Below are 114973 nucleotides of genomic sequence, written 5' to 3'. Positions count from 1 at the left end.
CGTTTAAACGAGCGGCTGAAGGCGCTGTCTTCCGAGTAACCTAAGTAATTAGCAATCAATCCTAGTTTGAATGATGGGTTCTTTAGGTAGTCCCGCGCGCGATCAAAGCGAACTGCGTCCAGAGCGTGACGAAAGGTAGTACCTGCTTCCTTTAGCTGGCGCTGAAGTTGGCGGCCAGAAACATTGAATCTCGCCGCTACACTCTCAAGCGACGCATCTTCGATATTAAGCTGCTCACGGATAACGGCCAAAATAGCGGTCAACTTTTTAGTTGGCTTTAACTGCGCCGAGCTAACCGGCTGAGCGAGCAATTCCGGAGCAAAATGAAGCGCCGTCCGTCCAGACTCAACCATCACGGGGCGGTGATAATCACCCTCGTGCTTCTCCGAGACAACCCAGCTGCGAATTGACCCTGAACGATTAGTGAGCTGACAAATCAGTTGGTCAATCAAACTGAGCGCGTGTATTTGAGCGCTCAAGGGTAGGGTTTGTTCACTGATGAGTTCGATGGAGGCCGTGTCAGCGGTAACGTGACTTTTATAGGAAACGCCGGGAAGCAAGTGAGCGCAGCGTTCGCTAAACTCTTTGAGCTTTGCCGAAACGTTCTTCATGCTGAGGAGGTTGCCGTTGTAACCGCTAAAGAGGCTATTTACATGGAGCTCACCTAAAATGGCGCTGAAGTTGGGTTGATTAAAGCGTTGCTTACATTCGTCAACAACACGGTGGTAGGTGTCCATGGGGAGGTAGCTGTCAGGGATGTCGAGCTTCGAAAAGTCGATATCGAACTTTTCAAGCAGCTTACTGGGTGACGAGCCAAAGACCACCGCTAAATCTGCGATGTTCTTAAAAACGGATGAGTGAACAAGTAAGCCAGGTTGCATGATTAATGCTTGAGCTCAAGTTCGTCTGACATCATGTCATCCCAGACTGGTTCACCGGGAATAGCATGCCCTTCACTGGCCCATTCACCCAAATCAATTAGCTTGCAGCGATCACTGCAGAACGGTCGGTAAGGTGATGCCGTGTCGTAGCTGTGGGCGATGCCACAGGTTGGGCAGTCCACGAGCGGTGTTGCGGTAACTGACGCTTTCTTAGTCATAAATTAGTCTCATGAAACTTCGCGCTGAATCAGCGCTTCGTGAAATTGTTGCAGGGCATTATGTAGCTGCTCAATAGTGCCACTATTGTCGATCACATAATCGGCTTTGTCGAGACGCTTTTTTCGTGCCAATTGGGCGGCCATGATAGCGTCCACCTGGTCACTACTGACGCCATCTCGGCTGGCAGTTCGCTGTTTTTGTGTTACTTCATCAACATCAATGACGAGCACCTGATCACAGAGTTCGCTTTGCTGTGTTTCAAAGAGTAGTGGTGATGACAGTACCACATAGGGGCCTTTTGCGTCCTGAAGTTGGCCCTGAATTTCCTCCCGTATTAGCGGGTGGAGGAGCGCCTCTAACCAAGCCTTTTGGCTAGAATCAGAAAAAATAATTTGCCGAAGTGCGGCGCGATCTAAGCTACCGTTGGCTGCTTTGAGGTGTTCGCCGAAGTGCGAGAAAATTGCTTCGAGTGCTGGCCTTCCAGGTTCAACTACAATACGTGCGCATACGTCAGCGTCAACAATTGTGACCCCCAATTGATGGAGATGGTCTGTAGCTGCGGATTTACCGCTGCCAATGCCGCCTGTTACCCCTAAAATCATCTTAATACTCTTCCAAATTCGACCCTAGTTTAGCGTTTTAATGGCATTAATACTATGTAATCACTGCCCTTATGTTGAGCGCTGGGTTCAGAGCAGCTACTATGGGGTATTACCGCTAAAAACACGATAAATAGGGCGCTTGTGATGATGAAAAGATTTTCGATGACCGCATTGGCGGGTTTTTGTGCAATGACTATCTCGGGTTGCTCCGATAACTCGGTAGCGCCAACTGCAGAGGTTGCCGATCAAACTACTAATCAGTGGATAATTGATGGCCAGCGGGACCTAGCTAATGCGCTAAACCAACAGCCCATCAATAAACCTGCTAAAAATGTCATCTTCTTCATTGGTGACGGTATGGGTATCACTACGCAAACGGCGGCGCGAATCTTAGAGGGGCAACTTAGTGGCCAAGATGGCGAAGAAAACCTACTGAGTTTCGAAACGCTCCCATACACCGCGCTAGTAAAGACTTACACCACTAACCATCAAGTGTCGGACTCCGCGGGCACCGCAACCGCCTATCACACCGGGGTGAAAACCAAATCTGGCGTAATTGGTTTGTCGGAGTTTGCCGATTACAACGTCTGTGACGGCCAGGCAGAGCATGAAGTCACGAGCTTGCTAAAAATGGCTGAAGACAGAGGTATGGCCACAGGTTTGGTGAGCACCGCTCGTATTACCCACGCATCGCCTGCTGCCGCCTACGCACATGCTGCCAGTCGCGAATGGGAAACTGACAAAGATATGCTCCCTGCTGATATCGAAATGGGTTGTGTTGATATTGCGCGACAATTAATTGAATTTGAACACGGCGATGGCGTAGACGTTATTCTTGGCGGCGGTCGTCGCGGCTTCTTGCCGAACACCGTCGCAGACCCAGAGTATCCGGACCAGCAGGGACGACGCGAAGATGGTCGTGACCTGGTTGCGCAATGGCAAGCCGCTGGTGGTCAGTTTGTCTGGAATGAACAGCAGCTTCGTGATGCGCCTCAGGATCAGCCTTTACTTGGTCTGTTTGAGCCTTCGCATATGCAGTTTGAAGTTGATCGACCACACGATGCCGGCGGTGAACCGTCGTTGACCGAAATGACGGCCACCGCGATTAGTCGTTTAGAGGATAGCGAAGAAGGCTACTACCTGTTCATCGAAGCTGGTCGTATTGATCATGCCCATCACTATAATAACGCCTATCGTGCGCTACATGATGCAGTAGAAATGTCTCGTGCTGTGGCGCAGGCGATGGCTATGACCTCTGAACAGGATACCTTAATAGTGGTGTCAGCAGACCATAGTCACAGCTTCGCGCTTGCCGGTTACCCAGCAAAAGGCAACGGCGTCTTCGATTGGGTACGCGGTACTGATGAGCGAGGTCACCCTACCAATGAGGTGGAGTTAGCAGAAGATGGTCAGCCATATAGCATGCTGGGCTACACCACCGGTTTTATGGTGCCTCGGGATGAGGCCTATGGAGAGCTAGATCCTTCCCATCCCAATTTCCGCCAAGGCGCACGTATCCCAAGTCGAGGTGAACATCATGGTGGCGAGGACGTTGTAGTGATGGCGCGTGGACCCATGGCCCATGCCTTCCACGGCTTTGTAGAACAAACATTTTTATATCACGCGATGGCTCACGCCCTCGGTTTCCAGCAGTAAGAGGTAGATCATGAGAAAATTTTTAGTGAGTATTGTACTGAGTAGCCTAGTTGTTGGCTGTTCAAGTCTTCGCGTCATTGAACACAATGAAAAAGAGACTAACCTAGCGGAATATGAGTTCTTCGCCTGGGGGGATAATGCGTTAGATCAGAGTACCCAAAGTTCGCTGGCCATTGCAGACACCACTATTCGCGCCTCATTGAACAATGAGTTACAGCGAAAGGGCTATGAAGTGGTTAACGACGGCGCGCAGATTACCATGACTTGGCGAGTGGGGCGTAGTGAAGTGGAGGTGTTTGAAGAGCCTGTTTATACCATTGATAACTCACTCGGTGACAACATGCAGGCGAGCATTGTTCATGACGGTCAGGTTTTTCAGTCTAGTAGCGAATTTGTGTCGGTAGATCAACTGGTGATCCTCTTCGCCGATACCGCGACACAAGAACCCCTCTACGCAATTGAAATCCGCGGTGTGCATGAAAATGCCGCTACCACTGAAGGGCTCAAAGCACGCATTGAAGAGGCGTTGAAGAAAGCCTATAAGAGCATACCGCGCCGTCGCTAATGGCTAGTATCTCTCTTGTTCTTGGTAGCGGCGGTGCCAGAGGTCTGGTTCAGATTGGGGTAATTGACTGGCTGTTGGATAATGGCTATGAGATTGAGTCAATATCAGGTTGCTCTGTTGGGGCGCTCATCGGCGGTGTCTATGCCGCCGGCAAGTTCGAAGAATTTAAGTCCTGGGTGTTCGAATTAGAAAAGGGTGACGTACTGCGTCTCACTGATCTACACTGGGGCGCTGGCGGTTTTATCAAGGGTGATAGGGTGATGAATGCTCTCCGCTCCTTGGTAGGCGCTAAGCAGATTGAAGAACTAGATATTCGCTACACTGCCGTTGCAACTGATTTGCATCGAGGTCAGGAAAAATGGTTTCAAAGCGGCGATTTGTTTGACGCCATTCGGGCCTCAATAGCAGTGCCAAATGTCCTCTCCCCGCACGTTGTTAACGGCAGAGTTTATGTGGACGGTGGGCTTTTGAACCCGGTGCCCATAGCGCCAACGCTGGCTGATCATACCGATATGACGGTAGCAGTGGATTTAGCGGCCCGATCAACGCAAAGTCGTCGTCACAACGAACAGCCTAAGGCGCTTAAAAATACCGAAAAACGCGGTCGAATTGCATCATTTATTGCTGACTTAATGGGTGATAATGATGATGAAGTCGTTGAGTTGCCGGGCGTACTAGATATTAGCAACCGCAGCTTTGATATTATGCAAACGGTTATTTCCCGTACGAAATTGGCGACACACTCACCCGATGTGATCTTCGAATTCGCTAGGGACTTATCCGCCACCCATGAATTTTGGCGCGCTAAAGAGTTAGCCGATATTGGCTACCAAGTTGCCGCAAATACCATGAAACAGCAGGCTGCCGATGAAGGAATTTGATCTCCCGCACGATCCCCATTACGCGTTTACCGCGTTATTTTGGGTGATGATTGTTAATATCCTAGCCACCGGTTTTCTATCGGCAAGCGCCTTCGCAACGAGTATTGGTAATGTTACCTCAGCGGGCGTTTTGCTTGCCGCCATCTACTTGGTTTCCCATAGTCGAAGGTGGCTTATCATACTTAGCCTAACAAGCGTTCCGGCCATCGTGAACAATTCTCTCGTATCCTTCTTGGGTATGCCGGAGCTAGAGTCTATTAACAACGTACTCTTCGTGCTCTCGCATATTTCGGTGACGGTATTCTTGGTGCTGACGTTAATTTACGCCCGCCACGCGAATCTTTCGACTATCTATGCCGCAATGTGTGTGTATCTCATGATGGGGCAGAGTTGGACTTACGTTTATCTTGCCATTGAGGCCTGGCAGCCGGGTTCGTTCATCTTTAATGACGAGCTGCGGGTACTGGGGCAATTGAACTATCATGAATTAATGGTTGAGATGGAGTACTTCAGTTACGTTACCCTGACTACCCTCGGCTACGGTGATATTACACCCGTTGCACCGGCGGCACGCTCAGTAACTATTCTTGAGGCTATTTTAGGGCAGCTCTACCTCACGATTGTCTTGGCGAGGTTGGTGGGTCTATACCTTCAGGAGCGCACGGCCAAAGCTTCGCCAGACAATTAAGACAGCGCAGCTGACAAAGCTGCGCATAGCGGAAAGCTTGGTGCCTCTTCAGGCCTATCTTGGAAGGTTTTTAAGTAAGTACTGAACCGCCTTATCTACCGCCGCCTCTGAGCGCTCAGGTGTTGATTGATTTAACAGCCTGCGTGCGGAGCTGACTCGCCAGACCAATTTTTCAGATGCGGCATCGGAAATATCAATGGTCACTTTCACTTTATCATTATCGGTCTCTTTCAGCGTGGTTTGTTCGCCATAGAAACGCGGTGAATAGTGCATAGGATAGCGATGATAGTCATACCAGCCAAGGCCGGTAGACGCGCCAACTGAGTTGCCACGGAAGGCGCTTAGGCTTTCTAGGTGATAGGTAATTTGCAGCGCGGCGCCTTCCTGTTGTTCGGTGTAGCCGGCGTAAGCTAATTGCGCCTTAATGCTTGCAACCATCCGATCGTTAAGAAGCTGACTAGAAATAGCGGTTTCATCTGAAGCGAGTGCTGATGACGGGACAAGCTGATAAGTTTTGCTGCCACCAAAATTATAATCCGGATCGTAATCCGCAGTGGGTGAGCCCGCGCACGCGGCTAGAAGTAGGATGGCGGTGATGCCGGCTGTTAGTTTTGCGGCAAATAAACTTATGGCAGTGCTGGAACGATTAGTCATTTTGCGGTACCTCAGGAATGTTGAAGAGGCCGGGTTGACGTTCCCATAAGCCGTCTTCATTGAGGCAGAAATCGAAATCTAGCTGCCAGTTATCTTTGTTTGGAGTCGTTACGGTAAAGCGAATTCGACGGCAGGGAATATCACCTAGGGTAAACAGTCGCAACAATTTTGCCGTTCCATAGCTGCCACTTTCATCATTCTGCCAAGCTACTTCGGTACCAACGGGTTGATCGTTCAGGCCTTCCGAGACCGCGGTGGAAAGTAGTGCCATATCTTCAGGCGTGACCCGAGGAATGGCAGAGCGCCAATTCGCTTCGGCCGCCATCGAAAAACAAAGTAGTAATATTGCTAGAAGTCGAACCGTCATAATGATTATCCTTAAGGCGTGTTGTTTCTTTGTGTATACCAAATCACAGGCTGTTCAGATTTCTTTAGCTCTGCTTCCACATCTAATACTTTCACAAAAAGTGCCATTCTCACGATAACACCGTTGTCCGCTTGACGGAAGATGGCCAAATTGGGATTGCGATCCAAGTCAATATCCAGCTCGTTGGCCTCTGCTCGGGAATCTCGGGGTAGCGGATGCATGATTACCGTATTGGGTTCACAGTGCGCAGTATAGATACTTTGATTAAGTCGGAACTGGCCACGGTAGAGGTTGGCCTCAGCTTGATCGGCAAAGCGTTCCTCTTGAATACGAGTGCTGTAAACGATGTCCACCGCGTGGATACCTTCCTCAAGTTTGTCTGTGATAGTCACTTTGACATTGGCGGCGCGCATTTGTTCAACCAGCGCAGCGGGAAGCTGTAAAGGTTGTGGCGAGACGAGGCGAACTTCTACATTGCTAAAGAGGCACAGTAGCTTGCTCAGTGAGTGCACCGTTCGGCCGTGCTTCAGGTCGCCAATCATGGCGATACGCAGACCATCAACGCTGCGATTGAAACTGCGTAGCTCATTGCGAATCGTGTAAAGGTCAAGCAGGGCTTGAGTAGGGTGCTCATTGGGTCCGTCACCACCATTAATAACAGGAACGCGCGAACCTTGAGCGAATTCAGCTACTGAACCAATTTCTGGGTGGCGCATACAGATGACATCGGAATAGCCAGATAAGACCCGTGCGGTGTCGTAGAGAGATTCGCCTTTGCTAAGCGAAGAGCTCTCTAGTCCGGTAGTTTCACGAACATAACCGCCCAGGATGTTGAACGCGGAGCCGAAACTCACGCGGGTTCGGGTACTTGGTTCGAAGAACATATTGCCCAGAATTGCACCGTCCAGCACGCGAGTTCGTTTCTCTCGGCGAGCATAGGGCGCAAGAAGGTCTGCGGTAGTGAAGAGCGATTCGATGTCGGCGCGCTCAAATTGAGCGATAGATAAAATGTTGGCTCCACGAAACTGCATAATGTCCTCTTAAATTGTCACTTTGGGCGTTCTACTTCGCCAGCGCAACAATCTGCGCTGAGCGTGTTGAATGTAAGTTACTAAGTGTGCAGATTAAAGCTGCTAAGCGTTCTGAATTAATAGCGCAAAACGCTCTAAATCTTTAAGAATCTTGAGCTTACGCTCGTTATTAATAATATCTGCATCCTGGCTGAGCAACATAAGCTCGCCAGCGAATGCTTCTAAGCTTAGCTCACCTCTGCCGTCATCGGTAAAGCGGCTGAGTAAAAGTTCTCGCCAAGTATAGCGCTCATCATCGTTCAGGGTCTGAGGATAAAAGCGTGCTTTGTAGCGTAACAGTAGCTGGTTATAGCGCTCATCGGCAAAATGATAGACTCTGCTGGCGAGATCGTCGGCACTCGCGGTGCGTAGTTCCGCCATCGTTGCCTTATCACCTGGTGACGGGAAGCCCTGGTAAAGGGTGGCTTCAGCATCTACCGACGGTGATTGATATTCGCTGTTGAAAACACTACAGAGCTTAGCGCGAATGGCTGGGTCATCGAAGCGTTCAGCGCGCCTCATTATTTCGCCTTCATCTAGCTGTAGTCGTTCACAGGTAGCGGGGTCAGCGGTGGCTGTTTTTAGCGGTGCGACGGCGGGGCACTTATTGAGCATAATCTGCTTGAGCCCTGGAGATTCGTAACCCGCTGGACGATCGCTAAATCGAGTAAATAGGATGTTGCGGATGGTCTCGGCGCTTTCGCTCAGCAGCCAATCATTATTGGTATTCAGGTCAACGCACACAACCGAATTACGATTACTGCCACCCTGTCCCAGCGCCAACATTGCCGACGTGTAGTGGCGCTCAGCGCCCAACTTAGGCGAAGTGTGCATAAACGGGCCATTGCCTACATGTAGTAGTTCGGCCACCTTATGCTTCTGTCGCATTTGGAATAGGTAGTTGAATAGTTTTGGCTGAGCGTCACGAAGCTTCTTAGCCATGCCAATGGTGGCGCGGACATCGTTGAGGGCGTCGTGGGCGTTTTCATGACTAATACCGTTGGCGGCACTCAGGACTTCTAGGCGAAAATTTGGCTTGCCGTTAACCGTAGGCCAGTTAATACCTTCAGGGCGAAGAGCACGGGCCATTCGTAACACATTGATCAAGTCCCAGCGGCTATTGTTGTTGCTGTATTCTCGCTCATAGGGATCATGAAAATTACGAAACAGGGTGAAGCGAGTCACTTCATCATCAAAGTTGATGCTGTTGTAGCCGGCGCCGCAGGTATTCGGCGTCATGAATTCAGCGTTAATTTTGGCAATGAACTCTGGTTCCGGCATACCACGCTGCAGACATTCAATAGGCGAAATGCCGGTGATTAATGCGGCTTGCGGGTGAGGTAAACGATCTAAGGTAGGCTGAGAAAACCAGTTAATGGGCTCGCCAATTTCATTGAGGTGTTCGTCGGTTCGAATGGCGGCAAACTGGGATGGTCGGTCGAGCTTAGGGTTTACGCCCCAAGTTTCATAGTCGTGCCAAAGGATGGTGTTGGTTGTCACCGTGATGCTCCACTCAGATTTTGACTATTATGGGGAAGAAGGTGGCTTGGGCGCAACTCTAATTGCAGAGAAGCGCCAACCAAAGCTACTTAAAGTGAAAAACTAGTGGCCCAAATGCTTCACGCGAAGCGCTTCGAGTTGTTCGTCCTCAAAGGGTTGATTCAGACAGGCGATGATAAACGGGCGCAGTTGCTCAAACGTCATGAGCTGTCGAACCACCGGTATGAAGCTAGTTCCTTCGTTAAATAGCAGTACGTTGCTAAAGAATTGGCGACAAATATCGGGGTGTTGCAGATCATTCCAAAAACGTCCCGCCACCACACCAATGACATCGCCCGAAATGCCATGTGCCGAGTTCAAACTTCGCAGCAGGTTGCGCTCGCGGCAGTTGGTGTCACAGCCTGCCAGACTTTGCAGTAAAGCGGCGGTTTTACTGGCATCACGGTCACTGGTCAGTTCGGTTTGCAGCTGTGTTTCGATGGTCTTAATCAGTACTGCTGGCAACGCTTCATTCTCTAAAAGGTGCGCAAGAATTTGCCAGTGTCGAACACTGAGGCGATGCGCATTGGCGCTGAGTTTTTGGGCAACGCCTGGTTGATTCAAGCGGACACTCAAATCAGCGAGCCCTTGCAGAGGAAGGAGATCTACATCCTGATCTTCGGGATTGTCTAACCAGCGTTTGACGAGCTGATAGTCGTCCGTTGAAGCCAGTTGATTATCAACACGCAGCATGGAGTGGAACTTGGCGCGCCGTTCAACGGGTGGTTGAATACTCGCGCTAAGGTCTTTGGCGGCGGCTTGTAGATCGCTGGCCTCTTCCGCCTGCAGATTCTCCGCATTGGCGGCGGCGCGACTCAATAACTGATCAATTAGGCCATCGCGGGCGCCCAAATTTAGATGCATTCGTTCGTCTAAAGGAAGCTGGAAAAACCAGACCACGCTGTTTTCGATTTGTTGCTTATTCAAACCTACTATGGCGAAGGTTGCGGCAGCTTGGACGGGATTCTCCCATGCTCGTTCGCCGCGCTCAAAGGCCAGCCAATCGGCATGGTCGATACGTTGGATCTGTCGCGATAAATCGTAAGTTGCTACTTCTAGATCCGCTTGTTCTAGCAGTGCGCTAAGGGTGAGAAGTTGGTCAGTCATGAGTTACTCGCTGTTAGCTCGGTGATCATTTCACCATTTAGCGTTAGTGGGTCATTGACGAATTTATCGCTTATCACGGCTAAGATCTGGTATTCACCAAGCTCTCCAGCGGTAGCAACGACGGTGCCGGCCAGTTTCCCTTCAGCGGTTTGTAGCTCGTCACCGTTGTGGGGTGCTACACCTGAAAGTTTAGCGCGGTGAAGCGATTTCTTGGATTTGCCCAGGTACTTCATTCTAGCAACGATTTCTTGGCCAAGGTAGCAGCCCTTGGTAAACGAGATACCGCCAAGTTGATCAACGCCAATAATTTGCGGAATAAACGCACTCTTCGAGGAGGCGTCAGTAAAGACAACGCCTGCGTCAACATTGGCGCGAGCGGCTGGCAGAGATGTTTGCTGGCTCGAAGCCTGCGCTTGAATCAGCCAAGCTGAAGTGCCATTGGGGTGGCGAATAAGTGAGTCTTGCTGACTGAAGGGATTAGTTGCAGGTTGGTCGCTTTGCGCGCAAAAGTGTACCGAAAGATCACTGCGTTGCTCAATGGATACCTTGGAGAACGCGGCGTACTTGCGATAGTGCGCAACGAGCTCATCGGCACAGTTTTCATCAACTAGAATTAGGAAGCCGGTGTCAATTTTGGCAATGAGAAAGGTAGCAATGGCTCGTCCTTTAAGATCGCAGCTAGCAGTAAAGGCCGCTTTTTCGGCGGTTACCTTATTGATGTCGGCCGTAATTTGATTCTGTAAAAATGTTGCGGCATCCGCGCCGGTAATGGCGTAAATGCTGAGATGACCAATGTTGGTGGTAGCCATGAAAACCTCGTAGATCAATATAACTTAGTTATGGGGGCGCTAGTCTAGAAAATCAAGGCAGCTTGATGCGAAAGCTACACTGAAGTGCGTGACTTACCTAGTGGCGCTGGGCGATAATGGGCAAAACGTATTAAAGGTGGAAATATCCTATGACAGATCTCTTCGCACAGAATCGTATTGCTTGGGCAAGCCGACGCGGTATGCTGGAGTTGGACCTGGTACTTGGTCCTTTTGTAGAGTTTGAATACGAAGGTTTGGATCAGGCTGATAAAGTGCGCTATGTGTCGCTACTTGAAGAACAAGATCAAGATCTGTTTCGCTGGTTCCTTAAGGCAGATTTGCCTGAAGATCCGGAGCACGCGGCAATGGTCAGATTAATATTGGATCGCCATGCTGCCCGCGGCTAATCGCGGCACCAACCAGCTATTTACCTTCCTCCCCAGTGCATCGCTTTTTTGGCTGTTCTTATTCGTCAGTTTCTCGGCTTGCAACTATCTACTTGTTTTGGCGCGCCCAGAAGTAGCAACGCTTACGGGCGTTACTACTATTGTATGGTTGCTTGCTCTACCTGGTAATCCTCAGACCTACACACTCTATGGTGGCGAATTGTGGCGTTGTGAAAAAGGTACTTGGCGTTCGTTAGGGAAAATACACGCGCTGCAATTGGGTGCTTTTTGGACCAAGATAAGTACCCAGCGCGGCACCTACACTTGGTGGTGGGATCAGTTGCCATTAATCCGCTGGCGCCGTCTTAGGCGGCGTTTAAATACAGGCAACTATTGAGCCGAAGTGTCTTAGGGCGTCTCAATACACCAGATTATCGGTGCCTACCAGCCTCAGCGCTGAGACTGCGGGTCAGTCACCACAATGTCCTGGCCAGCAAAGTTAATGGGCACCATAATGGTATTTCGAGCTACCGGCGAACAATTCGGATAGTCACGGGTAAAATGCAATCCTCGAGACTCTCTTCGCTGAAGGGCTGATCGAATAATCAACTCGGCAACGTCGGCGAGATTTCGCAGTTCAATTGAATCACTACTGACCTTGTGGTGTCCGTAGTATTCTGCAATTTCCCGTTTCAGTAATTTGATTCTGTGCTGCGCACGTTCCAAGCGTTTTTTGGTTCGAACAATGCCCACATAATCCCACATAAAGCGGCGAAGTTCGTCCCAGTTGTGGGAGATCACCACGTCTTCATCAGAATCGGTTACTCTACTAGCATCCCACGGAACAAGTGCTCTGGCTCGCTGAGTGCTGGCAACCTTATCAAGAATATCTTGCGCTGCTGACCTGCCGTAGACAATGCACTCAAGGAGCGAGTTTGACGCCATACGATTGGCTCCGTGCAATCCGGTAAAGCTAGATTCGCCAATAGCGTAAAGATGCTTAAGGTCGGTAGCGCCATTGGTATCTACCACCACGCCGCCGCAGGTGTAATGAGCAGCGGGAACCACTGGTATAGCTTCCTTAGTGATATCAATGCCGAACTTTAAACAGCGCTTATAAACCGTTGGGAAATGCGCCTTGATGAAGTCCTCATCTTTATGGCTGATATCTAAAAACAAACAGTCTGAGCCCAAGCGTTTCATTTCGTGGTCTATGGCGCGGGCGACAATATCTCGCGGTGCCAATTCGCCCTGAGGGTCAAATCGCTTCATAAAGCGCTCGCCGTTAGGTAACTTCAGCTGTGCGCCTTCACCTCGTAAGGCTTCGGTAATTAAAAATGACTTGGCCTTGGGGTGGTACAGGCAAGTAGGGTGGAATTGATTAAACTCCATGTTGGCAATTCGGCAGCCTGCGCGCCAGGCCATAGCAATACCGTCGCCGCTAGAGCCGTCAGGGTTACTGGTGTAGAGGTAAACTTTTGAAGCACCACCGGTTGCCAAAACCACGAAACGGGCGGAAAACGTTTCCACTTCGCCGGTATCCGTGTCCAGTACGTAGGCCCCAGCACAGCGTATCTTAGTATCGGAAGGGTCCGCGTGGGTGATGAGGTCTACGGCGATATGATGGGTGAAGAAATCAATTCGCTCAGACTGAGTAGCTCGTTCAATGAGCGTTTTTGCAACGGCTTGACCCGTGGCATCCGCCGAATGAATGATTCGACGTTTGCTATGGCCGCCCTCTCGTGTGAGGTGATATTGCTGGCCATCTTCTTCTTTGGTGAATTCCACGCCTTGGTCAATCAGCCAGTGAATAGCCTCACTAGAGTGACTGACAACATGGCGGACACGCTCCTCATCGCAAAGTCCACCGCCCGCTGCAAGGGTATCGGCCACGTGGCTTTCGATGGTGTCATCTTCAGTCAGTACCGCAGCGATGCCACCCTGAGCCCAGCGAGTTGAGCCGGCATTGAGTTCGCCCTTTGACAGGACCGCCACATCAAGGTGCTGAGCCAATTCAATTGCGATAGTCAGCCCTGCGGCGCCACTGCCAATGACGAGTACGTCATGTTCTTTAATTGTCATTCGTGTTAGACCACTGTATGCCGTATAATGGAGGGCAAATTCCCTGATTCGAAATTATAACTGAGGTTTTTTTATAAGTGTTAGGGAACTACTAAAAATCTTGCTGGTCATAGTAACGCGTTGATAACAGCGCAACCAATTAGGTAATGATATGTCTGAATCACAACTTGCCTCCAAAAATGCAGATCTTTTGCTGGTGGAGCGAGTCAAAAAAGGCGATAAGCGCGCATTCGATTTACTGGTACTGAAGTACCAGCACCGAGTTGTGGTGGTAATTTCTCGCTTTGTGAGTGACCGAGATGCGGCGTTAGATGTGGCTCAAGATACGTTTGTTCGTGCTTGGCGAGCCATCGATAAGTTTCGCGGTGACAGTGCATTTTATACTTGGCTCTACCGAATTGCGGCGAATACCGCAAAGAACTGGTTGGTGGCTCAATCCAGACGTCCAACAATGGATGTGGATATTGATGACACCGAAAGTCCTGAACTCATGGAGTTAAGTGACGCCTCAACCCCCGAGGCGGTTACTAATAGTGACCAGTTGGCCGCGGCAATTGTCGCCGCTATCGATGATTTACCCGCAGAACTAGGCTCCGCGATTCGCCTTCGTGAGCTCGAAGGCTTGAGCTACGATGAAATAGCTGAATCACTCGGTTGTCCCGTGGGAACTGTCAGGTCGAGAATTTTTAGAGCGAGAGAAGCGGTTAATGAAGCCATTAAACCCTACTTGAGCGAAATAAAGAGCACGCCAAGCTCGCGTCGTCACGTGTAGTTTGTGCATCGAGGATTACTGAATGACTAACACTAACAACTCAACATCAGAGCTTATGTCGAAATTGATCGACGGCGAGATCTCGGAGCTCGAATTGCACCGACTCTTACGTGCAGCAGATGAAAACGATGAAGTGCGTAGCCACTGGTCGGAGTTGAATCTTCAGCAAAGTGCGCTGAACGAGCACGTTGATGCGAATTTGGGTCTAGACCTTGCTAACCGTATTCGCGCCGAAATCGGTGATGAAGTGTTGGTTGATGAGGCGCCAACAACCGTTCAGAAGTTACATGCACGGTGGCTGAAACCCGCTGGACAGTTTGCCGTTGCGGCGGCGGTAGCGGCGTTAGTGGTGGTTATTTCGCCACTCACTCAGACTCAATCAGATGAAGCGTTGATTCCCGGTTTCCAGAGCGTCGATGAACCGTTATACAGTTTGAATGCCGAGCTGGCCCTACCGCAACTTGCTACTCGCCAGGTATCAACTCAGATCTCAGGAGCCCCCCTAACACTAAGTTCTACGGGTGCGCCGGCGGGTCACAGTATCATTCAGCCGAATGGTGCGATCCTTCAGTCCCCGGAAGAGCAACAGCGTATTCAGCTGTTGATGTCGGAATACCTACGCTTACACGTGGAGCGTGCAGGTCCAAACACAGCCTCTTCGGTGCGGACCTACCTCCAAGCTGCGCCGGAATAAGTTATTAATGTTTAGATGTCTCCTGTTACTCGCGCTGGGCGGATTACTGTCTTCGCCTGCGCTGGTAGCACAAACTAACGAGACTACCCCAGTCAATACCGTTACCGATCCCGTTGAAATTGTTCTCGCTGCCATGTCAGAGGCAGGTCGTCAGATTAGTTATACTGGTGTGTTGAGTTGGACAAATGGAGCGACCGAGCAAAACGTACGCGTTGTTCATCAGGTTGAAGACGGTATTGAATACGAACGTATCTTTCATCTAGACGGTGCCGCTCGGGAAGTGATTCGCGAAGCCATGCCAGTCGACTGTCTCCAGCCAGGTCAGGCGCTAAGACGGGCGCGTTTTGCCCAACTTCACAGCATGGTTGGTGGCGTGTACGAGCCATCGATTGTTGGTGAAGAGCGGGTGGCAGGTAGGCTTGCTTGGAAGATGCAGTTAACACCCATTGATCAGTATCGCTTCGCGCATTTGGTCTATGTAGATCAAGCCTCCGGACTGATTTTAAAAAGCCTGTTATTAGATCGCCAAGGTCAAGTTCTTGAGTCAATGCAGTACTTGGATATTCAAATTCGGCCTATTACCCCCGAAGAATTAAACGCACAAACTAACTCGCCGCTTATCTTCAATCAGCCAAGTGATTGTGTTCAGGAGCAGTTGGCAAATTACGATCAGGTAGATTGGGCGGTAACAGAGCCTCCACCTGGCTTCGAATTATTTAGTGCCGAATACAACGCCGAAAATGATCGTACTTGGTTAATGTATGGTGATGGCTATGCCGTGTTCTCGGTATTTATTGAGCCAGGTGTTAATGGTCGCGGTATTCAGCGTGTTGGGGCGATTTCCCTTGTGGCTCAGCCAATCAAAGTTGATGGTGTGGATTACACCATTACCTTGTTGGGGGATGTACCGTCCGAGACGGTAGAGCGCTCCATCGCGTCGCTACGACGCAGAGGTGGCGGCGATTGATCATTGAACAGGCCGAAGTAACCGAGGTTGATGACTTGGGTGCCTGGGTGCTTACCATACGCCAGTCTGCCTGTGACGCCTGTAGCGCGCGCGCGGTTTGCGGCCAACGTTTGCTTAATAAAGCTACTTCAGAGACTACGCAAATTCATGCTCTCTTTGATCCGAATCAGCCCAAGCTTCATTTAAACGTGGGGGACAGTGTGGAGATAGGTGTTCCTCGAGAAGTGGTTGCGTTGGGTTCGCTCTGGTTGTATCTCGTTCCAGTGCTTGCTTTAGTATTAGGCGCAGTGCTGGGCGCCGAGTTGTTCAATCCCGACTTGGGATCATTTGCGGGAGCCTTGGTTGGTCTAGCAACGGCGGGTTGCTGGCTCTATCGTCGTGCGCGCAGAGATCAGTGTAACCCGAAGCTCCACCCTATCATTCTTTCCTCTGCCATTATCACCAAGGCTTAGCACCGCTAACGTTGCGGTAAAGAATCGTTGTGATCACCCGCGTTGATTTCTTTCACTATTGCATTGAACCATTGATGAAACTGAGGTTCTAAGTACCAACTGTGTCTAGACTTGAGTTCGGTATTGCGCAATTGAAGTTCAAGGTTTAGCGGCAGACAATATTGCTTAGGTTGGTGGAGAATCTATTTTCTTAGCCACTAGATTGAATAATAAGCTGTTATTAACTCGTATCGTCTTTTTTAGGAGATTGTTTATGTCATTTACACACCGTTGCTACAAGGTGTCGTTGTTACTTGTGTGTTTGGTGATGGCGCCATTTGCGTCTGCCAATCAGTTTCCCGATTTAGTTGATCTGATTGAAAACAATTCACCGTCCGTGGTGAAGATTGAAGTGGAGTCGGTTCGCGAAGTCGGTCGAAGACAAATGCCTGAAGGTATGCCGGATATGTTCCGCCGTTTCTTCGATGAGCCCAGGAATCGTGGCCCGCAGCGAGCTCAGTCAAGTGGCTCTGGTTTCGTTATTTCTGATGATGGTTATATTCTAACCAATGATCATGTGGTCGCGAATGGCGATAGTATCGTTGTGCGTTTCCCGGATCAGCGGGAATACGACGCTGAAGTAGTAGGGCAGGACCCTCGTTCCGACCTGGCATTGCTGAAAATTGATGCGGAAGACCTGCGTCCGGTGCGCTTTGCATCAGCACAGCCTAAAGTAGGTGAGTGGGTTGTCGCCATCGGTTCACCATTTGGTCTAGATTACTCTGCCAGCGCAGGTATTGTCTCCGCTCGCGGTCGTTCACTGCCAACCGAAAACGGCGATAATTACGTGCCATTTCTTCAGACTGATGTGGCGATTAACCCCGGTAATAGCGGTGGTCCACTGTTCAACCTAGAAGGTGAAGTAGTTGGTATAAACAGCCAGATTTTCACACGCTCTGGTGGCTACATGGGTTTGAGCTTCGCTATTCCTTCCGATGTGGCACTGCAAGTAGTGGAACAGCTGAAAGAGAACGGTTCTGTTAGCCGTGGATGGTTAGGTGTTGCCATTATGAATGTTGATCGAGACCTGGCTGAAGCGAATGGTCTAGAGCGTTCTCGTGGAGCCCTAATTACCTTGGTTGAAAAGGATGGCCCAGCCGCAGAGGGTGGTCTCCAGATTGGGGATATCGTATTGGAGTTTGATGGCAAAGCCGTGATGAACTCGGGCGACCTTCCGCATATTGTGGGCTTGTCTCAAGCTGGTGAAAGCTATTCAGTGAATATCATGCGCGAGCTTGAGCCAATGACCTTGACCGTAACATTGGGAGAGCTACCCAACAGCGGGTCTCCTGCAAAGGTAGGCGAGAGCCAGGAATCCGAAGCGGGCGCCTTAGGTGTAGTAGCCGCTAACCTGTCCGAAGATGAACTTACTGAGCTCGACATCGAAGGCGGTGTCCGAGTAAAAGCGGTGGTTAATGGTTCTGCCGCGGACCGAGCCGGTCTTCGTCCGGGCGATGTGATTAACTTGCTGAACTTCAAGGAAGTGATGGATATTGAATCACTCACCACTATCGAGGCAGATTTACCGGTAGGTCAGAAGTTGCCAATACGCTTCTTCCGTAACGGGCAACCCGTGTTTAGGACTATTGAGCTAGAGGATTAAACCCCTAGTATCTTGCTAGAAAGCCTAAAAGCCCCTCTGATGAGGGGTTTTTTTATTAAGTTTAGCGAACTGCTTGTGGCTAGGTGTGTAAGTCCTAGCCGGATCACAAAGACTTTTCACTTCCTTTAGGTATCAATACCCCGGAGCTTGATTACTTTGGAGATTGCGGCAGTGGATTGGAGTGAGTGAGGGGAAGCTGAGCTCGTAGGTGCGCTTGAGAGCACAGGGCCGCACTAATGGTAAGCTTTTCCGCTAAGTTTAGTTGGATGGTTGAGTAGTCTTCAGGCTAAGTTTAGTTGGATGGTTGAGTAGTCTTCAGGCTAAGTTTAGTTGGATGGTTGAGTAGTCTTCAGGCTAAGTTTAATTGGATGGTTGAGTAGTCTTCAGGCTAAGTTTAATTGGATGGTTGAGTAGTCTTCAGGCTAAGTTTAATTGGATGGTTGAGTGGTCTTCAGGCTAAGTAGAATTAGGTGTAGGGCTGGCGCAATTTTTCGATTACAATTAGCGTTTTTAAAGTAGCGCAGAATCTAGGTGATTCTCAGAGGTAATTGTGTCCGATCTCAGCCATATCCGAAATTTCTCTATCATTGCCCACATCGATCACGGTAAATCGACTATAGCGGACCGCTTCATCCAGATTTGTGGTGGTTTGTCCGAGCGTGAAATGGCCGCCCAGGTTCTCGATTCAATGGATATTGAACGCGAGCGCGGTATTACTATTAAAGCGCAGAGCGTCACCCTTGATTATACGGCGAAAGACGGCAATACCTATCAATTGAATTTCATTGATACCCCAGGGCACGTTGATTTCACCTATGAAGTATCGCGTTCGCTCGCGGCCTGTGAGGGTGCCTTGCTGGTGGTTGATGCGGCGCAGGGCGTAGAAGCTCAGTCGGTCGCGAACTGTTATACGGCAATTGAGCAGGGGCTAGAAGTTGTCCCGGTACTTAATAAAATTGACTTGCCGCAGGCCGAGCCGGAGCGAGTCAGTGAAGAAATTGAAGAGATCATTGGTATCGACGCCACCGATGCAACCACCTGTTCGGCAAAAACCGGAATCGGCGTTGAAGACGTACTTGAAACCTTAGTTCATCGTGTTCCGCCACCAGAAGGTGATGTGGATGCACCGTTGCAAGCACTAATCATTGATTCATGGTTCGATAATTACTTGGGTGTGGTGTCATTGGTTCGTGTAAAACACGGCACGCTCAACAAGAAAGACAAGATCATCATTAAAAGTCTAGGTCGTTCGCATGTGGTTGACGGGGTGGGTATCTTCACGCCGAAACGTACGGAAACTGGCGTTCTGAAGGCCGGCGAAGTGGGCTACATCGTAGCGGGTATTAAGGATATTCATGGCGCGCCTGTTGGCGATACCATCACCCACGCACAGACCCCTGAAGTTGATCAGTTACCAGGTTTCCAGAAGGTGAAGCCGCAGGTCTACGCCGGTCTGTTCCCAGTAAGCTCAGATGATTACGAAGTATTCCGTGAGGCACTGTCAAAGCTATGTCTTAATGACGCGTCACTGTTCTATGAGCCAGAGAGCTCCGAAGCTTTGGGCTTTGGTTTCCGCTGTGGTTTCTTGGGAATGCTCCACATGGAGATCATCCAGGAGCGCTTGGAGCGAGAGTATAATCTCGATCTCATCACCACCGCGCCTACGGTAATTTACGAAGTCGTATTGAATAATGATCAGGTAGTCACGGTGGATAACCCCTCGCAATTACCTGATCCGGGTACCATCAAAGAAATGCGCGAGCCCATCGTGCTTGCGAATATCTTGGTACCAAAGGATTACCTGGGTAATGTAATCAATCTGTGTGTTGAGAAGCGCGGCGTTCAGAAAGATATGTTGTTCATGGGTGGTCAGGTACAGTTGAGCTATTACCTGCCGATGAATGAGGTTGTCATGGACTTCTTCGACCGGGTGAAATCGGTTTCCCGTGGGTTTGCGTCATTGGATTACCAGTTTGACCACTTCGAAGCGGCAAAGTTGGCTCGTTTAGATGTCCTCATTAATGGCGATCGCGTTGATGCGCTAGCACTGATTGTTCACCGTGATTTTGCGGCCCCGCGCGGGCGCTCGCTGTGTGAAAAGATGAAGGAACTCATTCCTCGTCAGATGTTTGATGTAGCAATTCAGGCGGCATTAGGCGGGCAAATTATTGCTCGAACTAACGTGAAAGCCCTGCGTAAGAACGTTACGGCGAAATGTTATGGTGGCGATGCTAGCCGTAAGAAGAAGCTGCTAGAGAAACAGAAGGCTGGTAAGAAGCGTATGAAGCAAGTGGGTAACGTGGAGATTCCGCAGGAAGCCTTCCTTGCTGTGCTGAAGATAGATAGCTAAGAAACCATAACAATAAATACTACTAGGATAGAACTATGGATTTAGATTTACCCCTGATTTTTGCCTCGGCGGTTGCTGTGACAGGACTTATCGCGTTAATTGATAAGTTATTTCTCGCCAAGAATCGCGGCAATAACCCAGATCCAGCAGTGGTTGATATCTCTAAGTCAGTATTTCCTGTCCTAGCGTTTGTATTTGTGTTGCGCTCATTCTTGTATGAGCCGTTTCAGATCCCCAGCTCATCAATGGAGCCAACGTTGGACGTAGGCGATTTTATTTTGGTGAACAAGTACGATTACGGGATTCGTTTGCCTATTGCCAATACAACATTGATTGAAGTGAATAGCCCTCAACGGGGTGATGTTATGGTGTTCTTTCCGCCCAATGATAAGCGCTACTTTATCAAGCGTGTGATCGGCCTACCGGGTGATCGTGTGCAGGTAAAACAGGGCATGCTCTACGTCAACGGCGAATTGCAGCAGCAAGAACTTGTGATGGGTTACCCAGTAAATGAGCCCCGAGTGTTAGAAACTACAGAGCAGCTGGGTGAGGTTTCGCATCGAATGTTCCGCCACGTTCAGGCAGGTCGCTACAGTGAGGACTTTAATACGGTGGTACCTGAAGGGCACTACTTCATGATGGGTGATAATCGAGACAACTCTCGCGATTCGCGTGAGTGGGGCCCCGTTCCCGAGGCCAATATTGTTGGCAAAGCCGTTTATAAGTGGATGCATTGGGATGAATTTTTCAGTGTGCCAAGCTTCTCGAACGTTGGCCCGATTAACTAAAATTTAGGGGAAAGTTATGCAGCGGTTACAGCGCGGTATGTCATTCTACGGAATGTGTTTGGTTATTGTGATTGCCGTCTTCTTCGGCATGTTAGGTGTGAAGCTTGGGCCATACTACCTAGACAACACAATGCTTGTCTCGTCAGTGCAAAAAGTCTTCGATTCCGGTACAGAAGATGTTTCATTGTCTGATTTCCGTGAGGGTATTAGTAAAGCCATGGTCATTGACAATATTTCACCTGAGGCACGAAACGCCCTCGTGATAGCGCGTGAGGATGATAGCTTTATCGTTACCGCCAACTACGAGGTCAGAATTGATCTATTCTATAACATTGATGTGGTATTAAGTTTTGAGAATGAAATTAAGGCTCAGTGAATGCTAGACAGTTCCAAACAGCAGCATATTGATCAGCTGCTTGTGCGTATCGCTTATCAATTTTCGGACCAGGGCCTGCTCAAGCAGGCCTTGTCGCATCGTAGCGTTGGCACGCCTAACAACGAACGTTTGGAGTTTATCGGGGATTCTATCCTCAATTGTACGATTGCACAGGCACTCTATCAGCAGTTACCAAAAGCCACTGAAGGTGATCTTAGCCGGCTTCGAGCGGACCTTGTCTGCGAGACCACGCTCGCAGAGATAGCGCGCGAGTGGGAGTTGGGCGCTAGCCTATTCCTGGGAGCGGGAGAGATAAAAAGCGGTGGTGCTCAGCGGCCATCTATACTTTCCGATACGGTAGAAGCGCTTATTGGCGCTATTTCATTGGATGCCGATATGGCCACGGCTCAGGCGAGTGTTCTAAGGTGGTATCAAAGTCGCCTCGCGAATCTCAAGGTGGGCAAGCCTAAGAAAGATGCCAAGACAGAGCTACAGGAAGCTGTGCAGAAGAAACAAGTAGCGCTTCCAGTGTATCAAGTGGCGTCTATTGATGGTGCAGACCATAACCAGACCTTCAAGGTACGCTGTGATATTCCCAATCTATTAAGTGAAGTTTTTGGCGAGGGAACGTCTCGTCGAAAAGCCGAGCAGGCAGCTGCCGCGAAGGCGCTGCAATTATTGAGGCAAAAATAATGTCAGAGAATCAAAGTCGCTGTGGTTTTATCGCGATTGTAGGTCGCCCGAATGTGGGCAAGTCAACGCTGCTTAACCGTATTCTTGGTCAGAAGTTAGCGATCACTTCGCGCAAGCCGCAAACGACTCGTCACCGTATGTTGGGTATTCATACCGAAGCTGATACTCAGTATGTCTTCGTTGATACGCCAGGCTTACACAATAGTAAGGGGCGAGCACTCAATGACTACATGAACAAAGAGGCAACGGACTCACTTCGTGATGTTGATGCCATTATCTTTGTTATCGACCGCCTTCGTTGGACCGAAGATGATGAGGCTGTCTTAAAATTGGTGCAACGTACCAAGACTCCAGTAGTGGTGGCCATCAACAAAGTTGAGCGCTTAGAGAATAAGAACGAAGTATTTCCCTATATCGAAACACTTCAGGCCAAGGGCGATTTCGCTGATATTGTCCCTATTTCCGCACTACAGGGAACTCAGGTTGAGTCGCTATTGGCGGCCATCGAAAAGCACATTCCGGAAAGCCCGCATTTCTTCGAAGATGACCAAATTACGGATAAAAGTTCGCGTTTTCTTGCCTCTGAGATTGTTCGAGAAAAAGTTACTCGTCAGTTAGGAGATGAATTGCCTTATCAGATGACTGTCGAGATTGAGAGCTTCACTGACAAAGGTAATGTGTTAGATATTCATGCTGTCATTCTGGTAGAGCGAGATGGGCAAAAGCGGATTGTTGTGGGCAAGCAGGGGTCCCGAATTAAGCTGATTGGTCAGGAGGCGCGCCTGGATATGGAACGCCTGTTTGATCGAAAGATTATGCTGCATACGTTTGTTAAAGTCCGCAGTGGTTGGTCTGATGACGCGCGTGCGCTGAAGAGCTTGGGCTACGATTCGGATTAATCATGGCTGAAGCGCCGCTTAAACCTGCCTGGATTTTGCACCGCCGCCCCTATCAAGAGGGGCGTTTGCTGGTGGAGCTTCTTACTCGCGATGAGGGCAAGGTGACGGCGGTTTGGCGTAAGCCGAAGCGTGGATTTCAGGGTGAACCTTACGTTCCGCTGTTAGCCCGTTGGAGTGGCAAAGGCAGCGTTCTCACTCTCTCTAAAGTTGAAGCCGTTAGCGCACCTATTCATTTAGCGGGGCGCTTTCTCTATATGGGGCTGTATGTCAACGAGCTCTGCTATCGCCTCCTAGGTCCCGCCTCTAGCCAAGCGTTATTCAGTGCCTATCAAGCCTGTTTAGTTAGCCTGAGTAGGGAGGAGGATACTGCGCAAGCGTTGCGTGGCTTCGAGCACATACTTTTGCAGGAGTTAGGCGTTTTTCCTGACATATCTTCGGACTCACTTGCAAACCCCATTGATCCCAATAGCTGGTATTCCTTTAATCAGGACAGTCAATTTGAGTGTGTGGCGGACAAACAGAAGAATGCTTTCTCGGGGAGAGTGCTGCTAGGTTTAGCGGAGCAAGCGTATGATGCCAGTGTAAATCCGTTGTTTCGATATCTGGTGAACTCGGCATTAGGAGGGCGGCAATTAGAAAGTCGCCGCCTCTATGAGTCACTTTTTACTAAGCAGACAGAATCTCGCTAAACCGAGGCACCGTTTCCCCCGCTATGTCAACAGACTCCAAGAACATGTCGTAGGGCCTCACCCACAAACATTCATCGCCGTAGAGCGGTTTGTAGAGGACTAGCCACTCTTCGGTCTCGGAATGTCTTACTACATCAATCACTTGATATTCACCGCCCTTGTAATGGCGATATCTACCAGTATTGAGATAGGGCTTAATCATCTAAATCGACCTTTGGCAGTGGATTCTCAATGAAGTCGTCAATGTTGTCACCCAACATCTCCTTATAACGAGTCACCAAGTAACTGACGGCGCTATGCTTTTCGTCGCGAAGGTCATCACTATTTGCAGCAACAATAAATGCATTGTAGCGAGCAGCCGCCTGTAATAATGCCGAATTTACTAGGTCGGGCCCCGCCTCTTCAGCGGCTTCATTGGCCAGGTCAAGTATTTGTTCGATGAGCTTGAAAAGGGTTTGTTCCTCGGCAGACATAGCGATGCTCTCAATAGTAGTAGTTATCCCATTGTAATTTATAATTGCGGTTAACGCGACGTATCCACGACTATCTCTTTGGCAGCGTTATAGAACAAAAGCAGCTCCGTTGCCGCTCACCGCACCAGTCAGTCAATAATGCGTGGAACAACGACTATTAATACGCCGAAAAGCGCGTAAGATAGCGCGAATTTTCTCAATTAGAGTCGACTACGTGGATATAAATCTAGAATCAATTGAAGTGACCGTGAAATCATCGGAGTTAACCTATGACGATTACGGCGGTTACTGGTGGAAACTCGAAGTCGACTTGGGCCCTGGCGTCCTAGTACGAGCATTATGCAGCGATAACTCGCGCGGCTTCTCCATGGATATTAGCTTCGATCATGATATTGCGGAGTCGCTACTCGGAGACGCCGACTCACTGGAGATGAATTCTGTAGTACTCAATATGTTGGCCGGATTACTCCCCGATCGGGAATTGATAAACGCCGACCTGAATCAACCCGTAGCGCTTCAATAAACCGCACTTTTGCAGAGTTGTTCCACCCTCAAAACTAGTTATCAATAGTACTCATCAAACAATCCAAAGGATGGAGGGCTGTATGGGTGTTATCGGCAGTTGGATGGTTGATGGGGCAGAGTTCTGCCCTCGTCAGCTGGCATTAATCGCGGTTCAAAAGATTGAGGTCCTTGCGCTCCAAGGTGTTACTAAGCGCTTCTATAGCGCCCTCAAAGCAAGCGGTCACTTCGCTCATAGTTGTTACCAAGCGGGAAATGATGGAGAGGGGACCGCGCTCTTTAGTCATTATTTACTGGGCGAATACTACCTCAGTCCGCCAACGCTTAAACGTCATCCTTTGATCCGCTATGTGGCGCTACCCACGGGGATGCTTGCGATAGGCAGCTTATCCTTAGATGAGGTTGACGATCTTAACCTGTCAGCGCTAGAGCAGCTGAGCGGTACCGTTGTTTTAGCAGTAAGTAGTGTTGAAGCGGAGCTTAATCTTGCCACGCTTGAGTATCAATGTATGAAGGGCAGCCTCTCGGAATGGCTGCTGGGTGGTGAGCATCTAGAGGGCCTTAGCGATGGCTATGTGCGCTACATCCGTTCGCAACCGTTTCTTCGGGAGAGTATTCAAAACGGTCGCGACGACTACCATCTCATCCCGTGCTCACGGGGTAGACCAGGTAGTTTGCATCCCTTTTCAGAGCATCTTCTGGTTAACAAGCATCTGGCAGTGAAATGGTGCCGCTATAAGTTTCTTGACGCGTGTGAAGTGGGTGTATACCGGAGTTTGATCTGCCTGCACACGCTTCCTCCTGAGATTGCAGCGCTGTTGGAACAGCGTGAGAGAGAGCGAATTGAAGGCGTGATGGTGGGCTAGAGGCGTGATAGTGAGTTAGGGACGTGATGATGGGTTAGGGACGTGATGATGGGTTAGGGACGTGATGGTGGGTTAGGGACGTGATGGTGGGTTAGGGACGTGATGGTGAGTTAGAATGTGTTAAGGGAGTTCGCCCAACTATCACCAACATATCGTATAGGACTAATGCTAATAGCACATATCTCCATTTTAAGCGGCGCTTAATAATGATGTGGCAGAAGACCTTCGATAAAGTGTCGGCTAACTACTGATACCGCATTTAACTCAGGTCTAATCATTCGCTGGGCTTAATCACATTAACGTGTCAGTACACAGCTCAGGAGTGTGAAGTTAGTTTAAACACTCCTGAATATACGCTTCCGCTATCGCCAACTGTTCCAAATCAACCCCAGTTGAAACCCCTTGGGATTCGCAAAATTCAATAACAGTCCGGCTATTAACATTGCCCTTAGCGCCAGGTGCGTAGGGGCAGCCGCCCAAGCCCGATGCCGCTGAATCGAAGACGCGTACGTCCAACTCAAGCGCCGCAGCGACATTGTGAATGGCAGTATCGAAGGTGTCGTGGGCGTGGAGGGCAATGCGATCAGTGCCGATTGACGGCGCCAGAGCCTGAATTAGCGCCCGAATTCGCTGAGGTGTCGCGGCGCCAATTGTATCGCCCAGGACGATTTCATAGCAGCCCAGAGCGAACAGCTTCTCACAGGTATCAACTACCTTTGCGACCGATGTTGTGCCTTCATATGGACACTTGGCGACACAGCTCACGGTGCCACGAACCTTGATGTTCTGATCCAGAGCAACTTCTACTAGTGGCTTTATACGCATTAGCGATTCATCAATATTACAGTTGATATTGTGCTGATTGAAGGTGTCGGAGGCCGCTGTGAAAACGCCAATCTCGGTGACGATGTTGGTGTCAATACGCTCAAAGCCGCGGATATTTGGCACGAGTACACTCACCTCTGATCCCGCCGTGGGTTGAATGCCGCGGATGACGTCCTCGGAATTCGCCATTTGCGGAATTCGATCTGCTCGAACCATACTGCCCACTTCAACACTCTGAAAGCCGGCCTGGTAAAGCTGATTAATAAATTTGATACGTTGCGGTACGGTTAGCACGCTAGGTTGGTTTTGGAGGCCATCACGAGGGCCAACCTCAATAATACGCACATCAGGCATGATTAAGCTCCTCAACGGTCAGCAATAATTGGTCATCGTTAACGGAGTCGCCCACAGCAAGACCTGCTCCAACAACAACACCATCCACAGGCGCATACAAGGCATGTTCCATCTTCATGGCTTCGATGCTAATTAGTTTGTCGCCTGCTTTGACTTTATCGCCATCTTGACAGCAGATCTCTATGACCGAGCCACTCATTGGAGCCGAAATTGCGCCAGAGCTTTTCGCGGTTTGCGCACGGGCAGGGTGAAAGGGCGTAATCCGCAATTCAAGTCCGCTGCCATGAACCCAGTAGGCGTCGTGGTCACGAACTACCTGGTATGCCGGCGCAGTACTTAGGTGTGTTTTGGCTGACGCTAAACTGAGTGAGATAGCGGTGCCTTCTACGTCGAAATGATAGTTGCGGGTATCGTTTCCAAGGCGAAAGTCATCGTGCTGATGCCAAGTACTCTGGCATTCCTTTGCGTTTGATATATTCCGCAGAATACTCGCAACGGCATGCTCCTTGATATCTAGTGGCAATGCAGTGTGTTCAAGTAAATCCGCTAGGCGTTCATCCAGCCAAGTGGTTGATACGCCACCACGAACGAAATCAGCGTGAGCGCAAATTTGACGAAGCAGTTGGGTATTGGAATGAATGCCAAGTATGTGTGTGTCTGCCAGGGCAGACTGAATTCGCTGAATGGTGTCATCTCGGCTCGAGCCGTGAACAATGAGTTTCGCAATCATTGGATCATATAGCGGGGTGATGGTGTCTCCGCCGACAACACCGGCATCAATTCGAACCCCATTCGGCCATTCCAGCAAAGCAATTCGCCCGGTACTGGGGAGGAATCCACGCTGCGGGTTTTCTGCGTAGAGCCTGACTTCGATAGCGTGACCGTTAATGCTTAACTCGTCTTGCAGCTTCGGAAGTGGTTTGTCTTCGGCCACCGTTAACTGCCACGACACCAAATCTTCACCAGTTATGGCCTCGGTGACAGGGTGTTCGACCTGTAGGCGCGTATTCATTTCCATGAAGTAAAAATCGCCATCTTCGCCCAGAAGAAACTCTACGGTACCTGCACCTACGTAGCCGATAGCCTGAGCCGCGCGCACTGCCGCTTCGCCCATCGCTTTACGGAGGGCTTCATCAACGCCTAGAGCCGGCGCTTCCTCCACTACTTTTTGGTGGCGGCGCTGAATTGAACAGTCTCGTTCAAAGAGGTACACACCGTTATGGTGACTATCGCAGAAAACTTGTACTTCGATATGCCGCGCGTGGGCGAGGAATTTTTCGATAATCATATGGCTAGAGCCAAAGGCATGTTCGGCCTCTCGCTTAGCAGCGGCCAAACCATCGGCGAACTGTGACTCTGAATCTACCACTCGCATGCCCTTGCCACCGCCGCCAGCGGATGCCTTGAGCAACACTGGAAAGCCCATTTGCTTAGCCGCCTTTTTCAGGAGTTCAGCATCGTCCTTATCGCCATGGTAGCCCGGTAACAGTGGTACGTTAGCGGCCTCCATGATCTGCTTTGCTTTAGACTTACTACCCATTGCTTGAATAGCACTTGGTGGCGGGCCTACGAAGCGGATATTGGCCTGGGCACAGCGCTCCGCAAAGGCATCGTTCTCTGACAGGAAGCCGTAACCGGGGTGGATAGCGTCAATGTTATGAGCGCTGGCGAGTGCGATGATTTGTTCAATATTCAAATAGCTCTCGCCCAACGAAGCGCCATTCAGGGCAAGTGCTTGATCCGCTTGGCGAACATGCTGAGCGTTTCTATCGGCAAAGCTATAGATAGCAAAGCATTCAATGCCCTGCGCTTGGGCCGTTTTCATAATGCGTACGGCGATTTCTCCGCGGTTGGCAATAAGTAGTCTGTTGATCATTTGGTTCTCCAGGACGGCGCACGTCGCTCGAAAAATGCATTAAGGCCCTCTTGCCCTTCAGTTGAAACGCGCAGGGCGGCAATCAACTCGCAGCTTGGCTCAATCATCTCGTTCATCGAGCTTTCGTTCACTTGCTGAAGCAGCGCCTTGGTGGCACGCATGGCTTCTGGGCCGTTACCGAGTAATTGTTTTTCTAGCTGCGTTTGTCTTTCTGCTAGATCGTCCAACTTGGCAATCCAGTGGATCAAGTCTGCCGCTAACGCCTCATCGGCATTAAAGCGTTCGGCGGTTAAGGCAAAGCGCATGGTGTTTCGGTAGCCCATCGCGCGCATGACGTAGGGAGAGATAGTAGCCGGGCTTAGACCAAGCTTCACTTCGCTCAAGCAGAACTCGGCGCGGTTGGAAGCAAGTACGAGGTCACAGCAGGCGATAAGGCCAATTGCTCCGCCAAAGGCCGCTCCCTGAACTACGCAGAGCGTAGGGGCCGGAAATTCGGCAAGTTGTTGGAATAGAGCTGCAAGCTGGCGGGCATCGTCGAGATTCTCGCTCTGGCTAAATTGCGCCATTTCTTTCATCCAAGCTAAGTCAGCCCCAGCACAAAAACTCGTCCCTGTGGCGTTTAAAACCAATAGCCTGACTGCGGAATTCTGTGCCAGCTCACTGATCGATTGCCTAAGCTCGGCAATGACTGAAGCGTTGAAAGCGTTGTGACGTTCCGGGTTGTCTAGGGTGATACGCGCTACCGCCCCGTCAAATTTTACCTTGATAAGAGATTCCATTATTACATCCTAAATACGCCGAAGCGACTTTCTGGGATTGGGTGCTGACAACTTATTGCCAACGACGCGGCGACGACTTTGCGTGTGTCTCTGGGGTCGATAATGCCATCGTCCCAACCGCGAGCGGAGGCAAAGAGCGGATGCCCCTGTCTTTCGTACTCGTCGCGAATTGGCTGTGTGAATTGATCGCGCTGCTCCGCCGTCCAAGATTCGCCCTTTTGGGCCAATTGTTCTTCCTGAATTTGTGCCATGACGCCGGCTGCTTGATCTCCACCCATAACGGAAATTCGCGCGTTGGGCCACATGAATAGGAACCGTGGATCATACGCTCGCCCGCACATGCCGTAGTTGCCAGCGCCATAGGAGCCGCCAACGATAATGGTGATTTTGGGTACCTCGGCACAGGCAACGGCGCGAACTAACTTCGCTCCATGTTTAGCGATGCCCTGCTGTTCGTGCTTCTTTCCCACCATAAAACCAGTAATATTCTGCAGGAATAGCAGCGGAATCTTGCGCTGCGCACAGAGTTGCACAAAGTGGGCTCCTTTTTCGGCAGATTCCGAGAAGAGAATGCCATTGTTGGCGACAACGCCAACGTTGCGCCCTTCAATTGTAACGAAGCCACAGCATAGGGTGGGTCCGTAGCTGGGCTTGAATTCCTCGAAGTTTGAGTCGTCGCAAATCCGAATAATGAGCTCTCTAATATCAAAGGACTGGCGTTTGTCAGCGGGGATGAGTCCAAGGATTTCCTCAGCGTCGTAGAGTGGTTCATTGAACTCAGGCGCAGCGTCTAGTTTGGTTATGTTAAACCTACTAATTGACTGGCGAGCCAGTGAGAGAGCATGTTGGTCGGAGTCAGCGAGTTGATCCGCAGTGCCCGAAATTGAAGTATGCATCGCACCGCCGCCCAGTTCCTCGGCGCTGACATCCTCTCCGGTTGCTGCCTTCACCAGCGGTGGCCCAGCTAAAAAGATGGTGCCCTGTTCACGAACGATAATGGCCTCATCGGCCATGGCTGGAACGTAGGCTCCGCCGGCGGTGCAACTACCCATTACCACAGCTAGCTGAGGAATACCCGCTGCGCTCATCTTGGCTTGCATATAAAAAGCCCGGCCAAAGTGGTCTCTATCGGGAAAAACTTCGGCCTGATGCGGTAAATTCGCGCCGCCAGAATCAACGAGGTAGACGCATGGTAGGTGGTTCTCCATGGCGACCTGTTGAGCCCGAAGCTGTTTTTTGCAGGTCATTGGGAAGTAAGTTCCGCCTTTGATGGTGGCGTCGTTAGCGATGACCATACAGGCAACGCCTTTAACTAGGCCTATTCCGGTGACGATACCAGCACTGTGAATATCATGACTGTACATACCGTGAGCTGCAAAGGTCCCCAGTTCAAGAAAGGGGCTGCCCACATCGAGTAGTGCATCAATCCGATCTCGGACAAAAAGTTTACCGCGCGCTTCGTGACGAGCGCGGCTCTTCTCGCCGCCACAGAGGATGCGTTGGCGAACAGATTCAATCTCGTCGATGGCGGCGAGGAGTGCCTCGCGATTTGATAGTGATCCCGCGGTTAAGGGGTCGTATTTGGATTTGAACATGGCTTAGGCCTCGCTCTGAGCAAACAGTTCACGGCCAATTAACATCCGGCGGATCTCTGAAGTGCCGGCACCAATCTCGTAGAGCTTGGCGTCGCGAAGTAACCTACCGGTGTCGTAGTCATTCATATATCCATTGCCGCCAAGGGTTTGAATAGTCTGTAACGCCACTTGAGTAGCGCGTTCTGCAGCGTAGAGGATGATGGCGGCGGAATCTGCACGGGTAGTCTCCCCTCTGTCGCAGGAGCGAGCCACGGCATACAAGTAGGCGCGAGTAGAATTGAGGTCGACATACATGTCAGCTAATTTACCCTGCATCAATTGAAATTCACCAATGGCCTTGCCGAATTGTTTGCGCTCATGCAAGTAGGGGATCGCGATGTCTAAGCAAGCTAGCATGATGCCCACTGGACCCGCGGCGAGGGTAGTGCGTTCGTAGTCTAAACCGCTCATCAGTACAGCGGCGCCGTTACCTTCGCCACCCAAAATATTTTCTTCGGGAACAAAAGCGTCCTCAAAGATTAGCTCGCAGGTGTTGGAACCGCGCATGCCGAGCTTATCCAATTTAGGGGACCGGCTAAACCCAGCCGTATCACGCTCGATAATAAAAGCTGTAATCCCCTTGCTACCGCCGTTGGGATCAGTTTTGGCGTAGACAACGAACACTTCGGCGTCTGGGCCGTTAGTGATCCACATCTTGGAGCCGTTTAGTTTGAAGCCGCCATCCACCCTATCAGCGCGCAGTTTCATCGCAACAACATCGGAGCCCGCGCTAGTTTCAGACATGGCGAGTGCGCCGATATGCTCGCCAGTGCAAAGCTTGGGAAGGTATTTTTGTTTCTGCTCATGGGTGCCGTTGCTGTGAATTTGGTTAACACAGAGATTTGAATGAGCGCCGTAGCTCAGGCCAATTGAGGCACTTGCTCGCGATATCTCTTCAATTGCCACGCAATGCGCTAAGTATCCCATGCCGCTGCCGCCATATTCAGGGTCCACGGTCATGCCAAGAAGACCTAAGTCACCCATTTGACGCCAGAGGGCCTTTGGGTGGTCATTTTCTTTGTCGATCTGCTGAGCAATGGGGGCAATTTCGTTCTGGGCGAATTGCTGAACCATTTCACGAAGCGCGTTGATGTCTTCGCCAAGGTCAAAGTTCAAACTGGGATACTGAGCTATTGTCATTATTCTTCTTCCTGTTGTTGCTCTACGTGTTGCTGGAGCTGATCAAGTTCACGCAGTGACAGATCAATATCCTCACGCTGAGCGAGTAGTTGCTGACGGCGGTTTTCGAGTTGTTGGATTAGTTGGGCCCGCTGGCGACGATTGCCGTCTTCTGGGTTATATAAGTTGATGATTTCGGCGCTTTCTTCAAGTGTCATGCCCAAGCGTTTGCCGCGAAGAATAAGCTTCAATCTGACCCGATCAGCACTGCTGAACCATCGTTTAGTCCCCTCTCGTCGAGGGGTGATGAGCCCTTTTTCTTCGTAGAAGCGGATACTGCGGGTGGTGATGTCAAATTCCTGAGCAAGCTCTGAAATGGTGAAGAAATCGTTCATGAAAGGACCTTGCGATTCAATCGTTGCTTTACGTTAACGTAAACGTAACTTAAAAGTTAGCCTGTTACAAGTGTAACTAGGTGAATATCGCTTCGTCTTTGCGGCCAAATAGCGCTAATATTGGCACGAATTCTTTGTGGAAATTGGTATGCTGCTTCTCCTGTTATTTTTAATGCTCGCCCTCGTGGTTTCTTTTCTGTGCTCAATTGCCGAAGCGGTGCTATTGAGTGTGACAACTGGATATATCCGCGCTGGTAAAGAAGCGGGTCAGCCTTGGGCAAAGCGATGGTCTGCACTTAAACAGGATGTTGAGTCACCGCTATCGGCAATTCTGTCGCTCAATACCATTGCGCATACTATTGGCGCGGCCGGGGTTGGTGCTCAGGCGGGAGTTGTGTTCGGTAGTAGTGCGTTGGTTTGGGTCTCGGCGGTACTGACATTTCTCATTTTAGTGTTCTCAGAAATTATTCCGAAGACAATTGGCTCGTATTATTGGCGGCAACTTGCACCTATTACGGGCACATTTTTAGTGGGCTTAGTGTTGGCTTGCAAATACACCGGTATCATTTGGCTTACGGCCAAAATTACGCAGCTGATTTCCCCGTCAAAGAAGGGTGCGCATTTTGATCGAGACGAGTTTACGGCGTTAGCATCAGTGGGCCAGGTTGAAGGCCATCTTGACGAAACTGAGATGAAAATCTTTAAGAATCTCATGGCGCTTCGCGATACGCGAGTGAAAGACATCATGACACCTCGACCTGTGATGGTGATCGCCGATGAAAAAATGACGGTAGCCGAATTTATGGCCAGTGGTGACTATGAGAGTTATAGCCGCATACCCATCTACAAAAATGAACCCGACAATATTGTCGGTTTTGTGCTCCGGGCGGATATCTTGAGCGCCTATGCCGCCGGGCGACAGGGCAAACGTATAGGTCGGTTTATCCGTGATGTGGCCGCGGTGGTTCATAGTCAAAGCGTCTACCAAACACTTCAGACAATGGTGGATTTGAACGTACATATCATGTTGGCGGTTGACGAATACGGAAGTGTTCGTGGTTTGGTCACCATGGAAGACGTGTTGGAAACCCTCATTGGTTTGGAAATTGTTGATGAGCTAGATAGAACCGAAGATATGCAACAGGCAGCCCATGAATTGTGGAAAAAACGCGCAAAATTGAAGGGGGTGCAGTGGCACGACGAGGTTCTTTGATTCATTGTGAGAGCTCGGTCACATTTCGCAGGGTGGAATTATTATGCGCGTGATTCTCGTCACAGTATTGCGAGAATAGTGAGCTTTGTGGTAAGGTTTCGAATGCTCAGATTTTATCTGATTGCTTGCAGATTGGAGGGGCGAAAGAAAAGCTAGCCAACAAGGTTGCACTCGCAATGACGAACGCATCTACCAGAATAAATAACAAGAAGAAATATTCTAATCGTAGCGCTACAAGTTGGGATCGTAATGCGCTTTCCACACAACAACTCGTGGCGGTACTGCGAGGACTTCATCGTCGTCAACCTGCGCATTATAACGAGGTGCTCATTTGTATTCGTTCAGCGGTAGACCGCAACACGATATTTCTCAACTCACCCTTTACAGAATTACAGTCGATAGAGGTCAGAGATATTGTTCAGCTTAGCGTCGACGGCTCTTCGTGTGCGTTAGAAAGTCTCAGTTGTCCGAAAGTGCAAATGGCCGTGGTTGCGTTTCAAGAGAATCCGGACGCTAATGCGTTCATCTTCATTGGAAGCAATGACTCCGAGCCGTTTTCGTTGTTAGGGAGAAGATTGGAGCCCATTTCTCGTCACGCAGTCTTGTGGCAAGGTCTTCAAGCAAATCTAAGTGCGGCCTACCAAGAAACTGGTCCTTCGGGGGCTAAGTTCCGAGAGTTGATTTCAAAATCGCCGTATATGATAGTTCAATCTGAAGGTATTTGTGTCTGTGAGTCTTCGCTAGAGCGAGCTTTGGTGGCGGCGCTGGCGGGAGATAATGCCTGTAGGCTTCAGTTGGCCACTGCGAATGCCTCGCAATTAACGTTAATCCCAGATGCCGAAATACCAGGAATCAGGGCTTTTGAAATGAACACGCTGCTAGTGGAGAGGAAAATGGCAGGGCTCTGCGAATATCGTTAACCTACTTTTTTAAATATTATAAAAAAAGCCCGCACTACCTAAGTAGCGCGGGCTTTTTAGTCTCTAGCAACCAAGCTTATAGGTTGTAGGACGCTTCAACACCAAAGATGCGTGGCTCATTAACGAAGCCAGTAAGGTTGTTGAAGTCAATAGCACCTTGAACGTTCTGCTCGTCCGTGATGTTACGGCCGAATAATGCTACTTCCCACGTATCGCCAGCGCGGTAGCCGGCGCGAAGGCCGCCTTCGAATTGGCCGTCTGTTTGGAACTCCTTAGACTCGTAGAGGAAGATGTTTGTCGCACCCTGGTAGGCCCAGTCAGTGAATGCAAACAATTCATCGCCGCCAGCAAGTGGCAGGGTGTAGCTTAAGGTGAAGTTAAAGGTTGTCTCCGGTGCGTTCGGGAACGGATTGCCGTCAATGGCTGCGAAGCCGTTAACAATAGGGTCAGTAACCGTACAGAGGAATGAGCCAAAGTTGCCACAGGCGCTGACAAGTAGGTCCTTATCATTGATTTCGGTGTCATTGTAAGCGAAACCCGCGGTTGCAACGAGGTTGTCCGTGATGAGGATGGTAGTATCAATCTCAGCGCCAACTACGTTACCTTCTTCGGCATTGAGGAGACGGATGTTGTTACCATCGCCACCCACTGCGGTAAACTGCATATCTTCAACGGTGTAGGTAAAGATAGCTGCGTTCAGGCGAACACGGTCAGCCAGTTCGGCTTTGTAACCAATTTCGTAGGAAGTAACAGTCTCAGAGTCGGCAATCGAGTAGGTTCCTGAGAATGCCATGTCTCGGCCTTGGATTGATGGACCACGGAAACCGTTAGCAATTCGACCATAGATAACCATGTCATCGTTGAGGTCGTAGTTCACGGCAACATCACCCGAGAATTTCTTGTCGCTGGCCTCGTCTTCAATGCCTGGCCCGAAAAAACGTTTCTCATCACTGGTGTAGCGACCACCAACGGTTAAGCGAAGTGCGTCAGTTAGGTCTACTTCAACTTGGCCGAATACGGCGCTCAAGGTATTTTCGTGGCGAACCTTCGTAGCAGGGACGAAGAATGGGTTGGTAGTAACGTTAAAGCCTGAATCAAAGTAATAAACGCCGGCTTGCCAACGGATTGTGTCTGAGGCGTCCCCTGCTACGCGGAATTCTTGAGTGAACTGACTCAGGTCATCCAATTTATCTGACGTAGTTGAATCGAACGGAATAAAGCCTGGGCCCGTTGGAGTGCCGCAGAATGCACAACCGTAGCCGCCATCGATATCACCGAGGCTTGAGCCTTCAGCATTTTCGATAGCAGTAATAGATGTGAATTCAACTGAATCTAGCGCATAGCTAACGTTTAGACTCGCGCCCGAAGACTTGTATGACTGTGGGTTGTTGTACGGGCTATCGTAATAAACCGTGTCACGGTCAAAGTTGCCGTTTAGCTCATTGCTACCTTTGTCGAAAATGTTCGCGCGGAACATGGCTGCTGTGCCGTCTAGGTCACGCGAGTGAACGTTTGCGAGCACTTCTAAGCGGTCACTGGCGGTCCATAGTAGTTGGCCGCGAACAGCAAGTTCATCAAAACCACCCATTACATCGCTGTCACCCGTGTAGCCATTTGAGATCCAGTCATCGCGGTGTTGATTGAGAACCGATACGCGAAAAGCTAGGTCGTCAGTAATCCCTGCGCCCACTGCACCTTCGAAGTTATAGGAACCCAATTGGGCAGCTGAGATAGTTGCGTAGCCATCAAGTTCTTGAGTTGGCTTAGCTGATTGGAACTTAACAATACCTGCTGTAGTGTTGCGGCCGAAGAGAGTTCCCTGTGGGCCACGAAGGACTTCAACGTTCTCCACATCGAAAATTGGGAAGCTCTTAAGGATCACGTTTTCCATGACCACGTCATCCATGATGACGGATACCGGTTGTGAGGCAGCAAGGTCAAAGTCAGTGTTCCCCAAGCCACGAATGTAGAAACGTGGTGCCACACGGCCGTTAGATGACTCAATATACAAGCCTGGGACTCGTGCTGATAGGGCGCGAACGTCGCTGCCACCATCAAAAATTGACTGCATGAGTTCTGCGTCAACGGTGGTAACAGATAATGGGACTTCCATTGCGCTCTGTTCACGTTTTTGTGCGGTGACAACAATTTCTTCCAGCCCTTGAGCATAAGCGGTTGAGCTTAATGCAGAAGCGATTGCAAGACTCATAATGGTGCGAGTAGACTGACCCGACATGGTGATCTCCTAATGATAAATAACAATTCACTAGCGCGAAGAATTTCGCCTAGGGTGTTAAGCTCTGGTGGCTTTTGATTGTTTTTTTACACGTCATTTTTGATTTTGATTCCTGTGGGGAATGGGATCAATAACTTGTTAAGTTAATATTCACGATCGATGACGAACGTGCACATATGAGGTATGAAATGCAGCTTAAATTCGTTTTTTTCACAATGATATTCAGTATCCTAGTTGGATGTATGGGTTCTGTTCAGGCAGCGTCATCAAAGTCCATGGTGGTTGGGCCAATCAGTGCGGAACAATTATTGGCTAACCACCATCATTTCAGCGAACGCTATGAAGCAGTGGGGCAAGTTGAGCTAACGCCCGCGGAAATAGAAACGCTTAACGAAATGGAGTTTATCGTCTTATTCGGCAGCTGGTGCCATGACTCGGTGCGGGAAGTTCCCTACTTTATTCGCATCATGGAAGCAGCGGGAATCACTGAATATCAATTAATTGGTGTTGATTATAGCAAGCAAGATGATGCCGGTTTAGCAGCAGAGTATGGACTCAAATCAACGCCTACTTTTGTGGTGCTTAATGCTGAAGGTGGCGAAGTAGGGCGCTTTGTTGAGTCTAATCCTAAGTCCATGGAAGATGTTTTTCTTGGGTTTGGTGATTCGTAAATTGTGAATTACTCAACGGGTGTAAAATATTTTAAACATTTACTTTAAGAGCGAAAATGGCTCTGGTACACTCAGATTAACTTTTAGCAGTAGTGCATCGTTAACAATCTAACTGCACGAAAATTTTCCGAGGTTCCTATGTATTCATACCAAGAGTGGCAGCAGCGCGCTGCTGCAATCAAATTTGAAGGCCGAGCATTCATTAACGGCCAGTACGTTGACGCCAAGTCTGGTGCAACACGACCTACTTATAATCCCGCTACCGGTGAGAAGCTTACCGAAGTAAGCAGCTGTGGTATCGAGGACGCGGATTTTGCTATTGCGTCAGCGCGCGAAGCATTTGAGTCTGGCGTGTGGGCTGATATGGCCCCCGCTGCGCGTAAAGAAGTGATGGTAAAGTGGGCGTCATTGATTGATGCGCACCGCGACACGATTGCGTTGCTAGAGTGTCTAGATGTAGGTAAGCCAATTTCGAACACCTATGACGTTGATGTACCTGCTGCGGTGCGTTGTATCCGCTGGTCAGGTGAAGCCATTGATAAAGTCTATGACGAAGTGGCGCCTACTGCGCACAACGAATTAGCGTTGGTTGAACGTTTGCCATTAGGTGTTGTAGCGGCGATTGTCCCCTGGAACTTCCCGCTCTCTACTACCGCCTGGAAACTTGCGCCGGCGCTTGCAACAGGTAACTCAGTTATCCTTAAGCCTGCTTCGAATACTCCGCTAACGGCGCTATACATTGCCGGACTAGCGACCGAAGCTGGATTGCCGAGCGGTGTTCTCCAGGTACTACCGGGTTCGGGCGCAAGCTTAGGTAAGCACCTGGGTATGCACATGGATATTGATGGCTTGACCTTCACAGGTTCAACGCCAGTTGGTCAGACTTTGATGGAATACTCAGGTCAGTCGAACCTTAAGCGTACCTTCCTTGAGCTTGGCGGTAAGTCGCCTAATATTGTCTTTGCGGATGCGGATCTGGATGCAGCAGCCTCAAATGCGGCCACGGCGTTCCTATACAACAGCGGTCAGACCTGTACCGCGGGTACGCGCCTGATTGTTCAGGAATCTATTGCCGACGAGTTTATTGAAAAGCTGTTGGCTGCCACCGAAGGGTGGAAGTGTGGCGATACGCTAGATCCAGCGACCACCATGGGGCCAATGGTAGACAAAGGTCAATACGATACCGTTAAGTCCTATGTCGATATCGGTGATTCTGAAGGTTGTAAGCGCCTCATCGGCGGCGAACGTGTACTGGAGGAGATGGGTGGCTGGTTCATGCCGGCAACGATCTTTGACGGCGTAACTAACGACATGCGAATTGCTCAAGAAGAGATCTTCGGTCCGGTGCTAAGTATCATTCGCTTCAAAGATGAAGACGATGCTGTTCGCATTGCTAACGATTCTGACTTCGGTCTTGCCGGTGCGGTGTGGAGCTTGAATATCAATACTGCGCTGCGAGTAGCGCGTAAAGTTCGTGTTGGCACCATGGGAGTAAACAACTACTTCGGTGGTGATATGACAGTTCCATTCGGTGGCTTTAAGCTATCGGGTAACGGCCGTGATAAGTCAATCCATGCGTTTGACGATTACACTGAATTGAAAACAACTTGGATTGAGATTTCCGGTTAAGTTTTCGATAAGATAAGACGCCGCATTAGCGGCGTTTTTTTTTGCGAGTAAGAAATGTTTGATACCAGTGGTTTGATTAAGATTGCCAACACTCGAATGCCCTTTGGTAAGTATCAGGGGCGCGTGCTGATTGATTTGCCTGAGGCCTATCTGCAATGGTTTTCTCGGGAAGGTTTTCCCAACGGAGAACTGGGTGAGCTTCTGGCGCTGGCGCTACTGGTTAATACTGAAAGTCTGAAGCATCTGGTGGAGCCGTTACGGCGGGCGCCACGATAGATGCTTTGGGGCCACCGTAGCAACTAAGTTGGCACTTAGTTGTCTGTGTTCCAGAGTTGATCATTTAGTGCGCTGATGGCTTTAGCATCTACTTCACAGCAGCCACCCACCAGGCTGGTTCCTGAGGAAACGACGTTAGCGATGGTGTTGGTTAGTGATCCGCCTTCACCTGACCATTCCTTAGTTGTTGCATTGTAGATTTGCCCAAGGTTGGGGTAAATTACAAGCGGCTTATCCGTTACTGTGCGTAGCCAAGCGGCCAATTTCCCAGCTAGGTCTGGGGCGCAGCAATTTACGCCTAATGCAACGACGTTGTTGAGGGTGTTGAGTTTTTCGATCAGCGGCTGCAGCTCGCTTCCATCGGCCAGTTGATGTTCATTCTTGCAGCTCAAGCTTATCCAAGCGGCAATGTCCGGCTTGGCACGCAAAATATCTGCCAGTACCGCAACTTCCATACGATTGGGGATAGTTTCGATAGCCAGTAAGTCTGCATTCGTTTCAAAAATAACATTGAGTCGGTCGAGGTGAAATTGGCGCAATGCATCGCTCTCAATATCGTAGGCGCCGGTATATTCTTCGCCGCCCGCTAAATAAGCACCGTAGGGCCCAATACTTGCGGCAATAAGCGCGTCGGATTTCGCGCGCATACGAGCTTCTTCAGCCAATTCAACGCTCTGACGAATAACATCTTTGGCCTCGTGTCCGCTCAATCCTGATTCCATAAGGCCCGTTATTGTAGCTTGATAGGATGCGGTGCTGATAATACGGGCCCCTGCATTCAAATAGGCCTGATGGGCCGCTATGACGTATTCTGGGCGATTGATAATTGCCTTAGCAGTCCATAGTGAGGAGTCTACTCGCGCACCAGCATTCTGGAGCTCAATCGCTAGTCCGCCGTCAAGCAAAATGGTGGGGGTCTCAAAGCGAGATAGCTGCCAGGGAAGCGTTAGCGATTTAATGGTATTCATTGTTAATACTCCGAATCACGAATCCACACTTCTTCTACCCAGTGCCAAATGCTGGGCCATGTCTTGTCAGATAGCTCGCCATTTTCGTAGAGTGCGACTTCATCATCTAGTGTGACGACAAACAGATTCGCGCCATGCTCACATAGGGGGACGCAATCTCTCGGAATACCTTCCGACCACGCTTTTGCTGTGACTTCTGCTAGATAGGTGTGTGACTGCTCATCGGCCACCGTAACAGGCTCATAGCGTCCATGCGTAATGTGAGAACATTCCTCTAAGAAGGTTTTCAGGCTGCGCGAAAGAGGCAGTAAGATAGCTTCTTCTACTCGGACAATGTCATCGAAATCAGGTTCGTCCAGTGGGTAGGCCACGTCGTCGGCAACACTCAATAGTTCATCGATTATTTCTTGCATAGTTTCGTGTGTCTCATTGCGGCCAGTTCGACCTTGTACTTTTGCGAAAAGCGTTACAGAATACTATTCATAATTAAATAATAATAGTGCGTATCGATACGCAGTTCCGCCACAGGCCCGAGGCAACCATGAGTTTCATCAATAGAATATCTGTTCTAGTCGCTATCGTTATACTGAGCGCTTGCTCATCTGTGAGCTCCTTTGATTGGAGTCCGCTAGCGATTTGGAGTGATACCGAGACCATCGCGGCTCAGCCTGAAGAAGTACGACTCTATTACATTAGCTCAGAGCCCATTAACGGTGAACTTGAACTGTCTGCTAGGCAGCAGTCAACGGGTGTCACTCAACGCTTAACAATGGAAGTGGTTGAAACTCAGACCATTGTTAATCACTCGTGGAGTGGTGATTCGCTTTGCTATGCTTACAAGATGCAGCTGAGTCAGGATGGGGCATCAAGCTTCCGTGAGTTGCAAGGCGATGGCCTAGTGGTTCATGCGCCTAGAGCGAGTGACGGGATTGGTTGGCTGCGTGGCCAAGAGTCTGAATTGGTTCGCGTGGACGCTAGTAGTGATATTAGCCTTGAAGAGTGGTTAGCGCAGGGCGAGCAATAGCACGGTGGGGTTGATGGCGGCACTATCGAAAGTTGTTAGCCACCCAGGCTTCTGATTCATCCAGCCACTGACTTAGCTGGTGACTTAATTTTTTTAACTCCTTCAGTTTAGCGTGATTGAGCGTCCCTCGCATTCCCTCGGATTCAAGTTGTTGACTCAAAACAACAAGCTGTCCAATTCCACAGTAGCGACCGATTCCCAGAAGCCGGTGTACGGCAAATAGTATTTCGTCCTGGTTGTTTGAGTTGAGTGCCGCTGAGATTTCGGGGAGGTCATTGCGAATCTGAGAGAGAAGGCTTGAAGCAATGTCGGCCTGTTGGCAGCAAATGTCTTTAAAATGGGAGGTGTTGATCTCTAGTGCTATTGCCATTCTCGTTTCCTTCTTTCTGTTGTTTAGCATATTCCGAAAGTTGGCATTGAGGCAAGTGAGGAATACACTGTGGGAATTTTGCAGCTAGGTCTTTGTCATCGGCTCATCTAAAATAGATACCTTAGTTGTAATGCCATTTTAAATTGCCTTTGTTCAAGGAAGCTTTATGTCTTACCCCACTATCGAAGACTGTGTTGGCAATACGCCATTGGTCCGATTGCAGCGGATGAATACCACCAGTAACACCATTTTGCTAAAGCTCGAAGGGAATAATCCTGCCGGTTCGGTGAAGGATCGCCCCGCATTAAATATGATCCAAGGCGCTGAGGAAGACGGTCATATTCAACCAGGTGATAGGTTGATTGAGGCAACTAGTGGCAACACCGGGATTGCGCTAGCAATGGCGGCGGCCATTAAAGGCTATAAAATGTGTTTGATTATGCCTGATAACGCTACAACCGAGCGTAAGGATGCGATGAGAGCCTATGGCGCAGAGCTTATTTTGGTCTCAGCGCAAGAGGGTATGGAAGGTGCTCGAGACTTAGCCGACGCAATGGCGGCTCGCGGTGAGGGTATTGTACTTAATCAATTCGCTAACCTGTACAATCCTCGCGCTCATATCCATGGTACGGGGCCAGAGATTTGGCAGCAGACGAAGGGTGAAATCACTCATTTTGTTTCATCTATGGGCACTACTGGGACCATTATGGGTGTCTCTGAGTATTTGAAAGGTCAAAACTCCGCCATACAAATCGTGGGTCTACAACCGGTAGATGGCGATCAGATACCGGGGATACGTCGCTGGCCTAAAGCCTACCTGCCGGCGATCTTCGACAGTAAACGAGTGGATCGAGTCATGGATATTCGCCAGAAGGATGCGGAAGATACCATGCGCCGACTAGCTCGCGAAGAGGGTATTTTTGCAGGTGTTTCATCGGGAGGGTCAGTGTTCGCTGCACTCGAACTGGCAAAAAGCGTGGAAAATGCCACGATTGTAGCCATTGTTTGCGATCGTGGTGATCGCTACCTGTCTTCTGGAGTCTTTAGTGAGTAATCGCTGGCGTTCGTCAATAAGTCGTGACCGGGAGCCTAAGCCTGTAGAGACTGAAGTCTTGGCATGGGGTGATCATGGCGAGGGGGCATTACATGTTGGTTCGAAGCGCCTTTTTGTCGCGGGAGCGATCCCGGGAGAAAGGATATCTGTGCTGGCAGCGAAGCCGCCGAAGTTATTAAAAGTACTTGAAGCCAGCGAGACTCGGCGAAAGCCACCTTGTCGGTATGCAAGTGATTGCGGAGGTTGCCAACTTCAGCATGTGGCGCCAGCAGGGCAATTGGCCTTCAAGGCCGACAGGCTAACTCGCTTTCTTCATGGTTTGGCGCTGGACAGTTTGCCTGACGTTGAGGTGATCAGTGCTGAGGATAGTGGCTACCGTCGACGTGCTCGGCTCGCGGTGAGTTATCGCGGCGGCAAGTTACGGGTGGGGTTTCGTCAAGCTAAGTCAAATCGAATCGTTGATATTGATGACTGTTACAACTTGAGGCCGTCGCTAAATAACGCACTTAAAGCGATCAAACCACTCTTGGCCCAACAACGTGCGGTCTCGCATATTGATCTTCTCGCTCTGGATGACAAAGTAGGCGTTCACCTGAGGCTTACCGAGCCATTGTCAGCTGATGCGCTCGCCGAATTTCAAGCCCTGCCAAGCATGGCCCTCAAGATTTCGCTGGAAAGCCAATGGATAGTGGATACGCCCTGGATAGTAAGCAGTCACGGCACTGAGGTAACTTACCATCCGGGTGACTTCTTGCAGGCCAATGACAAGATTAATCAAGAGATGGTTGCGCGGGCGTTGGAATGGATGGCGCTCGAAGAGGGCGACTCAGTCGCCGATTTCTTTTCAGGGTTGGGGAACTTTAGTGTGCCAATGGCGGTCAAAGGGGCCGCTGTTGTTGGCTTCGAAGGAAGCGACGCGATGGTGAGGCGTGCCACCGAAGCGGTTGAGGTAGATATCTCAGATCGCATTAGCTACCAGAGTGTTGACCTCTTTGGTACCCAGTTAGCCTTAAATAATTTTAATAAAGCACTATTAGACCCGCCCAGGGCCGGCGCTCAACACCTCTGTGAGCAGTTGTCTAAAGCCCAGAATGTCGAACGTCTTGTCTACGTATCGTGTGATACGAGCACTTTAGCTCGAGACTTAACCATATTGGTGGCGGGTGGCTTTAGTATAGAACGACTCGCATTAGCTGACATGTTCCCGAATACCGTTCATTCGGAAACTATCGTGTTGTTAACGCGCACTTAGAACAAGGAAAAGTTAGTAAGATGGTAAAAGTTCGCGATGATCACCCGCTATGCCCTGAGGGGCGAATTGACCTAGTCGCTTGGTCAGAAAAGTTTCGCCATCGTTTCGGACTGACGCCCGAGCAGCAGAGTCAGTTAACCATCGCCATTGAGTTTGCGGACGCGGTAGAACAACGAGCTATTGCTGAGAATAATGTTTGGGGTGGTGGCGAAGTAAGTACCCTCGAATTTGGCCTAGAAATGGTCGAGGTGCTGGCTGAGCTCCATTGCGATGTGGAAACACTGGTTGCGGCGGCTATTTACCGCTGTGTGCGTGAAGAAAAAGTGGATCTTAACGAAGTGAAGCAACTGTTCGGGAGCGCCGTTGCAGATCTCATTGATGGTGTCTTACGTATGGCGGTTATTGGCGCGCTCCGCAATGATTCGTCTGGGGCGTTTGGCCAAGCCGAGGCAGATCAGATTGAATCGGTACGCAAAATGCTGGTGGCCATGATCGATGACGTTCGTGTTGGCTTGATCAAGATTGTTGAGCGAACTTGCGCTATTCGAACCGTTAAATTTAATGATCCCGAGAAGCAAATTCGCGTTGCGAGGGAAGTACGCGATGTCTACGCTCCGCTTGCCCATCGCTTAGGTATTGGTCATCTTAAATGGGAGCTAGAGGATCTTGCTTTTCGCTATCTAGAAGCCGAAACCTACAAAGAAATTGCCAAACAGCTTGATGAAAAGCGCGTTGCTAGGCAGGAATACATCGCTATGATGATAGGCCGCTTGAACAACGTACTGGGTGAAGCGGGTATTCATGGCGTGGTTGAAGGTAGAGCTAAACATATTTTTTCCATCTGGAAGAAAATGCTCAAAAAAGAAATTGCTTTCTCTCAGGTGTATGACATCCGAGCAGTACGTATTTTGGTTGACTCTACGCGAGACTGCTACTCGGTGCTGGGTTTGGTTCATGCATTGTGGCGTAACATTCCCCATGAATTCGACGATTATATCGCCTCTCCAAAAGAGAATGGTTACCGATCACTTCACACTGCTGTAGTGGGGCCAGAAGGTAAGGTAATTGAAGTTCAGATTCGCACCAATGAGATGCACGAAGAAGCAGAGTTTGGCGTCTGTGCGCACTGGCGTTACAAAGGTGCGGACATGGAGAAGTCAGCCAATGCCTACGAGCAGAAGATGGACTGGTTACGCAACGTCTTAAGCTGGCATGAGGAAGAGGGCAGTAGGGCGGCGTTCGCTGAACAGATTCGAGTGGGGATTATTCAGGACAGGGTCTATGTTTTTACTCCCGAAGGCCATGTTGTAGATCTACCTCTTGGGGCCACCGCGTTGGATTTTGCCTATCAAGTTCATACCGAAGTTGGTCATCGCTGCCGAGGCGCCAAGGTCAATGGGAGAGTTGTACCGCTAAATCAGAACCTTCGTAACGGTGATCAAGTGGAAATTATCACCGGTCGTAGAGAGGCGCCCAGTCGTTCTTGGTTGGACGACTCCTTGGGCTACATCGTTACCTCGCGGGCAAAAACCAATATTAGTCACTGGTTCCGCCAGCAAGCACGCGATCAAAATGTTGCCGACGGCGGCATGTTGTTGGACCGAGAGTTCAAGCGGCTTGGGTTGATGAGTATTGACTTTCAAGCGCTCTATGAACGGCTTGGTTTCGAAAGTCTAGATGACCTTTATGCGGCCGTTGGGGCCAGCGACCTCGGCGTAATGGATGTGATTAGTGCGGCACTGGAACTGGAGAATGGTCCAGGAAGTCACGGATTGTTGCCCGTTCAGTCTAAACACCAGCAGGAATCTGGGCCTGCCATCAACGGTTTGGGCAATCTTGCTATGGAGTTTGGTAGCTGCTGTTCACCGAGTTCAGATACTGATATCACTGGCTTTGTTGATAACCGAAGGGTTGTTATCGTTCACAGTAGCGACTGCCCAACGGCACTACAGTTCATGCAGGACGAACCTGAGCGGATCATTAAGCTCAGTTGGGGCGGCCAACAGGAAGACCGTTATGTCGCGCAGCTAAAAATTGAGGCGTGGGATAGAACCGGGTTGCTCCGAGACGTCACTACGGTACTGGATCTGGAGAGTGTCAACGTTACTGCGATCAGCACCAAATCAGATCGAGATAGTAGTACCGTAGATATGAGTATTGAGTGCGAAGTGGATAGTATCCACTCGCTTGCTCAGCTCATTAGCGTGTTAAACCAGCTGCCCAACGTTATCAGTGCTCAGCGAATTGATTCAAAGAAGTCCGCCAATGCATAACTTAGCGGATCTCATCGGCTTGATGTCTCGTCTGAGAGACCCACAAACGGGGTGTCCGTGGGACATAAAGCAGGACTACGCTTCGGTTGTTCCTCATACTATTGAAGAAACCTACGAAGTGGTTGATGCTATCGATCGTGCCGACATGGAAAACCTCTGTGAGGAGCTTGGCGATCTCCTCTTTCAGGTAGTGTTTTACAGTCGCTTAGCCGAAGAAGATCAGCATTTCAGCTTTGCGGAGGTGGTTGACGGCATTGTGGCGAAGCTTCTTCGCCGCCATCCCCATGTTTTTCCAGATGGAACCCTAGAGAGCTCGCGTGATCCAAGCCATGTACTTAGCGATGAGGAGATTCGCGACAACTGGAATAAGATCAAGCAGAGCGAAAAACCTCGTGCAACTGTCCGATACTTAGATTCAGTGAGTCGAGCGCAACCTCCTGCTGATCGTGCGTTGGCTCTGCAGAAGAAAGCGGCAAAGGTCGGCTTCGATTGGCCTGATAGTCTTCAGGTCTTAGCCAAGGTTCATGAAGAGTTGGCTGAGGTGGAAGAGGCGATAGCATCGGCCAACATGGATGCTGTTGAGGAGGAACTTGGTGACCTCCTGTTTAGCGTTATTAATTTGGTTAGGGCTCTCGAGTTGGATCAAAACGCCGCGCTACGTCGGACCAATGAAAAATTTTATCAGCGCTTTAGTTTTATCGAAGAGAGCTTGAGCGGTCAGGGTCGTTCTTTGAAATCGGCAAGTCTCGAAGAAATGGAAACCCTTTGGCAAGCGGCTAAGTGCAAAGATTAGAATTCACTACCGAAATGGCAGTTATTTGGCACTGGGAAGTTCACGATAATTACTTTAAAATGTGGGCAAATTTCACAGGCCGCTAGCCGTGAGTACTTACTTCACGTAGGCTAGATGTGTTTATTGGTGAAACAAATTGTTATTCATGTCGCGGCAATCAGCGATCAGAGGAAAAGTAAATGCGAGTAATTCTGTTAGGCGCGCCGGGCGCAGGAAAGGGCACTCAGGCTCGATTCATTACCGAGAGCAAAGGCATCCCGCAGATTTCAACCGGTGATATGCTTCGAGCGGCTGTGAAGGCAGAGTCTCCACTTGGTCTGAAAGTCAAAGCTGTTATGGCTTCCGGCGGTTTGGTTTCCGATCAGATTATTATCGACTTAGTCAAAGAACGCATTGCTCAGCCAGATTGCGCAAAGGGTTTTCTTTTTGACGGCTTCCCGCGGACCATTGTTCAGGCTGAGGCGCTCATTCAGAATAACGTTGAAATTGATTTGGTCCTGGAAATTGACGTTGCCGATGAGGAAATCATCAAGCGTATGAGCGGTCGCCGTATGCACCCCGCGTCGGGCCGAACCTATCACATTGATTACAACCCACCTAAGCAGGAAGGGGTTGACGATGAAACTGGCGAACCGTTAATTCAGCGCGATGACGATAAAGAAGAAACCGTTCGAAACCGCCTTGAAGTGTTCCATGATCAAACTCAACCTTTGATTGAATTCTACAAAAAGCAAGCTGGCGACGGTCAGTGTCGTTTCGCTACGGTGAATGGTATCGGTTCAGTTGAGTCAATCACGGCTCAGGTTCTTGAAGCGATCGCGTAACTTAGTATTGCGTTCATTGCTACGGGCTCCTTAAACGGGGCCTGTTTTGTTTTCTGCGAGGGAAAAGTCATGTCTAAACTCCCCACTATTTTGGCCCTTGATACCTCTACCGATGCGTGTTCAGTAGCACTTCTGAGTGAAAGCTCTAGCGTTGAGCGATTTGAGCAGGCAGCTCGACAACACACTAAGCGACTTCTGCCAATGGTAGATGAGGTGTTGACTGAAGCTCAGCTGACACTTAAAGACGTTGATTGTATTGCCTATGGTGCCGGCCCTGGCAGTTTTACGGGATTGCGAATCTGTCTAGGGGTTGTGCAGGGATTAGCTTTCTCAGTGGATAAACCGGTAGTTGGAGTGTCTACGCTTGCAGCCATGGCGTTCCAAGCCATTGAAGAACACCAAGTCTCCCGTTGTCACGTTATTCAGGACGCGCGAATGTCTGAATGTTACGAAGCAATATGGGAGCGAGCCGGCGAGACGATAACGCCAGTGCTTTCGGATCGGCTCATTTCACCGGATGAAATAGAAGTTTCGGCAGCGGACGAGCTAATCATTGGCAGTGGGTTTTCGATGATCGCTGAAGCGCAACAGCAATCGGCGGGTACACAGTTCGTGGGGCAGATAGATCCGCGTGCCAGTTACATCGCCCGCTTAGCGGTGGCACCATTTGTTCGTGGCGAAGCGAGTGTAGCGGATAGCGTTGAGCCGATTTACCTGCGCAATGAAGTGAGTTGGAAGAAACGCGTTAAACTGGTTGATCAGTTTAAACAATCATAATATTGGAGTTGTAATGGATTTATTTCAGGCCTTTGTCTTGGCCGTGATACAAGGATTGACGGAATTTTTGCCGATTAGTAGCTCGGCACATTTAATTCTTCCCGCCGAAGTCTTCGGGTGGCCAGATCAGGGTTTGGCATTCGACGTAGCGGTACATGTCGGCACACTTTTGGCCGTAGTCATTTACTTTCGTCATGAAGTCATCCGCTTGGCAACGGCGTGGTTTGGTTGGTTCCTTGGTACCCGTAACCAGGATTCACAGTTAGCTTGGATGCTTGTATTCGCAACCATTCCTGCTGTTATCGCGGGTCTACTACTCAATGATATTGTCGAACTTTATTTGCGCTCAGGTTGGGTGATTGCCGCCACCACCATCTTATTTGGCGCGCTCTTGTGGTACGCCGATGTCAGCGGCAAACGTATCAAGGAGCGTGAAGCAATCACCCTACGGCATATGCTTTGGATTGGTTTCGCTCAAGCCTTAGCTCTGATTCCGGGGACGTCGCGTTCGGGGATCACCATGACCACAGCGCTACTGCTTGGTTACAAGCGCGAAGCAGCGGCGAGCATCTCGTTTTTGCTCTCCATACCCCTCATTACGGCAGCGGGCTCCTATAAGACCTTAGAGCTACTGGAGTCGCCAAGTGTTGACTGGCTTCCGGTGCTGTTTGGCTTGGTGGTCTCATTTATTAGTGCATTCGTATGTATCAAATTGTTCATGCGATGGTTGGATCAATTGGGTATGTTGCCCTTTGTGATTTATCGTTTCGCTCTTGGCTTACTTCTCATCGTAGTGTTGGTATAGGACTTATTATATGAAGGTTGCATTTTTAGGCCTAGGCGTCATGGGTTTCCCTATGGCGGGGTATTTAGCAAAGGCTGGGCACCAAGTGGTGGTCTATAACCGCAGCGTTGAGAAGGCGCAGCGCTGGCTCGAGAGCTACCCTGGGGTGGCGCAACCTACTCCGGCCGCCGCAGTGGCGGAGGCTGATTTTGTTTTTGCCTGTGTAGGGAATGATAACGACATTCGCTCCGTTTGTTTGGGCGAAGAGGGAGCCTTTGCAGCGATGAAGCCCGGCAGCGTGTTTGTGGATCATACTACCGCTTCAGCTGACGTGGCCCGAGAGCTTGGTGAAGCTGCTAACGCATTGGGATTAGCCTTCATTGATGCGCCGGTATCCGGCGGTCAAGCTGGCGCCGAAAATGGCAAGCTCACAGTCATGTGCGGTGGAGATCAAAGTGTGTTCGATCGCGCCGTGCCGCTGATAAATCATTTCGCTCAATCGGTGAAGTTAATGGGCCCCGTGGGTTCTGGTCAGTTGACTAAAATGGTCAATCAGATCTGTATTGCAGGGGTTGTTCAAGGGCTTTCAGAGGGATTACATTTTGCCCAGAAGGCGGGCCTTGATGCCGCCGCGGTGATTGAGGTGATTTCGAAGGGAGCCGCGCAGTCTTGGCAAATGGAAAATCGCTACCAAACGATGTTAGCGGGCGAGTACGAGCATGGTTTTGCGGTAGACTGGATGCGCAAGGATCTAGCGATAGTTTTGGCGGAAGCCGACCAGCAAGGTGCGAGCGTTCCGATAACGGCCTTGGTAGATCAATTTTATGGTGATGTGCAGCGTGCCGGTGGCGGTCGCTGGGATACCTCTAGCCTATTAGCGCGCTTGCAACATATTGATAACATCGAATATTAATAGGTGTAAGCTATGTCGCTAGTGTTGAACTATAGGAATTACCGCACTACCAAAGGGCTTAACGTAGCCTATTACGAGTCTGAGAATATTGGTCGCCGACCCGTTCTGGTCTTTGTACACGGTAACGGTTTTTCCCCCCGAACCTATGAAAAGTTATTCACCCACCTCGCAGAAAACTTTGATCTGTTTCTGCCAGAAGTCCAAGGGCACGGTGGTAATCCGGCCACCGGAAACTTCGAGGGGTGGAATGAATGGGCCGAGGCGATCGCGGAGCTGATTCAGACAAAACGCGCTGACTGGATAAACTGTATTGGCAGTGGGCATAGCTTCGGTGGTGTACTCACCACGCTAATTGCGGCCAAGCATTCAAGCCTCTTTGATCAACTCATCCTGTTAGACCCCATCTATCTTCCAAGGCGAAGCGTTTGGTTCACGCGTTTGGTATGTGCGGCAGGGCTGGGTCATCTTCATCCAATGATCGCGATGACACGCCGGAGAAGAGAGCATTTCCCATCAAAGGAAGCGGTCTGTGGGCAACTTCAGGGTAAAGGCGTTTTCGATAATTGGGATCCTGAGGCGCTAAGCGACTTTGCCGATGCCAACTTTACTGATGTCGAAGATGGCGTACGCCTGACAACCTCGCCAGACTTAGAGGCGCAGATATTTGGTAGCTATGCGCGCAGACTGCGGGCCGCTATCAAGCGGATTACTATTCCGATGCATGTCTTGTATGGTGATAAAACTTACCCTTTTCAACAGCGAGCAATACTTGAAGTTGCGCAGCTTAACGCTAAGATGAAACTATATCGCGAATCAGGGGGGCATTGTTTTATGCAGGAAAATCCCGAGAAGATAGCGAAAAAAATGCTTTCTCTTTACGATAATAACAATGGCTAGATTGAGCCAAGAGGACGTGATGATCGATACTTTCAACCGTGGACTACTTAATTTCCTAGCGGCTTCGCCGACCCCGTTTCACGCGGTAGAGAACATGGCGAACGCGCTTATCGATGCTGGCTTTACGCGGCTGCGTGAAGGCGACGAATGGGATCTCCAGCGTGGCGGGCGCTACTTCATTACGCGTAACGATGCGTCGATTATAGCCTTTGTAAAGGGTTTATCCGATGAAGTTGAAACTGGCATTCGGATGGTTGGTGCCCATACAGACTCGCCCAATCTCAAACTCAAGCCGCAGCCGGATATTTACACTAAGGGCTACTGGCAATTGGGCGTAGAAGTCTACGGCGGTGTGCTTCGGGCTCCGTGGATGGATCGTGACCTGAGCCTCGCAGGGCGGGTAACAATCCGTGATACCGCGGGTCAGTTACAGAATCTGCTGGTGAATTTCGAAGACCCAATTGCCATTATTCCTAACTTGGCAATTCATCTTGACCGAGAAGCCAATGACAAGGGAGCGCCTAACCCGCAGGAACAGATGGCTCCAGTGCTTGGTCAATGCGATGATGACCACAAACCCAGCCTTAATGCGCTGCTTCTGAATTACATCGAAGCTAACTATTCGGACCTGCAAGTAGATAGCATTCTTGATCACGAACTGAGCTTTTACGATGTTCAGCGTGCCAGCCTGGTGGGGATTAACAAAGACTTTATCGCCAGTGCTCGTTTGGATAACCTTTTGTCCTGTTACATTGGGCTTGAAGCAATGATTTCAGCGGGGACCGATGTCTCTACAGTATTGATTTGTACTGATCATGAAGAGGTGGGCTCGATGTCTGCCACGGGCGCTCAGGGGCCGATGCTTGAGAGCTTGTTACGTCGTTGGCTAGGTAGCGATGAAACCGTGGCGCGGGTGCTAGATCGCTCTATGATGATTTCCGTTGATAACGCGCACGGTGTGCACCCTAACTATGTTAACAAGCATGACAACAATCACGGGCCACTGCTTAATCAAGGTCCTGTGATCAAGATCAATGCGAACCAACGTTACGCAACGACAAGCGAGACCTCGGCTCAGTTTAGAACGCTATGTGCTGATGCGGGCGTAGCCTGCCAGGCGTTCGTGACGCGTGCGGATATGGGGTGCGGTTCCACTATTGGGCCAATTACCGCAGCGGAGTTGGGTGTTAAAACCATTGACGTTGGCGTGCCCACTTTTGCGATGCACTCCATTCGAGAGTTAGCGGGCAGTTTGGACTCGTTCAATTTGGTGGCGGTACTCAAAGCATTTTACGTGATGAAGAACGCCCCAGGCGCCGCACGCTGATTCGGTGAGGATTCTTCTTCTCTCTGGTTACCATGCGGCATCCCACGCCTATTGGTGTGGGCAGTTGAGGCAGATGATAAAGGCTGAGTGGCTGGAGTTATCTCTGCCTCCTCGCCACTTTAGCTGGCGTACTCGCGGCTCGTCGTTAGCATTCGCTACCCATTACCGAGCGCAAATCGAAGCCTTCGAGCCCACCATGATTGTGGCGACTTCGATGGTAGATATGGCGGCGCTACGCGGTTTTTTTCCTCATTATGCGAACATCCCTTGGGTTTGTTATTTCCATGAAAATCAGTTTGCTTATCCGAATGCCGTTGAGCGAAAGGGGCTGGTGGACCAGCAGCTTACGTCCATCTACGCGGCGTTGAGCGCCGATAGAATCCTGTTTAATTCACAGTTCAATCTCGATAGTTTTCGTCGCGGCGCTAAGCAGCTATTCAAGCAGCTACCTGATTTCAGTGCTCCGGAATTAATTGATCATCTTAGCGATAAGACCTCGGTGATTCCGGTACCTATTGCTGAAGATGCCTATCGTGCTGACGAGTCGGTCAATGGGCAGCTCAATCTTGTTTGGAATCACCGCTGGGAATATGACAAGGGACCGGATCGTCTTGGATTATTCGTAGACTTGTTGGTGCAGAGGCAGCTCAATTTTAGGCTGCACGTGGTAGGACAGCAATTTAGACGGGTACCCAGTGCGCTGCAACAGTTACTCGCTAAGTATGAGGGGTCTTGCTATCTGGGACATGTTGGCTTCATCCAGGAGCGAGCGGATTATTTAGCGCTCCTAGCAGGATCTAGTCATGTGGTATCTACCGCAATTCATGACTTTCAGGGGTTGAGCCTCTTAGAAGGCGCTGCAGCCGGCTGTAGTGTGGTTGCTCCTGATCGTTTAGCCTATCCAGAGTGGTTTGCTTCGCAGTGCCATTATTCCACGGTGAAGCCTTCAATGGAGGAGGCGGAGGCGGCGGTCGAGGCGCTATTAACACCACGAAAAGCTGCTGATGTGTCACACTTATCGGCGCAAAACTTGGCCTCCGCTTACCTCGAGGTTTTGACGCACTAATGAGCGTAATTCATCAGAAAAAAACTCAGCGAAAGCCGCTTCGAGACGCTAATCTCTTAGCAGAAGCTTCCTTTGGCAAACGCAGCGGTTTTAGTGATTGTTATTCGAGAGAATTTCTTTAGTATACGCCGCCGCAACCCTTGATCGCGGAGAGAGTACATTGAGTCGTCAGAGTTTTACAGCGGGCCAACGCTGGGTCAGTGATAGCGAGCCAGAATTAGGGCTTGGTATGGTCGTTGAAGCCGAAAATCGCCGCGTGCGCATCTTCTTCCCCAGCAGTGGTGAAGATCGTACCTACACCATGAATGATGCACCATTGAGTCGGGTACGCTACGAAATTGGCGACGTGGTGGAGTATGGCGACGGAGAAACTGCCAGCGTTACTGATGTTGACGACGACAACGGTATTTGTATCTATCACCTCAGTACCGACCGATCAGTAGTTGAGACACAAATTATATCGGGTACCACTCGCTTTCCAAGTATGGAACGGCTCATGCGTGGTCGCTGGGATCGAGCCAGCTGGTTTAGAATGCGCCGTGACGTGTCGCAGATGCTTCCAAAGGTAGAAGAGTCTCCAGTCCGAGGGTTGGTGGGGCCGCGTGTTACCCCAGTACGTCACCAGTTGCACATCGCTCACTCCTTAAGCCAGCGCCATGCCCCGCGCGTATTACTGGCCGATGAAGTCGGCTTGGGTAAAACCATTGAAGCTGGGCTAATTATTCACCAACAGCTGTTAACTGGGCAGGCAAGTCGGGTACTTATCTTGGTGCCGGATTCGCTTGTACATCAGTGGCTGGTAGAGATGCGACGCCGCTTCAACCTGATGTTTAGCATCATTGACGAATCATCTTTTGCCGACACCGATGAAAACCCGTTTTTGGGCGCACAACAAGTGCTTTGTCCGTTGTCACTCATCTCCGGTGACCTCGATCACTTGCAGGCCGCACTGTCTGTGGACTGGGATCTGCTAGTGGTTGATGAAGCGCATCATATTGAATGGCAAGAAGAGGGCAGTCCTTGGGAATATAGTTGCCTTGAGCAGCTAACCATACAAGCGCGAGGATTGTTGCTTCTCACGGCTACACCAGAGCAGATGGGTGAGGAAAGTCATTTTGGCCGACTTCGCCTCTTAGATCCGGCGCGCTACGGCAGTTTTGCCGAGTGGCAGCGCGAAGAGAAACAGTTTCGTCAGGTCAACGAAATTCTCAAGGCATTGGAGGGTGGCGATGAGCCAAGCTTCGAAGCCTTGGAAGCTATCTTAAGTAGCGATGAACTCACCGCGCTTGACCAGCATGGCGGTCAGGAACGTCTAGATTGGCTCTATGACACCCTGTTGGATCGTCACGGCACGGGCCGAGTGATGTTCCGCAATACCCGAAAAGTCATTGCGGATTTATTGCCGGGCCGCAGTTTGGAGAGCTACCCACTGAGTGGTGATGAACTGCCGCCAGAGGCATTAATAGGCTTCGCTGGGCTAACGCCAGAAAAGCAGCTCGGAGAGGGGTGGATTGAATCGGACCCACGTAGCCAGTGGCTTCTAGACTTCCTAAAAACACACAAACGCGAGAAAGTACTAGTGATTGCTCAGCACCGTGAAACGGTGGAAGAGCTGGAGTCTTGGTTAACGCTAAGGCATGGTATTCGAGCTGGCGCGTTCCATGAAGGACTTAGCTTGGTGAACCGTGACCGGGCTGCGGCTTGGTTTGCGGATGAAGAAGATGGTGCTCAAGTACTGCTGTGCTCGGAGATAGGAAGCGAAGGGCGTAATTTCCAATTCGCTTGCCATTTGGTGATGTTCGATTTACCTGCCCACCCCGACCTACTTGAGCAGCGTATTGGCCGCTTAGATCGTATTGGACAATCACGTCGTGTCACCGTTCACGTTCCCTACTTTGAGTGTTCGGCAAGCGAAGCATTGTTCAACGTCTACGATGAAGGTCTATCGGCATTCGTGAGTACCTCCGCTGCCAACGGGATTGTGTTCCAGTCAAAACACGATGAAATTACTGCGCTATTGAATGATCCAATGGATCTCGAAAGTGGCCTAATCACGGATCTTCAGCGTGAGGCTGAGGCGGTTCGTGAACGTTTGGCTGATGGGCGAGATTGCCTGCTTGAACGCTCATCGCACCAACCAGAACAGGCCCAGAAGGTGGTTGATGGGGTAGACGAGCAGGACGATGATCCTGAACTGGAGTTATGGTTAATCGATGCTTTCGATCGCTTTGGTATCGAAAGCGAAAAGTTGTCGGAGCGCATCTATCTTATTCGCCCAACTGGTCATCGGATGATTGAGCAGTTATCGTCACTGACCGCAGAGGGTTTGTCAGCTACGTTTGACCGCGAGATTGCGCTGGCTAGAGAAGATGTAGAGTGGCTAACTTGGGAACACCCCTTGGTCATTGAGTTTATTGAGCTACTCACCAGTGGTGATTACGGCACCGCTCAGGCGGCGGTAATTAAACACCCTGATGTGGCTGCGGGAACCATTCTTCTTGAGTGTTTCTTCAAACCTCTTCATGTGGCGCCAAAGGCTTTGCAGGTTGCTCGTTTTGCACCCATGCAGCCGCTTCGCGTAGTGCTCAAGAACGGTGAAGTATGGAGTGAGCCGGTGAGTTCGGAATCCATTGATGAACATCGCATTAAGCTAGATCGTAAGCCCGTTCAATCGGTGGTCGAAAAGCTGACTCCGCAGTTGAAACGAATGATTAAGGTAGCCGGCGAATTTGCTGAGGCCGATATTAGCGCCGAATGCGTAGACGCTGCCTACGATGCCGAAGATTTTTTCAACCAAGAGATTGAACGCCTCGAATCGCTTCGTTTACGTAATCCGAGTATTCGCCAGGACGAGGTTGACGCATTAGTTGCTCAACGAGATGGGGTGGTTAATGCAATCAACGCTATCGATGCGCGCTTAGATAGCGTTCGCTTTGTGCTAGCTACCTAGTCACGCTAAGCGCTACATCAACAAAGTGCCTGCACCGAGGGGGCAGGCACTAGGTCTAAATTCACTTTTCCGTGGTGCGCTGAAGGCCACTTCCGCTGACGGTTTAGGTTGTAGTTTCTCGCTAGCGTTTAGCTTAAAAATACGTTTAGATAGACTCATGTTAATCCATGCACTGAGGCCCTCTGAATGTTGAGTTTGCTCATCACACAGGTGTTAGCACTCCCTGTGGAGACCCCACCGGTTGAGTATTATGAATTTAGCCATGAGCAGAAAGTACACGGTGAACAACTAGGTGGTCTCTCAGGGCTTTCATACCAGAGCGGTGACTGTTATGCCGCAGTCAGTGATGCTCGAAACAACCCCTTGATCCACCGCTTTTGCTTTGGTGATAATGAACTCACTTGGCAGACGCCAATTGTGCTCAGTCACGCCTCTGGTGAGTCTATGAGTGATCTGAGTCTAGATGGTGAAGGTTTGGAGCGCGCTCCCGATGGCTGGTGGCTAAGTGCTGAGTTGACTACTGAGAATCCCGATCAATTCCTCTTTCATATTAATCCGCAAGGCAGCGCGACAGACTCATTTCGGCTGCCACCAGAACTGTCTCACTATCAATTTGTTGCCAATGGTACCTTTGAAGGATTGACGGCACTGCCCGATGGCACGCTGTTAACCGCTTTGGAAAAACCGCCCCTTAATCAATCAGCGGATCAACGCCTGCTTACGCCGTTATTTTCGATTCATACGGACTCTGGCGAAGTGGCGCTTAGGGGCTATTATCCCTTGGACGAAGTGATGCCCAACGTTGATAGGGGATTGGTTGCGCTGAGTGTATTGCCTTTTTTCCCTGAAGTTGAACCGGGGCTAACGTTAGATCAGGATGAAACTGAAGTCCTTGAGGCGAAGAGTTCCCCTCGCTATCTTCTAGCGGTGGAGCGGCATTACGAGCCCGGAGTTGGCAACAGGATTGTGTTCTTCGTCTTTGATCTTCCCAACGAAAGTGACGAGTTAGCGGTGGTCAGCAAGCATCGCTGGTTTGAGTTAGCAGAACTGGGAATAGACTGCGATAACATTGAAGGCGTTGTGTTCGACTCCTACGGGCGACTGGTGCTAGTTAGCGATAATAACTTTAGCTCGCACCAGCGCACGCAAATCATCCGCTTAGACTTTAGGGCGCTTTTTCAACGCTAACCGCCGTGCCGTATGCGAGTAGTTCGGCAGACCCCTGCATGACCGGCGAGGTGGTGAGGCGCATGGCGACAATCGCATTCGCTCCTAATTGGTGAGCTTCGTCCGTCATACGATCAAGCGCTTGTTCGCGAGACTCGGCCATCATCTTGGTGTACTCAGTGATTTCGCCACCAACGATAGAGCGCAAACCCGCTAAAATATCATTCCCTACGTGGCGTGCGCGAATGGTGTTGCCACGAACGAGGCCAAGGGTCTTAACAATTCGGTAGCCAACGAGTTGGTCTTGAGTGGTTATGATCATAGTTATTTCTCCACATTCTTTGAGTAATAGTCGTCTTCTTTACTTGCCAATCGCTCTTTGACCACTTTGATAAAGAGCGCGCCAACACCGATTAGGCCGATGAATCCAATGAGACCCAATGGGAAGGCGGCAATCAATCCAATCAGCAACGCGCTCAGGTAAATAATTGCTAGAACCGCTAGCGCGCTGTAACCAACTTTCTCAAACTTATCCATGTTGCACCTCTAGAGTTAAACTATCCGGATACAGTAAGGGTATTGAAACGCTTTACCATCACTGACTTTCACGGCGGCAATAATGACCAATACAACGTCTGCGATGACCAGAGTAAGTAGCCCTAATACAGCAAACGGAATACCAATCAACGTAAAGATCAGGGCGATACACACTAGCGTTGCAATGAACAAGGTGATCTGAAAGTTGATTGCCTCAAGTGCCTGTGCCGCAACAAAGCTAGACTCGTCCTTTTTTACTAAGTAAACAATTAGCGGCGCAATCAATCCGCCAAGCGGAATAATAAAGCCGGTAAGTGTCAGTAGGTGAGCGAGTGCTCCAATTGAGCGTTCTTGCTCAGTGGGTGAAGCGGGGACGTTATCTGTGGCTTCTAACGTTGTTTCTGCAGTTGTCTCATTTGTGTTATCCATGACATCTCTCCTTTTGTTTTATTTAATGTTAATTAAACTTAACATCTGTGTCAAATATTTTCGATTTAACAGTGGCGGTTAAAAGAGCGAGGCGAAAAAAAAGCTTACTCGTTGGCGGTTAGTGCCGCACTGAGTAAGCTTCCGTTTTTAACGCTGAAGGCGGGTGTTGTTAGCGATAGCTACGAATACCCACCGCTTTGCGAACCTTGTCTAGCAGCGGGGTAGCATGAGCTCGCGCCTTTTCGGCACCCTTTAGAAGCTCAGCTTCAATAAAGCTAGGATCAGCCAAAATCTCTTCGTAACGTGATCTTGCTCCTGAAATTTCTTCGTTCACTAGCTCGAACAACTGTTTTTTGGCTTCGCCCCAAGCGATGCCGTCAGCAAAGGCTTTACGCATATCAGCGGTTTGCGATGGCGTGGCGAAAGCTTCCCAAATCTGGAACACCGTAGAGGTGTCTGGGTCTTTGGGCTCGCCAGGCTCTAACAGGTTGGTTTTAATCTTATTGATGTGCTTTTTGAGCTTCTTTTCCGTTAGGAATAGCGGAATGGTGTTGCCGTAGCTCTTTGACATCTTACGGCCATCTAGCCCCTGCAGCACTGCTACGTTATCGCCTACAACCGCCTCTGGCAGAGTGAAGGTTTCACCGTAATGATGGTTGAAGCGCGCGGCCACATCACGGGCCATTTCAACATGCTGAATTTGATCTTTGCCAACTGGTACTTTGTGGGCATTGAACATTAGGATGTCCGCGGCCATCAGTACTGGGTAGGAGAACAGCCCCATGGTCACGGCGGCGTCAGCATCAAGACCTTCATCAAGGTTGCTTTGGACCGCGGCTTTATAGGCGTGAGCACGGTTCATAAGACCTTTGGCGGTAAGGCAGTTTAATACCCACGTCAGCTCGGGAATTTCGGGGATATCCGATTGGCGATAGAAGGTGGCGTTATCGGTATCTAAACCTAATGCCAGCCAGGTAGCGGCAATCTCTTTGGAGGACAGGGCAATGGCTTCGGGGTCCTGGCACTTGATCAGTGCGTGGAAATCCGCCATGAAATAGAAGGAATCTACATCGGCCTGCTTGCTGGCCTCAATAGCAGGGCGAATGGCGCCCACATAATTTCCCAAGTGTGGCGTGCCGGTGGTAGTGATACCCGTTAATACAGTATGTTTGCTCATGATACTAAGCTGCTTCTCTTGATTGTCATTTAGAGCGTTATTCTACCTGTGATGGCCGTGGCTGACTAGCGAGTTGGGGCGATGCCTCGCTAATTACGACTTTTAGCTATCAAAAATCCGACGAGCTCGTGACCAGTGCCACCATGAATCGAGGTGGAATGAGTAGTCAAATAAACTACTCCCCCACCACCGGTCGACCTACTCAGTTTTATCAAGGTGGACGTCTCGTGAGAGAAATCACCAGTTATACCGTAGACGGAAGAATTATCTCACAACGCTTTCCCGGCCTTTACACAGAGTACTTTAGCTACAACGAGCGCGGCGAGCTAACCAGCTACTCGAAAAGCTCCGGTTCAGACACGCTTGCGGCGAGTTACACCTATGATCAGGACGGTCTATTGACCGGCGTTGAATCCGACGAAGGAATTGCGAAAGTTGGCACTGAGTACTTCTACAATGAAAATGGCCAGGCAACCCAAGAGCGTCATACGGCGCCATTGCCACCCCCGCCTCCGCCGCCACCCACCTGCAACTTCCCGTGTTTCAACGAGCTGTAAGGAATTGAGATGAAAATAATACAAAGCCTAATACTTGCGGTCTTCGTTGCTCACTCTGCCGAGGCCTATAACACGGATGACCACTACTACATTAGTAATATGACGAGAAACGATGCTGGACTAGTGACCCAGGAACTCGTCATGGAACAAACTTACGCGGCTAGTGGCTATGAAAATATCTTTTTGAAGAAGACCTATGAATATAACAGCCTAGGTAAGGTCTCGAAGGCGCACTTCTATACAACGTCCACAACGAATATTGCCTACTCGATTGAGTATGACTATGGCGCCACTGGGAGGGTATCTGAAAAACGTCTTGGCACGTCAATTTGGCAGTATCAATACGATGCTCGTGGACAACTTAGGCAGGAAATACTTCCGAGTGGTGAGGTGCGTACCTTTGAGTACGACGCCTTTGGTAATGTATCTAAAGCTATGGTGGGAGAGGTCGTAGTAAGCTATCAATATAATGGCCATGGTCAGTTGAAAAGCGAGTCCAGCACAACAACGGGAACAACCTCCTACAGTTATACGAATGAGGGGCTACTTAACCGCGCTACTTACCAGGATGGTTCCTGGGTGGATTATGACTATGATAGTGAAGGTCGGCGAACGACGATCAAGTATTCGTCCGAAAGCTACAATACATACTTCACCTATCATGGCACAACGGGACTACTCAGTTCGGTTTCCGGTAGAAGTAATGGTCAAGCATTTACTAAGTCCTTTACCTACGATTCATTTGGTCGAACTAAAACAGAAAGTGTCACAACAGGTGGTCGAACTGGCACGACTTCTATAGCCTATAACTTTGGTGAAAATACGATCGACACGGTCACCTATCCAAGTGGACGTCGTATTGAGTACAGTTACGAGCACCCGGTGTATCGTTTTGCCACCAAGATTGAGCTTGTAAACGGATCAAGCCGTCAAACGGTGGTGGAAGATGTTGAATATGGTAACAACGGCTTGGTTCAGGGTTATGATCTGCGCAGTGGTCATCGCTATAACGCCACATTCGACCACAGCATGGGGCTAAGAACACAGCTGATCCCTGGTAAGTTGAGTCAAACCTATGCGCGTAATAACAAGGGCCAAGTCAGTACCATCACTGATAATTACACCGCCTCTCGAACGCGGCGTTTCGGTTTCACCAATAATCTCGAACTAAATTCCGTAAAGAATAGCGGTTACAGCACCTTGGAGAGTTTTGCGTATGGTGACAACGGAGATCTCACATCAATCAATGGTCAATCCCCCAGCTATGACTCGGCGCAACGGTTAACAGCGCTGGGCTCGCGGTCAATCAGCTACAATAGTCGCGGTAACCCGAATAGTTGGGAAGCAACTTCAGGCAGCACTTACAGCATCAACCAAGGCTCACGTGGTCTTTCAACGCGTTACTCACTGGGGTCAACCCATCAATACCTCGATCGAAACGAAAACGGTGTTCTGCTCGCGCACCGAGTGGGCAGTACCAAACACCATTATTACTTCCAAGGATCGAACCTGCTCTCCACCCGAAATGGTTCAACGGGGAAGTTCACTGATCATATTTACTTGAACGGACAACTGATTGCACAGTACGATGGAGTATTAAGTAATGTGGTAACGGGGCATCTCAGCCAACCGATTGCCATGTTCTCCGAATCGGGCTCGATGGTGTGGCGTGGTGTTCATAACGGCTACGATATCGAGGTTCACGTTGCCTCTCGTGACCTTAAAGCAAGATTCCTCGGCCAATACGACATTTTAGGAAACGGTTTGTACTACAACTATCACCGAGATTATGACCAGAGTTTTGGGCGGTATATTCAATCGGATCCGATTGGGTTGAGTGGTGGGTTGAATACTTACGGTTATGTGGGTGCTAATCCTTTGATGGGGGTGGACCCGTTGGGGTTGTGGTCATACGGATTTAACTTGTATATCGGACCCGGTGGTGGAATTAAAATTGGCCAGAATAATCAAACAGGAACGTGGTTTGTTCAGTCATATCTCGGTGTAGGCCTAGGTGGTGGTAGTGGGTTAGACCTGCTGGATAACGGACCGACCGCAAGGGCATATGATTGCGACTCTGAAGTTAATATTACGGGTTCAAGTATAGGTACATTTTGGTCCTCAGGTGTCAGTGGGGGGCCCTATAGTTATGGTGGCTCGGCTTATGCCGGTATGCTTTTCAACGGCAGTACAGGTACTTATCGAAAAGATCCTGAGTTCGGATTCAACATGAATATGTCTCCAGGGTCGCAAGGTGTATTTTCTACGTCAGTTGGTGGATCGTTTGGTCTTGAAGTATCAGGATGGTGGCAATGATGCATCTTCTAGGAAATATTTACAGGATGCCTGTTCAATTTAAATTGTTGGTTGGGTTGTCAGCGCTAGGACCATTCTTAGCTATTGGTGGGGTGCTGAACTGTGGAATAAGTGAGGTAATGGCGTGTGAAAATCAATATGGTCACGCGGAAAGCACCATGGAATTGATTCACGTAGTCGCGTTGTCTTTACCGATTTTGTTCGCCGCTGGACTAATAGTTGCAAGACGTAAATCGGCGGCGTATGCATGGCTAGTCGGATACATTTTGTACTGCTTTTCTCCTCTTGCGCTGGCGTCATTCCGAGGGCTTGAACCACAGTATCATGACCAACTATTGTACCCGTTATTCGCGAGCATCCCCACGGGTATAATTGTTTACATATACTTAAAGATTAGCCGAGTATCACGACAGTGGTTTCAATTAGAGAGCGTCGGGGACTGATCAGTTGACCGGATAGGCACTTTTGATTTTTGATTTTTGAATCTTTTAATTGAATTAAACTGTGCCTGCCCAGAAAGTTTTGAAGCAATATCGAGGTTCAGGTTGCGTCTCACGACCTTAAAGCAAGATTCCCTGGCCAATACGACATTTTAGGAAACGGTTTGTACTACAACTATCACCGAGATTATGACCCAAGTTTAGGACGGTATATCCAGAGTGACCCGATTGGGTTGAATGGTGGGTTGAATACTTACGGTTATGTGGGTGCGAACCCGTTGATGGGGGTGGATCCGTTGGGGTTGGCTGAATTCAGTGAAAAATGCAAAGCGTACGTGGATTATATAGCGGAAATGTTTGGCTATGATGACGCTTCTCAGGCTAATTATCACGTATCAAGCGGCGAAATGGGGCGCCAGGTTCGAGCGCAAATAGCACAAGATGTCAGGTAAACTTCGTATAACGTCGCGTATTACGGACTGACTGGAGCGGTGATGGTTTCTGATCAAGTTAACACCGTAGCTACCTGGAGGATGTTGATTCCTCCACTTGCGCCGGAGTTGGCGCCAGTTGCTCTCGGAACAGGAGCATTTAGCGCTAGCGGACACTATCTATTAGGTAATACTAACCAGAGTAAATCGGCATTTGCTTCCGTTTTACTAGGTCCACTCGGGTCAAAAGCCGCAAAAGCTAGAGGATTATCGTTATCGCGTCAGAATTCGGCGAATGCTCTATCTGGTATAGGTGGTGGTGCAGCGTGTGAAGCGGGCTGCGGAGACTAATTGCTATGATTAGAAAACAACGTATTCTACTGAAAAGTGCCTTCTGGGGAACAGCATCGTTGGTGTATGCCGGCTGTTCCAGTATAAATGGAACGTTCAGCTACGAAGGCTTTGCTGTTTGGCTAGCCTGTAGCTATCCGGCTTTTACGTTTATTTTCGGACTCGACCTTTATTGGGCGCCGCTAAGGCTTAGTTATGATAAACCCTCACATCGTAAACTCTTATTACTGTTACACCTCTGTGCATTAAGTGTTTTAATCAGTTTTGTCGTTAGGTGGCTTCCATTTGGCACCAATTTAACGCCGGTCAGCATGAGTGATTCTCACTCGCTACCATACCCGTATGCTCTTGAGGGAAATGCTTCCTTTGTAGGGGGGACATTCGCTAGCCCACTAGGTGGAATTGTAACAGGTACAGGTCATATCGGAGGCGCCTTGATCGAGCCTTCTAACTCGTTTACCGTCGGTGCGGATCTTGCCGCATACTCACATTCAGGAAAGTCACGCGTGCTATCTTTTAAGGATGTCCCCGCATACGTAGCTGAAGGCCTAGGCCGCGCGTGTGGCTGTGGAGAGTAGTATGCTCTTTGTGATTGTATGCGTAGCATTTACTATTCAGTTTCTACTTTTTAGAGGGCTAAAGAGATATTTACCAAACGAGTATCGCGCCGCTTATGGTGATAGATCGTGGATTATCGTCGCCCTTAGTCCAAAGTGGTTTGGTCAGTATTCTCTGCCGCGAATCTATTTTTTTAGATTTGTTGGACAAAACGCTCCCGTTAGAATAAGAACTTTAGCGATTCTTCAAGGAGCTACACTTTGGCTTGTCGCCGTGTATTCGATTCTAATCGTAGCTGGGCGAGTAGAGTTGTACAGCTTCGGGCCTGGCGTGGATGAGACTAGTGTTGTGCACCCCAATGTTTCAAACATACCGATCGATTTGATGATTCCGGAGGTGGTTCTGATTCCACCTGGCTCATTTCTGATGGGCGACTGTAAAGTCCAAGGATATAACTCTCCATGCAAGCATGTTTTCATTGAGAGCCTTTATGTCGCTAAATATGAAGTCACAATTGGACAATACCGGCAATGCATCGAAGCAGGAGCTTGTAATTTAGTTCGGTTCGATCAGTCACCAGAAATTTTGGACGCTAATTTTATAATCGAAAACCGGCTGCCCGCCTTCGGGTTGAGATGGATTGACGCAATGGACTACGCGATTTGGCTAGCCCAAACTACAGGCGAGCCTTGGAGATTACCTACAGAGACTGAATGGGAGTATTTTGCTCGAGCAGGTACTACTTCTAAATACTACTGGGGCGATCATCAAGATTGCGGTGCAGCTAATTCACTAATTTTCAATTTCAGCTGCGATGGTTCTACTCCAGGGAAGCCTTTACAAGTTGGCTCGTATGATCCTAACCGTTGGGGGTTGCATGACGTTCTAGGCAACGTCTCCGAGTATACGCTTGATTGCTGGTACTACCCTTACGATCAAGCTGATAATACCGGGGCTCCGATCAGTGTCGGCGATTGCTCCAAGCGAGTAAAGCGCGGAGGCGGGTGGCATAACTCAATTGGCCTAGAGGTGCGTGGTCGATGGGGGATGCCCATAGATGAGCGCCAAGTTGATGATGGTTTTCGACTTGTTAGAGATGGCCACGAATAATAAAACACAAAAGAAAGAGCGACATGGGTACGCAGGTACGGGCAAGGGTAGTGGCAAATTAACTTAGTTATAGGCTACCTTTTTACCATTACCGATAATTACACCGCCTCTCGAACGCGACGTTTCGGTTTCACCAATAATCTCAAACTAAATTCCGTAAAGAATAGCGGTTACAGCACCTTGGAGAGTTTTGCGTATGGTGACAACGGCGATCTCACATCAATCAATGGTCAACCCCCCAGCTATGACTCGGCTCAACGGCTAACAGCGCTGGGCTCACGTTCAATCAGCTACAATAGTCGACTCATTAGATGAGGTTCCAATTAGACCTCAACATCCGGCGCCACCAACACTGCCACTTCCACTTCATTCAAAAATCCTTTCGGAAGCACCTTTTGAGTTCGGAGGATTCTCGCGCCGCCGGCACCTTCGCCAAGCTGTGAGGCGAGAGCCACAATTTCTCCAGCGGCGGCCGCAGACTGAAGGCGGGCAGCTAAGTTAACGGGACTGCCAACAACGCCGTACTTGGTTCGTCGCTCGCTACCCATATTACCCACTACCACTTCGCCACGAACCACGCCAACACCAATGCCGATGTTCGGCAACTGGTCACGCGCGTTTTTTTCGTTTACTTCCTGAATAGCCTGCTGCATGGCGACGGCGCAGCGCAGCGCTGAGACGGTATGTTCGTGTAGCTGCAAAGGTGCGTTGAATAAGGCGAGTAGGGAATCGCCTTCAAATTCGTTCACGATACCGCCGTGTTCGTGCACTACCTCGGTCATGGCACCAAGATAGTGATTGAGTAGTGTCACCACCTGTTGGGGCTCAAGTGAGTCCGCTATGGTGGTAAACCCTCGCATATCGCACATGAGTAGCGTGACCTCTCTTAGCTCACCACCTAGGTCCGTCCCCTGCGGCTGGCTTAAGAGCGTATCTACTACCGCGTGGTTGAGGAAACGCCCCGCTAATTGATGCATGAGTTGGTGCTTTCGCTCCGCTTGGCGATTTTCGAAATCCTCCAGTTCGCGCTGTTGGCTATTATTCAGAGCCGCTGCAATGCGGGCGTTGAACATTGCGCCTTGAAACGGTTTGGACAGAAAATCGTAAGCGCCACTTGAGATGGCTTCGGCGGCAATATCCGTATTGGGCGATTTGGCGAAGAGAATAATGGGCAGATTACTGTACTGAGGGTCAGCCTTGAGTTTGCGTAATAACTGAAGTCCTCGGAAATTATCCACGGCTAGGTCAATCAGGATTAGTTCGGAATGCTGACGGGCCAGCGCATCGTAAGTGGAGCGCTCCGAGCTGGCTATCTTAAGGTGATGGCCAATGCGCTCTAACGGCCGACAAACCTGTTTTCGGATTGGTTCGTCTGGGCTCACTACCAGGATATGCCCCTTGTTATCGGTAGCTTTCAGTTTCTCAAAGCGTAAACTATGGAGGTGAACTTGGAGGTTCTTGAGTTCCTGCAGCGCCGCGATATAGTGTACGTCTTTCGGCGTGCTATCATTGGAATTTAGCGCACTTTCTATGGCACGATGCAGAGCCTCGAGTTGTTGAGTGCGCCAGAGCTCGTTGAGTTGTTCTGCTAACTCTTGCTCGTTGGCGGCACAAAAGTAGTAATGAGCGGCTGCAAGCGCACTCGGTAACACGTCAAAAGAAGACATCAGTACCATAGCTTTTGTGATTATTACCGTTTATTGTAACGTAGGCTTATCGTAAATCCTAAAACAAAGTTGGTTTAAACATGACAACGCTCTCACAAGTTGAACTATTCAGCGGCCTGCCAGCCGAAGCGCTTGAACAATTGCGCGGCTTGCTAAAACGACAGCGATTACTCGCTGGCGAAAATCTCTTTAGCGAAGGCGATGAGGCCACGGGCTTATATCTCATCCAAAAAGGGCGTCTTAAGGTCTACGTCGCGCAAGATCATAAGGAGTTTATCCTTAATATCCAGCAGGCGGGTGATGCCGTGGGCGAACTGAGCTTGCTAGATGGTGAGCCGCGTTCTGCTACCGTAATGGCAATGGAAAATACGGACCTGCTGTTCCTAAGCAAAGATGATTTCACCCGCTGGTTGGAAAATGAGCCGAAGATGGCTCAGCGTTTGATCTCCTCGCTCACGCAGCACATTCGACGTATGACTGACAAGATCCGCGGGCTTGCGCTCCAAGATGTCTACTCGCGCGTTCGTCATGTTCTAGAGGGTATGGCGGGGCCGGCCGATACCGATGGACTAAGATATATCGCCGACCGTCTAACACAGCAGGATATTGCTGACCGCGTGGGTTCGTCACGTGAGATGATTGCTCGTATTCTTAAGGAGCTTGTCATGGGCGAGTACATTTCGGTTGAGAATCGTCATGTTACTCTCTTGAAGAAGCTACCCGAGCGCTTTTAATCTTTCTGACACCTCAGGTGTCTACTAGGACGTAAACATAATGCACTGCGATGTGTTGGTAATCGGCGCAGGGGCGGCGGGCTTAATGACCGCCATCACCGCTGCGAACTTCGGTCATAAAGTGCTACTGGTGGATCACGCCAACAAGCCCGGCAAGAAGATCCTCATGTCGGGTGGTGGGCGCTGTAACTTTACCAACTACTACGTAGAGCCAGACCGCTTCCTTTCGCAAAACCCCCATTTCTGTAAGAGTGCGCTCTCCCGCTACACCCAGTGGGATTTCATTCAATTGGTAGATAAACATGGTATTGGCTACCACGAGAAGGAGCTAGGGCAGCTCTTTTGCGATGGCAAAGCAAAAGCCATTTTGGAAATGTTACTTGATGAGTTAGCGAGTGCTGGCGCTCAGCTGCATATGAACTGCTCAATCAGTCAAATTTTGGCCAGCGAAAATGGCTATCAAGTTAATTCAACACTCGGGAAGATCTCAGCGAACAAGCTGGTGGTGGCAACCGGCGGGTTGTCGATTCCAACTCTGGGCGCAACGGGGTTTGGCTACGAGATTGCCGAAAAATTTGGTCATACACTCCAACCAACACGCGCAGGCCTTGTTCCGTTTACCTTTAGTGATCAGCACAAAGCCCTGTTTGCCAGTTTATCCGGGAGTTCTATAGACGCGGTGGCGAGTGTTGGTGACACTAGCTTTCGTGGCGGTGTGCTATTTACTCACCGCGGTCTGAGTGGCCCAGCCATTCTTCAAATTTCCTCATACTGGGAAGCAGGTGACGTGTTAACACTGAATTTGTTACCGGATATTGATGCCGCGCAATGGTTAACGTCATTACGCACTGAAGCACCTAAGAAACAGCTGAAGACGCTACTAGTGAATCATTGGACTAAGGCGATCACGGAAGCTTTCGACGGAATCTTTGATTTATCTCGAACCTTGGCAACGCTCTCTAATGAAGACATCAACCAGTTAGCTAAGTCACTTAACGAATGGCCCTTGCGTCCATCCGGTACCGAGGGCTATCGGACCGCGGAAGTTACCTTAGGTGGTGTGAATGTGGATGAAGTTAGTTCCAAATCACTCGAGAGTAAGCATCAACCTGGACTCTACTTTGTAGGCGAAGTGTTGGACGTTACCGGGCACCTCGGTGGCTTCAACTTCCAGTGGGCTTGGGCGTCTGCGGTGGCCTGTGCTACAGCAATTCACACCCAGCTTGCGGGCTCTTCGGATTGACCCTAGACCGCAAAGAATATAGGCTTCGACACTTTCCAAACTTGGTTTTAATCCCGCATGATAGAGCTAGTCAATGTCAGCAAGACCTTCTCGGTAGGTCAACAACAGATTTCCGCACTCGACGACGTCAACCTGACGGTACCGGCAGGTTGTATAATGGGCGTTATTGGTTCATCGGGAGCCGGTAAAAGTACGCTTATTCGCTGCGTTAATGGCCTTGAGTGTGTCACGACTGGATCCGTAGTGGTAGATGGTACCGATCTAACGGCATTGGGCGAAAAGGGTCTGCGTTTGGCGCGCCGCGAAATCGGGATGATTTTCCAACACTTTAATCTCCTAAGCTCCCGTACCGTGTACGACAACATTGCTTTTCCCTTAGAGCTTCAGGGGGCTTCGGCCGAGGAAATTAACGCGGCAGTTGAACCGTTGCTAACGCTAACTGGTCTGTCGGCGAAGTCGAGTCAATACCCCAGTCAGCTTTCGGGCGGGCAGAAGCAGCGGGTGGCGATTGCTCGAGCGCTAGCGGCAAAGCCCAAAGTACTGCTGTGCGATGAAGCAACAAGTGCCCTTGATCCACACACTACGCAATCTATCTTAGCGCTGCTACGCGATATTAATCGAGAGCTGGGGATCACTATTTTGCTAATCACTCATGAAATGGAAGTGGTTAAGACAGTTTGCGATCGTGTGGCAATTATCTCTGATGGCAAAATTGTTGAAGAGAATGATGTACCGTCATTCTTTGTTCACCCTAAGACGGACTTAGCGAGGGACTTTGTGAAGAGTGCGCTCCATGAGAAACTGCCGAAGGCAATTGAAGCTAAGCTGAAGCGAGCGTCCTCGGGCAACGATGAACCTATCATTCGAATCTCATTTTTAGGTGGTAATGCCTCAACACCGCTGATCAGCCAGCTTAGCCGGGATTGTGAAGTTGATCTGAGTATTATGCAGAGCTCATTGGAGCTATTGAATGGCCAAACTATGGGCTTCCTCACCGCACAATTAAGCGGTAGTGACGAGAACGTGAGCAAAGCTATTCGCCAGCTTAAGCATGAAGCAAATATAACCGTGGAGGTGCTAGGTTATGTGGTATGAGAACTTTCATCTGCTTGGGCCTGCCGTAATTGATACGCTCTATATGGTGGGTGTTTCCGGGCTGCTAAGTGGGTTAGTGGGAATCCCATTAGGCGTGATTCTCTACCTAACACGCGAACACAAACTGTTGGAGAACCGATTCATCAACAGTACGGTGGGAGCCATCGTCAACGCGGCGCGCTCGGTACCGTTTATTATCCTCTTAGTCGCGATTATTCCGTTAACACGATTGATTATAGGTACCTCTATTGGCACCTCGGCGGCTATTGTCCCCCTCACTTTAGGTGCCATTCCATTTGTTGCGCGTATCGTCGAAGGGGCGATTGCCGAAGTGCCGAGTGGTGTTATTGAGGCTGCTCAATCTATGGGTGCGAGTCCGCTGCAAATTGTCACCAAGGTATTACTACCTGAGGCAATGCCAGGGTTGATCCACGGCATGACATTGACCTTGGTAACACTGGTTGGCTACTCGGCCATGGCGGGTGCAATTGGTGGCGGTGGTCTCGGCGACTTGGGGATTCGTTATGGCTATCAGCGCTTCGATGGGCCATTGATGCTCGCTACGGTGGTTGTGTTAGTTATTATGGTTCAGCTTATTCAAAGTTTTGGCGACTATTTGGTTCGCCGTGTCGATAAAAAATAGGACGTTTTATGAAGCTTTTAAAAATATTGGCATTGCCACTTTTGCTACTGAATTTGGTGGCCTGTGGAAATAACGATTCGGATCGTCTTCGAGTTGGTGTGATGGCTGGTCCTGAGGCGGATCTTATGAAGGTGGCGGCTGACAAAGCGCTGGCGGATTTTGGGCTAGAGGTGGAGCTCATTGAGTTCTCCGACTATATCTCACCGAATGTCGCTCTGGCAGATGGTTCGCTTGATTTAAATGCTTTTCAGCATGAGCCGTATTTAAACAGCATGATTAGCGATCGAAACTTTGCTTTGCAAAAGGTCGCATCCACATTTGTTTACCCAATTGGCGGTTATTCTAAGACCCTCACGAAGCTTGAGGATCTTAAGGCGGGTGATAAAGTCGCTATCCCTAATGATCCAACGAATGAAGCGCGAGCACTGTTGTTGCTAGACCAGCAGGGCTATATTGGGTTAGATGACGCAACGAATTTGGAGGCTACGCCCTCAAACGTGATCGCTAACCCACTGGGTTTACAGTTTATCGAGCTTGATGCCGCACAACTTCCACGGAGTTTAGATGATGTCGCGGTAGCATTTATCAACAGTACCTACTCAGTCCCGGCTGGTCTAATTCCAACCCGCGACGCATTAGTGGTGGAAAGCAAAGAGAGCCCATACGTAAATTTAATCGTGTCTCGTATCGATAACGCCGATGATCCACGCATTGCCCAGTTAGTGCAAAGCTATCAAACGTCAGAAGTGATTCAGAAGGCTGAAGAGTTATTCAAGGGTGCTGCGGTAGCAGGCTGGTAAGGCTTGTTTAGTCCTTCCAACTCTAGGTGCTAACCTTGAGTTGAAAGGACTAGTTGCGGGTATGAGCTTAAAGCTCCATATCCGCAAAGGAGTCGATGTCGACTTTACTATCGATGGCGCCAACGAGGTAGGAGGTAATCTCAGTTTCCTGTGGCGCTACTTGAACGGAATCACTTCGTAGCCATGAGTCCATCCACGGTAGTGGATTACTTGAGCGGCCATATAGTTCAGGGTAGCCAACATCGCGTAAGCGGCTGTCAGTGATGAACTCGATATACTGTATCAGGATGTCCTTGTTCAAGCCGATCATTGAGCCGTCTTTGAATAGGTATTCAGCCCACTCCATTTCTTGCTCCGCCGCTTCACGGAAAATAGTCAGTACCTCATTACGTGTCTCTAGCGCAATTTCAGCAAATTCCGGATCATCGGCACCGTTAGCCATTTGGTTGATCATAAACTGCGTGCCACTCAGGTGAAGCGCTTCATCGCGAGCAATCAGTCGAATGATCTTAGCGTTACCTTCCATGATGGCACGTTCGGCAAACGCGAAGCTACAGGCGAATGAACAATAGAAGCGAATAGCTTCGAGTACGTTAACCGCAACAATAGTTAAGAAGATCTTCTTCTTTAGCTCACGCTTAGAAATGGTCACTTCTTCACCGTTAAGCGTGTGCGTCCCTTCACCGTGATGAAGGTAGAGCTGCGAGTATTCGAGCAAATCATCGTAGTGCTCGGTCACACTGTTTGCCCGCGTAATGATGGCTTCGTTATCAACGATATCTTCAAAGATAATCGAAGGGTCAGGCATGATGTTACGGATAATATGCGTATAAGAACGCGAGTGAATTGTTTCACTGAACGCCCAGGTTTCAATCCAGGTTTCCAGCTCAGGTAAAGACACCAACGGGAGAAGTACCACGTTAGGTGAGCGTCCCTGAATACTATCCAGTAGCGTTTGATACTTGAGGTTACTCAAGAAAATGTGACGCTCATGGTCGGGCAGTTTGCCAAAATCTTTACTGTCCTTCGAAAGGTCTACTTCCTCAGGGCGCCAGAAAAACGATAATTGTTTTTCGATCAGGCGTTCAAACATTGGGTAGCGCTGCTGGTCGTAGCGCGCGACGTTCACGTTCTCGCCGAGAAACATCGGCTGCGAAAACGCATCAAATTTCTTCTTGTTAAAACTGGTGTAGTTCATTGATATTCTCCTTGTATGAAGGGCTTGCTAAGATCCTTAGATCTTACAAGCACCTCCTTCACAGCCTTCTTCTTCAGCGATGTGAACTTCCGCTGTGTCCTGGTATTTCTCTTCAGCACCATCACGGGTGTTGTGGTAATACAGGGTCTTGAGGCCGTTCTTATAGGCGAGTAGTAGGTCCCCGAATAACTGCTGCATGGGCACTTTACTATCTTTGTACTTACTTGGGTCGTAGTTAGTGTTCGCTGAAATTGCCTGGTCGACAAATTTCTGCATGACACCCACGAGTTGAAGATAACCGGTGTTATTCGGGATCTGCCAAAGTAACTCGTACTGGTCCTTGAGGCGATGCAGTTCAGGTAGGACCTGCTTTAGCACACCGTCCTTCGATGATTTCACACTAACCAAGCCACGCGGTGGCTCAATGCCGTTGGTGGCGTTGGAAATCTGCGATGAAGTCTCACTTGGCATTAACGCGCTCAAGGTTGAGTTACGCAGTCCATGCTCGACAATCTCGCTGCGTAATGAGTCCCAATCTAGGAATAGTGGCTCACCACAGTACTTATCGACTTCAGCTTTGTGAGAGTCAATTGGCATGATGCCTTCCGAGTAGGTAGTGTCGCCAAAGGCTTCACAGGCACCAAATTCTTTAGCTAATGTGTTTGACGCCTTCAGCAAGTAGTACTGGATGGCCTCAAAGGTTCGGTGGGTAAGGCCAAGGCCTGAACCGTCCGAATAACGCGCATTGTTCTTGGCTAAGTAGTAGGCATAGTTGATGACACCAATACCAAGTGTACGACGGCGAAGGCTTGAGTTTTCCGCTGCTTTAACCGGGTAGTTTTGGTAATCAAGTAAGCTATCGAGTGCACGAACAATTAACTCAGCAAGCTCGTCGAGTTCGTGAAGGTCATCAATTTCGCCCAAGTTGAAGGCGGCTAGGGTACATAGCGCAATCTCACCTTCGGGATCATTAATATCATTAAGTGGCTTAGTTGGCAGAGCAATTTCTAGGCACAGGTTAGACTGGCGAATAGGCGCCTTGTAAGCATTGAACGGGCTGTGAGTGTTGCAGTGGTCAATATTCTGGATATAAATCCGGCCTGTTGACGCACGTTCTTGCATTAGCGTAGCAAAGAGGTCAACCGCTTTAACTGTTTTCTTGCGGATGTTTTGTGCCTGTTCGTACGTGGTGTAGAGGCGCTCAAACTCATCTTGATCACTAAAGAAGGCATCATATAAATCAGGTACTTCATCAGGGCTGAAGAGTGTGATGTTGCCGTTCTTAATAAGGCGCTGATACATGGTTTTGTTCAGCTGCACACCGTAATCTAGGTGTCGAACACGGTTTTCTTCAACACCGCGGTTATTCTTCAATACCAGCAGATCTTCAACTTCTAGATGCCAGAGCGGGTAGAATAATGTTGCCGCACCACCACGAACACCGCCCTGAGAGCAGGACTTAACTGCCGCTTGGAAGTACTTGTAGAACGGGACGCAGCCAGTGTGGAAGGCTTCACCACTACGGATCTTACTGCCAATTGCACGAATGCGACCGGCATTGATGCCGATGCCAGCTCGTTGGCTGACGTAGCGAACAATTGCCGTGGCTGAAGCATTGATTGAATCTAGCGAATCGTCTGTCTCAATCAATACACAGCTACTGAATTGACGAGTTGGAGTACGAACGCCTGACATAATAGGCGTTGGAAGTGACAGTTTGAACAGCGACGCCGCATCATAGAATCGGCGGACGAAGTCTAAACGTGTATCTTCAGGGTATTTAGCAAAGAGTGCTGCACCTACCAACATATAGAGGAACTGTGGGCTTTCGAAGTATTCACCACTGACGCGATCTTGAACCAGGTACTTGCCTTCGAGCTGTTTCACCGCAGCATAGGCAAAATTAAGGTCGCGACTATGATCAATCCAGCTATTCATTTGCTCGTAATCATCATAGCTGTAATCTTCAAGCAAGTGCTTGTCGTAGCGGTTCATATCAACCAATCGCTTTACCTGGCAGCGCAGGTGCGGAGGCTCAAACTGATTGTAGGCCTTCTTACGCAGGTGGAAGATATTCAAACGTGCCGCGAAATACTGATAATCAGGAATTTCGGCCGAGATGAGATCTGCCGCAGATTTAATAAGCGTCTCGTGGATCTCACTGGTAGTGATGCCATTGTAGAACTGCAGCTGAGCATTTAACTCAACCTGCGAGACCGAAATACCGTTGAGCCCATTGGCAGCCCAGTTAAGGACTCGGTGGATTTTTTCTAAATCGATGGGCTCGGTACGGCCGCTTCGTTTGGTAATTAGCAACGTCGCCTGGTTCACTTCGTTGTCTCCTTGTCTGTTCAATTGTCTACTGCAAATAACTGCAAATTCTTGGGTACTCAGTCATTTTTAGTTGTTATAAATTAGCGCTGAGTTGTCCTGTTGCTTCTTCCGTGAAACTGGTGAAATTTGCATTGATCCGGGCGGTGCTAAAACGGCCTGTAAGTCAATGTTTTCCAGCGATTCTGGGTGAAACGACAGTAGTGTCTGTATGATTCGCAACCACCACATGTGGTGTATCTCTGAGAATTCATTACTAGATATAGTGCTACTGCGGATGCTTAAGGTCAATCAAAATGCTGAAAATAAAGTGTATTTTTTTGCTTGATTTTTCCAACTGAGCTGCTAGCGCAATGTGATCAAAATCACACTCTTTAAGGTTTGCTGTTTGAGGGCGAAGTTAGTGCAAACTAACTTTATGTTTCGATGTGCTCTTGGACGTTTCTCTTGGTGAACAAGGTTAAGCTAACCCAAGGGAATTGGAACTGTCGAGAAGCATCATTAGCGCCTTCAGCGCTAAGTGCGAGCAAAGTGATTAGCAGCTAAAGAATTCAACCTAGTTGATATGCCTTGAATTTAGTGTCGAAGAGTTGAGCGACTACCCGCAACCTGTTAAGGTTCACGCCATTTTATCGGGCCTTATTCTCCTCCAGCAGAGCCATTCTGAGCTAAGCTTGGCGGAGTTGTCTTTTTCGCTTAAACATTTGGATTACCATGATTCTTTCTTCTACTCGCTCAGATTGGCTGGGCAATATTCGCGGTGATGTACTAGCTGGTATCGTCGTGGCGCTCGCGCTGATTCCCGAGGCAATTGCCTTTTCTATTATTGCTGGGGTTGACCCGAAGGTTGGTCTCTACGCCTCGTTCTCGATTGCGGTAGTGATCGCTATTGTTGGTGGGCGGCCAGGTATGATCTCGGCGGCAACGGGTGCTATGGCACTGCTTATGGTCACCCTAGTAAAGGAACATGGTCTGGAGTACTTGTTCGCGGCAACACTCCTGACGGGTTTATTGCAGATTATTGCCGGCTATTTAAAGCTGGGGCAACTGATGAGCTTCGTTTCTCGCTCGGTAGTGACCGGCTTCGTCAATGCGTTGGCTATCCTTATCTTTATGGCACAGCTTCCCGAACTCACCAACGTGACTTGGCATGTTTACGCTATGACAGCAGTAGGCTTGGGTATCATCTATTTGTTCCCGTATGTCCCGGTGGTAGGTAAAATTATTCCTTCGCCGCTGGTCTGTATTCTGGCGTGTACCGCATTTGCAATGGTGGTTGGCTTGGATATTCGTACCGTGGGTGACATGGGTGATCTGCCGGATACGCTGCCCATCTTTCTGTTTCCAGATGTGCCGCTGAACCTCGAAACACTGCAAATTATCTTTCCCTATGCGGCAGCTATGGCCGTTGTTGGTTTGCTAGAGTCGTTGATGACTGCAACAATTATCGACGACTTTACTGATACCGAAAGTGATAAAAATCGTGAGTGTAAAGGTCAGGGTATTGCCAATATCGCTACCGGTTTCTTAGGTGGTATGGCTGGTTGCGCTATGATTGGGCAGTCGGTGATTAACGTGAAATCGGGTGGTAGAGGTCGATTGTCTACTTTTGTTGCCGGTGCGGTACTATTGACGATGGTGGTCTTTTTGAGTGACTGGGTCTCGCAAATCCCAATGGCCGCGCTGGTAGCGGTAATGATTATGGTCTCTATAGGCACCTTTAGTTGGCAGTCAATTGTGGATCTTAAGTCACACCCCATGTCGACCAATATCGTCATGATTGCTACGGTCACGGTAGTGGTGATGACTCACAACCTAGCCATTGGGGTATTCGTTGGTGTGCTGCTAGCTTCGCTCTTCTTCGCCAATAAGATCTCACATTTCATGTACTGCAAAACGCAAACCTCAGATGACGAGTTGGAAGTTCGCTATGAATTCCATGGTCAGGTTTTCTTTAATTCGGCCACGCGTTTTGTGGAATATTTTAACTTCAAAGACGTTCGCGAACGGGTAATCATTGACCTGACCCGTGCTCACTTCTGGGATATTTCTGCAGTGGGCGCGCTAGATAAAGCGGTATTGAAATTCCGTCGCGAAGGTGCTGAAGTAGAAGTAATTGGCTTGAATGAAGCGAGTAGAACGATTATTGATCGTTTCGGCGTGCATGATAAGCCGGAGGAAATTGACAAGATCATGGGAGGGCATTGATGGTGAGCACCCAACAAAAGGTATTAGCGTGCGTAGACGGTTCGCAGAGCGCGGCGTCTGTGGTGGACTATGCAACCTGGATTGCAGCAGCAGTTGATGTGCCATTGCAGTTGTTGCATACCATTGATCAAGCGAAAACTCCTGCGCTCTCCGATTTATCGGGGAGTATAGGTCTTGGCTCTCAACAGGAGCTCCTCGATGAGCTGACGCAGGTTGAAGCGCAGCGTTCTAAACTGCTCATGCGCCAGGGGAAGATGATTCTTGATGCGGCGAAAGCGCGGGTCGAAGCTACTTCCTCTGTTCAGGTTTCATGTCGCCAGCGGCACGGGTCTTTAGCGGAAAACCTTATTGATCTTGAAGATGAGACGCGGGTGCTGGTACTGGGTATTCGCGGTGAGTCTCATGCCGATGGACAGGCTGGAGTAGGTCATAAGATTGAGTCGGTACTGCGTAGCCTACGCCGGCCGATGCTCGTGGTGAATCAAGCTTTTCAGCCACCTAAGAGCATTCTGCTTGCCTACGACGGCAGCGAGGCGGCAGAAAAGGCGTTGCAGATGGTGGTTTCAAGTCCGCTGCTCAAATCTCTACATTGTCACGTGGTATTTGCTGGGGCAAAGGCGGCAAGTATTGCGCCACTTGAGAAGGCTAGGTCGGTGTTGGCTGGAGCATCGGTAGCCACCACACTACACCATATCTCAGATGATATTGCTGGTTGCATTGCGACACTTCAGCATGAGTACGATGTTGATCTGACGGTCATGGGAGCTTTTAGTCATGGACGGTTACGAGACTTTTTATGGGGCAGTGTCACCGGGAAGGTGTTAGAAAATACCGCCAAGCCATTGCTTCTTTTGCGCTAGTGGAGAATTTTTCGTAGCGGCTCAGCGTTAGGCTTAGCCGAGATACTGGCTTCTAAGCTTTGATCATTATATATAAAAACGGCGTTGCTGAGTGGCAACGCCGTTTTTTTTGTTTGCTTGTACTGCACCGACAGCTCTAAAGCGGAAGGTGATTTAGTGTGCTGCCGCAGGTGGCGTGATACCAATTAAGCTGTCTACATAAGCAATGATGTCATCTGACTCATAAAGCCAGGTGTGACTGCCGTCGTCCGACTTGATGCGGAGGCACGGCGCCTTAAGCTTACCGCCGTCTTCGGCTAACTGTTTGCGATAGACGATATCTTTTTTCGCGTTACGCAGTTCAATTTCTAAGCCGCGGCGGCGAAAGTGGCGCTTAACTTTGACGCAAAACGGACAGCTGGGAAATTCGTAGAGAGCTAAAGGCGCAGTGATTGCTGCATAGTTAGCTACTTCTTCAGCGCTAAGTGCTGGCTTTTTAGGGCGAGTTAAGAAATCGATGAGAAGAATAATACGCCCGAGAATGAATCTTACAACAGCCATGAACAACCTTTTTGGACAAATTAACAAGTATGAAAGTGGCGCATCTTAACCACTAAGCTAACGGATGTCGAGTGTTAGCGATCAAGGGGATTGTGGGTCTTCTAGGCGAGTGTATTTCCAGCGCAAACTCCAAACATTCATTACTTTTTCGCTGTAGGTGAACCGGCCGCTGGAACCGTTGTAGGCGGCCAACGCGAGATGCCAGGAGTTATCGTGTTTATCGAGGTAGTGACGAAGAATAGCGCAGCCGTAGCGAACGTTCGTGTCAATCTGCATTAGGTTGTCATTCGCCGTGCCGATTTCGTCTATCCAAAATGGCATAATCTGCATGATTCCCAGTGCACCAACACGACTGATCGCGAAGCGGTCAAAGTGTGACTCAATTTCCATGATAGCGAGCACGAGATCAGGAGGAACGTTATTGGCGTGGGCCGCCACAAGCACGTTTTTTAGGATTTCCTCGGCATCGGCTTCGTTGTACTGCTCCACTAACGGAAGCGCAGTGACTAGCCAAAGATCAATTTCTAGCGGGCTTAGGTGAGGAAGTTCACTAATGATCGCGCTATTCATTTGGTCGCGTTCACTTGGGGAGAGCGCGGGCTCCGACGCACTGGCTGAAGTAGCCAGTGCCCCGGCCCAAACTGATAGAGCTAAAACGAGCGGTTTAGCCGTTAACACGGGCAAGTAGTTCGGAAAGTAAGTTATCGGCACTTAGCGCTTCGTTTTCCGCGGCATGGCGATGACGATATTCGATTTCGCCTGCGTCGAGGCCGCGATCGCCGATGACTACTCGATGCGTAATACCTACTAATTCGATGTCCGCGAGGATTCCGCCTAAACGGGCCTTTTCTGCGTCCATCAACAGCACCTCAATCCCGGCTGCAGTAAGCTGTTGGTAAAGCTCGTCGCAGGCGGCAGCGACCTTCTCACTCTTGTGGTAGTTGATAGGGGCGATTGCTACCTGGAACGGCGCAAGCGATGCCGGCCACTTAATGCCGTTGTCGTCGTAGTTTTGTTCAATGGCAGAGGCAACCACGCGGGTGATACCAATGCCGTAGCAGCCCATAGTGACCACTTGGTCTTTGCCGTTCTCGTTGAGTACCGAGCAATTGAGCGCCTTAGAATACTTGTCGCCGAGTTGGAAGATATGACCAACTTCAATGCCGCGCTTAATGACGATATTACCAAGACCACAAGGGCTTGGATCACCCGCTTCAACGTTGCGGAGGTCGACTACCTCGGTAGCAGTGACGTCTCGATCCCAGTTAACGCTGGCTAAATGGTGGTCATTTTCATTGGCACCACAGTAGAAGTTGCTCATTAGGTCCGCAGAGCGGTCACATAGGACGGTTAGCGTTAGTGCTACTGGGCCAACTGAACCGGGGTTAGCACCCGTTGCGGAGAGCACTTCCTCCTCGGTGGCAAAGGTGAGTGGCGAATGAACAGCGGGGTGCTTCTCGGCCTTCAATTCATTAAGGGTGTGATCACCACGAAGTACCAGTGCAACGAAGCCGTACTGGCCCGCTTCATCGTGAGTGCCCTGAACAATCAGTGTTTTAGCAATTTCGGCTGGTTGGCAGATTAGCTGAGTGGCAACATCATCAACTGAACGGGCGCCCGGTGTAGCAATTTGCTTCATCGCTGCAGCGGCGGCTGATCGTTCACCAACGGCTAGGGCTTCCGCAAGTTCAACGTTTGCTGCAAAGTCAGAGCTGTCCGAAAAAGCGATATCATCTTCGCCCGATCCTGCTAACACATGGAACTCGTGGGAGGCACTGCCGCCGATCGAGCCGGTGTCAGCAAGCACGGCACGGAAGTTCAGGCCAAGGCGGGTGAAAATGTTGCTGTAGGCTTGGTACATGGTGTCGTAGGTTTGCTGCAAGCTCTCTTGCGTGGCGTGGAAGGAATAGGCGTCCTTCATGATGAACTCTCTAGAGCGCATCACGCCAAAGCGAGGACGAATTTCGTCACGGAACTTGGTTTGAATCTGGAACAGGCTGAGAGGAAGCTGCTTGTAAGAGCTAATCTCGTTGCGAACAAAATCGGTAATCACCTCTTCGTGAGTTGGGCCTAAACAGAATTCACGACCGTGACGATCTTTCAGGCGCGCAAGCTCTGGGCCGTACTGCTCCCAGCGGCCTGACTCTTCCCAGAGTTCGGCGGGTTGGACCACTGGCATAAGCATTTCCATTGCCCCAGCTTTAGTCATTTCGTCACGTACCACATGCTCAACTTTTCGCAGTACACGAATCCCCGTGGGCGTCCAGTTGTAGAGCCCGCTTGCCAGGCGACGAATGAGACCTGCTCGAAGCATGAGTTGGTGGCTGATTACCTCGGCATCGGCCGGCGTTTCTTTTAGCGTTGATAGGAGGAACTGACTGGCGCGCATGAATAAATCTCTCGCTGGTTCGCAGTGGGTTTTGATTCGTAAATCCGATTAGCCGCTATTGTAGGTAAAAAGCGGAAAAAATGCATGGATTAATGTTATCGGAACTGCTTCTCTATGATATAGTTCTCGACCCGTGTGGTAGTCGTGAAATTTCACTGTGCTGTCGCTAACCCCCTGCGGTTTATAATCGGTTTGCTCTGGCCCAAAAAGTGCTTGAGTCAAAAGTCGCCGTTCGCCATGAACTGGCGCCTGTTTTCGTCCTGTTTGAGCTCAACCAGCCCCTAGCGGAAATAGAACGTATGACGGTTATACTTAGCCTGTCACCCTTTTAGTTATCAGGCGATTCCTGCATTGGTAGGATTCGCCATCCATGAGTTGGGAATGTCGTAATGCGAACAATATACTGCGGTGAGCTCCGCAAAGAACATGTAGGCCAAGAAGTTACTCTGTGCGGCTGGGTAGATAGCCGTCGAGATCATGGCGGTGTTATTTTTATCGACCTTCGCGATCGTGATGGTATCGCTCAGGTCGTTATTGACCCGGACGCGGGCGAGCATTTCGCTACAGCCGACAAGGTTCGTGCCGAATACGTCTTGAAAGTGACTGGTAAAGTCCGCGCTCGTGACACGGGGCTGATTAATAGCAATATGGCTACTGGTGAAATCGAAGTGTACGGCTATCAAGTCGAGATTCTTAATGCCTCGGCGCCTGTCCCATTTCAGCTAGATGGCTACACCAATGTTGGTGAAGATGTTCGTCTGAAATATCGTTACTTAGATTTACGTCGCCCTGAGATTGCACGCAACCTCCAGCTTCGCTCTAAGGTAACCACGGATATTCGCAACTACCTCGATGACGAAGGCTTCCTTGACATCGAAACGCCAATTCTAACTCGCGCTACCCCAGAAGGTGCTCGTGACTATTTGGTGCCGTCTAGAACCCACGAAGGTAAGTTCTTCGCTTTGCCACAGTCGCCACAATTGTTTAAGCAGTTGTTGATGGTGTCGGGAATGGACCGTTATTACCAAATCGCCAAGTGTTTCCGCGATGAAGATTTGCGTGCCGATCGTCAGCCTGAATTCACTCAAATTGATATTGAAACCTCGTTCTTGGACGAAGAACAGATCATGTCGATCACCGAGGGAATGATTAAAGGTTTGTTTAAGAAGCACCTCAATGTTGAGTTGGGTGAGTTCCCGCGGATGCCATTTGCTGAAGCAATGGATAAGTACGGTTCAGACAAGCCCGATCTTCGTATTCCACTACAATTAGTGGAAATTAAAGACATTATGGCGAACGTTGACTTCAAGGTCTTTTCCGGGCCTGCGAATGACCCTAAAGGTCGCGTAACGGCGCTGAAATTGCCGAATGGTAATAGTCTTCTTACGCGTAAGCAGATTGATGATTACACCAAGTTTGTCTCAATCTACGGAGCACGCGGTCTTGCCTATATCAAGGTGAATGATGTGAATGATTTGGAGACTGGCCTGCAGTCACCAATCGTAAAGTTCTTAGATCTTGAAACACGCCAGGCTATCCTTGAGCGCGTTGACGCTCAGACCGGTGATTTAATCTTCTTTGGGTCGGATACGTCGAAGGTCGTGTCGGAAGCATTGGGGGCACTTCGTTGTAAGTTGGGCGAAGACCTCAATTTATATACTTGTCAGTGGGCGCCAATGTGGGTTGTTGATTTCCCAATGTTTGAGGAAACTGAACACGGTCTTACCGCTTTACACCATCCATTCACTGCGCCGGCATGCACGCCTGAAGAGCTTATGGCGAACCCCGAAACTGCCCTGTCTCGCGCTTACGATATGGTTCTTAATGGGTGTGAGTTGGGTGGCGGTTCTATTCGTATTCATGATCAGACTATGCAAGCAGCGGTATTTAAGTTGTTGGGTATTTCCGATGACGAACAGCGCGAGAAGTTTGGCTTCTTACTTGACGCACTGCAGTATGGTGCGCCTCCACACGGTGGCCTCGCCTTCGGTCTAGATCGTATCATTATGCTGATGACAGACTCGTCATCGATCCGTGATGTGATTGCATTCCCGAAAACTCAGACAGCTGCGTGTGTGATGACCGATGCGCCTGGAGCGGTTGATAACGACCAGCTCAAAGAGTTAAGTATTCGTCTTCGTCTAGCTGGGTCTGAATAACGGGAGTGAAATTTGGCCGGTCATAGTAAGTGGGCGAATATTCGCCACCGCAAGGCAGCGCAAGATGCCAAGCGGGGAAAGGTATTTACTAAACTGATTCGTGAGTTAGTGGTTGCGGCTCGCTCCGGTGGGCCCATCCCTGATGATAATCCTCGTCTTCGTGCCGCAGTGGATAAAGCGCTCGGTGCGAATATGAAACGCGATACCATCGATAAAGCCATTGCGCGCGGAGCGGGTAACGCCGAGGGCGATAATTACGATGAAATACGCTACGAGGGCTACGCCCCTGGTGGGGTAGCGGTGCTGGTTGAGACGATGACCGATAATCGCAATCGAACTGTGGCTGAGGTCAGGCATTGTTTTTCCAAGCGAGGAGGTAGTTTAGGAACCGACGGTTCGGTGGCTTATCTCTTTTCGCGTCAAGGCAAGATCTGGGTAGCTAGCACTGACGAAGATTCCGTCATGGAGTTGGCCATAGAGCATGGTGCAGAAGACGTTCAACTCGTTGATGACGCAATTGAAGTTAGCTGTGATTGGACGGATATTCATGCGGTGCGTGAGGGGCTAGTATCGGCGGGCTTAACGGTTGATTCAGCTGACGTTGAAATGGTCCCCGCTACGCAGGTGGCGCTTGACCCTGAAGCCGCGGAGAAGGTGCTGGCACTCATTGACGCGCTTGAAGATCTTGATGATGTGCAGAATGTCTATAGTAATGCGGATTTTAGTCAGCTCGCGGATAGCTAGTAAGCAGTACCCATATAACTCACTGAAAAGGTCGGCCTAGAGGTCGACCTTTTTTTTGTCTGTGGTACACTTCAAATAACAATAAAAGCTGGATAAATAAACAGGTATGTCAATTATCTTGGGTATAGACCCTGGGTCGCGTAAAACAGGCTTTGGTATTGTCAGGTTGGATGGCCGAAAGCCTGTATACGTTAGTAGTGGAGTGGTTAAGCTACCTACTGACGCACCACTTGCCGAGCGCCTAAATATCCTGTTTGAATCCCTTGTAACCGTGATGTCAGAGTACCAGCCTAACGAAGTGGCCGTCGAAGATATTTTTATGAGCAAGAACGCTATGTCGGCGCTCAAGTTGGGGCATGCACGCGGCGCCATTATGGTGGCGGCAGGGCAGCAAAGCTTGCCGGTCTTCGAGTACGAGGCGCGCAAAGTTAAGCAAGTTGTGGCGGGTAGCGGTAACGCCGACAAGCTTAGTGTTCAGCATATGGTTGCAAGGCAACTCAACTTGCCGGGGCGGCCTCAGGAAGATGCGGCTGATGCGCTGGCGGTTGCGCTCTGTCATATCCATTTTAATACGGGTGTTGTGGCATCCACTGGTGCGGGACGATTTAGTCGTGGCCGGCTTCGAAATTAGGGGTAATAGATGATTGCATTAATTCGCGGAGAACTCGTCTTAAAGTCAGCGCCTAGCTTGGTGGTGGAAGCGGGCGGTTTAGGTTATGAGGTTGAAGTACCCATGACCACCTTCTATGAACTACCAGAGCTAGGAAGTCAGGTGCAGCTATTTTGCCACTTTGTCGTGCGCGAAGATGCGCAGTTGCTGTTTGGCTTTCATGACGTTAAATCGCGCGATTTTTTCCGGACGCTGATCAAGGTCAACGGAGTGGGACCAAAGATGGCCATTGCTATGATGTCGACCTTGAGCACCGATGAACTCATTCAAAGTGTTAACGAAAATCAAATTGCCCGACTTGTGAAAATTCCGGGTGTGGGTAAGAAGACCGCTGAAAGGCTGATTATTGAACTGCGCGATAAACTGGCTGCCTTTGCTTCCACTGATGGCGGGGCGAAGAAACTTGGCTCGAGTGCGGCGCAGAGTGTGTCCGGTGACACCATGATTGAAGAGGCCGAAGGCGCGCTGATCGCTTTGGGCTACAAGAAGTCGGATGCTGAAAAGATGGTATCGGCGGCATGGAAGCTGAGTGAGTTTAGCCGTAGTCAGGATCTGATTCGCGCGGCATTGAAAACACTGAGTAAGTGAGGTTGTTATGATTGAAGTGGATCGATTCGTAGCGCCAGAGGCTACGCCCAGTGAAAAACTCAATGAACAGGGGATTCGCCCAAGCCGACTCCATGATTATATTGGTCAGCACGCCGTGCGGGATCAAATGTCGATATTTATGCAGGCGGCAAGCGCTCGCGGGGAGTGTCTGGATCATACGCTTATCTTCGGGCCTCCCGGCTTAGGTAAGACAACTCTGGCAATGATCATTGCCGCTGAGATGAATGGAACGTTGCATTCAACGTCCGGGCCGGTGCTTGAGAAGCCTGGAGACCTCGCTGCCATCATGACGAACCTCGAGGCCGGTGACGTATTGTTCATTGATGAAATTCACCGTCTCGGACCTGTCGTGGAAGAGATTCTCTACCCTGCGATGGAAGATTTTCAGTTGGATATCATGATTGGCGAAGGGCCGGCCGCACGCTCCATCAAGCTAGACCTGCCTAAATTTACCCTAGTGGGGGCAACCACTCGAGCAGGCTTGCTGACCTCGCCGCTACGCGATCGTTTTGGCATTGTGCAGCGATTGGAGTTTTATTCAGAGGATGAACTTCAGGAAATCGTAAGTCGAGCAGCGGGCATCTTTGAACTGCCCATCGACGATTCGGGCGCCAATGAGATCGCTAAGCGCTCTCGCGGTACGCCACGTATCGCTAATCGGCTGTTGCGGCGTGTTCGTGATTTCGCCGAAGTGAGACACCAGGGCGTTGCAACGAAGGCTGCCGCGGAGGATGCATTGGATACCCTTAAGGTGGACCAAGCAGGCTTTGACACAATGGACAGGCGGTTACTGTTAGCTCTGATTGATAAGTTTGATGGCGGGCCGGTAGGGGTTGATAGCCTTGCCGCTGCCATTAGTGAGGAACGCGACACCATTGAGGATGTCATTGAACCTTACTTAATTCAGCAGGGTTATATAACACGTACCCCAAGAGGTCGAATTGCGACCCGTTTGGCATATCAACATTTCGGCAAGCCTTGGTTGGGTACAAATGGCTAGTACAAGCTCTGAATTTCGTATATATATCGAAGATACCGACGCGGGTGGTATTGTTTACTACGTCAATTATCTCAAATTCATGGAGCGAGCGAGAACGGAATTCATGCGCTCACTCGGCTTCAATAAAACGGCTATATGGGACGAGAGTATGTTTGTTGTTCATCGTGTTGAGGTGGACTACAAAGCGCCGGCTCGCCTTGATGACACCATTGTTGTGACTGCTCGTCCTATTGAAATAGGGCGGGTGACAGTGGTCTTCGAGCAAACGGTAACCCGTGCTGGCGAACTATTGTGCTCGGGCATAGTCAAAGTAGCTTCAGTTCATGGTCAAACTATGAAGCCAACACGTCTCAATGGCGAGTTGTACAAACGATTAAAAGAAGAGGTTAAATAGTGGAATCAGATATGTCCTTTTTGGGGCTCATTGGCGGCGCAAGTTTTCTAGTGCAGATGGTTATGCTTACCTTGGTCGCGGCCTCGGTAGCGTCGTGGGTGCTTATTTATCAGCGCTGGAGTTACTTCAAAGCGTTGGCTGAAAGTGACGAAAACTTTGAGGAGCGATTCTGGTCAGGCGATGATCTCGGGAAGATCTACGCGAGTATTACCTCAGACAAGTCGAGCGTGCCCGTTGGTATGGAGGCCATCTTTGTGGCTGGTTTTAAGGAATTCGCGCGACTACGAGCTGATGCCACCCGAATTGACGATATTAGTAATGGCGTTAGCCGAGCAATGCGTATTGCGCGCAATCGCGAAGAGGATAGGCTTGAAACCCAGCTGCCGTTTTTAGCAAGTGTGGCGTCAACAAGTCCCTATGTTGGTTTATTTGGAACGGTCTGGGGGATTATGAACTCGTTTCGAGGCCTATCGGATTCAAGTCAGGCAACCCTGGCGGCGGTGGCTCCGGGCATCTCTGAGGCACTGATTGCAACGGCGATGGGGTTATTTGCTGCCATTCCCGCAGTCATGGCCTACAACCGTTATGCTGCAAAGATGGAACGACATATCAATCGTCACGATACCTTTGCTGAAGAGTTCTCAAGTTTACTTCATCGTCAGCTGTTGGCCTCAAGAAAGCAGGCGGAGCAGCGCTAATGGCTCGCCGTCGTCGCTTAGTAGCAGAAATCAATGTGGTCCCCTACATTGATGTCATGCTTGTTCTGCTTATTATTTTCATGGTGACAGCTCCGTTAGCGATGCAAGAAATTATGGTTGATTTGCCAGAAGCTGATGCCCAGTTATCCGAGCCTGCGAACGAGGATGAAGTATTGATTTTGGTTGTCTTAGCAGACGGTCGCTACCAAATTAATATCGGTGAGCAGGATCGCGATATCACCGCTGAAGCATTGCGTGAACAAGTGAGTAAAGTCATTCGTGCCAATCCAACCATTCGTGTGATGGTTCAAGGCGATGAAGCGGTTGCCTACGGAGCAGTAATTGAGGCAATGGCTGCTTTAGAAGCGGCAGGTGCAACCAGCGTTGGGCTGATGACGGAACCGCGTAGTTAACATGTTGGGAAGAGCGAGTGATCGTTGGGCGAGCGTGGTCTTTGCAGTGGTTTTGCACGCACTTGTTGCCTTTGTGTTAATTTGGGGTTGGAGTCACACCACTGATTATCAAATCTCGAAACCTATTCGGCAGATCACGGCAACCCTCGTAGAAACGCCTCAGCCACAGGCTGCACCCGAACGTGCCGTGCAGCCGAGGCCACAACCCACTCGCCCGCCAGCTCGTCAGGAATCGCGCCCTGAGCCTAGTGCGGTCACACCGTCGGTAATCGAAACCCCTACGGAGCAGTCCGAGGCGCCGCCAGTTCAAGAACAACCCCGGACTCAGCCCGAGCCAGCCCGGCGTCAGCCTATCGTTGATGAGTTATCCTTCGATAGCTTACTAGAGCAGGAAGACGAAGTTCGGCAGGCTGACAATGAGACCGCCGTAGAAATGTCGCAAATCCAGGTAATGGATGCGAAGTTCCAAGCACAAGTGGGGGCCAAATGGTCGCGCCCGCCTAGTGCCCGCAATGGCATGGAAGTACTTGTCCGAATTCAATTTCTGCCTAATGGCGAAGTGCTCTCTGTAACCGTTTCCCAGTCTAGCGGTGATAGCGCATTTGACCGCTCTGCGGTGAGTGCAATAGAGCGCGGTGCACCCTATCGTTTCCTGATGGATTATGGGGCACCATTTTTTAATAAAAACTACCGAAACAAATTGGCGTTATTTAGGCCGGAGGATTTAAAATGAAGTTAAGCCGAGTGCTGGCATTTATCGTGGTGCTTGTGAGCTCCCAGGCCGCGGCAAATTCCGATCTTATTGTCGAGATTACCCGCGGCTTGGATGATCCTACTCGTGTAGCTGTTGCTCCCTTTGGTTGGAGTGGTAGTTATGCGCTATCGGAAGACGTAGCCCAGGTTGTAAGTGACGATCTGGTCAGAACAGGTGAGTTTTCACCGGTTAGTCGTGCTGACATGTTGGCCTACCCAGCGCTTCCGCAAGAGGTGAATATCCCGGATTGGCGAAAACTCCGGGCTCAATATCTTGTTATCGGTAATATGTCTCCGCGCGGTGATCGTGTGGCGCTGGAATTTGCGTTGTACGATGTTACAGCGGGACGTTTAGTGCTCACAGGGGAAATAGACCGTTTACGCAGTGACCTGAGGGATATGGGGCACGAGCTAGCTAACCGTGTTTACGAGCAGCTAACAGGTTTCCCGGGTATCTTCCGAACCAAGCTTGCCTATATTCGCGCCGAACGAGATAGCTTGGGTGATCATATCTATCGCCTGGTGGTGGCGGACCAAGATGGTCATCGCGAGCGAACGGTTATGCGCTCACGGGATCCTATTATGTCGCCTGCGTGGTCGCCTGACGGCAGCGAGTTGGCATTTGTGTCGTTCGATGGAGGTCGTCCGGGTGTGTATCGTCAGAACCTTCTAACCGGAGCGCTCACACAGCTCACCAACTATGTTGGCTTGAATAGCGCACCCGCTTGGTCACCAGATGGTACTAAGCTAGCGATGGTGCTCTCAAAGGATGGCGATCCCGAGATATATTTACTCGATGTGGCCACTAAACGACTCGATAGAGTGACCCACCACTACGCAATTGACACTGAACCTGCGTGGATCGACAGCAATTCTTTGATCTTTACCTCAAATCGAGGTGGGCGACCGCAAATATACAAGATTTTACTTGATTCAGGGCGCTTAGAGCGCTTAACCTTTACGGGAGATTACAATGCCCGCGGGCGTATCTCACCGGATGGGAAGTATCTGGTGATGGTGCACCGAGAAAACGGTGTGTTTAAGATCGCGGCGCAAGATTTGGCAACGCGTAGGGTTCATGTATTAACTGAGACATCTTTAGATGAATCGCCTACGATTGCACCAAATGGACGAGTTGTGATGTATGCAACTCGCGATGGTGATAAGGGGATCTTATCGGCTGTAGCAATTGATGGCGGTGTACGCGTTAAGTTGCCTGCAGCGGTTGGTGATATCCGCGAGCCGGCATGGTCGCCGGTATTACAAAACTAAAAATTTAATTTGGTCTAATATACAGTTAGTGCTAACTAACCAAACAGGGGTGAAAAAATGGCTATTAAATCTTTGACGAAACTTTCTGGTGTGATGTTTGCTGTCGCGTTGGCAGTGGGTTGTACTCCAGCTCAGGATGATCAAGCGGCAGCCGATGCAGCGGCAGCGCAGCAGCAGCAAGTAGTAGAGAAGACTCCAGAGCAGATTGCTGCCGAGGAACGTCAGGCGCAAATTGACTCAGCTAAAATGGATGTGATGAATTTTGGCGATACAGTTTTCTTCGACTTCGATGATGCAGAACTTAAGTCTGAATCAGTTGATACGCTTAACGCTTGGGCAAACTACTTGAAAGTAAGTGGCGAGAAGGCAGTGATTCAAGGACACACTGATGAGCGTGGTACTCGCGAGTACAACATCTCATTGGGCGAGCGTCGTGCTAACGCAGTAATCGGTTACTTGACTAGCCAGGGTGTCGAAGCAGCTCAACTTGAAGCAGTTTCATACGGCGAAGAGTCTCCAGCTATTGATGGTTCTAATGACTACGCGTGGAGCAAGAACCGCCGCGCAGTACTTGAACTATAAGAAGTAGGTAGTTTATGAACGCAACACGTTTGCGCTCATTGGTGATTGGGGTTGGTGCTATCGCACTAACCCCTTTTGCGTATGGGCAGATACCAATTGATGAGTCGGTAGGTGTAGTTCCTATTGAGGAACCAGCTGAAGAAGCTGCCACGGCATCGTCTGAAGTGAATGGTCAGTTTTATATTCAGATGCAACGCCTTCAAAACGAAGTGCAAATGCTCCGCGGGCTAATCGAAGAGCAGAGCGAAGAGATTCGTCGTTTAGAGCAGCAGCGTTTCGATGACTTTATGGGCGTTGATCAGCGTTTAGCCGCGTTAGAAACGGGAGCTGTTGGTAGTGCCACGGTGGATGGTAGCTCACAAGCTACTGAAACGGCTTCAGCAGCGGCAACGAGTACCACGGTTGTAGCAACTGGCGGTAGCTCCATTGATGAGGCTAAAGCGGCTTACGATACGGCGTACGGTCTTCTTCGTCAGCGTGACTTTGCTGGTGCTAAGGCTCGTTTTTCGGACTTTTTGTCGGCGTTCCCCGAGTCTGATTTAGCGGCCAATGCCTATTACTGGCTAGGTGAAATAGCCTTGGCTGATAGAGAGTTAGAGGTTGCTAGAGAGCGTTTTAATTCAGTGGTCAATTTCTTTCCTGATCATCGAAAGGCGCAGGATGCTTTGTATAAGCTTGGAACCGTTTATTACATGCTAGAGCAGTATGAAGAATCGAGAGCGTTTTATACGCGTGCAGCCGAAGGTACTGGACAAGCTGCGACGTTAGCGCAACGTGCACTCGAGCAGAATTTTTAGTCTAAGCTTAGCGAATAGGTAAGCCTAATTGGTGGCATGAAACAGACGTAAGTAGTTGTCTGTAGACGATTTTTTCTGGTTTTTGCTGCAAAACACTTGCCTTTATTTTTGTAGCGGTTATTATACGCGCCGCTTGGGTCGTTAGCTCAGTTGGTAGAGCAGTTGGCTTTTAACCAATTGGTCGATGGTTCGAATCCATCACGACCCACCACCTAGCACTTTTAGAAAAACCGCGCGTTGTCGCCGGGTCGTTAGCTCAGTTGGTAGAGCAGTTGGCTTTTAACCAATTGGTCGATGGTTCGAATCCATCACGACCCACCATTTTTAGTTTGAAACTAAGCGAATTTCGCTTGGGTCGTTAGCTCAGTTGGTAGAGCAGTTGGCTTTTAACCAATTGGTCGATGGTTCGAATCCATCACGACCCACCATATACTAAATGCCGTTCACACATGTGAACGGCATTTTTTTTGTCGAATAACTAGGTTATGCGATAGAATGCCGTCCCAACACACGTTCAATTAGAAAGAAGTATTATGGCCAATCAAGCTACCCGAGAATTTGTACAGGCCCATTTGGCGGCAACCCAGGTCGATAACGACGAGAGTGCCGCTGATATCGCCACTAAGCAGCGTATTAAAGCGCTTCTCAAGGAGAAGAACGCGGTTTTAATTGCCCATTATTATACTGACCCTGTGATTCAAGCCTTGGCTGAGGAAACTGGCGGCTGCGTCTCAGACTCACTTGAGATGGCTCGCTTTGGCCGCGATCATGATGCTGAACGCCTGATTGTCGCTGGCGTAAAATTTATGGGTGAGACGGCGAAGATTTTGACGCAAGATAAACGCGTGCACATGCCGGAACTTGAGGCCACTTGCTCTTTGGATATTGGTTGTCCAATTGATGAGTTTTCTGCTTTCTGTGATCAGCATCCTGATCGAACCGTTGTTGTGTACGCTAACACTTCAGCGGCCGTGAAAGCACGAGCGGATTGGGTGGTTACTTCATCGGTCGCGCTTGAAATTGTTGAAAGTCTCCACCTAAAGGGCGAAAAAATCCTCTGGGGCCCCGACCAGCATTTAGGCAATTACATTCAGCGAGAGACTGGCGCCGATATGCTTATGTGGAATGGTGCTTGTATTGTTCATGAGGAATTCAAGGCTAAGGGGATCTTAGATCTTAAGTCAGTCTATCCGGACGCCGCTGTTTTGGTTCACCCAGAGTCGCCATTGTCAGTGGTAGAGATTGCCGATGCGGTGGGGTCTACTTCTCAGCTTATTAAAGCGGCTCAGACTATGCCAAATGAGCGCTTCATCGTAGCGACGGATCAAGGCATCTTCTACAAGATGCAGCAACTGGCGCCAGAAAAGACACTGATCATCGCCCCAACTGGCGGCAATGGTGCTACCTGTAGATCCTGTGCTAACTGTCCTTGGATGGCGATGAATAAACTGGAGGCAATTGAACAGGTGCTGTTGCATGAGAACAATGAAATCTTTGTCGATCCTGTCTTGGGTGAGCGCGCCATGCTGCCTTTGCGACGGATGTTAGATTTTGCGAAAGCGTTGAAATAGTTCTTCTTCGCCACGCCGGCAGCTGATCCAAATAAAAAGGCCCGATCTACTGGTAGTTCGGGCCTTTTTAATGAAGGTATTAAGTTGAAAGTAGGCTTATAGTCTTTCGGACTCTACTTGCAGCTCTCTGATCTGTCTCATTCGTTCCTCGGTGCGCGAAATGTCAATCACATGATAGCCCTGTTGGTTCATCAAATCGCGTGCGAAGCCAAGCTGGCGAACCGCCTGTGAGAAGGCGCCATTGAGGGTGTACCATTCGGCACGTGCCTTGTGGACACCAACCAAATCACCCGCTAAACCATAGGTTTCGGCTAACATAAACCATACTTCGCTATGTTCGGGGTTGCTCTTAGAGAGTGATTCGAGCTCAACGATGGCTTGTTGAAAGCGACGCAGGTCATAGAGATTTTGTGCATTCGCATAGCTAACCGCAAACTGATCTGAATGACGTTCCATTAATGGGTCAATCAATAGCTGCGCGTCTTCAAAGCGAGATTGGTCGCGGAGAATTTCCACGTAAGCTAGATCGAGAACTACCTCAAGTTCGCCCGTGTAAGTGATTTCGTCAAGTAACGACTTGGCTTTGTCGTACTCGCCATCCTTCGAATAGACGAGGGCTAAGCCATAGCGCGCTGCATCGGTATCCACTGCGTTGGCGCTAATTTGGCGTTCGAATTTAGCAATTAAGCTACGCGGGTTTGGCGTTGAAATAGTGAAGGCTCGCGCGCGCATGAAATGATAGTAAGAACGATCTACGTCAATAATAGGCGGGTACTGCTGGGCGCGCAGTGCTGCGTCGGCGGCACGACGGTCAGACATTGGGTGAGTTCTTAAGTACTCGGGAATGGCCGTGCCGAAGCCACTAGTTTGGCGTTGCATAATGGCGAACATGTCTTGCATGTCGAAGGGGTTGTAGCCGGCCGCCGCGAGGTTTGAAATGCCAATCCGATCAGCTTCGCTCTCTGCTTCTCTTGAGTAGCGCAGGGCATTTTGCTGCGCTGCGGCTTGAGTTGCCATAATGGCTGCCATACCGGCATCACCGCCAGCTGTCGCGGCGATCGCGAGGCTGCCAAGTAGCATGGCAACCATAGGAATTACCGATTGCTGCTGTTGTTCCACGCGGCGTTGAAAGTGTTTTTGACTTAGGTGTGCAAGTTCGTGAGTAAGTACTGAGGCGAATTGACCTTCATTTCGTGCCGAAAAGAACAGGCCGGAATTTACGCCAATAACACCCCCGGGAACCGCAAATGCGTTGATACTAGTGCTGTCAACAATCACCAGATCAAGAGGGCGGCGGCCATAATCGCTAGTAGTTGATAAATCTGTGAGTAGATTTGTGGTGTAGTTAACCAGTAATGGGTCTTCTACCGTAGGAGCCTGTGCGCGAAACATACGAAGCCATGCCTGCCCAAGCGCACGCTCTTGGCGTTCTGACATCATCGCACTGGCCGTGCTGCCTATATCTGGAATTTGCAGTTCAGTAGGCTGAGCAGTGGCTAGGGTGGAGAAACTCAGGACTGGAGCAAGTAGCAGACTGACAAACACAGGTTTTAGAAATGGTTTCACAAAGATCTCACAATTTTATGGTCCGCCTACACTTTAACCTAAATTGAATGGTTTCGTTAAGTGCTGAAGTACGCAAAAGTCGACTTCAATTTAAGAACTGGTTAAAGTCCGACAATGAACTCACTTAAAGGTTCCATTTTACATGGCTGAAAGGTATTTCGACTTATCACAGTATCGCTGTCCGCTTGCTTTGTTGTACTTTAAGCAAATGCTAGAGTCGCTCGAAGTGGGTATCGAGGGTGAGTTTGAGTTCGGCGATGAATCGTCGTGCTCAGACGCTTACCGCTATTGCCTCGCGAGCCAACGAATAGAAACCGCCAAACGGCAGGCTCTTAAACTCCTTATAACGCTATCATCGGAAGATAATTCATGTCATTTGTAGGTCATATCAAGTCTTGGTTCGATCGTGTTTTTGCGGAAGAGGAGGCGTTAACTATCGTTGCGCTTATTTTGCTCGCGATAGTTATCATGTCCTATCTTGGTTCCTATATTGCTCCGCTACTTGCAGCCGTAGTCATTAGTTTCTTACTCGATGGTTTTGTGAAGCCTCTGGTCAAAATCGGCCTAGCTCGCGGGTACGCCGTTTACCTTGTCTACGCTGTCTTCGTAGGGGTGATGGTCGGTTTAGTCTTTGTCCTATTTCCCGAAATCTGGCGACAACTTAGTTCGTTAGTTAATGCTGCGCCGGCAATTGTTGGTGAGCTCCAAGCTGGTGCTGTTCATTTGAGTGAACAGTACCCGCAATACTTATCTCGGTCGCACCTTGATGAGATGTTTTCATCGGCCTCGGGCGAAGTTGGTCAGTTGACTCAGAAAGCATTGGCGTACAGCGTAAGTGGCTTACAGGGGGTGATGACGGTAGCGATCTATCTCGTACTGGTACCCATTTTAGTGTTCTTTATGCTCAGAGATCAGGCGGCTATTGGCAGCTGGTTTGAGGGGTTCTTGCCAAGTCGTCGCTCTCGCCTCACTACCATCTGGGGCGAATTTATCGCCCAATGTGGCAACTACGCTCGGGGTAAGGTGGTTGAGATTGTTGTCGTGGGGCTTGTGAGCTTCATTACCTTCAGCGTACTTGGCTTGAGTTATGCTGCGTTGCTCGGTTTTTTGGTTGGTCTATCCGTTATCATTCCCTTTTTAGGGGCGGCCGTTGTTACTATCCCGGTAATGTTGGTGGGGTATTTTCAGTGGGGGGTATCCACCGAGCTCCTTGCGCTTTTCGTCGCCTATTCAATTATTCAGTTCCTAGACGGCAATGTGCTTGTGCCACTGTTGTTTTCGGAAGCGGTTAAGATCCACCCCGTAGGGATCATTGCAGCCGTGCTGATCTTTGGTGGTCTTTGGGGAATTTGGGGCGTGTTCTTCGCAATCCCTTTAGCCACCTTGATAAAAGCCTTAATTAATTCGTGGCCCTCCGAGGCGAAGCGCGCAAACGAAGAGTCCACCTGATTCTTGTAGAAAAGTTACATGAATGCCCAGTCATATACGGTAGTCGAAAAAGACATGATACGTATTTACTGGGCTGCAGCCATTTTTCAAAATATCTAATTTTGCATATCCACTATTCTGTGAAAAAATACTACCAATAATAAATTGATAGCAATTTCCTCAATTTCTGAGAGAAAGCTAGTTGTCGAGACTATGCTTCATTGCTAGTCGTTTCGTTCCAAGGAGACATTTGAATGTCAATTCAAGAAGATCTAGATCCAATCGAAACTCAAGAATGGTTGGATGCGTTTGATTCTATGCTGCAAAGTAGCGGCCGAGGTCGAGCAGCTTATGTATTAAAGCAACTTTCGAATCGTGCCTTTGGGCAGGGCATAAAGATGCCTCAGGCGGTTACCACACCATATCGCAATTCTATCCCGCTAGACGAAGAGCGGAAAATGCCAGGGGATGTGTTCATCGAGCGTCGTATCCGCTCACTCATTCGCTGGAACGCACTGGCGATGGTAATGCGTTCGAATGATAACGATGAAGGCCTTGGTGGTCATATCGCTTCGTTCTCTTCTGCTGCAACACTCTACGACGTTGGTTTCAACTACTTCTTCCGTGGCAACGAAGGCGAGCGCATGGGCGATCTCATTTTCGTTCAGGGCCATAGTTCGCCAGGTATGTATGCACGCTCGTTCCTTGAGGGGCGTTTAGATGAGTCACAGCTAGATAATTTCCGACGCGAAGTAGACGGCAACGGACTTTCTTCGTACCCGCACCCTTGGTTGATGCCAGATTACTGGCAGTTCCCTACGGTTTCTATGGGCTTGGGTCCACTTCAAGCAATCTACCAAGCACACCTTATGAAATACCAGTCCAAGCGTGGTTTGGTTGATCATGGAGATCGTCAGGTTTGGGCGTACCTTGGAGATGGTGAGTGTGATGAGCCAGAAACCTTAGGTTGTATCTCGCTAGCTGGTCGTGAAAAACTCGACAACCTTAACTTCGTTATCAACTGTAATCTTCAGCGCCTGGACGGCCCGGTCCGTGGTAATGGCAAGATTATCCAGGAGCTCGAAGGCGTATTCCGTGGTGCTGGCTGGAATGTTATCAAGGTCGTCTGGGGGCGTCATTGGGATCCTCTACTTGCCGCTGATGACAAAGGTCTTCTACAGAAGCGCATGGACGAAGTATGTGACGGTGAGTTGCAGAACTACAAGAACAATGGTGGCGCCTACACGCGTGAGCATTTCTTCGGCAAATACCCTGAGTTGTTAGAGATGGTTGAACACCTATCTGACAAAGACATCATGTATTTAAACCGTGGGGGACATGACCCGTACAAGGTCTATGCAGCTTACGCCCAGGCGGTGGCAACGAAGGATCAACCAACGGTTATCCTGGCGCAGACCGTCAAAGGCTACGGCATGGGTGGAAGTGGTGAGTCGATGAACGATACTCACTCGGTTAAAAAGCTTTCAATCGAGGATCTTCGCAACTTCCGTGACCGTTTCGATATTCCACTAAGCGACGCTGAAATTGAGTCGGTGCCTTACTATCGTCCGTCGCCGGATAGCCCTGAGATGGTTTACATGAATAAGCGCCGTGAAGAACTTGGTGGCACACTGCCGCAGCGTCTTCACGAAGTGGAAACATTGCCCACGCCAGAGCTATCAGCATTCAGTAACCTAACTAAAGGCAGTGGAGAGCGTGAAATCTCTACCACTATGGCCTTTGTACGTGCCCTTTCTACGCTAATTAAAGACAAGACAATTGGTAAGCGAATCGTGCCAATTGTCCCTGACGAAGCGCGAACTTTCGGTATGGAAGGCCTGTTCCGCCAAGTTGGTATTTACTCCTCGGTGGGGCAGCGTTACACCCCGCACGATAAAGACCAAATCATGTTCTACAAGGAAGATGAAAAGGGTCAAATTCTAGAAGAGGGCATCAATGAAGCAGGCGCGATGTCGGCTTGGTTGGCAGCGGCTACAAGCTATTCCACACACGGTTATCCGATGGTGCCTTTCTATATTTACTACTCAATGTTTGGTTTCCAGCGTATCGGTGACTTAGCTTGGGCAGCGGGTGACTCACAGGCGCGCGGCTTCCTAATTGGTGCAACCTCAGGAAGAACCACATTGAATGGTGAGGGTCTACAGCACCAAGATGGACATAGTCATTTACAGGCGGCTACGATTCCAAATTGCATCAGCTATGACCCAACCTATGCATACGAATTGGCGGTGATCATTCGCGATGGTATGCACCGCATGTACGAATTGCAGGAGAGCAAGTTTTATTACATCACCACGATGAATGAAAACTGGGCACAACCTGAAATGCCGGCGGATTGCGAAGAAGGAATCATCAAAGGCCTCTATCGTCTCGAGCAAGAAACTGGAAAGCAGAAGCTAGCCGTCCAGCTCATGGGGTCGGGAGCCATTCTTCGAGAAGTCCGTGAAGCAGCCACGCTACTACGCGATGAGTTTGATGTTGATGTAACGGTCTGGTCGATGACGTCCGCGAATGAACTTCGCCGTGACGGATTGGCTTGTGAGCGTCATAACCGTCTTCACCCTGGAGCGAAGAAACAACAGCAGCCGTGGATTACACAGCAGCTAGATTCGGCTCGCGGACCTGTGGTTGCAGCAACGGATTATATGAAGCTCTACAGTGATCAGTTAGGTCAGTTTATTCCTCGTGAATTTACCGCACTAGGCACTGATGGCTTTGGGCGTTCGGATACCCGTGCTAAGTTGCGTAAGTTCTTCGAAGTTGACCGTTGGTTCATTGTGATTGCTGCACTAGATCGTTTGGCGAAGCAAGGTGACATCAAGGCTTCGGTAGTGAAAGACGCAATGAAGCGCTATGGCATTGACGCCGACAAAATTGATCCAACCACGGTTTAAGGGGGAGCATATCAATGGCAATTGAACAGGTTCTAATCCCTGACTTGGGTGGCGCAGATGGCGTCGACGTTATCGAGTTGTGTGTAGCAGTTGGTGATAGCGTAGAAATCGAAGATTCTTTGATCGTTGTAGAGACTGACAAAGCATCACTGGATGTGCCGTCAACGGTAGCGGGGATTGTTAAGGCGATCCACGTTGCTGAAGGTGCCAAGGTAAATGAAGGTGACGTTTGCGTAGATATCGAAACGTCGGCGGCCGCTGAGTCAGCGCCGGCTGAAGAGGTGGCGGTACAGCCAGCCCCTGCGGTCGCGGCAGCGTCTGAAGAAGTTGAGACGGCTCCGGTAGCCGTTGCAGCTTCGTCGCCTGCTGAGCTCGAAATTAAAGTGCCTGATCTAGGTGGCGCAGACGGCGTTGATGTGATTGAAGTCTGTGTTGCAGTTGGCGACGAAGTCAGTGAGGGTGATTCACTCATAGTCTTGGAAACAGACAAGGCCTCTATGGAAATCCCTGCAGAGCATTCAGGCAAGATCATTGCCTTCTCTGTGAATGAAGGTGACAAGGTTAACGAAGGTCAAGTCATTGGCAGTTTGCAGGTTGAGGGTGCGGCAACAGCGGTCTCAGAGCCTGCCGTCGCAGCTCCAGCTGCCGCAAGTACAGCAGCCAAGGAAGTGCGAAATGTTCCAGTTCCAGTAGCTGCTAAGCTTCCTCCAGCAGCCACGGGAGCGGGGAAGTCAAATCGTGACTCTCACGCTGGTCCAGCTGTCCGTAAACTGGCGCGTGAGCTTGGTGTTGATTTGACTTTGATTTCGCCAACGGGGCCGCGCGGCCGAATCTTGAAAGATGACCTTCATGATTTTGTAAAAGGCGCGATGAAGCAGCTTGCCGAAGGCGGTGCAGCTAGCTCGTCGGTCGCTGGTGGTGCAACAGGCATACCGCCTCGCCCTACCGTTGACTTTGCTAAGTTCGGTGACATCTCAGTGGAACCGCTCAGTAAAATTGACAAGTTAACGGCCCTCAACATGCAGCGTTCGTGGTTGAATGTCCCGCATGTTACCCAGTTCGATGATGCAGATATCACTGACTTAGAAGAGTTCCGGAAATCATTGAAGGCCGAGGGTGAAAAACGCGGCGTGAAAGTGACTCCAGTGGCTTTCTTAATTAAGGCTGTCGCTTCGGCGCTGGCGCAGAATCCTAAGTTCAATTCGTCCCTCGATGCGGCGATGGAGAATCGAATTACCAAGGGTTACGTTAACGTTGGTATGGCGGTTGATACGCCTCGCGGACTTGTGGTGCCTGTGATTAAGGATGCTGACAAGAAAGGACTGTGGGAAATTGCGGCGGATGTGATCGAGCTATCCATCAAGGCACGTGATGGTAAACTCAAGCCAAACGAAATGCAGGGCGGTTGTTTCACTGTTTCAAGCTTGGGTGCCATGGGCGGAACAGGCTTCACTCCTATCGTGAATACACCGGAAGTAGGCATTTTGGGCGTGTCCAAAGCGCAGATTAAGCCGGTGTGGAATGGCTCGGAATTCGTACCTCGTCAAATGCTACCGTTGGCACTTAGTTATGATCATTGTGCTATTAATGGCGGCGACGCGGGTCGATTTATGACCACTATTGTTGCTGAACTCAGTGATGTGCGTAGGTTAATTCTGAACTAATCGGTTGGCGATAGGTCAAAATATCCAAGTCTGAAGCGAGGCAGCGCAAGCGCCTCGCTTTTTTATTGCTTACTAACTGTGAGTGACTTGCTAGTCACGCATGCAAAGCTTTGTGTATAATGCGCTCATTATGTATTAGTACGAGAGATTTAAATTATGATAATTAAGGCAAAAACTCGCGGTTTTATCTGCACTAACGCCCACCCTGTTGGCTGTGAGCAGAATGTTCGCAACCAAATTGCTTACGTTAAAAACCAAGGGCAGATAGATGGAGCGCCGAAGCGCGTATTGGTTTTGGGGTCTTCTACCGGTTACGGTTTGGCCTCACGAATCAGCGCTGCTTTTGGTGCAGGCGCAAAGACTATGGGCGTCTTTTTTGAAAAGGAACCTTCTGAGAAGCGAACCGCCACTGCTGGCTGGTACAACACCGCAGCTTTTCATAAAGCGGCTGAAGAAGAGGGGTTATACGCACGCTCCTTTAACGGTGATGCCTTTTCGAATGAAATGAAGTCTGATGTGATCAATGCAATCAAAGAGGACTTTGGCCAAGTTGATCTAGTAGTTTATTCACTCGCTGCGCCTCGACGTCAGCATCCCGATACGGGCGAAGTCTTTAATTCGGTGTTAAAGCCAATTGGCCAATCGGTGACGAAGCAGGGCGTAGATACCAATAAAGATCAAATCACTGAGTTCTCATTAGACCAAGCGTCGCAGGAAGAAATTGATCAGACTGTTGCCGTAATGGGTGGTGATGACTGGCAGCGTTGGATGACAGCGCTTGCTGATGCTGGCGTGTTAGCGGATAACGCTAAGACCACCGCCTATACCTACCTAGGTGAGCGTGTCACGTGGGATATCTATTGGCATGGCACTATTGGGGCGGCCAAGAAAGATTTGGACCGCGCAGCAAAAGACATCACTGAGCAACTCACTAACATCGGCGCAACCGCTCATGTTAGTGTGTTGAAAGCGGTGGTCACTCAAGCGAGCTCCGCCATTCCAATCATGCCACTCTATCTGGCACTGCTGTTTAAGATTATGAAGGAAGAGGGTACTCACGAAGGCTGTATCGAGCAGGTTTATCGCCTCTTCAATGAATGTCTTTATAATCAAGCGCCGCGTTTAGATGACGAAAATCGTTACCGTGTTGATGAGTTGGAACTGACCCCTCATGTACAACAGGAAGTTGAAGCGCTTTGGGCGAAAGTGACCACTGATAACCTCAAGGAAATTAGTGATTATTCCGGTTACAAAACGGAGTTCTTGCGTCTATTTGGCTTCGAGGTAGAAGGTGTTGATTACGACGCGGATGTGAGTCCTCTCGCGGACATCCAGCTTGGTTAAGCCCCAGCCGCGGCAAGGGGAATGGGTGCAGTGCTTTACTGCACCAAATCCAGGGCCCATGACGGGGCCTGGTACCAACACTTGGGTCCTTGGTAAAGGGCCCTTTGTGGTTATTGATCCCGGCCCCAATCATGCGGAGCACCTCGAAGCACTTTATCGTTCCTGTAACGAGGATATTGCCCTAATCGTATTGACCCACACTCATCGAGATCACGCTGCAGGTGCCGCTGCCCTGAGAGGAATGACCGGTGCTCCAGTTCTGGGGATGACTTTAAGCCCGGACGACGGTCATCAAGAATTAAGTGCTTTGCCATTACTTCCAGTCAGCAAACTCGCTGAATTCGCTATTCCTGGTGTCACACTCACCGCTATCCATACCCCAGGTCACGTTGCTAATCATCAATGTTACTATCATCAAGAGTCAAAGATGATGTTTGTCGGTGATCATATGATGAACGGCTCAACGGTTGTAATTATTCCGCCCGCAGGTCACATGGCCAGCTACTTGGCAAGTCTTCGTGCGCTAGTTAATTACCCAATGAGTTCAATTGGCCCTGGTCATGGTGATGTCATCACTGAACCAAATGATGAAATTGAGCGTTTAATCCATCATCGTTTGACGCGTGAGCAGAAGGTGTTAGGAGTGCTGAGTGATCAGTGGTTAACACTCGATCAGATACTTGAACGGGTTTATGATGACATAGATCCCGCGCTTTTGCCTGTGGCACGGCTCTCTTTAACGGCGCACCTCATTAAGCTGTGTGAAGACGGCAAAGCGAGTAAACAAGACGGAGAACACTGGTTGCTAGGATCCGATACCTGGCGCTTGAATTAGGAGAATACTATGCAGTTACTTCATACCATGATTCGTGTGGGCAACTTAGAAAAATCAATTGCGTTTTACACTGAAGTACTTGGCATGAAACTGTTGCGCAAGAGCGACAATGAAGCCTATAAGTACACGCTAGCATTTGTTGGTTATGGCGAGGAGTCTGATGGCGCAGCGGTGATTGAACTAACCTATAACTGGGGTGTTGATGAGTACGAGATGGGAACTGCCTTTGGGCATCTAGCCATTGCCCACCCAGATATCTATGCCTTGAGTAAGGAGCTGAAAGCAGCGGGCGCTAATGTGGTTAGAGAGCCCGGCCCAGTGCTTGGCGGATCAACACATATTGCCTTTGTAGAGGATCCCGACGGTTACAAAATTGAACTCATTCAGCGCGATCAAATGACCAATTCCATCGGATAGTATTATGCAATATAACCAGCTTGGCGCGTCTGACCTGAAAGTGTCAAAAGTCTGTCTTGGCACCATGACCTTCGGAGAACAAAATACCGCTGCCGAGGCGTTCGAGCAGATGGATTATGCTGTTGAGGCAGGCATTAATTTATTTGATACGGCAGAGCTTTATTCTATTCCGCCTAAGGCCGAGACGCAGGGGTCTACTGAGACAATCATTGGTAAGTGGATCAAGGCGCGCGGAACTCGGGACCAAATTGTCCTGGCCACCAAGGTCGTAGGGCGAAGCAAGATGGATTGGTTTCGCGGTGAAGAAAGTCGTCTGAGCAGGAATCATATCCGACAAGCCATTGAGGGGAGTCTAACGCGCCTGAATACGGACTACGTTGACCTCTATCAATTACACTGGCCCGATAGGCGAGTGCCGCTCTTCGGGTCTGCCCAACGCTTTAGCGCGCCGCAAAGCAACGAGATAAGTTTAGCCGAGACGCTCTCGGCGCTCTATGAGCTGGTAGATGAAGGTAAGGTTCGTCACATTGGGGTGTCCAATGAGACGGCTTGGGGTGTTCATGAAGCGTTGCGTATAGCGGGACTGAGCAATCGCGAGCCCATTGTCTCGATTCAGAATGCCTATAGTTTGGTGAATCGGACGTTCGAGCAAGGTTTGGCGGAATTTTCAATGCGCTCGAATGTGGGGCTGCTGGCCTACTCCCCGTTAGCTCAGGGCTATCTAACGGGTAAATATCGTCACGGCGAGCTGCCAGTTAATTCCAGAAAGGCACTATTTGGAAGGATGGGGCGCTATGAGAGCGAACGCGGCTTGAAAGCGGTAGAGGACTACCATCAGCTTGCAGCTAGCTGGGGAATGACGCTGCTAGCACTAGCACAGTCATTCGTCATGTCTCGCCCCTTTCTCACCAGTAACATTATTGGTGCCACATCCATGGCCCAGCTTAGGGAAAACCTTCAGGCCTGTGAGTTGATGCTCAGTCAGGATCAACTCCAAGCCATCGACGATATTCATGTCGATAACCCAAACCCATCACCTTAATAACCGCTCGTACCTTGTTATTAGGCGAGCTAAAAATTATGATGTCTCGTCGATTGAATGTAGCGTAGGAGCTTCTTGATGATTAGTGGCAGTATGGTTGCCCTAGTAACCCCAATGGCAGCAAACGGTGAGGTTGATTATGAAGCACTTGCCCGGTTAGTGGATTGGCACGAGGCCGAAGGTACTCATTGCTTAGTGGTTGCTGGAACAACGGGAGAGTCCGCGACGCTTGATGTGAATGAACACCTTGAGGTGATTCGTTTTTGTCAGGAGCGAGTGGGGTCGAGAGTTCCCATCATTGCTGGTACTGGTGCTAACTCTACTCGCGAGGCAATACATCTAACTACCCGAGCGCAAGCTTTCGGTGTAGCCGCCTGTCTATTAGTAACGCCTTACTACAACAAACCAACGCAGGAAGGATTGTTCCAACACTATCAGGCCGTTGCTGCGGCCTGTCCGGGGGATTTGATTCTGTATAATGTTCCTGGGAGAACCGCGGTAGATATGTCGAATGAGACAGTGCTGCGTTTGGCTACAATTGAAAATATTGTTGGCATTAAAGACGCGACCGGTGAGCTTAAGCGAGGCATTGAGCTGGTGAAAGCGGCGCCAAAGGGATTTGTAGTTTATTCGGGTGATGATGCAACGGCTATAGATCTTATCTTGGCGGGTGCTAAGGGAGATATTTCGGTCACCGCGAACGTTGCGCCAAAATTAATGTCTAAGGCCTGTGAATTAGCGCTTGCGGGAGATTCCGAAGGAGCAAAGGCCGTCGACGCTAAGTTGTCAGCCTTGCATCGCGATTTATTTGTTGAGGCCAATCCAATTCCCGTAAAATGGGCGTTAAGTCAGTTGGGGCGTTGCGAAGCAACGATGCGTTTGCCGCTAACAACACTGGATTCAAAATTTCATGGCGTGGTTAAGAGCGCACTAAAAGAAGCAGCCAGTATTAGCTAAGCTGCTCGGAGTTAAAATAATGATAAAAGTTGTATCAACTACCGCGCTAGCAGGCTCGCTTGCTCTGCTGTCTGGATGTAGTTTCTTTGGTTATGAGAATGATTTTCGTGACAAAGGAGAGGATTATCAAACTGCTGCCGCTATTGAGCCGCTTCAGGTTCCGCAGGGTTATAGTGACGAAAGAATTAGAGATCTATTTGTAGTGCCTGAAGTTCCAAAGCAAGTTGACCTCGCTGATGAGGATGGGGATTTTATTATCCCAGCACCCGTTCCGTTGAATGTTGAGCGCGATCTGCAGAAGGTTAAAATTCAGCGTCTAGGTGAACGCCGTTGGATTAATATTAACGTTTCGGCTTCTGCAGTTTGGCCCAGACTTAGAGCTTGGATGAATAGCTCAGGTATTGATGTGGTTGAAGCGAACCCAGAGACGGGAGAAATTCAAACTGTCTGGCTAAAATTCAACGATGATGAAGCGAACAAAGATCGTTTCAAAATCTTCGTTGAGCCAGGATACCAAGCTACCACTACTGAGGTTAGGGTGCTACATAGTCGTGCAGCGGTAGATGCGGATGAGTCATCGGTAGCATGGCCTGCGAACTCGGTAGATGATTCGCGGGAATCTTGGATGGTTGATGAAATCGCTAATGCTTTGGCGTCGCAAACGGATGCGGAAACCGTCTCACTTCTGGCCCAACAGATTGGTGGCGCGCCTAAATCTAGAATGATGCCGAATGCCACACCGCCAACATTACTGCTCAGCGTCGACTTCGATCGTGCCTGGGCGTCGTTGTTAGGATCTATTCCTGGTGTCGACATGACGGTAGTTACTCGAAACCGTGAAGACGGCACTATTAGTATTCAGTATCACCCTCAGCCCGAAGGCGCGGTCCACGAAAATGGTTTTTTTGCTAATTTGTTCAGCTCTAGTGCAACCATCCAAGTGACCGAGCTTGAGCTTTTGGTGCAGGATATTGATGGCCAGGTTAATGTCTCAGTGACGCAGCCTGGATCTGAGATTGCTGCAGATTTAGCTCGCCAAGTGCTCGAGAAAACTCGTAATCAACTACGTTAAGCTGTGATTCGAGTTGCTTCATTAGGCAGTGGAAGCCGAGGAAATGCTACCGTTATAGAGTGTGGCGCTACTCGGCTTTTAATCGACTGTGGGTTTAACCTCAAAACTATCGAAGCGCGTGCCGCTGAGGCTGCGTTTGATCTATCTTCTCTTACCGCTATTTTAGTCACTCACGAACATTCCGATCATATAGGTGGCGTATCTAAGCTGGCTAGGCGCTATAAGTTGCCAATTTATACTACTGTGGGAACCTGGCATGCTAAACCCCAGACTGAGGTTCCGCAGCTAAATTTTCTCTGTAGCCACTCGCCAGTGCAGATTGAAGAGGTTTGCGTCTATCCGGTTGCAGTGCCACACGATGCCCGCGAGCCAGTCCAGTTTGTCTTCGAGTACGACGGATTAAGATTTGGGGTACTGACTGACTTAGGCAGTATCTCGGCTCATGTGGCAGAGGTCGTCAGTGACTTGGATGGCTTGTTAATAGAGTTTAATCACTGTGTGGAACGACTGCGTACTGGCTCCTACCCAGCATCTCTAAAACGACGAGTAGGAGGGGAATTCGGTCACCTGAATAACGCTCAAGCACTCGATTTTGTTCAGCAGCTAGACCATCAGCGCTTACAATTACTCGTGGCGGGGCACATAAGTGAGCAGAATAATTGCTCGGAGGTGGTTGCTGAGATGCTGGCGCCCTTGAGCTCAACCATTGATAGAATTCAAATAGCTAGCCAACGGCAGGGCTTTGATTGGCTAGAGATTGCGCACCCAGCATAAGCGTTAACTAGTGAACGCAGTCAAGGCGGTATGCTTGGCTGATTATTTGTGTCGGTTGGTTGAGTGTTAGGCATAGGCTCTTAAAGCCCGTAATTACTGGTTTTCAAACAGTTTGTGGTAACTTACTCACAAGCTTTTGCACAGATAACTTGGATATTTACAGTGAGAATGATGTGGTTACCCTTCGGCATTTGATCAACGCAGAGGAGCAGGATTCCTTAGTTTCGGAGCTCGCAGCGGAGCTTGCGCTTGAGGTGGTAGCTCAGAGTGAAGACGAGCTTGCCTTACGTTGGTCTGGAGAACGGCTCAGTCTCCATTTCCCTCAGCAGCAACAGGGCGATGTGTTCGTTGATTTTGTTGGCGGCGCGATGCAATACCGAGTAAAGCACGGCGGTGGTTTTGGTCAGGCGGTGGCAAAAGCTTGTGGATTGTCACCAAGAGTATTGCCCAAGGTACTTGATATGACAGCCGGCCTTGGTCGAGATGGATTCGTTTTGGCATCGCTAGGAAGCGAGGTTACGCTGGTTGAACGACAACCTATCGTGCATGCGTTGTTGGCTGACGGCCTAAAGCGAGCGTCAGTCAGTGAGGAGGCACAAGCTATTGCCCAGAGATTGAGTTTAGTGAAGGCCGATGCCTCTGAGCTAGCGCTGCAGCCATTCGAAGTGGTTTACCTCGATCCCATGTTCCCGGAACGCAAGAAATCTGCCGCCGTCAAAAAAGAGATGACTGCATTTCATCAGTTAGTTGGTACCGACGATGATGCTGATATATTGCTGACTAAGGCGTTAGAACTTGCTAGCCATCGAGTAGTAGTGAAGCGTCCGAAGGGCGCGCCGTTTTTAGCAAACCGAAAGCCCAGTCAATCCCTAACAGGTAAGTCTGGGCGTTTCGATATTTACGCCATCAGATCAATGGCACCTGGCAAGTTTAGGTCATCAGACGGCGAATAATTGCTTCATAGACTTCGCTGAGCTGGTTTAGGTCGGACATGCTGACGTTTTCATTCACTTGGTGAATGGTTGCATTCAGTGGCCCTAACTCCACTACTTGAGCACCCAGTGGCGCGATAAAACGGCCGTCAGAGGTGCCACCTGACGTAGAAAGGTTAGGGCTTCTTCCGGTTATTTCTTCTACGCTCTGGACGCAGGCTTCAACTAATTCGCCTTCGGCCGTTAAGAATGGCTCTCCGTTTAACTTCCAGGTGATGTCGTAATTTAGCTCCGCACGCGTCAGTACCGCTTCTACGCGTGCTTTTAGTTCTTCCGCCGTAGTTTCGGTGGAATAACGGAAATTACAAACAACTTCCATATCACCCGGGATGACGTTGGTCGCGCCGGTACCGGAGTTAATATTAGAAATCTGGAAGCTCGTTGGCGGAAAGAAATCGTTGCCCTGGTCCCACTCAGTCGCCACCAAATCACTTAAGGCTTGCATGGCCTTGTGAATAGGATTGTCGGCGAGCTGAGGGTAGGCTACATGACCTTGCTTGCCAATGACCTTAAGCGTGGCGCCGAGTGATCCGCGACGGCCGTTTTTAATGACGTCTCCAAGCTTGTTAGTGCTTGAAGGTTCACCCACTAAACAGTAGTCGATATCAATGCCCCGGCGTTGAAGCTCAGGCGCAACGTAGCGTATGCCGTAGTCGGCGGCACCCTCTTCGTCACTCGTTAGCAAAATGCCGAAACGCGCTTTCATCATGGGCTTTGATGCCAAAAAACGCTCAGTTGCCGTAATGAATGCCGCGATACTACCTTTCATGTCCGCGGTACCTCGGCCAAAGAGCAGGTCGCCTTCTTCGGTGGGCTCGAATGGCGGATAACGCCACTCTGACTCCGGACCGGTGGGTACCACATCAGTATGCCCCAGGAAGATTAACAGCGGGCCTTCGTCGCCGATGGTGATGAGGATATTCTCAACATCCTCACAGTCCAGGCGAGTAACCGTTATGTCGAAATTCTCGAGGCGATCAAGGATCAGCGGAAAGCATCCAGCATCGTTAGGAGTGACGGATTGTCGTTCAATTAACTGTTTGCACAGCTCAATAGTGGGTGACATAAGTGCCTCGAGGATTAATTGCTGTGGAGCATGTCATTTAGCTCAATGGAGCTGAGATTGGTATGGCATTCAACCGCACCGCTCTGTGAGTTGCGGCGAAATAGTAGATGGTTCTGGCCCGCCAGCTCCTTAGCCTTGATGATGTCGCCTTGAGTGCCCTCGTCATTTACTAACTGGATCTTGGTGCCGGCCGTGATGTAGAGGCCGCTCTCAATGGTGCAGTGATCGCCAAGTGGAATGCCTGTGCCGGCGTTAGCGCCAATAAGGCAGTGTTCGCCCACTGAAATAACAATGTTGCCGCCGCCTGATAGGGTTCCCATGGTTGAGCTACCACCGCCGAGATCTGAATGACTGCCCACCCAAACCCCTGCTGAGATTCGACCTTCAATCATGGCCGGGCCGGCTGTGCCAGCATTAAAGTTAACGAAACCCTCGTGCATAACGGTGGTGCCCTCGCCAATATAGGCGCCTAGGCGAATGCGAGCGGCGTCAGCGATACGAACGCCACTTGGTACAACGTAGTCGGTCATTTTAGGGAATTTATCGATGCAGTTAACGCTTAGTGCGCGGCCTTCTAAACGGGCTTGTAATTGACGCGCTGGCAGTTCATTGAGTTCTATCGGCCCCTCGGAGGTCCAAGCTAAATTATGTAGGATACCGAATACGCCATCGAGTACGGTTTCATGAGGTTTAACGAGGCGGTGAGATAGTAGGTGAAGCTTTAGGAATGCGGTACCCACATCCGCGGGTGCACTATCTTGCTGAGCTATGCTGAGAACGATGGTTTTACGAGCGTCTTTGAGGCTTTCAATTAGCGTTGCAATAGGAAGATAATCGCTTGCCGCAAGACTTGTGAGTTGAAATTCATTTAACACACTAGTGCCGTCCGAAAGCCCAATGGCATTGATTTCTTCAAGCTCCTCCTGGCAGGGGGCTAAAACGGGTTGTGGGTAAAATACTTCGATAATTTCACCAGCCTGGTTTTTGGTGGCAATGCCTATTCCGTATGCATAAATAGTAGTCATAAGTAATCTCTGAAGTTTAAGCTTGTGTGCTGGTTAGTTGATTAGCAAGCGCGTCCGTTACACCGATATAAAATTGGTCCTGATAACTAATGAGTGGACGCTTGATGATAGTTGGCTCAGCGAGAATTTCGTCTAAATCGGCAGCGAGGAGGCGTAATCTTTGTTCGTCTGTACGCTGCTTCCAGGTGGTAGAGCGCTTGTTGATGATTTTCTCAATGCCAAGCTGCTCAATAGCCAGCGCCAAAAGGTCCTTACTGATACTTTCGCTACGAAGGCATACAAAGGTAACGGGCTGCCCAAGCTCCGCTAACTGTTTTAAAGCCTTTTTAACGCTGTCGCAGTTCTTAATTCCCCAAAGCTTCATGGATTATCTCGCTTGATTAACAAAAGTAGCAATTATACCGCAGATTGACCCGTCTTACATTGACGGAAAGTTTCTGGTGTTAGTCGTTTTGGCTATAGTACTAAAAAGAGTTTACAGTGATGGCATACGGTGTTTTACTTATGTGAAATAGATTTTAGAATTAAGAAGTTAAACACGTGCCTAATACCATTCCAAAGCTCGCTAATGTCAACGGTTCGTTGTTTCGAACGGGTCCCACGGTGGCTACCGTTGTCGAGTTGTCTAGAGCGGCTAGTGCGTCAGATGGACGACGGTTAGCAAAAGTCATTGTGCAGCGTCTCTGTGAAAGTGATCTGCTTATTCATGCGGTTTCTCAACCTTTTGTAGAGGGGCTTCTCGCGGGTTTGGCGCAGGCTTATGAAGGGCTCTCTCCGGTAATGCGTACTGTTGTGTTAACCGGCGAACCACCGTCGGAATTTGCTCAGCAACGTTTCGCTAAGCAAGAGTTCATCTGGATGTTAAGTTGTGATGCTGGACTTCGGGCACAGCTTTTTAGCGCGTTTGAGGGGCTGAGATCGCTTGCTCACTTAAATGCGCTCTGCGGAAACAAAGGTGTATTCGATATCGACCAGAGTTGCCCTCAGTGTTTTGACAACAGCAAGGCATTCATGTTGGTCCCCGATAGCCATGATAGTGGTGCGCTTCAGACTGCGGTATTATCACTAGCCCCTTCGTTGTGGGATAGTGATCTTTGGCTCATTGAGTCCTCCTCCATCAACGCCACAACACTGGTTCGTATTTCTCCTGCAACGCCATTGCTTAAGCGCAGCTAGCCAGCTTTCTATTTCCTTATAAAAGCGTCATAATCCACAAGAGATTTGTGGGCGCTGCTTGCCCGTAAGCAACTACTTCTGCGAGACCTGTATGAAAAAAATGACTTTGATTCCAATTGTGATTGGGGCGCTGACCCTTCCGTTGCAATTATTCGCGGCCGATAATTTGGGTGTTTCCGGCGATAAATTCCGTCAGCTCGACGAGCTTCTTCCAACGCCTAACAGCTATCGTAACGCAGCGGGAGCGCCTGGGCATGAATATTGGCAGCAGCAGGCTGATTACGATATCGAGGTGACCCTAGATGATGAAAATCAGCGCATTATTGGTTCTGAGAAAATCACTTACACCAATAACTCTCCGGATGATTTGACCTACCTTTGGGTGCAGTTGGATCAAAACCGATTTGAGCCTAATTCGAATGCCAATCTAGTTAGAACAACGAATACCGAAGGAAATGGCCCTAATACGTTTTCTTACTATGGCTTACGTAACATTCTTACGGCAGAGTCTTTTGACGGTGGGTATAAGATTACCAAAGTAGCCGATCGTCGCGGCAACCCTTTGTCTCACACTATTGTTGGGACAATGATGCGAATTGATTTAGATTCCCCGCTTAAGAGTGGTTCGAAGATCGAGTTCGGCATTGACTGGAGCTACAATGTTTTTGAGCAAAAGGTACTCGGTGGACGAAGCGGTTACGAGTACTTTGAACGAGACGACAACTACCTCTACGAGATTGCTCAGTGGTACCCGCGAATGGCCGCCTATAATGATGTAAGCGGCTGGCAGAATAAAGAATTCTTGGGCTCAGGGGAGTTTGCAGTCGAGTTTGGCGACTATAACGTGAAGATTACAGCGCCTGCCGATCATATTGTTGCCTCCACTGGTGTTCTACAGAATCCCAGGGATGTTCTTAGCGCTGAGCAGCGTCGCCGATTAACCGAGGCAAAGACGGCAGATAGCCCGGTATTCATTGTCACCTTAGAGGAGGCGCTTGAGAATGAATCTTCGCGTGCGACCAATACTAAGACGTGGGAATTCGAAGCGGAAAACGTGCGAGACTTTGCTTGGGCGTCTAGTCGGAAGTTTGTTTGGGATGCGCAGGGCTACAAAAGCGGTGGCACAGACACTATGGCGATGTCCTATTACCCGCAAGAAGGTATGCCGATTTTTGATCGCTACTCAACGGCTGCCATCATTCATACCATGGAGCATTACAATAAGTATGCTTTCGACTATCCGTACCCAGTTTCTATTTCGGTAAATGGTCCTGTGGGTGGAATGGAATACCCTATGATGACCTTTAATGGTCCGCGTCCAGTGATTGATGAAGAAGCTGAGATGGAAGATGGGGTTGTCACGCCAGAAGAAATTATGGCGCGAACGTACAGTCGAGGGGTTAAGTGGTTCTTGATAGGTGTGGTGATACATGAGGTTGGCCATAACTACTATCCAATGATCGTCAACTCTGATGAGCGTCAATGGACTTGGATGGATGAGGGGTTGAACACTTACGTTGAGTTCCTTGCGCTACAGGCGTGGGAAGATACCATTGATGCCAATGAGCAGCGTGGTGAAGCTCGTCAGATTGTTGACTACATGCGTTCGCCAAACCAAGTGCCAATTATGACCAACTCGGAGTCAATTCTGCAGTTTGGTAACAATGCCTACGGTAAACCGGCGACGGCGCTAAATATTTTACGCGAAACGATCATGGGTCGTGAACTATTTGACTATGCGTTCCGTGAGTATTCGGAGCGATGGAAGTTCAAGCGCCCAATGCCAGCCGATTTCTTCCGTACTATGGAGGATGCCTCGGGTGTTGATTTGGATTGGTTCTGGCGCGGTTGGTTCTACACAACTGACGCGGTAGATATTTCCGTTGATAACGTTCGCGCGTTCTCAATCGATACTCGCAATCCCGATCTTGAAGAAGAGTTCGCGCGTGCGAAATTTGCTCAAGAGCCGCTATCTATAACACGTCAGCGTAACGATGGCATGCCCCGTAAAGTGGAAGAGCAGGACCAACTCCTTGACTTCTACAATGAGCATGACCGTTTCACTACAACTAATGCCGATCGCAATGCCTATAACTCACTGGTCGAAGGTCTTGAGGATTGGGAGCGTGACCTGCTGCTAGTTGATAACAACGTTTATGTCATCGACTTCAGTAATCTCGGTGGTTTGGTTATGCCGCTAATTATTGAGATGCATTACGACGACGGTGCTAAGGAAGAGGTTCGTATTCCTGCTGAGGTTTGGTCGCGTAACGCGAATAACGTCTCGAAGATGTTCGTGCGTCCTGCGGAAAAGATACTGACGCAAGTTGTGCTCGACCCGCATTGGGAAACGGCAGACATTGATGTGGCGAACAATCATTATCCGCGGCAAATTGTCGAATCTCGTCTTCAGTTGTTCAAGCGAGAGCGCAGTCCTAACATGATGGAAAATTGGGCCGCTGAGCTAAAAGCTGATGAAGAGGAATCTTCTGAGGAAGAAGCAACGGAAGAGTAACGCTTCCTAAGCACTTAACTTAAAAAAAGGGGAGTCTAAGCTCCCTTTTTTTACAATTGGAATAATGAATGATGAAGAATTTGATTGCGCTAGTGTTGTTGATGCTCACAACTATGGGGGCGAATGCCCACCAATATCACTTCGGTCTCACCGAGATTAGCGTGAATGAAAATGAACGCGTTTTAGAAGTTGTGCATAAATACTTTATTCGTGATATCGCTGTAGCAATAAACGGTGGAACTGATATCGCAGTGGGTGATGAAGAGTTAAAGGCTTATCTTGCGATGAATTTCAAACTGGCGCTACCTGAACTCGGTACCGTTGACTTGGAATGGGTTGGTGCTGAAAGCGATATTCGTTATGTGTGGATGTACCAGCAATACCAGCTTGGCGATCATCATCCTGAGGAAGTGATCGTAGAGCAAAAGGTCTTAGTGGAAATTGAGCCTGATCAGGTGAATACGGTAACCACGCTAGCGGCGCAAAAAGTAGTAGCGAGCGCAACCTTAAATCGCGAGACTCAACGTGCAGTTCTTGCGCTTCAGCCGGATTAATTCACAGGTAAGCAAAACTAACTATTCTTCGGAGCTTTACATTGCTTCAGGAGTCGTTATACTGCGCGCACTTTCACGGACACAGACGATTATTTGTCAGTCTTAAAACCCTTTTTTTAGTTATTTTAAAATACTTTAAAAACAAGGGTTTACAGTGAAGTTTAGATGTGTATAATTCACATCCGCTTCGAACGAGAAGCAACGCTCTTTAACAATCAATCAGACAATACGTGTGGGTACTTGTAGAGATAGTCGCAACAAAGATTATCGAAACAAGTTACTCGTTAATTCGAAAGAAAG

Annotated in this window: 112 protein-coding genes and 3 tRNA genes (1 of these 115 cut by a window edge); 79 read left to right on the top strand and 36 right to left on the bottom strand. The window is 49.6% G+C overall.

The annotated features are described in order from the left end of the window. The 3 genes in view from DFR27_RS08835 to coaE are tightly spaced (at most 9 nt apart) and all read right to left on the bottom strand, a layout consistent with a single transcriptional unit that may run on beyond the window. Positions 1 to 881, bottom strand: partial view of a helix-turn-helix domain-containing protein gene (locus DFR27_RS08835; RefSeq protein ID WP_121877104.1) — the 5' portion only. It extends 67 nt beyond the left edge of the window; the window shows 881 of its 948 coding nt (coding positions 1-881); its start codon is at positions 879 to 881; the stop codon falls past the left edge of the window. A gap of 2 nt (positions 882 to 883) precedes the next feature. After that, positions 884 to 1099 carry a DNA gyrase inhibitor YacG gene (locus DFR27_RS08830; RefSeq protein ID WP_121877103.1) on the bottom strand — a complete coding sequence of 72 codons (216 nt, stop codon included), beginning with the start codon at positions 1097 to 1099 and terminating at the stop codon, positions 884 to 886. A gap of 9 nt (positions 1100 to 1108) precedes the next feature. Further along, a complete protein-coding gene (coaE, locus tag DFR27_RS08825) occupies positions 1109 to 1702 on the bottom strand; it encodes a dephospho-CoA kinase (RefSeq protein WP_121877102.1) in 594 nt (197 codons plus the stop codon). A gap of 144 nt (positions 1703 to 1846) precedes the next feature. Between coaE and DFR27_RS08820 the strand changes: the two genes are divergently transcribed. The 4 genes from DFR27_RS08820 to DFR27_RS08805 are packed head-to-tail and all read left to right on the top strand — an operon-like array spanning position 1847 to position 5492. Then, a complete protein-coding gene (locus tag DFR27_RS08820) occupies positions 1847 to 3358 on the top strand; it encodes an alkaline phosphatase (protein WP_121877101.1) in 1512 nt (503 codons plus the stop codon). A gap of 10 nt (positions 3359 to 3368) precedes the next feature. Beyond that, positions 3369 to 3923, top strand: a complete 555-nt coding sequence (locus tag DFR27_RS08815; RefSeq protein WP_121877100.1) for a DUF4136 domain-containing protein — start codon at positions 3369 to 3371, stop codon at positions 3921 to 3923. Beyond that, positions 3923 to 4804, top strand: a complete 882-nt coding sequence (locus DFR27_RS08810) for a patatin-like phospholipase family protein (RefSeq protein ID WP_121877099.1) — start codon at positions 3923 to 3925, stop codon at positions 4802 to 4804. Before DFR27_RS08815 ends, DFR27_RS08810 begins: the two co-directional genes overlap by 1 nt. Then, positions 4791 to 5492, top strand: coding sequence for a potassium channel family protein (locus DFR27_RS08805; RefSeq protein WP_121877098.1), 702 nt, complete (start codon positions 4791 to 4793; stop codon positions 5490 to 5492). The genes DFR27_RS08810 and DFR27_RS08805 overlap by 14 nt, the downstream gene beginning before the upstream one ends. Before the next feature lie 54 nt (positions 5493 to 5546). On the opposite strand, the gene DFR27_RS08800 is transcribed toward DFR27_RS08805, so the two are convergent. From DFR27_RS08800 to ygfZ, 6 genes are all read right to left on the bottom strand, one after another. Next, positions 5547 to 6146 (bottom strand): DUF4136 domain-containing protein, encoded by a 600-nt coding sequence (locus tag DFR27_RS08800; protein ID WP_170150827.1) that lies wholly within the window; start codon positions 6144 to 6146, stop codon positions 5547 to 5549. Next, a complete protein-coding gene (locus tag DFR27_RS08795) occupies positions 6139 to 6513 on the bottom strand; it encodes a hypothetical protein (RefSeq protein ID WP_121877096.1) in 375 nt (124 codons plus the stop codon). Before DFR27_RS08795 ends, DFR27_RS08800 begins: the two co-directional genes overlap by 8 nt. Positions 6514 to 6524: 11 nt before the next feature. Beyond that, positions 6525 to 7544: an aspartate carbamoyltransferase gene (locus DFR27_RS08790; RefSeq protein WP_121877095.1), complete on the bottom strand. Its 1020-nt coding sequence runs from the start codon at positions 7542 to 7544 to the stop codon at positions 6525 to 6527. A gap of 102 nt (positions 7545 to 7646) precedes the next feature. After that, on the bottom strand, positions 7647 to 9083 hold the full coding sequence (gene sbcB, locus DFR27_RS08785; protein ID WP_170150826.1) for an exodeoxyribonuclease I: 1437 nt from the start codon (positions 9081 to 9083) through the stop codon (positions 7647 to 7649). Between the two features lie 102 nt (positions 9084 to 9185). Next, positions 9186 to 10229 carry a DUF3549 family protein gene (locus DFR27_RS08780; protein WP_121877093.1) on the bottom strand — a complete coding sequence of 348 codons (1044 nt, stop codon included), beginning with the start codon at positions 10227 to 10229 and terminating at the stop codon, positions 9186 to 9188. After that, complete coding sequence (gene ygfZ / locus DFR27_RS08775) at positions 10226 to 11038, bottom strand: CAF17-like 4Fe-4S cluster assembly/insertion protein YgfZ (RefSeq protein ID WP_121877092.1); 813 nt, start codon at positions 11036 to 11038, stop codon at positions 10226 to 10228. The genes DFR27_RS08780 and ygfZ overlap by 4 nt, the downstream gene beginning before the upstream one ends. 149 nt (positions 11039 to 11187) lie before the next feature. Here ygfZ and DFR27_RS08770 point away from each other — a divergent pair, with 149 nt between their 5' ends. Both DFR27_RS08770 and DFR27_RS08765 read left to right on the top strand, forming a co-directional pair. Next, positions 11188 to 11445: an FAD assembly factor SdhE gene (locus DFR27_RS08770; protein WP_121877091.1), complete on the top strand. Its 258-nt coding sequence runs from the start codon at positions 11188 to 11190 to the stop codon at positions 11443 to 11445. Beyond that, positions 11429 to 11821 carry a hypothetical protein gene (locus DFR27_RS08765; protein ID WP_121877090.1) on the top strand — a complete coding sequence of 131 codons (393 nt, stop codon included), beginning with the start codon at positions 11429 to 11431 and terminating at the stop codon, positions 11819 to 11821. Before DFR27_RS08770 ends, DFR27_RS08765 begins: the two co-directional genes overlap by 17 nt. Before the next feature lie 53 nt (positions 11822 to 11874). Here DFR27_RS08765 and nadB read toward each other — a convergent pair whose 3' ends face one another. Continuing rightward, positions 11875 to 13506: an L-aspartate oxidase gene (nadB, locus tag DFR27_RS08760; protein ID WP_121877089.1), complete on the bottom strand. Its 1632-nt coding sequence runs from the start codon at positions 13504 to 13506 to the stop codon at positions 11875 to 11877. 151 nt (positions 13507 to 13657) lie between these two features. On the opposite strand from nadB, the gene rpoE reads away from it, so the two are divergent. The 11 genes from rpoE to recO all read left to right on the top strand — a co-directional run bounded on the left by rpoE (position 13658) and on the right by recO (position 23828). Beyond that, positions 13658 to 14278, top strand: coding sequence for an RNA polymerase sigma factor RpoE (gene rpoE / locus DFR27_RS08755; protein ID WP_121877088.1), 621 nt, complete (start codon positions 13658 to 13660; stop codon positions 14276 to 14278). Positions 14279 to 14300: 22 nt separating this feature from the next. Then, on the top strand, positions 14301 to 14972 hold the full coding sequence (locus DFR27_RS08750) for a sigma-E factor negative regulatory protein (protein ID WP_121877087.1): 672 nt from the start codon (positions 14301 to 14303) through the stop codon (positions 14970 to 14972). A gap of 7 nt (positions 14973 to 14979) precedes the next feature. Beyond that, the gene (locus DFR27_RS08745; RefSeq protein ID WP_121877086.1) at positions 14980 to 15939 is read left to right on the top strand and encodes a MucB/RseB C-terminal domain-containing protein; all 960 of its coding nucleotides are present in this window, start codon (positions 14980 to 14982) and stop codon (positions 15937 to 15939) included. Beyond that, the gene (locus DFR27_RS08740) at positions 15936 to 16391 is read left to right on the top strand and encodes a SoxR reducing system RseC family protein (protein WP_121877085.1); all 456 of its coding nucleotides are present in this window, start codon (positions 15936 to 15938) and stop codon (positions 16389 to 16391) included. The genes DFR27_RS08745 and DFR27_RS08740 overlap by 4 nt, the downstream gene beginning before the upstream one ends. Positions 16392 to 16644: 253 nt before the next feature. Further along, entirely contained in the window at positions 16645 to 18033 is a 1389-nt protein-coding gene (locus DFR27_RS08735; RefSeq protein ID WP_121877084.1) for a trypsin-like peptidase domain-containing protein, read from the top strand. A 550-nt stretch (positions 18034 to 18583) separates the two neighbouring features. Continuing rightward, positions 18584 to 20383 (top strand): translation elongation factor 4, encoded by a 1800-nt coding sequence (gene lepA, locus DFR27_RS08730; RefSeq protein ID WP_121877083.1) that lies wholly within the window; start codon positions 18584 to 18586, stop codon positions 20381 to 20383. A gap of 35 nt (positions 20384 to 20418) precedes the next feature. Then, positions 20419 to 21171 carry a signal peptidase I gene (gene lepB, locus DFR27_RS08725; protein ID WP_121877082.1) on the top strand — a complete coding sequence of 251 codons (753 nt, stop codon included), beginning with the start codon at positions 20419 to 20421 and terminating at the stop codon, positions 21169 to 21171. Between the two features lie 16 nt (positions 21172 to 21187). After that, complete coding sequence (locus tag DFR27_RS08720) at positions 21188 to 21547, top strand: DUF4845 domain-containing protein (protein WP_121877081.1); 360 nt, start codon at positions 21188 to 21190, stop codon at positions 21545 to 21547. Continuing rightward, positions 21548 to 22240 carry a ribonuclease III gene (gene rnc, locus DFR27_RS08715; protein ID WP_121877080.1) on the top strand — a complete coding sequence of 231 codons (693 nt, stop codon included), beginning with the start codon at positions 21548 to 21550 and terminating at the stop codon, positions 22238 to 22240. Further along, positions 22240 to 23139 (top strand): GTPase Era, encoded by a 900-nt coding sequence (gene era, locus DFR27_RS08710; RefSeq protein ID WP_121877079.1) that lies wholly within the window; start codon positions 22240 to 22242, stop codon positions 23137 to 23139. Before rnc ends, era begins: the two co-directional genes overlap by 1 nt. Positions 23140 to 23141: 2 nt before the next feature. Then, positions 23142 to 23828 (top strand): DNA repair protein RecO, encoded by a 687-nt coding sequence (gene recO, locus DFR27_RS08705; protein ID WP_121877078.1) that lies wholly within the window; start codon positions 23142 to 23144, stop codon positions 23826 to 23828. Here recO and DFR27_RS08700 read toward each other — a convergent pair. Then, positions 23806 to 24030: a DUF1653 domain-containing protein gene (locus DFR27_RS08700; protein ID WP_121877077.1), complete on the bottom strand. Its 225-nt coding sequence runs from the start codon at positions 24028 to 24030 to the stop codon at positions 23806 to 23808. The genes recO and DFR27_RS08700 overlap by 23 nt on opposite strands. Continuing rightward, positions 24023 to 24301 (bottom strand): DUF3144 domain-containing protein, encoded by a 279-nt coding sequence (locus tag DFR27_RS08695; protein ID WP_121877076.1) that lies wholly within the window; start codon positions 24299 to 24301, stop codon positions 24023 to 24025. The genes DFR27_RS08700 and DFR27_RS08695 overlap by 8 nt, the downstream gene beginning before the upstream one ends. A gap of 214 nt (positions 24302 to 24515) precedes the next feature. Between DFR27_RS08695 and DFR27_RS08690 the strand changes: the two genes are divergently transcribed. Together DFR27_RS08690 and DFR27_RS08685 are read left to right on the top strand one after the other, a co-directional pair. Further along, positions 24516 to 24824 carry a hypothetical protein gene (locus DFR27_RS08690; RefSeq protein ID WP_121877075.1) on the top strand — a complete coding sequence of 103 codons (309 nt, stop codon included), beginning with the start codon at positions 24516 to 24518 and terminating at the stop codon, positions 24822 to 24824. Between the two features lie 82 nt (positions 24825 to 24906). Then, positions 24907 to 25689: a hypothetical protein gene (locus DFR27_RS08685; RefSeq protein WP_121877074.1), complete on the top strand. Its 783-nt coding sequence runs from the start codon at positions 24907 to 24909 to the stop codon at positions 25687 to 25689. A 330-nt stretch (positions 25690 to 26019) separates the two neighbouring features. Here DFR27_RS08685 and DFR27_RS08680 read toward each other — a convergent pair whose 3' ends face one another. Genes DFR27_RS08680 through DFR27_RS08655 form a run of 6 tightly spaced genes read right to left on the bottom strand, consistent with a single transcriptional unit; the run spans position 26020 to position 32671 of the window. Further along, a complete protein-coding gene (locus DFR27_RS08680) occupies positions 26020 to 26868 on the bottom strand; it encodes a hydroxymethylglutaryl-CoA lyase (protein ID WP_121877073.1) in 849 nt (282 codons plus the stop codon). Then, complete coding sequence (locus DFR27_RS08675) at positions 26861 to 28744, bottom strand: ATP-binding protein (protein ID WP_121877072.1); 1884 nt, start codon at positions 28742 to 28744, stop codon at positions 26861 to 26863. The genes DFR27_RS08680 and DFR27_RS08675 overlap by 8 nt, the downstream gene beginning before the upstream one ends. After that, entirely contained in the window at positions 28741 to 29523 is a 783-nt protein-coding gene (locus tag DFR27_RS08670) for an enoyl-CoA hydratase-related protein (RefSeq protein ID WP_121877071.1), read from the bottom strand. The genes DFR27_RS08675 and DFR27_RS08670 overlap by 4 nt, the downstream gene beginning before the upstream one ends. Before the next feature lie 2 nt (positions 29524 to 29525). Next, positions 29526 to 31118 carry a carboxyl transferase domain-containing protein gene (locus tag DFR27_RS08665; protein ID WP_121877070.1) on the bottom strand — a complete coding sequence of 531 codons (1593 nt, stop codon included), beginning with the start codon at positions 31116 to 31118 and terminating at the stop codon, positions 29526 to 29528. Between the two features lie 3 nt (positions 31119 to 31121). Further along, a complete protein-coding gene (locus DFR27_RS08660; RefSeq protein ID WP_121877069.1) occupies positions 31122 to 32297 on the bottom strand; it encodes an isovaleryl-CoA dehydrogenase in 1176 nt (391 codons plus the stop codon). After that, complete coding sequence (locus DFR27_RS08655; protein ID WP_121877068.1) at positions 32297 to 32671, bottom strand: MerR family transcriptional regulator; 375 nt, start codon at positions 32669 to 32671, stop codon at positions 32297 to 32299. The genes DFR27_RS08660 and DFR27_RS08655 overlap by 1 nt, the downstream gene beginning before the upstream one ends. A 148-nt stretch (positions 32672 to 32819) precedes the next feature. Here DFR27_RS08655 and DFR27_RS08650 point away from each other — a divergent pair, with 148 nt between their 5' ends. Continuing rightward, positions 32820 to 33884, top strand: coding sequence for a CNNM domain-containing protein (locus DFR27_RS08650; RefSeq protein WP_121877067.1), 1065 nt, complete (start codon positions 32820 to 32822; stop codon positions 33882 to 33884). Between the two features lie 176 nt (positions 33885 to 34060). Then, positions 34061 to 34804: a class II aldolase/adducin family protein gene (locus tag DFR27_RS08645; protein ID WP_147434527.1), complete on the top strand. Its 744-nt coding sequence runs from the start codon at positions 34061 to 34063 to the stop codon at positions 34802 to 34804. 76 nt (positions 34805 to 34880) lie between these two features. Here DFR27_RS08645 and DFR27_RS08640 read toward each other — a convergent pair whose 3' ends face one another. Further along, entirely contained in the window at positions 34881 to 37040 is a 2160-nt protein-coding gene (locus DFR27_RS08640; protein ID WP_211327610.1) for a TonB-dependent receptor, read from the bottom strand. A 242-nt stretch (positions 37041 to 37282) separates the two neighbouring features. Here DFR27_RS08640 and DFR27_RS08635 point away from each other — a divergent pair, with 242 nt between their 5' ends. From DFR27_RS08635 to DFR27_RS08625, 3 genes are all read left to right on the top strand, one after another. After that, positions 37283 to 37711 (top strand): TlpA family protein disulfide reductase, encoded by a 429-nt coding sequence (locus DFR27_RS08635; protein ID WP_170150825.1) that lies wholly within the window; start codon positions 37283 to 37285, stop codon positions 37709 to 37711. Positions 37712 to 37849: 138 nt separating this feature from the next. Further along, a complete protein-coding gene (locus DFR27_RS08630) occupies positions 37850 to 39340 on the top strand; it encodes an aldehyde dehydrogenase (protein WP_121877064.1) in 1491 nt (496 codons plus the stop codon). Between the two features lie 54 nt (positions 39341 to 39394). After that, positions 39395 to 39616 carry a DUF3820 family protein gene (locus DFR27_RS08625; RefSeq protein ID WP_121877063.1) on the top strand — a complete coding sequence of 74 codons (222 nt, stop codon included), beginning with the start codon at positions 39395 to 39397 and terminating at the stop codon, positions 39614 to 39616. 35 nt (positions 39617 to 39651) lie between these two features. On the opposite strand, the gene mmuM is transcribed toward DFR27_RS08625, so the two are convergent. After that, positions 39652 to 40584, bottom strand: coding sequence for a homocysteine S-methyltransferase (gene mmuM / locus DFR27_RS08620; RefSeq protein WP_121877062.1), 933 nt, complete (start codon positions 40582 to 40584; stop codon positions 39652 to 39654). A gap of 2 nt (positions 40585 to 40586) precedes the next feature. Further along, positions 40587 to 40997 carry an SMI1/KNR4 family protein gene (locus DFR27_RS08615; RefSeq protein WP_121877061.1) on the bottom strand — a complete coding sequence of 137 codons (411 nt, stop codon included), beginning with the start codon at positions 40995 to 40997 and terminating at the stop codon, positions 40587 to 40589. A 191-nt stretch (positions 40998 to 41188) separates the two neighbouring features. On the opposite strand from DFR27_RS08615, the gene DFR27_RS08610 reads away from it, so the two are divergent. Then, entirely contained in the window at positions 41189 to 41608 is a 420-nt protein-coding gene (locus tag DFR27_RS08610) for a hypothetical protein (RefSeq protein WP_121877060.1), read from the top strand. Between the two features lie 22 nt (positions 41609 to 41630). Here the strand turns inward: DFR27_RS08610 and DFR27_RS08605 are convergent, their stop codons facing one another. Further along, positions 41631 to 41978, bottom strand: a complete 348-nt coding sequence (locus DFR27_RS08605; RefSeq protein WP_170150824.1) for an Hpt domain-containing protein — start codon at positions 41976 to 41978, stop codon at positions 41631 to 41633. A gap of 166 nt (positions 41979 to 42144) precedes the next feature. Between DFR27_RS08605 and cysM the strand changes: the two genes are divergently transcribed. From cysM to DFR27_RS08540, 13 genes are all read left to right on the top strand, one after another. Next, on the top strand, positions 42145 to 43032 hold the full coding sequence (gene cysM / locus DFR27_RS08600; protein ID WP_121877058.1) for a cysteine synthase CysM: 888 nt from the start codon (positions 42145 to 42147) through the stop codon (positions 43030 to 43032). Further along, positions 43025 to 44284: a class I SAM-dependent RNA methyltransferase family protein gene (locus DFR27_RS08595; RefSeq protein WP_170150823.1), complete on the top strand. Its 1260-nt coding sequence runs from the start codon at positions 43025 to 43027 to the stop codon at positions 44282 to 44284. The genes cysM and DFR27_RS08595 overlap by 8 nt, the downstream gene beginning before the upstream one ends. 20 nt (positions 44285 to 44304) lie before the next feature. Continuing rightward, a complete protein-coding gene (locus DFR27_RS08590) occupies positions 44305 to 46557 on the top strand; it encodes a RelA/SpoT family protein (RefSeq protein WP_121877056.1) in 2253 nt (750 codons plus the stop codon). Beyond that, on the top strand, positions 46550 to 47350 hold the full coding sequence (gene mazG / locus DFR27_RS08585) for a nucleoside triphosphate pyrophosphohydrolase (protein WP_121877055.1): 801 nt from the start codon (positions 46550 to 46552) through the stop codon (positions 47348 to 47350). Before DFR27_RS08590 ends, mazG begins: the two co-directional genes overlap by 8 nt. Before the next feature lie 179 nt (positions 47351 to 47529). Then, entirely contained in the window at positions 47530 to 48174 is a 645-nt protein-coding gene (adk, locus tag DFR27_RS08580) for an adenylate kinase (protein WP_121877054.1), read from the top strand. A 69-nt stretch (positions 48175 to 48243) separates the two neighbouring features. After that, positions 48244 to 48951 carry a tRNA (adenosine(37)-N6)-threonylcarbamoyltransferase complex dimerization subunit type 1 TsaB gene (gene tsaB / locus DFR27_RS08575; RefSeq protein WP_121877053.1) on the top strand — a complete coding sequence of 236 codons (708 nt, stop codon included), beginning with the start codon at positions 48244 to 48246 and terminating at the stop codon, positions 48949 to 48951. Between the two features lie 13 nt (positions 48952 to 48964). Next, positions 48965 to 49756: an undecaprenyl-diphosphate phosphatase gene (locus tag DFR27_RS08570; RefSeq protein WP_121877052.1), complete on the top strand. Its 792-nt coding sequence runs from the start codon at positions 48965 to 48967 to the stop codon at positions 49754 to 49756. Positions 49757 to 49766: 10 nt separating this feature from the next. Further along, entirely contained in the window at positions 49767 to 50648 is an 882-nt protein-coding gene (locus DFR27_RS08565; protein ID WP_121877051.1) for an NAD(P)-dependent oxidoreductase, read from the top strand. Positions 50649 to 50660: 12 nt separating this feature from the next. After that, complete coding sequence (locus tag DFR27_RS08560; protein ID WP_121877050.1) at positions 50661 to 51545, top strand: alpha/beta fold hydrolase; 885 nt, start codon at positions 50661 to 50663, stop codon at positions 51543 to 51545. After that, entirely contained in the window at positions 51538 to 52872 is a 1335-nt protein-coding gene (locus tag DFR27_RS08555) for a M18 family aminopeptidase (protein WP_245962637.1), read from the top strand. The genes DFR27_RS08560 and DFR27_RS08555 overlap by 8 nt, the downstream gene beginning before the upstream one ends. Before the next feature lie 4 nt (positions 52873 to 52876). Next, positions 52877 to 53938, top strand: coding sequence for a tRNA-queuosine alpha-mannosyltransferase domain-containing protein (locus DFR27_RS08550; protein ID WP_121877049.1), 1062 nt, complete (start codon positions 52877 to 52879; stop codon positions 53936 to 53938). Positions 53939 to 54098: 160 nt separating this feature from the next. Then, positions 54099 to 56888 carry an RNA polymerase-associated protein RapA gene (gene rapA, locus DFR27_RS08545; RefSeq protein WP_170150822.1) on the top strand — a complete coding sequence of 930 codons (2790 nt, stop codon included), beginning with the start codon at positions 54099 to 54101 and terminating at the stop codon, positions 56886 to 56888. Between the two features lie 186 nt (positions 56889 to 57074). After that, entirely contained in the window at positions 57075 to 58076 is a 1002-nt protein-coding gene (locus tag DFR27_RS08540) for an esterase-like activity of phytase family protein (RefSeq protein ID WP_121877047.1), read from the top strand. On the opposite strand, the gene DFR27_RS08535 is transcribed toward DFR27_RS08540, so the two are convergent. The 4 genes from DFR27_RS08535 to DFR27_RS08520 all read right to left on the bottom strand — a co-directional run bounded on the left by DFR27_RS08535 (position 58054) and on the right by DFR27_RS08520 (position 60198). After that, complete coding sequence (locus tag DFR27_RS08535) at positions 58054 to 58377, bottom strand: YbjQ family protein (protein WP_121877046.1); 324 nt, start codon at positions 58375 to 58377, stop codon at positions 58054 to 58056. The genes DFR27_RS08540 and DFR27_RS08535 overlap by 23 nt on opposite strands. A 2-nt stretch (positions 58378 to 58379) precedes the next feature. Continuing rightward, positions 58380 to 58592: a hypothetical protein gene (locus DFR27_RS08530; protein WP_121877045.1), complete on the bottom strand. Its 213-nt coding sequence runs from the start codon at positions 58590 to 58592 to the stop codon at positions 58380 to 58382. A gap of 15 nt (positions 58593 to 58607) precedes the next feature. After that, positions 58608 to 59021 carry a DUF4870 domain-containing protein gene (locus DFR27_RS08525; protein WP_121877044.1) on the bottom strand — a complete coding sequence of 138 codons (414 nt, stop codon included), beginning with the start codon at positions 59019 to 59021 and terminating at the stop codon, positions 58608 to 58610. A 169-nt stretch (positions 59022 to 59190) separates the two neighbouring features. Beyond that, the gene (locus tag DFR27_RS08520; protein WP_121877043.1) at positions 59191 to 60198 is read right to left on the bottom strand and encodes a tryptophan--tRNA ligase; all 1008 of its coding nucleotides are present in this window, start codon (positions 60196 to 60198) and stop codon (positions 59191 to 59193) included. Positions 60199 to 60356: 158 nt separating this feature from the next. Here DFR27_RS08520 and DFR27_RS08515 point away from each other — a divergent pair, with 158 nt between their 5' ends. From DFR27_RS08515 to DFR27_RS12690, 4 genes are all read left to right on the top strand, one after another. Further along, positions 60357 to 60755 (top strand): hypothetical protein, encoded by a 399-nt coding sequence (locus tag DFR27_RS08515; protein ID WP_121877042.1) that lies wholly within the window; start codon positions 60357 to 60359, stop codon positions 60753 to 60755. A 9-nt stretch (positions 60756 to 60764) separates the two neighbouring features. Further along, complete coding sequence (locus tag DFR27_RS12730) at positions 60765 to 63071, top strand: RHS repeat-associated core domain-containing protein (protein WP_121877041.1); 2307 nt, start codon at positions 60765 to 60767, stop codon at positions 63069 to 63071. 532 nt (positions 63072 to 63603) lie between these two features. Next, on the top strand, positions 63604 to 63963 hold the full coding sequence (locus DFR27_RS08500) for an RHS repeat-associated core domain-containing protein (protein ID WP_121877039.1): 360 nt from the start codon (positions 63604 to 63606) through the stop codon (positions 63961 to 63963). Between the two features lie 909 nt (positions 63964 to 64872). Beyond that, on the top strand, positions 64873 to 65961 hold the full coding sequence (locus tag DFR27_RS12690; protein ID WP_121877036.1) for a formylglycine-generating enzyme family protein: 1089 nt from the start codon (positions 64873 to 64875) through the stop codon (positions 65959 to 65961). Positions 65962 to 66284: 323 nt separating this feature from the next. Here the strand turns inward: DFR27_RS12690 and DFR27_RS08480 are convergent, their stop codons facing one another. Next, positions 66285 to 67628, bottom strand: a complete 1344-nt coding sequence (locus tag DFR27_RS08480) for an adenylate/guanylate cyclase domain-containing protein (RefSeq protein ID WP_170150821.1) — start codon at positions 67626 to 67628, stop codon at positions 66285 to 66287. An 80-nt stretch (positions 67629 to 67708) separates the two neighbouring features. Here DFR27_RS08480 and DFR27_RS08475 point away from each other — a divergent pair, with 80 nt between their 5' ends. Genes DFR27_RS08475 through DFR27_RS08455 form a run of 5 tightly spaced genes read left to right on the top strand, consistent with a single transcriptional unit; the run spans position 67709 to position 72143 of the window. Then, positions 67709 to 68362, top strand: a complete 654-nt coding sequence (locus DFR27_RS08475; protein ID WP_121877034.1) for a Crp/Fnr family transcriptional regulator — start codon at positions 67709 to 67711, stop codon at positions 68360 to 68362. A gap of 40 nt (positions 68363 to 68402) precedes the next feature. Then, positions 68403 to 69605, top strand: a complete 1203-nt coding sequence (locus DFR27_RS08470; RefSeq protein ID WP_211327609.1) for a BaiN/RdsA family NAD(P)/FAD-dependent oxidoreductase — start codon at positions 68403 to 68405, stop codon at positions 69603 to 69605. Positions 69606 to 69662: 57 nt separating this feature from the next. Next, complete coding sequence (locus DFR27_RS08465; RefSeq protein ID WP_121877032.1) at positions 69663 to 70700, top strand: methionine ABC transporter ATP-binding protein; 1038 nt, start codon at positions 69663 to 69665, stop codon at positions 70698 to 70700. Beyond that, positions 70690 to 71343 (top strand): methionine ABC transporter permease, encoded by a 654-nt coding sequence (locus DFR27_RS08460; protein WP_121877031.1) that lies wholly within the window; start codon positions 70690 to 70692, stop codon positions 71341 to 71343. The genes DFR27_RS08465 and DFR27_RS08460 overlap by 11 nt, the downstream gene beginning before the upstream one ends. An 8-nt stretch (positions 71344 to 71351) precedes the next feature. Continuing rightward, positions 71352 to 72143: a MetQ/NlpA family ABC transporter substrate-binding protein gene (locus DFR27_RS08455; RefSeq protein ID WP_121877030.1), complete on the top strand. Its 792-nt coding sequence runs from the start codon at positions 71352 to 71354 to the stop codon at positions 72141 to 72143. Between the two features lie 67 nt (positions 72144 to 72210). Here the strand turns inward: DFR27_RS08455 and nrdB are convergent, their stop codons facing one another. Beyond that, entirely contained in the window at positions 72211 to 73341 is a 1131-nt protein-coding gene (gene nrdB / locus DFR27_RS08450) for a class Ia ribonucleoside-diphosphate reductase subunit beta (protein ID WP_121877029.1), read from the bottom strand. A gap of 36 nt (positions 73342 to 73377) precedes the next feature. After that, a complete protein-coding gene (nrdA, locus tag DFR27_RS08445; protein WP_121877028.1) occupies positions 73378 to 75672 on the bottom strand; it encodes a class 1a ribonucleoside-diphosphate reductase subunit alpha in 2295 nt (764 codons plus the stop codon). 714 nt (positions 75673 to 76386) lie between these two features. Here nrdA and DFR27_RS08440 point away from each other — a divergent pair. After that, positions 76387 to 77880 (top strand): SulP family inorganic anion transporter, encoded by a 1494-nt coding sequence (locus DFR27_RS08440; RefSeq protein WP_121877027.1) that lies wholly within the window; start codon positions 76387 to 76389, stop codon positions 77878 to 77880. Next, positions 77880 to 78740 carry a universal stress protein gene (locus DFR27_RS08435; RefSeq protein ID WP_121877026.1) on the top strand — a complete coding sequence of 287 codons (861 nt, stop codon included), beginning with the start codon at positions 77880 to 77882 and terminating at the stop codon, positions 78738 to 78740. The genes DFR27_RS08440 and DFR27_RS08435 overlap by 1 nt, the downstream gene beginning before the upstream one ends. A gap of 153 nt (positions 78741 to 78893) precedes the next feature. Here DFR27_RS08435 and DFR27_RS08430 read toward each other — a convergent pair whose 3' ends face one another. The 3 genes from DFR27_RS08430 to DFR27_RS08420 form a co-directional block, all read right to left on the bottom strand. Then, the gene (locus tag DFR27_RS08430) at positions 78894 to 79280 is read right to left on the bottom strand and encodes a glutaredoxin family protein (RefSeq protein WP_121877025.1); all 387 of its coding nucleotides are present in this window, start codon (positions 79278 to 79280) and stop codon (positions 78894 to 78896) included. 81 nt (positions 79281 to 79361) lie between these two features. Beyond that, positions 79362 to 79850 (bottom strand): lytic transglycosylase domain-containing protein, encoded by a 489-nt coding sequence (locus DFR27_RS08425; protein ID WP_121877307.1) that lies wholly within the window; start codon positions 79848 to 79850, stop codon positions 79362 to 79364. 94 nt (positions 79851 to 79944) lie between these two features. Further along, on the bottom strand, positions 79945 to 81669 hold the full coding sequence (locus DFR27_RS08420; RefSeq protein ID WP_121877024.1) for a proline--tRNA ligase: 1725 nt from the start codon (positions 81667 to 81669) through the stop codon (positions 79945 to 79947). A 389-nt stretch (positions 81670 to 82058) separates the two neighbouring features. On the opposite strand from DFR27_RS08420, the gene aspS reads away from it, so the two are divergent. The 16 genes from aspS to nadA all read left to right on the top strand — a co-directional run bounded on the left by aspS (position 82059) and on the right by nadA (position 93331). Then, positions 82059 to 83828: an aspartate--tRNA ligase gene (aspS, locus tag DFR27_RS08415; RefSeq protein ID WP_121877023.1), complete on the top strand. Its 1770-nt coding sequence runs from the start codon at positions 82059 to 82061 to the stop codon at positions 83826 to 83828. Between the two features lie 12 nt (positions 83829 to 83840). Beyond that, positions 83841 to 84572 carry a YebC/PmpR family DNA-binding transcriptional regulator gene (locus DFR27_RS08410; RefSeq protein ID WP_121877022.1) on the top strand — a complete coding sequence of 244 codons (732 nt, stop codon included), beginning with the start codon at positions 83841 to 83843 and terminating at the stop codon, positions 84570 to 84572. Between the two features lie 106 nt (positions 84573 to 84678). Beyond that, positions 84679 to 85203, top strand: coding sequence for a crossover junction endodeoxyribonuclease RuvC (gene ruvC / locus DFR27_RS08405; RefSeq protein WP_121877021.1), 525 nt, complete (start codon positions 84679 to 84681; stop codon positions 85201 to 85203). Between the two features lie 9 nt (positions 85204 to 85212). Further along, positions 85213 to 85830: a Holliday junction branch migration protein RuvA gene (gene ruvA / locus DFR27_RS08400; RefSeq protein WP_121877020.1), complete on the top strand. Its 618-nt coding sequence runs from the start codon at positions 85213 to 85215 to the stop codon at positions 85828 to 85830. A gap of 7 nt (positions 85831 to 85837) precedes the next feature. Continuing rightward, the gene (gene ruvB / locus DFR27_RS08395) at positions 85838 to 86851 is read left to right on the top strand and encodes a Holliday junction branch migration DNA helicase RuvB (protein ID WP_121877019.1); all 1014 of its coding nucleotides are present in this window, start codon (positions 85838 to 85840) and stop codon (positions 86849 to 86851) included. Beyond that, on the top strand, positions 86844 to 87245 hold the full coding sequence (gene ybgC, locus DFR27_RS08390) for a tol-pal system-associated acyl-CoA thioesterase (protein WP_121877018.1): 402 nt from the start codon (positions 86844 to 86846) through the stop codon (positions 87243 to 87245). Before ruvB ends, ybgC begins: the two co-directional genes overlap by 8 nt. A gap of 11 nt (positions 87246 to 87256) precedes the next feature. Further along, positions 87257 to 87943: a protein TolQ gene (gene tolQ, locus DFR27_RS08385; RefSeq protein ID WP_211327608.1), complete on the top strand. Its 687-nt coding sequence runs from the start codon at positions 87257 to 87259 to the stop codon at positions 87941 to 87943. Further along, positions 87943 to 88356 carry a protein TolR gene (gene tolR / locus DFR27_RS08380; protein ID WP_121877016.1) on the top strand — a complete coding sequence of 138 codons (414 nt, stop codon included), beginning with the start codon at positions 87943 to 87945 and terminating at the stop codon, positions 88354 to 88356. Before tolQ ends, tolR begins: the two co-directional genes overlap by 1 nt. Before the next feature lies 1 nt (position 88357). Beyond that, positions 88358 to 89089 (top strand): TonB family protein, encoded by a 732-nt coding sequence (locus tag DFR27_RS08375; RefSeq protein ID WP_121877015.1) that lies wholly within the window; start codon positions 88358 to 88360, stop codon positions 89087 to 89089. Further along, complete coding sequence (gene tolB, locus DFR27_RS08370) at positions 89086 to 90381, top strand: Tol-Pal system beta propeller repeat protein TolB (RefSeq protein WP_121877014.1); 1296 nt, start codon at positions 89086 to 89088, stop codon at positions 90379 to 90381. The genes DFR27_RS08375 and tolB overlap by 4 nt, the downstream gene beginning before the upstream one ends. Positions 90382 to 90438: 57 nt before the next feature. Further along, positions 90439 to 90963, top strand: coding sequence for an OmpA family protein (locus DFR27_RS08365; RefSeq protein ID WP_121877013.1), 525 nt, complete (start codon positions 90439 to 90441; stop codon positions 90961 to 90963). A gap of 14 nt (positions 90964 to 90977) precedes the next feature. Beyond that, a complete protein-coding gene (locus tag DFR27_RS08360; RefSeq protein ID WP_121877012.1) occupies positions 90978 to 91760 on the top strand; it encodes a tetratricopeptide repeat protein in 783 nt (260 codons plus the stop codon). Positions 91761 to 91895: 135 nt separating this feature from the next. After that, positions 91896 to 91971 (top strand) — tRNA-Lys (locus tag DFR27_RS08355). A 34-nt stretch (positions 91972 to 92005) separates the two neighbouring features. Further along, a tRNA-Lys gene (locus DFR27_RS08350) sits at positions 92006 to 92081 on the top strand. 31 nt (positions 92082 to 92112) lie between these two features. After that, positions 92113 to 92188: transfer RNA gene (locus DFR27_RS08345), tRNA-Lys, on the top strand. A 105-nt stretch (positions 92189 to 92293) separates the two neighbouring features. Further along, positions 92294 to 93331 carry a quinolinate synthase NadA gene (nadA, locus tag DFR27_RS08340; RefSeq protein ID WP_121877011.1) on the top strand — a complete coding sequence of 346 codons (1038 nt, stop codon included), beginning with the start codon at positions 92294 to 92296 and terminating at the stop codon, positions 93329 to 93331. A gap of 96 nt (positions 93332 to 93427) precedes the next feature. Here nadA and DFR27_RS08335 read toward each other — a convergent pair whose 3' ends face one another. Further along, positions 93428 to 94897 (bottom strand): M48 family metalloprotease, encoded by a 1470-nt coding sequence (locus tag DFR27_RS08335; protein WP_121877010.1) that lies wholly within the window; start codon positions 94895 to 94897, stop codon positions 93428 to 93430. A gap of 369 nt (positions 94898 to 95266) precedes the next feature. Between DFR27_RS08335 and DFR27_RS08325 the strand changes: the two genes are divergently transcribed. The 11 genes from DFR27_RS08325 to DFR27_RS08275 all read left to right on the top strand — a co-directional run bounded on the left by DFR27_RS08325 (position 95267) and on the right by DFR27_RS08275 (position 108298). After that, positions 95267 to 96346, top strand: coding sequence for an AI-2E family transporter (locus DFR27_RS08325; protein ID WP_121877008.1), 1080 nt, complete (start codon positions 95267 to 95269; stop codon positions 96344 to 96346). A gap of 239 nt (positions 96347 to 96585) precedes the next feature. After that, on the top strand, positions 96586 to 99240 hold the full coding sequence (gene aceE / locus DFR27_RS08320) for a pyruvate dehydrogenase (acetyl-transferring), homodimeric type (protein ID WP_121877306.1): 2655 nt from the start codon (positions 96586 to 96588) through the stop codon (positions 99238 to 99240). A 14-nt stretch (positions 99241 to 99254) separates the two neighbouring features. Further along, the gene (gene aceF / locus DFR27_RS08315) at positions 99255 to 100904 is read left to right on the top strand and encodes a dihydrolipoyllysine-residue acetyltransferase (RefSeq protein ID WP_121877007.1); all 1650 of its coding nucleotides are present in this window, start codon (positions 99255 to 99257) and stop codon (positions 100902 to 100904) included. A 156-nt stretch (positions 100905 to 101060) separates the two neighbouring features. Beyond that, positions 101061 to 102248 (top strand): enoyl-ACP reductase FabV, encoded by a 1188-nt coding sequence (gene fabV / locus DFR27_RS08310; RefSeq protein WP_121877006.1) that lies wholly within the window; start codon positions 101061 to 101063, stop codon positions 102246 to 102248. A gap of 25 nt (positions 102249 to 102273) precedes the next feature. Beyond that, on the top strand, positions 102274 to 103083 hold the full coding sequence (locus DFR27_RS08305; RefSeq protein ID WP_245962635.1) for an MBL fold metallo-hydrolase: 810 nt from the start codon (positions 102274 to 102276) through the stop codon (positions 103081 to 103083). Between the two features lie 9 nt (positions 103084 to 103092). Further along, positions 103093 to 103500: a lactoylglutathione lyase gene (gloA, locus tag DFR27_RS08300; protein ID WP_121877005.1), complete on the top strand. Its 408-nt coding sequence runs from the start codon at positions 103093 to 103095 to the stop codon at positions 103498 to 103500. A 4-nt stretch (positions 103501 to 103504) separates the two neighbouring features. Continuing rightward, the gene (locus DFR27_RS08295) at positions 103505 to 104542 is read left to right on the top strand and encodes an aldo/keto reductase (protein WP_121877004.1); all 1038 of its coding nucleotides are present in this window, start codon (positions 103505 to 103507) and stop codon (positions 104540 to 104542) included. A 78-nt stretch (positions 104543 to 104620) separates the two neighbouring features. Further along, on the top strand, positions 104621 to 105499 hold the full coding sequence (gene dapA, locus DFR27_RS08290; protein ID WP_121877003.1) for a 4-hydroxy-tetrahydrodipicolinate synthase: 879 nt from the start codon (positions 104621 to 104623) through the stop codon (positions 105497 to 105499). A 19-nt stretch (positions 105500 to 105518) separates the two neighbouring features. Then, complete coding sequence (gene bamC / locus DFR27_RS08285) at positions 105519 to 106571, top strand: outer membrane protein assembly factor BamC (protein WP_121877002.1); 1053 nt, start codon at positions 105519 to 105521, stop codon at positions 106569 to 106571. A gap of 3 nt (positions 106572 to 106574) precedes the next feature. Continuing rightward, positions 106575 to 107345: an MBL fold metallo-hydrolase gene (locus tag DFR27_RS08280; protein ID WP_121877001.1), complete on the top strand. Its 771-nt coding sequence runs from the start codon at positions 106575 to 106577 to the stop codon at positions 107343 to 107345. Positions 107346 to 107494: 149 nt separating this feature from the next. Further along, complete coding sequence (locus tag DFR27_RS08275; RefSeq protein ID WP_211327607.1) at positions 107495 to 108298, top strand: class I SAM-dependent methyltransferase; 804 nt, start codon at positions 107495 to 107497, stop codon at positions 108296 to 108298. Here the strand turns inward: DFR27_RS08275 and dapE are convergent. Genes dapE through DFR27_RS08260 form a run of 3 tightly spaced genes read right to left on the bottom strand, consistent with a single transcriptional unit; the run spans position 108276 to position 110792 of the window. Further along, a complete protein-coding gene (dapE, locus tag DFR27_RS08270) occupies positions 108276 to 109403 on the bottom strand; it encodes a succinyl-diaminopimelate desuccinylase (RefSeq protein WP_121877000.1) in 1128 nt (375 codons plus the stop codon). The two genes, DFR27_RS08275 and dapE, sit on opposite strands and share 23 nt — an antisense overlap. Positions 109404 to 109417: 14 nt before the next feature. After that, entirely contained in the window at positions 109418 to 110428 is a 1011-nt protein-coding gene (locus DFR27_RS08265) for a DapH/DapD/GlmU-related protein (protein ID WP_121876999.1), read from the bottom strand. Between the two features lie 16 nt (positions 110429 to 110444). Further along, positions 110445 to 110792 carry an ArsC/Spx/MgsR family protein gene (locus DFR27_RS08260; RefSeq protein WP_121876998.1) on the bottom strand — a complete coding sequence of 116 codons (348 nt, stop codon included), beginning with the start codon at positions 110790 to 110792 and terminating at the stop codon, positions 110445 to 110447. Positions 110793 to 110968: 176 nt separating this feature from the next. Between DFR27_RS08260 and DFR27_RS08255 the strand changes: the two genes are divergently transcribed. The 3 genes from DFR27_RS08255 to DFR27_RS08245 all read left to right on the top strand — a co-directional run bounded on the left by DFR27_RS08255 (position 110969) and on the right by DFR27_RS08245 (position 114673). After that, a complete protein-coding gene (locus tag DFR27_RS08255) occupies positions 110969 to 111604 on the top strand; it encodes a hypothetical protein (protein WP_121876997.1) in 636 nt (211 codons plus the stop codon). Positions 111605 to 111695: 91 nt separating this feature from the next. Next, positions 111696 to 114119 (top strand): M1 family metallopeptidase, encoded by a 2424-nt coding sequence (locus DFR27_RS08250; protein WP_245962634.1) that lies wholly within the window; start codon positions 111696 to 111698, stop codon positions 114117 to 114119. A gap of 68 nt (positions 114120 to 114187) precedes the next feature. Further along, on the top strand, positions 114188 to 114673 hold the full coding sequence (locus tag DFR27_RS08245) for a DUF6702 family protein (protein WP_121876996.1): 486 nt from the start codon (positions 114188 to 114190) through the stop codon (positions 114671 to 114673). The last annotated feature ends 300 nt before the right edge of the window (positions 114674 to 114973 follow it).

This window comes from Umboniibacter marinipuniceus, assembly GCF_003688415.1.
GTDB classification, from domain to species: domain Bacteria; phylum Pseudomonadota; class Gammaproteobacteria; order Pseudomonadales; family DSM-25080; genus Umboniibacter; species Umboniibacter marinipuniceus.
Note: the sequence above shows the minus strand (reverse complement) of the source record. Positions and strands in the feature narration are given on the sequence as shown.

Excerpts from the sequence above, each read along its gene's own strand:
- DFR27_RS08830 (WP_121877103.1), bottom strand. The coding sequence starts at position 1,099 with ATGACTAAGAAAGCGTCAGTTACCGCAACACCGCTCGTGGACTGCCCA.
- coaE (WP_121877102.1), bottom strand. The coding sequence starts at position 1,702 with ATGATTTTAGGGGTAACAGGCGGCATTGGCAGCGGTAAATCCGCAGCT.
- DFR27_RS08820 (WP_121877101.1), top strand. The coding sequence starts at position 1,847 with ATGATGAAAAGATTTTCGATGACCGCATTGGCGGGTTTTTGTGCAATG.
- DFR27_RS08815 (WP_121877100.1), top strand. The coding sequence starts at position 3,369 with ATGAGAAAATTTTTAGTGAGTATTGTACTGAGTAGCCTAGTTGTTGGC.
- DFR27_RS08810 (WP_121877099.1), top strand. The coding sequence starts at position 3,923 with ATGGCTAGTATCTCTCTTGTTCTTGGTAGCGGCGGTGCCAGAGGTCTG.
- DFR27_RS08805 (WP_121877098.1), top strand. The coding sequence starts at position 4,791 with ATGAAGGAATTTGATCTCCCGCACGATCCCCATTACGCGTTTACCGCG.
- DFR27_RS08800 (WP_170150827.1), bottom strand. The coding sequence starts at position 6,146 with ATGACTAATCGTTCCAGCACTGCCATAAGTTTATTTGCCGCAAAACTA.
- DFR27_RS08795 (WP_121877096.1), bottom strand. The coding sequence starts at position 6,513 with ATGACGGTTCGACTTCTAGCAATATTACTACTTTGTTTTTCGATGGCG.
- DFR27_RS08790 (WP_121877095.1), bottom strand. The coding sequence starts at position 7,544 with ATGCAGTTTCGTGGAGCCAACATTTTATCTATCGCTCAATTTGAGCGC.
- DFR27_RS08780 (WP_121877093.1), bottom strand. The coding sequence starts at position 10,229 with ATGACTGACCAACTTCTCACCCTTAGCGCACTGCTAGAACAAGCGGAT.
- ygfZ (WP_121877092.1), bottom strand. The coding sequence starts at position 11,038 with ATGGCTACCACCAACATTGGTCATCTCAGCATTTACGCCATTACCGGC.
- DFR27_RS08770 (WP_121877091.1), top strand. The coding sequence starts at position 11,188 with ATGACAGATCTCTTCGCACAGAATCGTATTGCTTGGGCAAGCCGACGC.
- DFR27_RS08765 (WP_121877090.1), top strand. The coding sequence starts at position 11,429 with ATGCTGCCCGCGGCTAATCGCGGCACCAACCAGCTATTTACCTTCCTC.
- nadB (WP_121877089.1), bottom strand. The coding sequence starts at position 13,506 with ATGACAATTAAAGAACATGACGTACTCGTCATTGGCAGTGGCGCCGCA.
- rpoE (WP_121877088.1), top strand. The coding sequence starts at position 13,658 with ATGTCTGAATCACAACTTGCCTCCAAAAATGCAGATCTTTTGCTGGTG.
- DFR27_RS08750 (WP_121877087.1), top strand. The coding sequence starts at position 14,301 with ATGACTAACACTAACAACTCAACATCAGAGCTTATGTCGAAATTGATC.
- DFR27_RS08745 (WP_121877086.1), top strand. The coding sequence starts at position 14,980 with ATGTTTAGATGTCTCCTGTTACTCGCGCTGGGCGGATTACTGTCTTCG.
- DFR27_RS08735 (WP_121877084.1), top strand. The coding sequence starts at position 16,645 with ATGTCATTTACACACCGTTGCTACAAGGTGTCGTTGTTACTTGTGTGT.
- lepB (WP_121877082.1), top strand. The coding sequence starts at position 20,419 with ATGGATTTAGATTTACCCCTGATTTTTGCCTCGGCGGTTGCTGTGACA.
- DFR27_RS08720 (WP_121877081.1), top strand. The coding sequence starts at position 21,188 with ATGCAGCGGTTACAGCGCGGTATGTCATTCTACGGAATGTGTTTGGTT.
- rnc (WP_121877080.1), top strand. The coding sequence starts at position 21,548 with ATGCTAGACAGTTCCAAACAGCAGCATATTGATCAGCTGCTTGTGCGT.
- era (WP_121877079.1), top strand. The coding sequence starts at position 22,240 with ATGTCAGAGAATCAAAGTCGCTGTGGTTTTATCGCGATTGTAGGTCGC.
- recO (WP_121877078.1), top strand. The coding sequence starts at position 23,142 with ATGGCTGAAGCGCCGCTTAAACCTGCCTGGATTTTGCACCGCCGCCCC.
- DFR27_RS08700 (WP_121877077.1), bottom strand. The coding sequence starts at position 24,030 with ATGATTAAGCCCTATCTCAATACTGGTAGATATCGCCATTACAAGGGC.
- DFR27_RS08695 (WP_121877076.1), bottom strand. The coding sequence starts at position 24,301 with ATGTCTGCCGAGGAACAAACCCTTTTCAAGCTCATCGAACAAATACTT.
- DFR27_RS08685 (WP_121877074.1), top strand. The coding sequence starts at position 24,907 with ATGGGTGTTATCGGCAGTTGGATGGTTGATGGGGCAGAGTTCTGCCCT.
- DFR27_RS08680 (WP_121877073.1), bottom strand. The coding sequence starts at position 26,868 with ATGCCTGATGTGCGTATTATTGAGGTTGGCCCTCGTGATGGCCTCCAA.
- DFR27_RS08675 (WP_121877072.1), bottom strand. The coding sequence starts at position 28,744 with ATGATCAACAGACTACTTATTGCCAACCGCGGAGAAATCGCCGTACGC.
- DFR27_RS08670 (WP_121877071.1), bottom strand. The coding sequence starts at position 29,523 with ATGGAATCTCTTATCAAGGTAAAATTTGACGGGGCGGTAGCGCGTATC.
- DFR27_RS08665 (WP_121877070.1), bottom strand. The coding sequence starts at position 31,118 with ATGTTCAAATCCAAATACGACCCCTTAACCGCGGGATCACTATCAAAT.
- DFR27_RS08660 (WP_121877069.1), bottom strand. The coding sequence starts at position 32,297 with ATGACAATAGCTCAGTATCCCAGTTTGAACTTTGACCTTGGCGAAGAC.
- DFR27_RS08655 (WP_121877068.1), bottom strand. The coding sequence starts at position 32,671 with ATGAACGATTTCTTCACCATTTCAGAGCTTGCTCAGGAATTTGACATC.
- DFR27_RS08650 (WP_121877067.1), top strand. The coding sequence starts at position 32,820 with ATGCTGCTTCTCCTGTTATTTTTAATGCTCGCCCTCGTGGTTTCTTTT.
- DFR27_RS08645 (WP_147434527.1), top strand. The coding sequence starts at position 34,061 with ATGACGAACGCATCTACCAGAATAAATAACAAGAAGAAATATTCTAAT.
- DFR27_RS08640 (WP_211327610.1), bottom strand. The coding sequence starts at position 37,040 with ATGTCGGGTCAGTCTACTCGCACCATTATGAGTCTTGCAATCGCTTCT.
- DFR27_RS08635 (WP_170150825.1), top strand. The coding sequence starts at position 37,283 with ATGGGTTCTGTTCAGGCAGCGTCATCAAAGTCCATGGTGGTTGGGCCA.
- DFR27_RS08630 (WP_121877064.1), top strand. The coding sequence starts at position 37,850 with ATGTATTCATACCAAGAGTGGCAGCAGCGCGCTGCTGCAATCAAATTT.
- DFR27_RS08625 (WP_121877063.1), top strand. The coding sequence starts at position 39,395 with ATGTTTGATACCAGTGGTTTGATTAAGATTGCCAACACTCGAATGCCC.
- mmuM (WP_121877062.1), bottom strand. The coding sequence starts at position 40,584 with ATGAATACCATTAAATCGCTAACGCTTCCCTGGCAGCTATCTCGCTTT.
- DFR27_RS08615 (WP_121877061.1), bottom strand. The coding sequence starts at position 40,997 with ATGCAAGAAATAATCGATGAACTATTGAGTGTTGCCGACGACGTGGCC.
- DFR27_RS08605 (WP_170150824.1), bottom strand. The coding sequence starts at position 41,978 with ATGGCAATAGCACTAGAGATCAACACCTCCCATTTTAAAGACATTTGC.
- cysM (WP_121877058.1), top strand. The coding sequence starts at position 42,145 with ATGTCTTACCCCACTATCGAAGACTGTGTTGGCAATACGCCATTGGTC.
- DFR27_RS08590 (WP_121877056.1), top strand. The coding sequence starts at position 44,305 with ATGGTAAAAGTTCGCGATGATCACCCGCTATGCCCTGAGGGGCGAATT.
- mazG (WP_121877055.1), top strand. The coding sequence starts at position 46,550 with ATGCATAACTTAGCGGATCTCATCGGCTTGATGTCTCGTCTGAGAGAC.
- adk (WP_121877054.1), top strand. The coding sequence starts at position 47,530 with ATGCGAGTAATTCTGTTAGGCGCGCCGGGCGCAGGAAAGGGCACTCAG.
- tsaB (WP_121877053.1), top strand. The coding sequence starts at position 48,244 with ATGTCTAAACTCCCCACTATTTTGGCCCTTGATACCTCTACCGATGCG.
- DFR27_RS08570 (WP_121877052.1), top strand. The coding sequence starts at position 48,965 with ATGGATTTATTTCAGGCCTTTGTCTTGGCCGTGATACAAGGATTGACG.
- DFR27_RS08565 (WP_121877051.1), top strand. The coding sequence starts at position 49,767 with ATGAAGGTTGCATTTTTAGGCCTAGGCGTCATGGGTTTCCCTATGGCG.
- DFR27_RS08560 (WP_121877050.1), top strand. The coding sequence starts at position 50,661 with ATGTCGCTAGTGTTGAACTATAGGAATTACCGCACTACCAAAGGGCTT.
- DFR27_RS08555 (WP_245962637.1), top strand. The coding sequence starts at position 51,538 with ATGGCTAGATTGAGCCAAGAGGACGTGATGATCGATACTTTCAACCGT.
- DFR27_RS08540 (WP_121877047.1), top strand. The coding sequence starts at position 57,075 with ATGTTGAGTTTGCTCATCACACAGGTGTTAGCACTCCCTGTGGAGACC.
- DFR27_RS08535 (WP_121877046.1), bottom strand. The coding sequence starts at position 58,377 with ATGATCATAACCACTCAAGACCAACTCGTTGGCTACCGAATTGTTAAG.
- DFR27_RS08530 (WP_121877045.1), bottom strand. The coding sequence starts at position 58,592 with ATGGATAAGTTTGAGAAAGTTGGTTACAGCGCGCTAGCGGTTCTAGCA.
- DFR27_RS08525 (WP_121877044.1), bottom strand. The coding sequence starts at position 59,021 with ATGGATAACACAAATGAGACAACTGCAGAAACAACGTTAGAAGCCACA.
- DFR27_RS08520 (WP_121877043.1), bottom strand. The coding sequence starts at position 60,198 with ATGAGCAAACATACTGTATTAACGGGTATCACTACCACCGGCACGCCA.
- DFR27_RS08515 (WP_121877042.1), top strand. The coding sequence starts at position 60,357 with ATGAGTAGTCAAATAAACTACTCCCCCACCACCGGTCGACCTACTCAG.
- DFR27_RS12730 (WP_121877041.1), top strand. The coding sequence starts at position 60,765 with ATGAAAATAATACAAAGCCTAATACTTGCGGTCTTCGTTGCTCACTCT.
- DFR27_RS12690 (WP_121877036.1), top strand. The coding sequence starts at position 64,873 with ATGCTCTTTGTGATTGTATGCGTAGCATTTACTATTCAGTTTCTACTT.
- DFR27_RS08480 (WP_170150821.1), bottom strand. The coding sequence starts at position 67,628 with ATGTCTTCTTTTGACGTGTTACCGAGTGCGCTTGCAGCCGCTCATTAC.
- DFR27_RS08475 (WP_121877034.1), top strand. The coding sequence starts at position 67,709 with ATGACAACGCTCTCACAAGTTGAACTATTCAGCGGCCTGCCAGCCGAA.
- DFR27_RS08470 (WP_211327609.1), top strand. The coding sequence starts at position 68,403 with ATGCACTGCGATGTGTTGGTAATCGGCGCAGGGGCGGCGGGCTTAATG.
- DFR27_RS08465 (WP_121877032.1), top strand. The coding sequence starts at position 69,663 with ATGATAGAGCTAGTCAATGTCAGCAAGACCTTCTCGGTAGGTCAACAA.
- DFR27_RS08460 (WP_121877031.1), top strand. The coding sequence starts at position 70,690 with ATGTGGTATGAGAACTTTCATCTGCTTGGGCCTGCCGTAATTGATACG.
- DFR27_RS08455 (WP_121877030.1), top strand. The coding sequence starts at position 71,352 with ATGAAGCTTTTAAAAATATTGGCATTGCCACTTTTGCTACTGAATTTG.
- nrdB (WP_121877029.1), bottom strand. The coding sequence starts at position 73,341 with ATGAACTACACCAGTTTTAACAAGAAGAAATTTGATGCGTTTTCGCAG.
- DFR27_RS08440 (WP_121877027.1), top strand. The coding sequence starts at position 76,387 with ATGATTCTTTCTTCTACTCGCTCAGATTGGCTGGGCAATATTCGCGGT.
- DFR27_RS08435 (WP_121877026.1), top strand. The coding sequence starts at position 77,880 with ATGGTGAGCACCCAACAAAAGGTATTAGCGTGCGTAGACGGTTCGCAG.
- DFR27_RS08430 (WP_121877025.1), bottom strand. The coding sequence starts at position 79,280 with ATGGCTGTTGTAAGATTCATTCTCGGGCGTATTATTCTTCTCATCGAT.
- DFR27_RS08425 (WP_121877307.1), bottom strand. The coding sequence starts at position 79,850 with ATGAATAGCGCGATCATTAGTGAACTTCCTCACCTAAGCCCGCTAGAA.
- DFR27_RS08420 (WP_121877024.1), bottom strand. The coding sequence starts at position 81,669 with ATGCGCGCCAGTCAGTTCCTCCTATCAACGCTAAAAGAAACGCCGGCC.
- aspS (WP_121877023.1), top strand. The coding sequence starts at position 82,059 with ATGCGAACAATATACTGCGGTGAGCTCCGCAAAGAACATGTAGGCCAA.
- ruvC (WP_121877021.1), top strand. The coding sequence starts at position 84,679 with ATGTCAATTATCTTGGGTATAGACCCTGGGTCGCGTAAAACAGGCTTT.
- ruvA (WP_121877020.1), top strand. The coding sequence starts at position 85,213 with ATGATTGCATTAATTCGCGGAGAACTCGTCTTAAAGTCAGCGCCTAGC.
- ruvB (WP_121877019.1), top strand. The coding sequence starts at position 85,838 with ATGATTGAAGTGGATCGATTCGTAGCGCCAGAGGCTACGCCCAGTGAA.
- ybgC (WP_121877018.1), top strand. The coding sequence starts at position 86,844 with ATGGCTAGTACAAGCTCTGAATTTCGTATATATATCGAAGATACCGAC.
- tolQ (WP_211327608.1), top strand. The coding sequence starts at position 87,257 with ATGTCCTTTTTGGGGCTCATTGGCGGCGCAAGTTTTCTAGTGCAGATG.
- tolR (WP_121877016.1), top strand. The coding sequence starts at position 87,943 with ATGGCTCGCCGTCGTCGCTTAGTAGCAGAAATCAATGTGGTCCCCTAC.
- DFR27_RS08375 (WP_121877015.1), top strand. The coding sequence starts at position 88,358 with ATGTTGGGAAGAGCGAGTGATCGTTGGGCGAGCGTGGTCTTTGCAGTG.
- tolB (WP_121877014.1), top strand. The coding sequence starts at position 89,086 with ATGAAGTTAAGCCGAGTGCTGGCATTTATCGTGGTGCTTGTGAGCTCC.
- DFR27_RS08365 (WP_121877013.1), top strand. The coding sequence starts at position 90,439 with ATGGCTATTAAATCTTTGACGAAACTTTCTGGTGTGATGTTTGCTGTC.
- DFR27_RS08360 (WP_121877012.1), top strand. The coding sequence starts at position 90,978 with ATGAACGCAACACGTTTGCGCTCATTGGTGATTGGGGTTGGTGCTATC.
- nadA (WP_121877011.1), top strand. The coding sequence starts at position 92,294 with ATGGCCAATCAAGCTACCCGAGAATTTGTACAGGCCCATTTGGCGGCA.
- DFR27_RS08325 (WP_121877008.1), top strand. The coding sequence starts at position 95,267 with ATGTCATTTGTAGGTCATATCAAGTCTTGGTTCGATCGTGTTTTTGCG.
- aceF (WP_121877007.1), top strand. The coding sequence starts at position 99,255 with ATGGCAATTGAACAGGTTCTAATCCCTGACTTGGGTGGCGCAGATGGC.
- fabV (WP_121877006.1), top strand. The coding sequence starts at position 101,061 with ATGATAATTAAGGCAAAAACTCGCGGTTTTATCTGCACTAACGCCCAC.
- gloA (WP_121877005.1), top strand. The coding sequence starts at position 103,093 with ATGCAGTTACTTCATACCATGATTCGTGTGGGCAACTTAGAAAAATCA.
- DFR27_RS08295 (WP_121877004.1), top strand. The coding sequence starts at position 103,505 with ATGCAATATAACCAGCTTGGCGCGTCTGACCTGAAAGTGTCAAAAGTC.
- dapA (WP_121877003.1), top strand. The coding sequence starts at position 104,621 with ATGATTAGTGGCAGTATGGTTGCCCTAGTAACCCCAATGGCAGCAAAC.
- bamC (WP_121877002.1), top strand. The coding sequence starts at position 105,519 with ATGATAAAAGTTGTATCAACTACCGCGCTAGCAGGCTCGCTTGCTCTG.
- dapE (WP_121877000.1), bottom strand. The coding sequence starts at position 109,403 with ATGTCACCCACTATTGAGCTGTGCAAACAGTTAATTGAACGACAATCC.
- DFR27_RS08265 (WP_121876999.1), bottom strand. The coding sequence starts at position 110,428 with ATGACTACTATTTATGCATACGGAATAGGCATTGCCACCAAAAACCAG.
- DFR27_RS08260 (WP_121876998.1), bottom strand. The coding sequence starts at position 110,792 with ATGAAGCTTTGGGGAATTAAGAACTGCGACAGCGTTAAAAAGGCTTTA.
- DFR27_RS08250 (WP_245962634.1), top strand. The coding sequence starts at position 111,696 with ATGAAAAAAATGACTTTGATTCCAATTGTGATTGGGGCGCTGACCCTT.
- DFR27_RS08245 (WP_121876996.1), top strand. The coding sequence starts at position 114,188 with ATGATGAAGAATTTGATTGCGCTAGTGTTGTTGATGCTCACAACTATG.